The following is a 98172-nucleotide window of genomic DNA, read 5'->3' on the forward strand; positions in this document are numbered from 1 at the left end:
AACCAACTTCTCTAGTAGAGAGCAACCGGTCAACATTGTTAGTGCAAGTGGAACTGCAACTAACCACTTTTTAATTCGCATAGTTTGAGATCTTTCTTCGCTAAAATACTGCCTGATAATAAACAAGCTCCAGCAAGAAGTAAAAAGCTCCTTGCGCTTTGAGCTTGTTATGACTGGCAATTTTGAATTAAGTTGCAAAATTGCCAAGAATTTTCGGTAAATTATCAGAAAGTTGCCGAATATGTAACCTAAGCTGCGATTAATAACTCTTTTGCGTTGGCAAGCGTCGATTCGGTAATCTGGCTGCCACCAAGCAGTCGAGCAAGCTCTGAAACGCGTTGTTGCTCATCAAGCGTGTGCATTTGAGTCTCGGTTTTACCTGATTTAGTGTTCTTCGCTACAAAAAGTTGTTGGTGACCGCAACCGGCAACTTGAGGTAAGTGAGTCACGCACATAACTTGTGTCGATTCGCCCAGCTTACGTAGCATTTTTCCGACAACCGCAGCGGTTGGTCCACTGATACCCACATCGACTTCATCGAAAATCAGGCTTGGTGTATCCACTTTTTGCGCTGTGATCACCTGAATCGCTAATGAGATTCGTGATAACTCACCACCAGAGGCCACTTTCGCAATCGGCTGCATCGGTTGGCCTGGGTTGGTCGAAACAATGAAGGTCACGTTATCCATACCCAATGGAGAAGGGTGTGTGTTGGTGTTGTTCACTTCAATGGCAAACTGCGCTTTTTCCATGCTCAGTTCGTGCATGCTTTGCGTGATCAGCTTGTTGAGCTCTTTTGCGTAACGAGTTCGAGATTTATGAAGCTTCTCTGATTTAGCAACGAACGATTGGTATTGGTTTTCCACCTCGTTTGCCAGTTCTTCTAATTTTTCATCAGAGCAATCAAGCGCTTCAACTTGTTGTAGTAAGTCTTGATGGTGCTTATACAGCTCTTCAGGTAACACGTGGTGTTTACGAGACATCGACATCACCTTAGAGAAACGCTCCTCAACGTAAGCCATACGACCGGGATCAACATCAATGCTGTCTAGGTATGTTCTTAACTCGTTGTTGGTTTCTTCAATCTGAATAATGGCTTCGGAAAGCAAGTTTGGTAACTCGGCTAATCTTTCATCTAGCTCAGCTAGCTGAATTAAGGAGTTATTGGCCGATTGCAGAATACCAAGCGCATTAACTTCTTCGCCTTCATAAATAAGCTCGATAGCTTGCTGACAGGTTGTGGCCAGTTCTCCGCTATTGGAGAGGCGCTTATGCTCTTGTTCGAGGTCTTCATATTCTTCCTCCCCAATAGACAGCTCATTTAACTCTTTGATTTGGTATTCAAGAAGTTGTTTTTGAGCTTGATTTTGCTGGCTATTTTCACGTAACTCTTTCAAGTGGTTATCGGCTTGTCGCCAGGCTTGGTAAGCATTACGTGTCGATTTCAACAGGTTCAAGTGGCCTGCGTATTGATCAAGCATGGCCATTTGGTAATCGCTCTTCATCAACTGATGATGCGCATGTTGACCATGAATGTTGATCAACAGCTGCCCAAGCGATTTCAACTGTGAAAGAGGGACAGGACTGCCGTTAATGAATGCGCGAGAACGACCTTCTTTAGAGATGGTTCTACGTAATATGCATTCACCGCCATCAAGCAGCTCGTTGTCTTCTAACCAGCGGGTAGCATGCAGATTGTTCTCAAGTAAAAAAGCGGCACTGACTTCGGTTTTTTCTTCACCTTGTCGAACCATTCCTGCATCGGATCTTCCCCCAAGACATAAGCCTAAAGCATCGATAGCGATAGATTTACCCGCACCAGTTTCTCCGGTGATTGTTGTCATGCCTTTAGAGAGTTCTAGCTGTAAAGACTTAACAATAGCGAAATTATTAACACTTAGATGAGCCAGCATTTTTATTTACCTGTATAACTGAACAATACTGTATATAAGCTCAGTATATACTGTTTCTTTATACAGTAAAGTCGGTGGGTGAAATTTTTTTGTGACTGTTATCAGAATTGAGGTTGTTCGTAGATCACTGAAACCGCTATAGATTCCCAACTCAGTCGTTCCTCCTTCTTGGGAATGACGGTGTGAATCATTGAGACGAAGAGAGAGTTGGCGGGCTTTTTACTGGTAATGAAAAAGGCTGACGAATGTCGTCAGCCTTTCAAATTTTCGGTTACCACTAGAGCGTTTATTCTTTTAGAACAGCTTACTCGACCAGCCTAGTTTGTTACGTAGAACATGGTAGTAGTTGTAGTCTTTAGGGTGGATCAGCTTGAGTACATTCGGGCTTTGGTAAATATGGATCTCATCGCCAGGAGAAACCGGTAGCGAGATTTGGCCATCGCAGCTGACTTCCTGTGTACCGCGGTTATCAGGCGATACGATAAGCTTGATACGACGCTTTCCATCCACCACAAGTGGGCGGCTTGAAAGGGTGTGCGGGAACATTGGCACTAGTGAGATAGCATTTAGGCTTGATGACAGGATAGGGCCGCCGCCAGAAAGCGAATAAGCGGTAGAACCTGTCGGTGTTGAGACGATCAAGCCATCAGAGCGCTGTGAGAAGGCGAAGCTGTCATCGATATACACTTCGAACTCGATCATGTGCGCGACTTGGCCGGGGTGCAGTACAGCCTCATTAAGGGCTGCATTGTGGCTTTTTATCTGGCCGTGACGATGAATTTCAGTTTCAAGTAAGAAGCGTTCTTCTTCCATGAACTCTCCCTTAAGCACATCAGTCAGCGCGCTCTGGAAGTTTTCAGGGTTGAGATCGGTTAGGAAACCAAGATTACCTCGGTTAACACCTATCACTGAAATGTCGAAACGTGACAAAATTCTAGCCGCACCGAGCATATTTCCATCACCACCCACAACAATTGCGAGATCGGCACGTTTACCCAATTCAATCAGGCTAGAAAAATGTTCTTGTGGGATATCGTCCAAAATGCTGGAGAGCCTATCATCAACAAACACTTGATAACCCTCAGTACTTAACCACTGATAGAGCTCTCTATGAGTCTGAATTGCTTGCTGATCTCGAGGTTTACCAATAATGGCGATGACTTCAAATGGCTTTTTCATAACGTTTCCAAACGAATTAGGCTTGAATCAAAATTCTTCATCCCCATAATAAAGGCAAGTTGAACGTCTATGCGAGTGTTTTATATCAATTTGAGGCGCAAACACGCCTGTCACTGGCATTGAAAACGAATTCTGGAGATATCATGAGCAACGAAGAAAACAAAGTAACCGAAGAAGAACTAGATCAGATCATTGCTGAAGCTGAGAAAGTTGAAGAAGCTGAACTGAATGAAGACGCTGCTGATGAGCAGGAAGCAAAAATCGCTCAACTGGAAGCTGCACTGCTTTCTAGTGAATCTAAAGTGAAAGAGCAGCAAGATTCTGTTCTTCGCGCGAAAGCTGAAGTTGAAAACATGCGTCGCCGTAGCGAACAAGAAATTGATAAAGCGCGTAAATTCGCTTTGAACAAGTTTGCTGAAGGTCTGCTTCCTGTAATCGACAACCTAGAGCGTGCAATGCAAGCAGCAGACGCTGAAAACGAAGTGGTTAAGCCACTGTATGAAGGTGTTGAGCTAACGCACAAAACGTTCGTAGACACAGTTGCTAAGTTTGGTCTTAAAGAGATCAACGCTGAAGGTGAAGCGTTCAACCCTGAATTCCACCAAGCGATGTCTATTCAAGAAAGCCCAGATCACGAATCAAACACGGTTATGTTTGTGATGCAAAAAGGCTACGAACTAAACGGTCGTGTGGTTCGCCCAGCGATGGTTATGGTTGCTAAGTAATGACGTATTACGTTACCAAGTGGTTGACTGGCGCATTGACTGAATTAGTAGCAGCGACAAAATAAATCACTGGTTTACGTAAAATAAAAAGAGAGGCATAGGCCTCTCTTTTTTTGTGCCTATAACTTGAGAGTCCACGTAAATAAGCATCAAAACCGCATTAAGAATGTCGTTCTTTTTATTTCATTCAGATCAGCGATTTAGAGTTTTGTGTTATGAAACTTGTTGTGATTGAGTAAATGTTTTGATGTCACATTTGTGATGTTTTTGTAAATAAATACTTTTAATTGTTATCTTTATATGTAAAATCCACTGCCATATAGCGATTTTGGTCGCATATATAACTATAAAAGTACAAATTTCAAACACAACAAACTGGAGAAGAACGATGGATAAATCGCTCTCAAGTAAAATTTTTGTAGGCTTGTTCGCCGGTCTACTTATTGGTACTGCTATTCAGTACCTATTCAGCGGTATTGCTATTTTTGATACGTATCTACTTGGCGCTGCCGAAGGTGCTGGTGGTATGTTTGTATCACTTATCAAATTGCTTGTAGTTCCTCTTGTATACGTATCTATTGTTTGCGGTATTGTTGAGCTAAAAGATATTCGTTCATTTGGCCGTCTTGGTGGTAAAACCTTTGGTCTTTACATTATTAACACCATCATCGCGATTTCAGCAGCGCTAACGATTGGTCTTATTTTCCAACCAGGTGCAGGTGCGAACCTTGCGGGTACGGTTTCTGAGACAATTGCGCTTACAACAACTGAAACACCAGATATCTTCTCTCTTGTTGTTAACATCGTTCCTAGCAACCCTGTAGAAGCGTTCGCAAGCGGCGACATGCTACAAATTATCTTCATGGCAATTTTGACAGGTCTTGCTATTCAAGCGCTTGATTCTCGTGGTGGCCCAGCTATCAAGACATTCAAGATGGCTAACGAAATCATGATGAAGCTTATCGGCCTAGTAATGAGCTTGGCGCCATACGGTGTATTTGCTCTGATGATTCAACTGGGCGCAACACTGGATGCAGACACGCTAATGTCAGTTGCTGGCTATGTGGCGCTTGTGGTTGCAATGCTTGTGTTCTGGATTTTCTTCTTCTACCCAATGATGGTTGGTTCGTTCACTGGTATTTCTCCAAAGCAGTTCCTACGTGCAACTCGTGAGCAAGTTCTATTCTCACTATCTACAGCAAGTTCGAATGCAACAATCCCAGTAACAATGCGTACTCTTACTGACAAACTAAACGTATCTAAGTCAGTAGCAGGTTTCGGTGTACCACTAGGTGCAACCATGAACATGTCTGGTGTATCTATCTACATCGCACTAGCAACTATGTTCGTAGCAAACGCATTTGGTCAGCCAATCAACACTGCTGATATCTTCACTCTTGGTCTAACTATCCTGCTACTGTCTATCGGTGCTGGTGGTGTTCCTGGTGGCGGTGTTGTGATGGTCGGTGTTCTATTGCACCAACTAGGTTTACCACCAGAAGGTCTAGCGATTGTTGCTGCTGTTGACCGTATCTGTGACATGTTCTGTACTTCTTCTAACGTTGTTGGTGATACTGCGGTTAACACTATCGTAGCGAAATCTGAAAACGAAATCGGCGTTGAAGCTAACGAAGAAGCTGAGCTGCAAAAAGCAGAAGCTTAATTCTTAATTAAGACTCAATAACTGCGAAGCCCCGCTCAACCAGAGCGGGGCTTTTTTATTTCTGCTGTTGGGTACTTTGGGCTGTCTGCTGCTGAGTTAAAAGAGGGGGCTATGTTGGTGCGAAGTCTCATTTTTTCTTTTTACTCGCGCTGAATGGGTCATCAGTTTTCAATCTTTAATATAGATCACATATAATAATACAATATTATTTTATTGTTCTGACAACCTACATTATGACGACATAAAGGAAACCCAATAATGAAGCTGTCTTACCTTAGCCTACTGACTGCCAGCCTTTTAGCCGCTCCTGCTCTTGCTTCTAATCACGATATTGGTCAACAGTTCAATCTTGACCCTGCAAAAGCACCAGCACGAAACTTCGATTTATCTAAATGGAAAATTAACTTACCGGAGCTGACGACTGAAGGGTCTAGAAAAGGTAAAACGCTGGAGATTGGTAAAAAGGAACTGTCGAATGTAGACACGCCTTACGTTCACCCTAAATGGTTCTACACGGATGCCGAGTCTGGTGCGATGGTGTTTGTGGCTCCGAATACAGCTCCAACGACGCCAAACAGTAAAAACACGCGTAGTGAGCTAAGAGCGATGCTAGCGGATAGCTACTCTGCGCCGAGCAACAACTTCGCGATTTCAAGCCATAAGAACGCGGAAGAGTTTGGCTCTATCGGTGGCCAGATGACGGCAACACTTTCTGTTGATCAGGTGAGCACCAGCGGTAACTATAAGAAAACCGGTGCATTCTCTGTGGTTATTGGTCAAATCCATGGGTCGGATAATGAACCTCTGAAAATTGTTTACCGCAAGTTGCCAGAACATGAGCATGGTTCGTTAACGTGGAACTATGAGTTAAACCCGCCGACAGAGATGAAAAACGCGAAGGATGAAAACGGAAAGAAACTTCGTAAAGACATTCGCCATGATGTATTTGGTCAATACAACCTGAAAAAAGGCAGCTCGGACCCTGCTGATGGCATCAAGCTAGGTGAAGTGTTCTCATACGATGTGAATATCAAAGATAACATCATGCACTTAACCTTTACTAAGAATCCAAACTCAGCCGATCCTATTGTGAAGACGTATGATGTTGATTTGGCTAAGGGTAAGTATCAGGGGCATGATATCGACCTTGGTTATGGACAGGACTGGATGTACTTCAAGGCGGGCGCATACAATCAATGCAACACTAAGAAGTCGAGCTCAGCCTGTGAATGGCGTGGTATGGAAGCGGGTGATTACACTCAAGCGAGCTTCTACCAGTTAGTGCTCAACCAATAATATGGCTGAATCAGTCACCATTTGAACAATATTTAACTGATTAATATCTATTTGAAAAAGACCTTCCACATGAAGGTCTTTTTTTATGGCATCTGGAATAGGGTTGAGGTTTCAATGTGGCGACAAATGCGAGAGTTTCTCAACATTGGAGCCTTAATTGGCAAGGGATCGGTCACTTTTTACCTTTATGTAAAAAGATACGGGAAAAAATAGATTTTTTTTACTTATTCCCTTGAAAACCAGTTTGCAGCCCTTATCTATGGTGCATACGAAAGCAAATTACATTTGCACTTTAATTTTGTGTCTTAGGGTTGATTCCCTGATTACCACCCCCACATATGTGGGTATAGCAAAAAACTAAATAATATATATTCGGAGATGGCCTGATGGGTAAAATCATTGGTATTGATTTAGGTACTACTAACTCTTGTGTTGCTGTTCTTGACGGCGACAAACCACGCGTAATTGAAAATGCTGAAGGCGAACGCACAACAGCATCAGTAATCGCATACACAGAAGGCGAAACGCTAGTTGGTCAACCTGCAAAACGTCAAGCTGTTACTAACCCTCAAAACACACTGTTCGCTATCAAGCGTCTAATCGGTCGTCGTTTTGAAGATGAAGAAGTTCAACGCGATATCGAAATCATGCCTTTCAACATTGTTAAGGCTGACAACGGTGATGCATGGGTAGAAGCGCAAGGCCAAAAAATGGCTGCTCCTCAAGTATCTGCTGAAGTTCTTAAGAAAATGAAGAAAACAGCTGAAGACTTCCTAGGCGAAGAAGTAACTGGCGCAGTAGTAACTGTTCCTGCTTACTTCAACGATGCTCAACGTCAAGCAACGAAAGATGCTGGCCGTATCGCTGGTCTAGATGTTAAACGTATCATCAACGAACCAACTGCTGCTGCTCTAGCTTACGGCCTAGACAAGCAAGGTGGTGATCGCACTATCGCTGTATACGACCTTGGTGGTGGTACATTCGATATCTCTATCATCGAAATCGATGAAGTAGAAGGCGAGAAGACTTTCGAAGTTCTTTCAACTAACGGTGACACTCACCTTGGTGGTGAAGATTTCGATAACCGCATGATCAACTACCTAGTAGATGAGTTCAAGAAAGAGCAAGGTATCGACCTTAAAGCTGATCCACTAGCAATGCAGCGTGTTAAAGAAGCAGCAGAAAAAGCGAAAATCGAGCTTTCTTCTACTACTCAAACTGACGTAAACCTACCTTACGTTACTGCTGATGCGACTGGTCCTAAGCACATGAACATCAAAGTGACTCGTGCGAAGCTTGAGTCTCTAGTTGAAGACCTAGTTCAACGTTCTCTTGAGCCACTAAAAGTTGCTCTAGCGGATGCTGACCTATCGGTAGGCGAAATCACTGACGTTATCCTAGTTGGTGGTCAAACTCGTATGCCTATGGTTCAAGCTAAAGTAACTGAATTCTTCGGTAAAGAGCCACGTAAAGACGTGAACCCTGACGAAGCTGTTGCAATGGGTGCTGCTGTTCAAGGTGGTGTACTAGCAGGTGACGTTAAAGACGTTCTACTACTAGACGTTACTCCTCTATCTTTCGGTATCGAAACGATGGGCGGCGTGATGACTAAGCTTATCGAGAAAAACACAACTATCCCTACTAAAGCGGATCAAGTGTTCTCTACAGCTGAAGACAACCAAAACGCAGTAACTATCCACGTTCTTCAAGGTGAGCGTAAGCAAGCGACTTACAACAAGTCTCTTGGTCAGTTCAACCTAGAAGGTATCCAACCAGCACCACGTGGCATGCCACAAATCGAAGTAACATTCGACCTAGATGCTGATGGTATCCTGAACGTATCTGCTAAAGATAAAGCAACAGGTAAAGAGCAGAAGATCACTATCCAAGCATCAGGCGGCCTGTCTGAGGAAGAGATCGAAGCAATGGTACAAGAAGCAGAAGCTAACAAAGAAGCGGACAAAAAGTTCGAAGAGCTAGTAACTGCACGTAACCAAGCTGACCAAATGATTCACGGCACTAAGAAGCAAGTAGAAGAAGCTGGTGAAGCTCTACCTGCAGACGAGAAAGCTAAAATCGAAGCGGCTATCACTGCACTAGAAGAAGTTAAGTCTGGTAACGATAAAGAAGCTATCGACGCTAAAGTTCAAGAACTTATGCAAGCAGCTCAAAAGCTAATGGAAATTGCTCAACAGAAAGCTCAAGCTGAACAAGCTGGTGCTGACGCTGGTGAACAACCTAAGCAAGACGACGATGTTGTAGACGCTGAGTTTGAAGAAGTTAAAGAAGACAAAAAATAATTTCGTCGCAGAGTAGCCTGATTTCGTTATCGGAAGTGTCCACCTACTAACGTAGGCTCCGCGCTTCCACTTAGGACTCAAGCTATCTGCTTAGAAATTTGTCTCAAAGACTTATTATTGCGGGCGTCAGAGGTAACTCTCACGTCCGTAAATTTGTATTTAGACTTGTCGATCTAGATAATAGCTTTATTCGGCATTTCAGCCGGCAGAACTTTTATCTAGATTGATACACAGACTACTGAAGTGATCATTCGGTAGTAGCAATTATTTTGGTGACCTAGAACATGTCAAAACGTGATTTTTACGAAGTATTAGGCGTAAGCCGCGATGCATCAGAGCGCGATATTAAAAAAGCGTACAAACGCTTAGCGATGAAATTCCACCCGGACCGTAACCAGGGTGATGAGACCGCAGCAGATAAGTTTAAAGAAGTAAAAGTAGCGTACGAGATCCTAACTGATTCTCAAAAGAAAGCAGCTTACGACCAATACGGTCATGCAGCCTTTGAACAAGGTGGCATGGGCGGCGGCGGTGGTTTCGGCGGCGGTGGCCAAGGTGACTTCGGCGATATCTTCGGTGACGTATTTGGCGACATCTTCGGCGGCGGTCGTCGTGGTGGCGGTCAACAGCGTGCACAACGTGGTTCAGATCTACGTTACAACATGGAACTTTCTCTAGAAGAAGCGGTTCGTGGTGTTTCTAAAGAAATCGAAGTACCAACACTTGTAGAGTGTGATACTTGTGACGGCAGCGGCGCGAAAGCGGGTTCTTCTGCACAAACGTGTGGCACTTGTCATGGCCACGGCCAAGTACAAATGCGCCAAGGTTTCTTTGCGGTTCAACAGACTTGTCCTACTTGTAACGGTAAAGGCAAGATCATCAAAGACCCATGTAACTCATGTCATGGTCAAGGTCGCAAACAGAAGACGAAAACACTTAACGTTAAGATCCCTGCTGGTGTTGATACTGGCGATCGTATTCGTCTATCAGGCGAAGGCGAAGCGGGAGAGCAAGGCGCTCCAGCTGGCGATCTGTACGTACAAGTACACGTAAAAGAGCACAACATCTTCGAACGTGACGGCAATAACCTTTACTGCGAAGTACCAGTAAGCTTCTCTATGGCTGCTCTAGGCGGTGAAGTTGAAGTTCCAACACTGGATGGTCGTGTAAACCTTAAGGTACCAGAAGAGACACAAACGGGCCGTATGTTCCGTATGCGTGGCAAGGGCGTGAAAGGCGTTCGTGGTGGCGGTGTGGGTGATCTAATCGTTAAGCTAGTGGTTGAAACACCGGTTAAGCTAAGCTCTCGCCAGAAAGAACTACTGCGTGAATTCGAAGAAACATGTTGTGGTGAAGCGGCAAGCAAGCACAAGCCAAAGTCTGAAGGTTTCTTCAGCGGTGTTAAAAACTTCTTCGATGACCTAACTAAGTAATTAGATTGTTGATACTTTAAGTTGTTGATAAAATTAAAAAACCTGCTCATGTAGCAGGTTTTTTTTGTATCTCAAACCTGGTTCTTTCTCTTTCTCTTTCTCTTCACCTGAAACCCTCATCACACTACATCCAGCAGGCTTCTGGGTATTCGACATTAGCACTGTCGAGAGTGAGCACTTTATGGTTTTGTCCATCGAAGCAGTTGTCTTTATCTTGACCTACTCCCGACTGAGGTGTTGCTGTAATCGTATAGGCAGCAGAAGCCGAACTGGTGACACTGAAAACAAAACGACTCGCTTCGGTATCGCAGATCAAACAATCGCTTCCCGAAACAATACCACTCCAGTCATAACCGCTGTCATAGGCTGCTTCTAGTTCTAATTGAATTCGAGCTATGTCAGCGAGTGCGCTAGTTCGATGTCCAGTCACTACGTGGTTGGTATAGCTCGGATAGGCGATAGCCCCCAAAATCCCAATGATGGCAACCACAATCAATAACTCGATCAATGTCATCCCTTTTACGCGCGTGTTGTTGCTGTTGCATTTATTTTTTCGAATCATCACGAGGACTTCCTTTTCACTTATCTGGCTATTTTTCCTTAGTGTTAGCATGTGTGCAAGGTTGAGTACGGTTGCTCAAGTTATTACATAGGAATTTGGGAAATGACTCGCGGGTTTACGCTATTAGAGCTGCTGATTACTGTAGTGGTGCTTTCAGTGCTACTGGCTGCGGCTGCCCCTAGTTTTAGTTCTTTGTTGGCTTCTTCTAAACTACAGCGCTTAGCCCCTGAGGTTCATAGTTTTCTTATTACTGCCCGATCAGAAGCGGTCACTCGTAACCAAGAGCTTTATGTTTTGTTCTTGGTTTCAGGTGCCTTAGGTGGAACCGAAAGTTCTGATGGTGATTGGGATATGGTGTTGAGCAGTTCAACATTTTACGTTTCTGATAATGTACTTATGCATCTTGATGGTTCGGCATATAGAGGTATAAAAGTAGACTTTAATTTCTCCAATAGTACTTCAATTGCGATCGATAACGTCAGGGGACGTTTTCGAGACGGTAATGTTTCACTCGCCTCCACGAATGCGCTGTCGGATGTACTTTCAATCATCGCATCGAAAACGACAGGGCGGATCCGAATTTGCAGCAGTGACCCAAACAGCGATGGGCGCAATAGCATAGGTAATTATGGTTATGAGATCTGTGGCTAGGAGTGTTCAAGGTAGTACCTTGGTCGAAATGTTAGTGGCCTCTGTGATCGGTGTGATTGTTATCGGTACTATCGGCTCGGTATTTGTTACCAACCAACGTTTGAGTTCAGAAAAGAGCTTGGAGCTGCTCTTATCTCAGAACCTATTCGCTACTACTCAAATGATGAAAGAGGAGCTCTGGCGAGCCGGTTATGATGCAGACTCTGGACAATCAGTGAAGCTATCGGGCGCTGCCAATACGATTTATACCTTTCAATCCAGTGCCAGTGAATCTTACGTTGGTTTTGTTTATCGACAAAACAGCGCATCTTCGGCCTATCGAAACATTGTCTATCAATTTAAGGGTAATAAGCTGAACTATTGCCAAGAAGAATCTTCTTATTTATTAGATATCACTCAGATTACGTCATCTGGTTTGGGAGCAATGACATGTGAAAGTTTGTTTTTCGAAAAGCAAATAGAAGTAGAACTTTTTTTGGTTTCTGTAACTGAGTTATCTAACAGTCTGGCAATCTCGCAAAGAGTCGATATCGCTCTAGAAGCTTCTCTTGTGAATGCAGATGAAAGTCAGAGAGTAGTGACTTCAGTGGTACAAAGGAATTGGCAATGATGCGATTAAAGCAAAATGGAGCGGTAACACTACTTCTAGTCAGTATTCTATTGATTGGTGTGCTGATCGTTTCTCTTGGTAGCTTTAAAACCACTTTTTACCAAATAAAGCGTGCTCAAAACGAGGTTCAAGCTCGCAAAGAACATTGGACCGCCGAGGGGGGATTGGAGTGTGGTCTAAGCGTTATTATTGAAAACAGCAGTACCGCGATCCCAGGTGATCTCCTGGATTCCTGTAGCAACAAGCTTTCTTCATTAGATAAATCATCCGATAACGCTAATATCCTTGTCTCAACCGCCAACAGAACATCGATTAATAAAGAAATTCGATTTTCTAATGATTCGGGTTTGGGGGCCATACAAGCAATATCGGCTCTCGAAATTATTTCCGAGGACATCATGGATATCGACCCTGAGCTCAGTGAAACCAGTAACAACGGTGTATATGAGTGTGTGGCAGTTCGGTTTTTCGACTCTGTTATACACACCAAAGGTACAGGGGGGAGCTTAACCACCGTTTCTAATCCTGAGAATGCACCTGCAGATTTTAGCGCTTGTAAAGATGCGGTAACTGACTTGAGTGAGAGCGCAACGATTACCGCATCGGGTAGTGATCCTAGCGGTGCTTTTATGAGTGATTACGTTCATGACACCAATCTAAATGGTTTCGAAAACTACTTCGGGGTAAAGAAAACAACGGACAATATCAACGCCCTTAAAAGTAATGAATATGAGGTAATAAACCTATTAGAGACGGATTCTCACGGGAATACCGTGCATGTAGATTTCGATTCAAACACAAATAAATACGTGGGCAAGGAGTGCAGTACTCGAATCAATGATGCCTTTTCAGCTGGTAAAACTAAGGTGTGGGTCATTGGGGACTGTGTAGTTTGGCACCCAGCCATTAATATTGTGGATAGTGCAGGAACGATCACACCACGATCTTTAGTGGTCGAAAATGGGATTTTCGCAAATGGAAACGCCAGTGTACTTGATGGTGCTTTTTATCACTTGAATGACATGAGTGTCTTCAAGGACGCTTCAGGTGCTGAAAACAACACGGACTTTCTTGCTGATAGTTGGGATAAGTTACCAGCAACGATGGATTACTCTTTATTGGTTAAAGAAAATAGTACCTATATAGCTAACGCTTCCTTCTTCCCTAAAGGAGGCATATTTTTGGATTCAATCGGGGGGCTTTCTACGATTAAAGGCTCGATGAATCTAGATTATCGAGGAGAATACAACCCGCATGATGAACCTGTCGAAATACAGTGGAAAAAGGGCTCATGGAGTGATTTCTAACCAGCGTGGTTTTAGTTTACTTGAAGTACTTATCTCTTTTCTACTGGTGGGCGTGGCCGCGTTAGGCATGGTCAAGCTGCAGACCTACACTGAGCAGAAAGCCGACTATGCGATTCAGAGTATCGAAGCGCTGCATTTTGCTGAAAGGCAGATGGAGTATTATCGAACTCGGGCGTCTAATGCGAGTGGGGCGGTAGGTTTAATTCCTTTTTCAGAACTAAATCAGGCGAGTCATTGTCTCAACACAGCAAGTTCAGATCCTTTATCCGGTTTGTCGGGGTCTGCCTATGCCATGACTTGTGAAGTGACTAATGCAAACGGTGCTCTGTCTAGCGCATTAAAAAGCATTACTGTCACAATTGCATGGCAAGATCGTATGAACCACGCACAAAGTATTTACCTCGAAACTATGCTCTCCAAATACAGTGAATTTGATTGATCTATTAAGCAAACGTTTACTGCATGCCAAGGCCTACGCATCCCCTTTACTGATAGTTTTCACTCCTCGGACATTGTTTACGTGCCAGTTAAAACTCTGTATATGGAATGGTGTTTTTTGTGTTTTTATATTGTTGCTGTTGTACAGTATTTTTGCAAAATATGTCTCCATTTATGGAAAATGATGTGGAACCTTGTGCTTTTTAACAGCGACTTTAATAGAATATGTGCTGTACCAATAGGCCGTGGTCAAAACTTATATTAGGCCTAAACAAAACAACATCACATATGGAGTTACAATGAGTAACCAAGCCGTAAAAAAAGCACCATCGACTGAGAAGATCAGTGGTATGGACCGCTTTCTAAACTTCATTGAACGCGCCGGCAACAAAATTCCAGATCCAGCAATCCTGTTCTTCTGGGCTCTAGTTATTGTATGGGTAGCATCTGCACTTTTATCGAATCTTTCATTCGACTTAATCAACCCTCAAACGGGTGCTGCTCTTGAAGTAAACAACCTACTAACTGGTGAAGCGCTTGCTAGCTTCCTAGCGAATATGGTTACCACGTTCACAGGCTTCGCACCTCTAGGCATCGTACTTGTTGCTATGCTAGGTGTTGGCGTTGCAGACTCTTCAGGCTTCATTACGACTGGCCTTAAGAAGATGCTTAACTTCACGCCAGCTAAGCTACTAACGCCGATGCTAATCTTGGTTGCTATCGTGTCTCACACAGCAGCTGATGCAGGTTACGTTCTAGTAATCCCTCTTGGCGGTATCATCTTCCACGCTGCGGGTCGTCACCCTCTAGCGGGTATTGCAGCAGCGTTTGCTGGTGTATCAGGTGGTTTCTCAGCGAACTTTATCCCTTCAGGTATTGATCCGCTACTAGCTGGTTTCACTCAAACAGCGGCAAACGTTCTTGACCCTGCATATGTGATCAACCCTCTAGCGAACATCTTCTTTACTGGTTTGTCTTCAATTCTAATTGTGGCAATTGGTTGGTACGTTACAGAGAAAATTATCGAGCCTCGTCTTGCTAATACGCCTGTAGATGAAGATGCAGAACAAGCACCTGATCTAGGTACGTTCACAGCCATTGAATCTAAAGCATTCAAATTCGCTGGTTGGGCAATGGTTGCCGGTATTGGTCTGCTTATCGCGGCTCTAATGCCTGAAAACTCAGCACTTCGTTCACCTGAAGGCGAATTAACGGCGTTCTCAGCACCAGTAATGAAGTCTATCGTTCCTCTGATCTTCATCCTGTTTATTATTCCGGGTATCGTCTACGGCCGTGTAGCGGGTACATTCAAGAATAGTAATGATGTTATCAAAGCAATGTCTGAGACGATGGCAACGATGGGCGCATACATTGTAATGTCGTTCTTCTGTGCTCAGTTCCTATCTGCATTCGCTCAATCAAACATCGGTACTATGCTGGCACTTTACGGTGCTGAAGGCTTGAAAGCGATGGACCTTCCAGGTGAAGCAACGGTTGTTGGTATGATTCTACTAACGGCTGCAGTTAACCTTCTTGTTGGTTCTGCTTCAGCTAAGTGGGCACTGATTGGTCCTATCCTAGTTCCAATGCTAATGGTTGTGGGTATCTCTCCTGAGCTATCTCAAGCGGCTTACCGTGTAGGTGACTCAGTGTCTAACATCATCTCTCCACTAATGGTGTTCTTCCCACTGGTTGTTGTTTACTGTCAGCGCTACGTTAAGTCGACAGGTATCGGTACTCTAGCTTCTCTAATGATGCCATTCTCGATTGCGATGTTAATCGGTTGGTCTATCTTCTTGCTAGCTTACTGGGCTCTTGGTATCCCACTAGGTATCCAAGCACCTTACACTTACACAATGTAAGATTGAACTAAGCAAAACTAAGCTTTATTCATTGCTAAGCCCGCACCGAAATGTGCGGGCTTTTTTTCGCTATTTTTTCCGTTTTTTATATCCAAGGTTTTTATATCCAAAACTTTCTATATCCAAAGCTTTTTATATTCAAAATAAAGGCACTCAGCTTATACTCCGGATTACGGCTAATTGTTGGCCGGTAAATTTAGGAAATCCAAGCCACATGAAAATTCTGCTTTTAGTAGGGTTAATTGTTTTAAATGGTCTGTTTGCCATGTCTGAGATTGCATTGGTAGCAGCAAAAAATAGTCGGCTGAAACGCTTAGCCGAAAAACACCGCTCCGCTCAGGTTGCTCTTGATCTCAAAGAAAACCCAACCCGCTTCCTCTCTACAATCCAAATCGGTATCACGGTAATCGGCCTACTCAGCGGGATTGTGGGTGAGGCGACGCTATCGGCTCCACTAGCCGTTCAACTTGAACTGTGGGGACTAGACCCAACACAAGCGAACATCTTGTCTACTGCGGTTGTGGTGGTAGGTATTACTTATTTCGCTATCGTTGTCGGTGAGTTGGTACCAAAGCGTTTTGCTCAGTCTCAAGCTGAAAACATTGCTGTGTTAGTCGCGCTGCCAATCTTCTGGTTATCTAAAATCGCGACGCCGTTTGTGTTTGCGTTGTCGGCTTCAACGGAAGGTATTCTTAAGTTGATGGGCCGAGGCGGTGAAGAAGATAGCGTTACCGAAGATGATATCCATGCACTTGTGAAAGAGGGCTCAGAATCGGGTGTGATTGAACGCGGCGAACAAGAGATGATTCGTAATATCTTGCAGCTTGATGATCGTCTTGTGAGCTCATTGATGACTCCGCGTCGAGACATCGACTTTCTGGATGTCGACCAACCCGTTGAGCAGATATTAAAGAAACTGCGTTCATCAAAACACAGTGTGTTTCCATTGTGCCAAGATCACCTCAATAAAGTGGTGGGTACAGTGTCAGCCAAAGCCTTGCTGAATCAGGCGGGCAATCTAAGCATTCAGGTGATCATGGGGCTGTCTCGCTCGCCGATCTATGTTCCAGAATCGATGAAAGCTCTGCGTCTACTTGGCTACTTTAAAGAGTCGGTCACCGAGATGGCATTCATTGTCGACGAGTATGGCGATGTTCAAGGTCTTGTGACTCATTACGATATTCTTGAGGCGATTGCTGGCGAGCTATCGAATAATCCGAACGATCTTTGGACCGAGCAAGTGGAAGACGGTTTGTTGGTGGATGGATTGATTCCTATCAGTGAACTGAAAAACCGTTTAGAGCTATCGGATTTTGAGGGCGAAAGCGAGAGCTTCCAAACGCTGAATGGCCTTGTGACATGGTTAATAGGGCGCTTACCGGATGCAGGCGAAGTTGTTCAATACCAGCAGTGGCAGTTTGAAATTATCTCTGTTGAGAACAATCGCATTGTGAGTATCAAAGCGACGCCAATAGCCGATGACATAGAAGACGCTAATAGCTAACAGTTCGACCAACCAGCAAGCGGCAATGGTTCATTGTCTGTTGTTGTCTATTACCTCTTTATTGTTCATTATCTCTAAGATTAGGTATGCTTCACCGCATACCTATTTTCGTTTTTATCCTTTGTTTCTGGAGTTCCCTTTGTCAGACCATCAATTCACCCCTCAAGATGAAATCTTCATGCGACGCGCCATCGAGGTGGCTACGCAAGCAGAGAGCGAGGGAGAGGTTCCTGTTGGTGCAGTATTAGTAAAAGATGGGGAGATTATCTCTGAAGGATGGAACCGTTCGATTGGCAGCCACGATGCTACGGCACACGCAGAAATTGAAACCTTGCGTAAAGCCGGTCAAACCTTAGAAAACTATCGGCTACTCGATACCACTTTATACGTTACGCTAGAGCCTTGCCCAATGTGCGCAGGTGCCTTGCTACACAGCCGAGTAAAGCGCATTGTGTTTGGTGCTCCAGACTTAAAAGCAGGCGCTGCAGGTACAGTGTTGAATTTGTTTGAAAGCCAGGCCTCATACCACTATGCCGACGTTGAACATGGTTTGTTAGAGGAAGAGTGCCGTGAGCAATTACAAGCGTTTTTCAAGCGTCGTAGAAAAGAGATAAAAGAGAAGCGAAAGCAAGAACGTCTGTTGGAAGAGCAGCGTTTAGAAGCAGAGATGAAGGCTGGCAATAAGAAATAGCAGCGTACTTTCGGCACTCTCTATCGCAAGAGTGCCAAGCAAACTGACTGAGTAACTACATTTACTCAGCAATCATCTGCATGAAAGCGCGATTGCGCCAAATGATCTTCTTCTTATTATTTGAAAGCATACGCTTACGACGGTTTGCAGCAACGGTCTTATCAAGGCGTTTCGATTTCAGTTTCTTCATCATTTCAATGATTTCCTATTTGTCGTCTGACTTTTTAGTTTGGACTAACGATTTAATTATAGTGTTATTCGTTTGTTTGGCCTGTCGCACGCTTGGCTTAAATAGAAGAGCAGTTCTAGTCTAAAGCCAGCATTGCAGTGCAACAGAGCATAATCTTGATTGTGGTGTGCCGTTATAAGGTTCGATTGTTACTGCAATATGACACTCTAGATCTCATCATCATTTTCTTGCCTGCTTCCCTTATCCCTTAGTGACGAAAGAAGAGTCGAAAAAAGACAATAAAAAAGAGCAATGCTAGATGGCATTGCTCTTTTGGGTTTTACTGTGAAGGCTCAGAACTGCTTACTGTCGACTGAGCTGCGCTGATACTCGATTCAGCACCTGAGGTTTCTAAAGGTGGGATCACCACCAAACCTTCAAGGGTCGCTTCTTGTTCTTTATTGCGCTTATTTACATGGCCAATAATGCTTTGGTAATAACGGCGAATGTTTTCAACGTAATTTCTCGCTTCATCACCACGCGCATACCCATATCGAGTTTGGCTGTAGTACTTCTTCTGTCTTAACAGAGGTAATCTGTCTTTCACATCGCCCCAAGCATCAGGATCTCCTCCTTGTGCCTTCGTGAGGCGACGCGCGTCCATCATGTGCCCGTAACCGACATTGTATGAAGCAAGTGCAAACCAGATCTTTTCGTGTTGAGTGATTGAATCTGGTACTCGGTTCACGATACGACGCAGGTACTCAACACCGCCTTGTACCGACTGGTTCGGGTCGAGACGGTTGGTTACCCCAACACTCTTCGCGGTGGGCAGTGTCAACATCATCATGCCACGAACACCCGTTGGTGAGCGCGCAACAGGGTTCCAGTGTGATTCTTGGTAGGCCAAAGCGGCAATCAAGCGCCAATCAAATTCTTGAGAGTACCTTTGAAATAGCGGCGACCATTTTGGCAACTTGCTGTCCAGTGCGCGGATAAAGGCACGAGTATCAACGTAGTCAAAAGTGCCGATGTGGCCGATGTATTTCTCTTCTAGTGAAGCCAGTTCACCAGACTGTTTTAGGTTACCGAAGAACTCAATCAACAGAGCATAAAGGCTTTCATCTTCAGACTTCTGCAAATACCAAGAGATAGGTTGGTCTTCTGTCAGTTCAAAAGCCAAAGCTACGTCTGGGTATAAACGTTGTGCCAGTGACAGCTCAATTGAGTCCGCAACCGTAAATAAGCGCTCGCCAGTCGATACTTCTTTGAGCAGGTCGTTGATATCAGCATTGCCGACCGCATCATAGATAAAGTCATCGTGTGTTTTCTGCAGCTGCTTTAGTGTTGGCTCGAAGTGTGAGTCTTTCACCACAACCAAAGATGGCGTTAATGTGTCAGTAGACGCCGCCTCTTCTGATTCAGTTTGTGCTTTAACAAAGTCAACCTGACGCTCATTCTCGAAATTGATCAGTTGTTCAAGGTTTCTCGGTCGCCACTGGCCTTTTTTGTATACGACCTGTTGGCTTACGTAGTAATAAGCAGGTGCGGCGCGATAAGCTCGTGTCAGTTTGTTGTTTTGCGTTAAGCCGGTCGCGATAAGATCGATTTCGCCTTTCTGCAGTGCAGGGAACAAGCCAGACAAACGGTAAGCGGGTTTAACCTCAAGCTTTACACCAAGCTCCTGCGCAAATTCACGAGCTAATTCGTAATCCAAGCCAGCAGGACCATCAGGACCGATGTAATAAGAGAGTTGGTTATTTAGGGTGCCGACACGAAGAACGCCACGATCTCGTATCTGCTCAAGGACACTTTTAGGTTCAGATTCAATCTGGCATCCAGCCAACCCAAATAGGGCGATGGCGAGCAGAAGGAACTTAGACGAAAAGATGAGCGTAAATTTAGGCATCAAAATGAAATCTCGAAAAGTGGAAGCTCCTTTATACCAAACCCCGCAAGGCTGGCAAAGCAGGTTTAATTAAACAGTTGTAAAAGTGGTGATAAATGCAGCAAAAGTACCATTTACGCAGAAAGATAAAAAAAATCACGCAAACGGTTGCTTTTGGTGTTACGTCACAAAAAGAAATGCTTTATAATGCGCTCGCATTGAAGAGGTGGGATCGGCATAGGTTTTTAAACCTTCGGGAATAGCTTCGAAGAAAACAGTTAGGTTTTTCCTTTAACCCACTGAATTTATTCCAATACTACCTTAATCAACTGCATAAGAGACGTAAGCACATGAGAATTTTGCGTGGCTCCCCAGCTCTATCTGAGTTTCGTGTTAACAAGCTTTTAGAGCTTTGTCGTGAATTAAGCTTACCTGTAACAGGTATTTACGCTGAGTTTGCCCACTTTGCTGATCTAACGGCAGACCTAGATGAGTCTGAAGTTGAGAAGCTAGAAAAGCTACTGACTTACGGTCCAACGATTGAAGAGCATGAACCTGAAGGTTTACTGCTGCTTGCAACGCCACGCCCAGGCACTATCTCGCCTTGGTCTTCAAAATCAACAGATATCGCACACAACTGCGGACTGGCTAAAGTGTCACGTCTAGAGCGCGGTACTGCTTTCTACATTGAAACCTCTGCTGAACTTTCTGAACTTCAACTTGTTGAGCTGAAAGCAATCCTGCACGACCGTATGATGGAAGTGGTTTTCACTGACTTCGAATCAGCGGCGGCACTATTTACCGTTGCTGAACCTGCTCCTTATGCGGAAGTTGACCTACTAACTGGTGGACGTAAAGCGCTTGAAAAAGCAAACGTTACCCTAGGTCTTGCACTTGCAGAAGATGAGATTGATTACCTTCTTGAAAGCTTCACTGAGAAGCTAGGTCGTAACCCGACGGACATCGAGCTAATGATGTTTGCACAAGCGAACTCAGAGCACTGTCGTCATAAGATCTTTAACGCTGATTGGACTATCGATGGCGTTAAGCAAGAAAAATCATTGTTCAAGATGATTAAGAACACCTTTGAAACGACACCAGAACATGTTCTGTCTGCTTATAAAGATAACGCAGCGGTAATGACAGGTTCTGAAGTTGGTCGTTTCTTCCCAGATCCAGAAACTCGCCAGTACAGCTACCACCAAGAAAAAACACACATCTTGATGAAAGTTGAAACGCACAACCACCCAACGGCAATCTCACCGTGGCCAGGCGCATCGACAGGTTCAGGCGGTGAAATCCGTGATGAAGGCGCAACCGGTATTGGTGGTAAGCCAAAAGCGGGTCTTGTTGCTTTCTCTGTATCTAACCTTAAGATCCCGAACTTCGTTCAACCTTGGGAAACTGACTTTGGTAAGCCAAGCCGTATCGTTACTGCTCTGGATATCATGCTTGAAGGTCCTCTTGGTGGCGCGGCATTCAACAACGAATTTGGTCGTCCAAACCTACTTGGCTACTTCCGTACTTACGAAGAGAAAGTAAACTCTCACGCAGGTGAAGAAGTGCGTGGTTACCACAAACCAATCATGCTAGCTGGTGGTCTTGGCAACATCCGTGATGAGCACGTTCAGAAGAAAGAGATCCCGGTAGGTGCAAGCCTAATCGTTCTAGGTGGTCCTGCGATGAACATCGGCCTTGGCGGCGGTGCGGCATCTTCAATGGATTCTGGTTCTTCTTCTGAAGATCTTGATTTCGCTTCTGTACAACGTGAAAACCCAGAGATGGAGCGTCGTTGTCAGGAAGTTATCGACCGTTGTTGGCAGCTTGGTGATGCGAACCCAATCGCATTTATCCACGATGTGGGCGCGGGCGGTATCTCGAATGCTCTTCCTGAGCTAGTCGACGATGGCGAGCGTGGCGGTATCTTTAATCTACGTGACGTGCCAAACGATGAGCCGGGCATGAGCCCACTTGAGATCTGGTGTAACGAATCTCAAGAGCGTTATGTAATGGCGGTTGCTGATAAAGACATGGCAACGTTCGACGCGATTTGTAAGCGTGAACGTGCACCGTACGCAGTGGTTGGTAAAGCAACTGAAGAACGTGATCTGAAATTAGAAGATTCACACTTCGACAACACGCCAATCGACATGCCAATGGACATCCTATTAGGTAAAACACCTAAGATGCACCGTGACGCGAAAACGCTAAAAGCTAACAACCCTGCGATTGACCGTTCTGGCATCGAGATGAACGAAGCGGTTGACCGTGTTCTTCGCTTGCCAACAGTCGCTGAGAAAACATTCCTTATCACCATCGGTGACCGCTCGGTAACAGGCCTTGTAGCTCGTGACCAAATGGTTGGTCCATGGCAGGTTCCTGTTGCTAACTGCGCAGTAACAGCGGCAAGCTACGACTCTTACCACGGTGAGGCTATGTCTCTTGGTGAGCGTACGCCAGTGGCACTTCTAGACTTCGGCGCATCGGCTCGTCTAGCGGTTGGTGAAGCAATTACTAACATCGCAGCGACCAACATCGGCGATATCAAACACATTAAACTGTCGGCTAACTGGATGTCTCCAGCAGGTCACCCAGGTGAAGATGCAGGTCTTTACGAAGCGGTTAAAGCGGTTGGTGAAGAACTATGTCCAGCTCTGGGTCTAACTATCCCAGTGGGTAAAGACTCAATGTCGATGAAGACTAAGTGGGAAGAGAATGGCGAGCAGAAAGAAGTAACGTCTCCGCTATCTCTTGTTATCACTGCGTTTGCACGTGTTGAAGATGTTCGTAAGACGATTACTCCTCAGCTTCGCACTGACAAAGGTAATACAAGCCTAGTTCTTATCGACCTAGGTAACGGCAAAAACCGTATGGGTGCAACAGCACTTGCACAGGTTTACAAGCAGCTTGGTGACAAGCCAGCAGACGTAGACAACGCAGCGCAACTAAAAGGTTTCTACGAAGGCGTTCAAGCACTTGTAGCGAACGACCAAGTTGTCGCTTACCACGATAAAGGCGATGGTGGTCTATTCGTAACGCTAGCAGAAATGGCATTCGCAGGTCACTGTGGTGTTAATGCAAACATTGAAGCGTTAGGTGAAGACACGCTAGCAGCACTGTTCAACGAAGAGCTAGGTGCAGTAATCCAAGTCCGTAACGACGACCTAGACGCAGTACTTTCTACTCTTGCAGCTAACGGTCTAGAAGCATGTTCTCATGTGATTGGCAGCGTTGTTGGTGAAGGGGAAGCATCAGATGAACTAGTGATTAAGTCTGGCGAGTCTGTAGTGATTGAACGTAACCGTACTGAACTACGTACTATCTGGGCTGAGACAACGCACAAGATGCAAGGTCTGCGTGATAACCCAGTATGTGCTGACCAAGAACATGAAGCGAAGAAAGACAACTCGGACCCTGGTCTGAACGTGAAACTGAGCTTTGACGTAAACGAAGACATCGCAGCACCGTTCATCAACACAGGTGCTAAGCCTAAGATGGCGATTCTACGTGAGCAGGGTGTTAACTCTCACGTTGAAATGGCAGCAGCATTCGACCGTGCAGGCTTCGAAGCAACTGATATTCACATGAGCGACATCCTAACAGGTCAAGCGGTACTAGAAGAATACAACGGCCTTGTGGCATGTGGTGGCTTCTCTTACGGTGATGTACTAGGTGCTGGTGAAGGTTGGGCGAAGTCGGTTTTGTTTAATGACTCTACTCGTGACCAGTTTGAAAACTTCTTCAAGCGTGAAGATACCTTCTCTCTAGGTGTGTGTAACGGTTGTCAGATGCTGTCGAATCTACGTGAACTTATCCCAGGTGCGGAGTACTGGCCACGTTTCGTTCGCAACGAATCTGAGCGCTTTGAAGCACGTTTCAGCCTAGTAGAAGTTCAGAAGTCAGATTCTGTATTCTTCAACGGCATGGAAGGTTCTCGTATGCCAATCGCTGTTTCTCACGGTGAAGGCCGCGTAGAAGTACGTGATAACGACCACCTAAACGCGATTGAAAACTCAGGTACGGTTGCTCTACGTTACGTTGATAACAACGGTAACCAAACGCAGCAATACCCGAATAACCCGAATGGTTCGCCAAACGCTATCACAGGTTTAACAACGACTGACGGCCGCGTGACAATTATGATGCCTCACCCAGAGCGTGTATTCCGTACGGTTGCAAACTCTTGGTCTCCGGAAGGTTGGGGCGAGAATGGCGCTTGGATGCGTATGTTCCAAAACGCACGTAAGAACGTGGGTTAATTGAAAACGATTTAAACAGTGTTATCGGGACAATAACCACAAGCGCAGATCGAAAGGTCTGCGCTTTTTTTGGTGGTGAGTGTGGTGTAGGGATCACCGTATAGTGGATGTGTGTATAACAAACTTTTGGACAGAAATGAGTTTTGGAAAATCAAACATTAGCAAATGACTAATAACTTCAGGTATGACAAATAACTAAACCTGATAGAAAAACTGCCACCAAAGAGCAAAAGACAAGACCTGACCCTATTGTTTTTTGTACGCAAAAAAACAGCAGTCAGTGATAGGGTTTAATCGCCAAATAAATTCTACGCAAACTACCATTTTCATGCCGGGCTAAATGACATGGTTCAGCATGCACTCCCAAGGGCCTCAAAGGGAAGATTGAGCACCTTCTGCCCATTTGGTCAGCTTTAAATCGTCCAAAATAAGCAGCACGCAAGGCACAACAATTGACGCTAGTAACGTAGCCGAGACTAAGCCAAACGCAATACTGGCAATTAACGGGATCAGAAATTGCGCTTGCGTACTGGTTTCGGTTAACAGTGGAAGCAATCCTGCAAATGTGGTTAACGAGGTGATAAATATCGCTCTAAATCGGTCACGTACCGCCTCTCGACAAGCGTCTATCAAGCGCTCACCTTGGGCGATATTCTTCTTAATAAAATTGACCAACAGAATGTTATCGTTAACGACGATACCCGCTAAGGTAGCAAAGCCAACCAAGCTTGGAATAGTCAAATCGAACCCCATGCCCAAGTGCCCCCATACCACACCAATCCAGCCCATAGGGATTGCCAGCAGCACAGCAATCGGTTGAGTGTAGCTTTGTAACAGGAACACTAAAATAAGATAAATCCCCACCACGCCAAGAGCAAAGAAGGTCGCCAGCGAGGAGCCCGTATCTGAGCTTTCTTTATCCTGACCTTGCGAGGTGAAGGTGATGTCTGGGAATTTGTGTTGAGTTTGCGAGACAAATTCGCTATTGAACTGCAGCATGATTTCACGCGCATTGGCAACCCGCGTATCGATATTGCCTTGCACAACCACAGTGTTCATCCCATTAATGCGGTGAATTCGCGAGAAGGCTTGTTTTCTGTCAAACGTCGCAACACTTGATAATGGAACTAGGGTTCCATTGCCTGCCGTCACCATCAAGTTATTCAACTCATACAGGCTAGCTTGGTGCGTAAACTCATCCAGTCTCACACTAATATCCACCAGCTCGCCTTGTTGGAAAACCGTCAGATCAGTACTGCCTTTTACCGCGCTGCGCAGCGTTTGAGCAATGTTGGAAGCATTAACTCCCATCACGCCAGCTTCATCTTTAAGGTTAACGTGAAATTCGGTTCTGCCCTCACGCAGATCGGTGGAGAGGTTATAGACACCGTCAAATCCCTTCAACCATTTCACCAGCGAGCGGCTGACTTGATTGAGCTCTTGTAACGACTCACCCTGAACCCGAATATCAATGCCATTGCCAGCAATGCCCCGTTCTTTATCGGTAAACTTGAGTGAAACCACATCCGCCGTAGGGCCTACTTTTTGTTTCCAATCTTGGATCAGATCTTTAATGCTCTGCTGCCTAAATTGCGCTGGCAATAGATCGGCACTGACGGTTGCCATATGCGGCCCCGACTCATTAGCATCAGCATTTGAGTTGAACATGATCGTGGTGCTCGCGACCAAAGGTTTTGAGCTTGGGTATTTCTCTGCGTATTCTTGGTTGAGTTCATCAAGCGCGTTTGAAACCTTCTCCACCACCGCCTCTGTCTGGCTCAGTAAACTGCCTTGAGGGAGCAAGATACGCGCCTGCAGCACATCACTTTCCAAGGCAGGCATGGCTTTGAATTTCAGCCAACCTGACGAAATGGAAGCGGTTGAAATCATCACCACCATCACCAATATCCCTACTGAAAGATAAGGTGCATTCATCGCCTTGACACTCACTGGCACAAAGAATCTGTCTCTGATGTTTTCAAAACCGGCAATGAACTTGTCCCGTATAGGATTAGAGCGAGATTCAGTATGGCTATGTGCCAAATGAGACGGCAAGATCAAGAAAGCTTCTATCAGACTAACAAGCAAGGTCATCAATAACACGATGGGAATATAGCGTAGTACTTCGCCCATCTTGCCTGTGAGAAACATCAGCGGCCCTATCACCATGATGGTGGTAGCAAACGATGCAATCACACCTGGGAAGACTTGTTTGGTACCTTCAACTGCAGCGTCAAACGCGGGTAGCCCTTGTTGCCTCTTGGCAGCGATGTTTTCTGCAATGATCAACGAGTCGTCCATTAGCAGACCAATCGCGACAATCAGCCCGACCAGCGTCATCATATTCAGGGTATAACCGAGAAGTTGTATCGCAAAAATGGCGCCAAGGAATGAAACCGGCAGCCCCATGGTGACCCAAAAGCTAAAGCGAATATTAAAAAACGCCCACAACATCAAAAATGCCAGTGCTAATCCCTGTGCGCCATTGCTGGTGAGGATTCTCAGACGCTCAATAATATTGGTGCTGGAATCTTGGGTGATGGTTAAAGCGACGCCTTCAGGGGCTCTCGCCTGTTCTTTTTCAACGATGCTGACGATCGCATCTTTGACCGTTAAGGTATCTTGAAATTGCGTTTTGGACACCTGAAGCAAAGCGGCACGCTGACCATTGAACAGGATTTGATTTTCATCGCTAGTGAACTTCTGCTGAATAACGGCAACATCACCGAGGCGAACCTGAGTCCCCGTCTCACTGGATTTAATCACGATATTTTCGAAGTCTCTGACGTTGCTGCCTAAGTGGTCGAAGCGGACGCTGATCTCTTCCAAGTCATTACTAAATACGCCAGCAGGAGTGCTGATACTTTGCTGTTGTACTAGATTGGACAAGTCGGACACACTCAGGCCGTACTGCTGCAACTTCCACTGCGATACGCGAATTTCTATTTCTTGATCCGCAAAACCGCTCACGGTCACCTGAGCGATCAATGGGCTCTCTTTTAACTTGTGCTTAATTTGTTGGGCATAGAGATATAAGTCCCTATCTGACATATTGCCGGTAATCGCGACACTGGCCACCGTTGCCACTCGGTCCAGTTTCGACACCGTGATCTGCTCAACTCGATCCGGAAAATCACTGATGGCGTTAACCTGCTGTTGAATATCGCTGGTTAAAGTGTCAATGTCTTCATCATCGCCGATTTCCACATTGGCGATGACCAAACTCTCTCGGGCATCACAGCTTAACTCTTTAATTCCACTCAGCTTATCGAGAGAATCTTCCAACGGGTAACACACTTCTTCCATCATCTCAAAAGGTGACGCGCCCGGATAAACGATCCGAACCTCAATATTTTTGGTCGGCGTCAACGGAAAAGTGTCTTTCTGCAGTTTGGGCAAGGCAAAAGCCCCTAACAGCAGTACCGCCATCATCAGGACATTGGCGCCAGTGGTGTGCCGAGCAAAAAAAGCGATCATAATTTGCCCTCTTTCTGAATCGCGTTTAGGGCTTTAAATCCGCTCTGCGTATCCAACCAAAGGCCGATTTTCTCATCCGGTTGCGGTTGTAAAGCCATCCCCTCAACGGCGGGTGAAAGTTTACTTAGCACAACCACATCACCGAATTCCACGCCAGATTTGATCACCGCAACCTGCCCTTGGGCGAAATCTATCCTGACAGGTTTGCTTTTCAGTTTACCTTCAGAGACAGTGTAAACTTTACCATCATGGATGGCGTTTATCGGTAGCAAGACTTGTTGCTCCATCATTGGTGCTTTAATCGTGACTTTAACGAAAGTCCCACGAATAAGTGGTGGCTTCTCCCCGGGAATGGCTTGCTGATAGGGCTGATTTACTTGTGCAACCAGGCTTTGGCTTTGAGTCTGAGCATCGATTTCACCGCCGGAGCGGCTGATCTCGGCAGGCCAAGTAATTACTTTATCGCCTGCTTGGAGCTCGACTGTCGCGCTCAAGTTGCTATGAACATCTTCGTCAAGCGAGTCAAAGCGATTGGAATTTCTTAGCGGACGCATTTTACCAAGCGGAAACTGCGCGCGAACCTCAACGGCATCGATGTCATCCGCTTTGAGCAGCAATTCCCCCTTGTTGACATACTCGGCGAGTCCAACCAAGGTTTCGACAATGCGAATATCAAATGGGGCTTTAATTACGGTTTGTTCGAGATCTCGGTTTGCAAGTGCTAGTTCCGTTTGCAAAACCTTTTGCTGCGCTTGATTAATTGCCAGTTGGTTTTTCTGTGTCTGGAGCTGTTGCTGGCTGCTGAGCAAGTCTTTGGTCGCGCGGTCTTTCTCTGTTTTGGAGATATGCCCGGTTTCACTCAATTTGATTGAGCGGGCATATTCTGACTGTTGTACCTCAAACTCTTTCTCTGCAATCTTGAGCGAATCGATAATGGTCTGATTCGTTAGCATTAGCACTTCAAGCTCAGCTTGCAAACGGGCAATAGTAAGTTGATAAGCGGTGGGGTCAATTCTAAGGAGTTCGCTGTCTTTGCGGATAATAGCGCCCGTTTTGTATTGCTCAGAAACCCACACAACCGCGCCGTCAAGTTCAGACTGTGCCTGCCAGTCTTGAACAGACTCGGTATGTCCATATCCGATGGCAGAAGGTTGGATATTTCGCGGCTCGACTTTCAACACCCGAACCACCTTTTTAGCAGCCGTATTACTCGCATTAGGCGGTTCAGCCTTCATCCCTGGTGCGATCACCAATAACGCGATGCCCAACAAAACAGGAGGAACAAACAGAGCCCTTTGTAACCAGCTATACCTAGTCATAGCGATTCCCTTACTATATATTAGCTTTTCCTTAAGCAAAAGGTAGCACACCAACATAAGCGGATTTGCTTCCTTGATCTCAAAATAAGTCAGGCCTCACAAATGGAGGCCTGATTGAATTGAGCTACTGATTGTTTTTGCCTTTGCCCATGGTATTTTTGGGGTTCACCATGCCTTGATGAGCATTAAACTCTTGTTGAGAGATAGCGCGATCCGCGTTGCTATCTAACGAAGCAAAACTGTGGCTTTGATTGATATTTTTCAACGTACGTCCCTCTTCTGCTCGCTGGGCAATACGTTCTGAGCGTGCTTGATTGAACTCGGCTTCGGTTATCTTGCCATCACCATCGAGATCAAACTGTGAAAATACTGGGCGTGACATATTGTTATTCATGCCACCAGCCATTGCTCCGAAGGCAATAACGATACCGAGTAACGCGATTATCGTGCTTTTGATTTTCATGACGTTTTCCTTCTCTTTGTTTCACTACTTAAGAATATACTAATGTAAGTAAGATAACGTCATGTGATGTAAAGGTATGTAAAGATGGCTAAGTAGATATCGATTTATGTTCTTATCGGTTTGTAAGCGCAGCGCAACAGAAATTATGAAACTTCTGCCGCTAGTACTCTGGTAAGAGTACAGGCATAGCTATGTCCAAATGGTTTTCAAATTATCCCAAACTTTCAGCCACCGAAACCGAAACCGAAAAGCCAATGATATAAAATCCCTAGTTTCGAAAATATGGCGATTTTTAGACATTCAGAGTGTTTTCGAACTTTTGCCCAGCAGTTTGCCTTGCAAATATCCAACAGACAAGGGATTACTTTTAGTAGGGCAAATACATGTTAACATTCTGTTAACTCTGACTGGTAATGGGGCAATAATGATTCCCAGAACATACAAAAAAGCCGCTGGATTGAACCCCAGCGGCTTATTATTTTCTAGCATCTAGCATCTAGCATCTAGCATCTAGCATCTAGCATCTAGCGCTTAGATTAGTTGTTGCTGTGTAGTTCGCTGTTTAGCTCAACAGCAGACTTGTTCGCAAGACATTCAATTTGGCCAGTGATTGAGTTACGACGGAACAGAAGATCAGAAACGCCAGCTAGATCGCGAGCTTTAATGATCTCTACTTCGTTGCCTTCTTTATCTAACATGCGAACCTTAGTACCCGCAGTCACGTAAAGACCAGACTCAACCGTACAACGGTCGCCCATAGGGAAGCCAAGACCAGCGTTTGCGCCTAGTAGGCAGTTTTCGCCGATAGAGATAACCATCGTACCGCCACCAGACAGAGTACCCATGATAGAAGCGCCGCCGCCGATGTCTGAACCGTTACCTACAACAACACCCGCAGAGATACGACCTTCAACCATGCTCACGCCAGTTGTACCAGCATTGAAGTTGATGAAACCTTCGTGCATTACTGTTGTGCCTTCGCCTACGTGTGCGCCAAGACGAACACGAGAAGTGTCAGCAATACGAATACCTGTTGGTACTACGTAGTCCACCATTTTAGGGAACTTGTCTACGCAATCTACAGACAGAGCACGACCTGCAAGGCGAGCTTCGATTTGACGCTCAGCCAGCTCAGGTAGGTCGATAGGGCCTTCGTTTGTCCATGCGATGTTGTGCAGTAGACCGAAGATGCCGTCCAGTACCGTACCGTGTGGTTGTACTAGGCGGTTAGAGATAAGTTGTAGCTTTAGGAAGCCTTCAGCAACTGATGCTGGCTTCTCGTCAGTAGCAAGAACAACAAGAACAAGTGGCTGTTCAGACGCTGCCGCTTTTTCTGCGAAAGATGCGTTAGCTGCATCATCGTTTGCTGCGAATGCTTTCGCCAGTTCTGCGCTTTGTGCAGCAGAGATTTCGATAGCTTGGTTGCCTTCAGCGTAACCTGACACTTCAGCTACAGCTGCTACAAGAGCGTCGCTTGGGTTTAGAAGCGGGTTAGGGAAGAACGCTTCAATGATTTTATTGTCGCGATTTTTGGTTGCCGTACCGAAGGCTAGTGAAAAATAAGCCATGTTGAATCTCCATGTGTTGAGTCTTGATTTTGCTATTCCAAAACAACGGCTCGAATAACAAGCGCTGCCGTTAGCAAAGTTAATTTAATTGCGTTCATCATAAAGAGAGCGCCCTCGTTATGAAAGGGCGTATCGGGATAAAGTCTGTAAAATGATATTGCTTGTCTTTTGAGAGATAGTTTTCTGCAATGAGAAAACACTGCAGATCAACACAAATTGATTGGTGCGTTAATCAACATTCTCCTGTGAATCCCCTCTTTAGATAAACAGCGCCTTATGAGCTTGTTCAATACCTTCAATCAGCATCTGCATACCAATAACGGCGAGTATCAAACCCATCATTCGGGTAATTACATTCAATGCACTTGGTCCAACGGCTTTAACGAAGCGCTCGCCAAATACAAACAATACGTAGGTTAAGGCGCATAGTAGGCCAAAGGCGACGATGGTGATGATGGTTTCGTAGATGCCTTCGGTGCTGGCAAAGTTCATCGCGGTGGCAATGGTGCCCGGTCCGGCTAATATTGGCATTGCCAGTGGCGAGACGGCGATACTGAGCGCCGCATCTTGTTGAGCGTCTGAGTTGACCTTCTCTTTTGCTTTAGAGTGTGTTGAGTCACCTTGCAGCATATGAAAGCCAATCAAGAACACGAGGATCCCGCCGGTGATACGAAGCGCGTAAAGCGTGATACCAAAGAGGTCGAAGATGAGTTTACCCGAGACAGCAAAGGTGCTGACGATGATGAAGGCGATGAACACTGAGCGGAAAGCGATAGACTTGACCGTTTCCCTATCATTATCACCTGTTAATCAAAGAAAGATCGGTGTGTTGGCGATAGGGTTCATGATGGCAAAAAAGCCCATGAACACGGTAATGGTATGAATGATGAGCTCTTTCATATTATTCCTTTGAAAATATGTAGTTAAATACGACAGCAGAATGTATTTAATCTTAGATACAAATAATTATTAGAAATAGATAGTAGAGCAAGTGTGAATAAAAAACAGCCAGCATAAGGCTGGCTGTTTGGTTTTAGTGATAGGTGTAGAGTTTTAGTCGTCCGTTATTGCTTGATTCTCAACTAACAGACTCTACATAACAGGCAGATTGTGGGACTCACTTTGTCGTTATGCGTGTTGAGATTCACTCACTGCCACAGCCAATGCAACCGTCGCTCCGACCATTGGGTTGTTGCCCATGCCGATGAAGCCCATCATCGCCACGTGAGCAGGAACTGAAGAGCTACCTGCGAACTGAGCATCAGCGTGCATTCTGCCCATGGTATCGGTCATGCCGTAAGACGCTGGGCCTGCTGCTACGTTATCTGGGTGCAATGTTCGACCTGTACCGCCACCTGAAGCAACTGAGAAGTATGGCAAACCTTGGCGAGTGCGTTCTGCTTTGTAGATACCAGCAACAGGGTGTTGGAAGCGTGTTGGGTTGGTTGAGTTACCCGTGATACTCACATCCACTTCTTCTCTGTGCATGATCGCTACACCTTCACGTACATCATCAGCGCCGTAACACAAGATCTCGCCACGAGGGCCTTGTGAGAAGCGGCGACGTTCTGTTTCAACTAGCTCACCCGTTTGGTAATCAAATTGAGTGCGAACATAAGTAAAGCCATTGATGCGAGAGATTAGGTAAGCGGCATCTTTACCTAGACCGTTCAAGATAACTTTCAATGGTGTTTTGCGTGATTTGTTCACGTTCAGTGCAATCTTGATCGCACCTTCTGCAGCAGCAAAAGACTCATGGCCTGCAAGGAAAGCAAAGCAGTGGCTCTCTTCATTGAGAAGGCGAGCAGCCAGTGCGCCATGGCCGATACCGACTTGGCGTTGCTCCGCAACACTGCCGGGTTTTGTGAATGCTTGAAGGCCTTCACCAATGATATTCGCTGCTTGTTCTGCGTTGTTCGCTTTACGGAACAGAGCCAATGCTGCACCAAGAGTGTAAGCGTCAGCTGCGCTTTCAAATGCGATAGGTTGAGTGTCCATCACTAATGCTTTTGGATCGACATTGTGTGATAAACAGTATTGGTTTGCTTGCTCTAAAGAGTCGAAGTTCATTTTTGCCAATACGCGAGTTACTGATTCATTAAATTGAGTGTTCATCATATCTTTCCTCTTTTATTGGCAAAAATTATTGTTGGCGTGGGTTAATGGTGGTCACGGCTTCGTCGAAGCGACCATAAGTCCCTGTCGCAAGGTCAGCAGCTTCATTCGCTGGTACGCCTTGGTTAATCGCCTTCATCATTTTGCCGAGGTTGAGATATTCATAGCCAATCACTTCGCTGTGATCATCAAGTGCAAGCTTAGTTACGTAACCTTCTGCAAGTTCTAGGTAACGAACGCCTTTCGCTGAGGTTGAATAACTGGTGCCGACTTGGCTACGCTGTGTTTGACCTAAGTCTTCTAGTGCTGCGCCGATTTCTAGGCCACCTTCAGAGAAAGCAGACTGAGTTCGACCGTAAACAAACTGCAGGAAGATTTCGCGCATCGCTACGTTGATAGCGTCACATACTAAGTCAGTATTCAGCGCTTCTAGAATGGTTTTTCCGGTGAGGATTTCCGCAGCCATCGCGGCAGATTGAGTCATACCTGAACAACCAATCGTTTCGATTAATGCTTCTTCGATGATGCCGTTTTTTACGTTAAGAGTCAGTTTTGCAGCACCTTGTTGTGGTGCACAAGTGCCAACACCGTGGCTTAAGCCAGAAATAGCGATGACATCTTTTGGGCTAACCATTGCGCCTTCAACTGGAATTGGAGCTGAATTGTGAAGATCACCCCTTTGAATAGGGCACATTGATTGAATTTCTGAAGAGTAGTGCATAATGTTTTCTCACTTATAGAGCCATTTAAGGCCTAGGGCGTTGAGAAAACAGGACGTGTTGGAAGAGGTGCGGCTAATTCACTACAGATCTTGAGTATCGATAATCCAAAGGTGTCATGGAACTTGGTCTTAATAGACTAAGTCCATTTCAAAATGGAGGAATAGCGATACGTCCAACAGTATTACCTGTTTTCGATTCTGTAGGAGTCATTAGCACTGTTCGGAAAGAACGGGCGGTTGAAGCAAAAGCTTAGGTGGAACCCCATCACCTGATGGCTATAGATTAGATCTTCCTCACACTTTCATGCAAGCGAATGTTTAGAGCGATTTCGACTATAAACAAGCTTCATTATATTTCGATAAGTATAAAAAAACGCCAATAACGAACTCTGATTAGAGGCGTCATTGACGTTTTTTAGAAAGGTATCAGCTAGTTAAGCTGCATCTTCTTCTGCGTCTTCAACAGCTTCAACAGCTTCAAGCTTCTTAGCTTTTTTCGGAGCTGGCTTACGCTTAGCACCTAATGCGTAAAGAACTTCTTCTTTGTTCTTCGCTAGGTACATTGCAAGTTCTTCTTGCTTGCCTTCATCTTCAACTAAATCGCTTTTGCCTAACAGTTCAAAAAGCTCATCAGCCATATCCAGCATTTTGTCGTATGCGTCAGCTTCGGCTTTAGAGGTAAAAGTCATTTTCTCTTCTCCGTTGCGTTCCACCACGTACTTGACGATAACAGCCATGGTTAATCCTCTAAGTTTGATAAATTTTACTGGCTTTTTATACAGTTTCTGATGTTAAAAGTCCAGTTGGAGCCCTAACAATGCGGCCTCAATCTTGATGTGTAGCCCAGTCTTCACAATAACTCATGAAAGATTTCAGTAGTGGGCTCTGGTATTTGTCCTTGTGTACCAGCATCCAGAAACGTCGTTTCATGTCGAGTGGCACATCGAGCGCTTTCACTCGGCCTGAATCAATCGCTCGTTGCGCCGCCAATCGTGATAAACAAGCGAATCCAAGATTGGCTGAAACTGAATTGATGATCGCTTCAGTGGTGTTGAGTTCAAAGGATTCATACCAATGTTCGATGCGAGGCGCAACGGCACGAAGGAAAAACTCGCGGGTCCCTGAGCCTGATTCACGTAGAATCCAGTGACTATCTTCCAAATCGCTTAAAGTCACTTTTTCTTTTGAAACGAGAGGATGTTGATTACTAACAATAATACACATTTCATCGCTGCTAAACTGACTCGAAATGAGTTCAGGGTGTAATGTTTTTCCTTCAATTAGCGCGATATCAAGTTCATAATCCACCAACTTTTGGCAGATCAGTGCACTGTTTGAAATGAACAAGCTTTGATCCTGATGTTGAGTTCGTTCGCGAAAGCCTGACAAAATAAACGGTGCGACCTGATTACCAATCGTGTCACTCGCGCCGACCTTTAGATTGCCACTTAAAGGCTGATCATCACGGAACAAAACATCAATACCAGCAGCACGATGTAATATTTCATCCGCCAATGGAAGTAACTTATGTCCCTCTTGGTTGAGAATTAATCGGTTGTTGACCCGGTCAAATAGAGAGTGTCCGAGTTGTTTCTCCATTTCGCCTAGTGCCATGCTGACCGCCGCTTTAGACAGAAACAGAGCCTCAGAGGCAGCAGTCAATGTCGAGTGCTGAGTAATAGTGACGAACACTTTGAGCTGTTTTATTGAAATATTAGCCATCAGATTCCTAGTTTTACTCTGCTGGTGAAAATGGATTCTGTTCAGTATTGATGAACACTTGTTATATATAATTGGATATTGTTTAACGAAGCGCAAGCGTATTATGGCTTCAACAAGCTGATGAGTTCACAAGTTTAGTGAATTAGGTTTAAGAGAGGCTGACATGATTCAACGTATTAAATATAGATTAACAGGAGCTCCAACACCCATGGCAGGGTTAGCACTCGCAATTGCAAGCTTAGGCTGGTGTTGGGATGGTGTTCTAGTCGCACAAGGTATCTTACACACACCGGGTTTGGTGCAGTGGATCAGTGCTGGCATTGCGGCGGTATTACTTCTTGTTTTAGCTGTGAAATTTTTGATTCATGGTCACCTATTGCGTGAAGATCTTGCTCACCCTGTTGTCGGCAGTGTGGTACCAACATTTGCAATGGGGTGCATGGTGGTGTCAGCGTCTTTGGCGCCAATCTCTCAATTCTTACAAGAAGCTATGTGGTTGGCTTCTGTGGCTTTGCATGTTGTTTTTCTAACGAGCTTTTTGTACCACAGAGCTAAAAACTTTGAGATTCACCACATGGTGCCAAGCTGGTTTGTGCCACCGATCGGTATTATCGTCGCTGACGTCTCTTTCTCAGGTAATCCAGTTTTAGAGCCAGTAGCTAACGCGACTTTGGTATTCGGCTTATTGGTTTACGCAGTAATGCTACCAATCATGGTTTACCGTTTGATCTTCTCTCACGAAGTGCCAGATGCTGCAAAACCAACGATTGCGATTATGGCAGCACCGGCAAGCCTATCTTTGGCGGGTTACTTAACCGTTACTGCTAACCCTTCACCTGTGATCATTGGTTTACTATTTGGTATTGCAGTGTTGATGACGTTCATTATCTATATGGCGTTTTTCAAACTACTTCGTCTTCCATTTAGCCCTGGTTATGCAGCGTTTACCTTCCCAATCGTGATTGGTGCAACAGCCTTGTTCAAACTGGCTGCGTGGATGCAAGCACAAGGTATTGAAGCGCATTACATCAATCAAGTGTTTGGCCTAGCGTATCTAGAATTGATTGTGGCAACGTTTGTAGTGGGTTATGTGGCGGTTCGTTATTACATGAACTACAAACCTCACCGTGTTTTAAGTGCGGTAGCGGGCAGATTGTAAAGGGCAATAGTTCAAAAGATAAACGGACCTTAAGCTTTCGGTATTTCATAAGCTTATATTCCTCATCCAAACTCAGCACTTATGCTAATCTGGCAGTATATTGTGGCAAGATTAGCGTGAGTGCACTTTGTTTACTGTTTACCATTCCAATAAAGTTGATACTTTAAAAATTCTTCTCGTTCACTTAATCAAAAGTGACCCTTTAGCCAATCCTTTCGAAAAAGAGCAGATCTTGGTTCAGAGCCCAGGCATGTCTCAATGGCTTAAGATGGAACTCGCCAAAGAGTTTGGTGTAGCAGCAAATATCGATTTTCCTCTTCCAGCAACTTTCATTTGGGATATGTTCACCCAAGTGCTTCCTGACGTACCGAAACGCAGTGCTTTTAATAAAGAAGCGATGACGTGGAAGTTGATGAGTTTGCTACCCGCTAAGCTTGACCACCCTGATTTCTTACCGCTGCAACGCTATCTTGAAAACGACGAAGATGATTCGAAGCTGTATCAATTGGCAGAGAAAATTGCCGATATCTTCGATGGATACTTAGTGTATCGACCGGAGTGGATGGCGATGTGGGAAGCGGGAGAGCCCGTTGCTGAATTGGTCGATGATGAAGGGCAGCAAGAGCACCCTTGGCAGCCAATTTTGTGGAAGGCACTCTACGAGCAAACGCTCTCTCAAGGCCAATCGAAATATCACCGTGGTAACTTGTATCACGACTTCATTGAAGCGTTAGCTAATCAACAAGGCCAGTTACAACACCTGCCGAAACGTCTGTTTGTGTTTGGTATTTCGTCACTGCCTCCTCGTTATATGGACGCATTGAAAGCGCTTGGCGAGCAGATTGATGTCCACCTGATGTTTACCAACCCTTGCCAACATTACTGGGGCGATATTCGTGACCGTAAATACTTGGCGAGAGTGGAAGCGCAGCGTCGTAAGCAGTTTGCTTTGGTTGATGGTTTACCTCAGCTAGAAGGCGAAGTCTCACCATTAAAAGATGGCATTGAAGCCAATATTGAAGACGAACTGCATACCAGCCAAGCGGTCGGTAATAGCTTACTGGCGTCTATGGGTAAACTGGGCAGAGATAACCTGTTCTTGCTGTCTCAATCAGACAGCGAAGAGCATGAGTTCTTTATTGATGTCGAGAGAGACAGCCTGCTGCATCAACTGCAAGCCGATATTCTTGAGTTAGAAGAGCACCAAGACGATCACATCTTAGACTCCAGCAACCACAAACAAGTGGTTGAGCTGGGCGATCGTTCGTTGACGGTACACGCTTGTCACAGCCCAATGCGCGAGGTGGAGGTTCTCCATGACCAGTTGTTAGCGATGTTTGATGCTGATCCAAGCTTAAAACCACGCGATATCATTGTGATGGTGGCAGACATCAATGCTTACAGCCCTGCTATTCAGGCGGTATTTGGTAATGCTCCGGGTGAGCGTTATATCCCTTACTCGATCTCGGATCGAACGGCAGACCAAGAGAGCCCGATTCTGACCGCGTTCATGCAGTTGGTCGCGCTACCGAATACGCGTTGTTTAGCGTCTGAGTTGTTAGAGCTACTAGAAATCCCAGCGATGATGGCACGCTTTGGCATTGATGAATTTCAATTCGAGCAAGCTAAGCAGTGGGTTGAAGAAGCAGGCATCCGTTGGGGTGTCGATTCGTCTACCGCAACTGAGTTTGATTTGCCTGCCACCGAGCAAAATACCTGGCTATTTGGTATCCAGCGAATGTTATTGGGTTATGCGATGTCGGATTCTGCGGGTCTGTTTGAAACCGAACACTCTCCAATTGCAGCTTATAACGAAGTTCAGGGCATTAACGCTGAACTTGCAGGTAAGTTAGCGCACTTTATTGACCGTATTGCCCATTACCGTCAACGCCTTACTGAGACGCAATCCATCGATATGTGGCGTGAAACCTTGCTGCAAATGATTGACGATTTCTTTGCCGTTGAGCTAGAAGGCGAGGTGGTGCTTAAGTCGATTCGTGATGCACTTTCTCAACTGAATGAACAGCTTGATGATGCCTTGTACGAACAAGAGCTATCGCCAAGCATCATTTATCAGTACTTAAACAATAAACTGTCGGGCGCGCGTATCAGTCAGCGTTTCTTAGCGGGGCAAGTGAATTTCTGTACTCTGATGCCGATGCGTTCTATCCCGTTCAAAACCGTTTGTCTATTAGGCATGAATGACGGTGTTTACCCACGCTCAATGCCGCCGGAAGGTTTTGATTTGATGAACGGACGCACTCGTCCGGGAGATCGTTCTCGTCGAGATGATGACCGCTACCTATTCTTAGAGGCGATGTTGTCGGCGCAAGAGTGCTTGTACATCAGCTATGTCGGCCGCTCGATTCAAGATAATACCGAGCGAGTGCCGTCGGTATTGGTTTCAGAGTTGATCGAGTACTGCCAGCAGAACTACTGCTTAAGTGAAGACCAAGCGTTGCCAAGCGATGATTCTGGTATCAACCTGACTCAAGCGATCAGCTTTGAACACACCATGACACCATTCAGCCCTGCGGCGTTTACTCAAGGTGACGCAAACCATGTGCTGAGTTACGCCAAAGAATGGCTTCCTGCGGCTAACCGTTCCGGTGAACGTAGTGGTGAATTCAATCGTGCCTTGGATGACTATTTGTTGGGTGCAACGTACCCGTTGGAACTCGACTTGGTTGAGTTACAGCGTTTTTGGCGTTTGCCAGTGCAGTACTTCTTTAATCGCCGTCTAAAAGTGGTGTTTGAACCGCCACTTCCTGTGATGGAAGACGATGAGCCGTTCGTACTCAATGGACTAGAGAGCTTCCAGCTTAAAGATGCGCTGCTGCAAGTGTTGCTGGACCATCCTGAAGGTGCAGATGAAGCGGTGCGCCTGTTTGTCTCTGAGCAAAAAGCACAGGGTCGATTACCGGTCGGCGCCTTTGGTGATATCGAATTTGAAACCAACCGTGTTCAAGCGGAAGACTTAGCCAAAGAAATTCGATTTGTGAGCGGATCACCGCAGCAAGATCTCGAAGTGAATATCGAATTTGATGTGTTAGGCGAAGGCAAACCTGTTCGTTTGATGGGTTGGTTAACTAAAAACTATCAATCGGGTCTAGTTCGTTTCCGTAGCGGTAAAATACGCTCTCAAGATTATTTGGCAGCGTGGATTGATCATCTATGTTGTGCAGTGATGGGACATGGAAAAACGACCCATATTATTGGCTACGACAGAAAAGAAGGCGTGGTTCACCAAACGCTACAACCTATTGGCGATGCGCTTCAGGCGAAGAGTTTGCTGGCTGAGTTAGTACGACTGTTTTATCAAGGCATGACAGCACCACTGCCTTACTTCCCGAAAACCGCGTTAGCTGGTGTTGAAGCGGGCTTTAGCCGCGGTAAATGGGTTGATGACGAAGAAAAGTCCCTAAAGAAAATGGCTGATACCTTTAATGACAGCTTCGCCTTTACTGGCGAGGGTCGAGATACTTACATCTCACGTATTTGGTCTAAGTGGGATGATGCTCTGGCTGCTGAGTCGCGAATGTATTCAACGCTTGTGCTGCAGGCCGCAAGACTCGCCGCTGCCGATCTTGAAGATCAGGAATAATCGGCAGTGATCAGCAAGATCACCAACAATATGCTTATCAAAGAGATGCGTTTGAATAAAAGCATGGGAAATAAAGAGTTAGATGTAAACTTGGTGTGCAGGGCTTATAAAATGACGAGAGGAAGTCGTTTATGAGGAATCAAGGTACAGGAAATAAAGTGGCCGCCAGTAAATCATTATTAGTGTAGGGCGTTCGCTGTACGGCCACAGGTCAGAGGGACCATTATTCAGTGGTTCAAAGTAACGCATGAGTATAAAACTCGTAGGCGCTCCTGAACTCGTGGGCGCATAGTAGCGAGGCGATCTGAATTGATCCGTGAGAGAGATCGCACTAACTATTAACAAATTGGCGTAGGACGTAAATTGAATGACATTTTCTACGCTAGGTCACATTTGTAACAACACATTTATCAGAAGGCAGTAAGGCATGACGACTACAAGCAGTGCTCAGGTAATCGTTCCACAAACACTTGATACCATGACGTTTCCACTTCATGGCGCGCGTTTAATTGAAGCATCAGCGGGTACGGGTAAAACATTTACTATTGCTGGCTTGTATTTACGTTTACTGCTCGGGCACGGTACTGCTGCGCCGCAAGGCGATCTGACGGAAGCTACTCGACACCATGAGCCGCTGACCGTAGACCAAATTCTGGTTGTGACTTTTACTGAAGCGGCAACCGCAGAGCTACGCGATCGTATTCGTGCGCGAATCCATGATGCACGTATTGCGTTTGCTCGTGGTCAAAGTGACGACCCAGTGATTGCTCCTCTCTTACAAGCCATCGATGATCATGCTGGTGCGGCGAAAACTCTGCTCAATGCTGAAAGGCAAATGGATGAAGCGGCGGTATACACCATTCACGGTTTCTGTCAGAGAATGTTGACTCAGAATGCCTTCGAGTCTGGAAGCCGCTTTGATAATGAATTTGTGACCGATGAAAGCCATCTGAAAGCACAAGTGGTTGCCGACTATTGGCGTAAACAGTTTTATCCGTTACCCATTCAACTTGCAGGTGAGGTGCGAAATATTTGGGGTTCTCCCGCTTCGTTACTTGCCGATGTAAATCGCTATCTGACGGGCTCTCCGCTGAAATTGACGGTAGATGCGATGTCGGGAGACCTGCAAACTCTGCACAATCAAAACTTAGATAAAGTGAAGCAACTTAAGGCGTTGTGGTGTGAATCCGAAGCGGACTTTTTGGCTTTGATTTCTGGATCGGATGTGAATAAGCGCAGCTACACTAAGAAGTCTTTGCCGACTTGGTTAGAAGCCGTCACAGCATGGGCGCAAAGCGACACTCATGATTACCAGTTTCCAGATAAACTAGAGAAGTTCTCACAAGCAACGTTAATTGAAAAAACACCAAAAGGCACTGCACCTCAACACGCAGTTTTCGAAGCGATTGAAGACTTCTTAAATTCTCCAGCAGATCTAAAAGCTCCTTTGCTGGCACATGCGATTATTCATTGTCGAACTATGTTGGCTAAGGCTAAACAGCAGAAGCAGTGGTTATCGTTTGATGATTTGCTGACTCAGTTATCCGCGTCAATCAATGTAGATGAGCAATCACTGCTGGTGGAGAGAATTCGCACCTTATACCCAGTAGCGATGATTGATGAATTCCAAGATACCGATCCGTTGCAATACAGTATTTTTAGCCGAATCTATTTAGATAACCCGCAATGCGGTTTGTTTATGATCGGTGATCCGAAGCAGGCAATTTACGGCTTCCGTGGTGCGGATATCTTTACCTACATTAAGGCGAGAAACCAAGTTAGTGCTCACTACACGCTGGGGACTAACTGGCGTTCGAGTGCTGACATGGTCAGTGCGGTAAACCAAGTGTTTATGAATTCGGATAGCCCGTTTATCTACGATCAAGATATTCCATTCTTACCTGTCGCAGCCAGCCCATCGGCTGACAAACGCCAGTGGGTGATGAATGGTGAAACTCAGCACGCACTCACCTTTTGGCTGCAAGAGGCTGAAGACAAGCCGTTACCAAAGGGCGAATATCACAAAGCCATGGCTGAGGCGACGGCGAGTCAAATTCAAACTATTCTGACCGCTTCTCAAAATCAACAAGCCTATTTTGATAACGGCAAAAAACAACATGCTGTGAATGCGGGTGATATTGCAGTCTTGGTTCGAACTGGTAGTGAAGGTCGCCTGATTAAGAACGCGTTGTCTGAACAAGGCATTGCAAGCGTGTATTTGTCTAACCGAGATAGCGTTTTCACCAGCTTGGTCGCACAAGATATTCAGCGTTTACTACAGGCGGTGCTGACACCTGAAAATGACCGTGCATTACGCGCCAGTTTAGCGTCGGAGTTGTTTGCTCTGGATGCCGCCTCATTGGATGAACTCAACAACGATGAAGTGGTTTGGGAAAACGTCGTTAACGAATTTCGAGAATATCGTAAGTTGTGGCTGCAACGTGGTGTGTTACCAATGCTTCGCAGTGTGATCAGTAAACGACATCTCGCGGAACGTTTACTGGAAGAAGAAAATGGTGAGCGCTCACTCACTGATTTAATGCACATTGGCGAATTGCTACAGCAAGCAAGGCAGGAACTCGACAGTGATTATGGCTTGCTGCGCTGGTTAGCAGAAGCGATTTCCGATGCTCAAAATGGTTTAGGTGGCAGTGAAGACGACATTCAACGCCTTGAATCAGAAAGAAACTTAGTTCAAATTGTTACTATTCATAAGTCGAAAGGCTTGGAATATGACCTCGTATTTTTGCCGTTCGTGGCGAGCTACCGAGAAGCGAGTGAAGGTAAATTCTACGACCATGACTCAGATACCACGGTACTTGATATTACGGGCAGTGATAGTGCTTTAGCACAAGCGGATAAAGAGCGATTGGCAGAAGATCTACGTTTGATTTACGTGGCGCTTACTCGTGCGGTTTATGGCTGTTTTATTGGTATGGCTCCTTTACGTAAAGGGCGCTCAACCAAAGAGCCGACCGGTGTTCACTTAAGTGCTATGGGCTACTTGATTCAAAACGGACAAGAGCAAGGCATTGCTGAGTTGCATCAAGCTTTGTCAGCGATTGAGGGTAAGAATTCAAGCGTATTACTGTCTGAAACTCCGACAGCTCACGAGCAAGTGTTTGTACAAACAGAGCAAGTGAGTGACGAGTTACAGGCCAACGAACTCAAGGCTTCAATTGACCGAGCTTGGCGAATCACCAGTTATTCGGGCTTAGTCAAACAGGGCAGTCACGGCGCGAGCCATGATGCGACCATTGAGGTGTCTGGTTTCGATATCGACTCAGCGGATGAACAAGACGAGTCGGAATTGATTGAACCGGAACGTTCTATATTTTCGTTCCCTCGCGGTGCTCGCCCAGGTACCTTCTTACATACCTTGTTTGAGGATGTTGAATTTACCGAGCCAGCAACCAGCGAATATAACACGCAAGTAATCACTCACTTATTAGAATCAGAGCAATACGAAATAGAGTGGTTACCTGTACTTCAACAACTTGTCGATACGGTGCTGAACACCGCGTTAGATGGTAAGGACTTAAAGCTAAGCAAGAAAGACTCAACGCAACGATTGGTCGAGATGGAGTTCTTGTTGCCGATAGAAGTGTTGGCCGCATCTGAGCTGAATCAAACCATTCAGTATCATGATCCCTTGTCGGCCAAGGCGGGCGACCTAGGTTTCCAAACCGTGCAAGGCATGCTGAAAGGCTTCATCGATTTAGTGTTTGAGCATCAAGGTAAATACTATGTACTCGACTGGAAATCGAACCATCTAGGTGATGATGTTGCCGTCTATCATGGTGAGGCATTGAAATCGGCGATGGCCGACCATCGCTATGATCTGCAATATCAAATCTATGCGTTGGCATTGCATCGCTTTTTACGCAGCCGCGTTGCTGACTACAGTTATGAGCAACATTTCGGTGGGGTTTATTACTTGTTCTTAAGAGGAATGGACGGACAATCTCAACAAGGTATTTTCTCGGCTAAACCAACCTTGGCTTTGCTCGATGAAATGGATCAATTGATTGACGGTAAAGTGATAGACAGACGTTTAGCACAATTGAATGACGATGAAACTGGACAGATGGGGCTTTTATAATGACAACGACCACTAATACCAGCATAGAGACAGCGAACTCAGTTAAGCCAGTTTCACTTATCCCTGAGCAACTCATGGATGTATTAAAGTTCCTCGCTGATAAGGGCTCAATTCGTCAGTTGGATTATCAATTTGCCCGTTTTATTGCTCAGCAAGCCGCGGCTCACTCTCAAGAAGTCGGTTTTCTCGCAGGGGTGGTGAGCCATGAATTAGGCAAGGGGCATATCTGTACTCAGCTTATACAGCAGTATACGGTAGGCCCTGAACAAACGGCGGATCTTGCTCAGTTACTTGGGTTGTACGGTGAAACGGCACTGCAACTGAATCAAAAGTTATTAGGTATTGATTGGGTGGCGGTACTTCAATCGTCAAACCTAGTTGGCACAACTAATGATTGCGTTAAGCCGCTGATGTTTGATGGACAGCGAGTTTATTTACAGCGCTATTGGAACTACGAAGTTGTGTTGGCTGAAACGTTAAACCGTTTAAGTAAGCCAGTAGAGTTCAATATTGAACAGAAGAAGGCGCTGACTGAAACGCTGAATCAGTTATTCGCACGCAGTTATCACTTTTTGTTTAACGCATTAGCCAAGGCTGGTTCGAGTCAACAAACCTCTCAGGTGTTACGCCAACAGTTGGTGTGTGACCATCTCGATATCGTTGATGAACAGGCTCTAGATTGGGGCGCGATCGACCAAGTGATTGTTCAAGCCAAGCAAGTAATGGATCTAGAGGTGTTGGATAGCCTAGTGCCGTTATCCGTCTGTTTGAACTGGCAAAAGGTCGCAGCAGCAGTGGCGTTAAGTCGTCGTTTTGCTGTGATTTCTGGTGGGCCGGGTACTGGTAAAACGACCACGGTAACCAAATTACTGTCGGCTATGGTCGAGCAATCGTTAAGCCAAGGTAAAACACCGACGATCAAGCTAGTGGCACCGACAGGTAAGGCGGCGGCACGTTTAACAGAGTCGATTGGCAAAGCGATTGAGCAGCTGCCTTTAGCGCCTGAAGTAAAAGCCAACATACCAACGGAATCGAGTACTTTACACAGATTACTCGGCGCGATCCCTAATCGAGCGGAATTTAGACACAACCGACGTAATCCACTTCACCTTGATATCTTGGTGGTGGATGAAGCTTCGATGGTCGACTTATCCATGATGTATAAGCTGGTGGATGCACTCCCTGAACACGCAAGGCTTATCTTGTTGGGGGATAAAGACCAACTCGCTTCAGTTGAAGCGGGCGCGGTGTTAGGTGATATCTGCTCGTTTAATTCAACAGGCTACAGCACAGCGCAAGGTAATTTGATTGCGGAGATGACAGGCTTTGACGCGATAGCTAATACAGGGCAGGTCAAAGCTGGATCGGTTAACCCTCCTGCGATTGCAGATAGCTTGTGTATGCTGCAGAAGAGTTATCGTTTCGATGCTCGTTCAGGTATCGGGCAGTTGGCAAAAGCAATCAATAACGGCTCTGCTAATCAGGTCGATCAAGTGTTTGCTAAAGGATTTGGAGACATTGAAAATCACCCGCTGTCGAGTGATAGCTATAACTTGATGCTGCGTACCTTAGTTAATGAGTATGGTGAGTATCTCAATAGAATGAATGTTCCTTTAAACGAGCTAGAGACTCAAGAAGCGCGAGCTAAATCGGTTCTCGATTTGTTCAGCAAATGTCGATTGCTGTGCTCCGTTCGTGAAGGCGATTTTGGTGTTAAAGGTTTGAATAACAGGATCGAAAGGGCGCTAGCAGCAAGACGTTTGGTGAATCCGCACAATGACGAATTGTGGTATCACGGGCGACCAGTAATGGTAACGCGTAATGACCATGGTTTAGGTTTATATAATGGTGATATTGGTATCTGCATGCTTGAGGCCGATTCCAGTAGTGCTTCTTATGATATTTCCCATTCAATAGCTGCGAGTTCTGCGCCTAGATTGAAGGTGTATTTTGAATTGCCGGATGGCAGCGTGAAAGCGGTGCTTCCAAGCCGAGTTCCCGATCATGAAACGGCTTATGCGATGACGATTCACAAATCTCAGGGTAGCGAATTTGATTTGACCTTAATGATCCTGCCGCCAGATTTTAGCCCCATTCTAACGCGAGAGCTTATCTATACCGGTATTACGCGTGCAAAGAAACGATTGATGATGTTCAGTGATACCAATGTACTAAAACGTGGTATTAAAGTGAAAACAGAGCGAGTTAGCGGTTTAGGAAGTCGTTTAACCGGCTAATGAGTTGTTCACTTTAACTGTTAGTGGGTTCTAGTGAGGGGTAACGCAGCTAAATGGCTAAAAGGTAGTACATAAAGCAACCATCCCTGGTCGCTTTGAGCGTTATTAAGAATCTGTTCCTAAAAACGCTCGAGTAAATGATATATGGTTTATCTTGTATTTGGCTTGGCAGTTCAAGATAAACTCTTTTAGATTCTCGCTCACAGGGAAAACGCAGTGTACGTCTAAACCTTCTAAGAATTGGTTATCAGCCATATCCCAAAAACTTTGCAGCGAATTACAAACAATGGTTCTCATATCAATGTTGCTCTTTTTGCTGTTTATATTAACGCTCAACATATTGATGTCGTGCTAAACGTTAACGGGGATAGCAATCCGTGCAGTGACCTCCTCAATGTTACAGGTTCAAACATTGGGGGTATTCCAATAAAAACGTTTGTTTATATCCATAAAACGTGCAAATTCTATACAATTATTGGTGTGAGTTAAAGTGCATACTTGATAAAACTCATATAGTAAACGATTACATTTGCAATTATTTTTGGAACAAAGTGAGATTTCGATCTAAATTTTTAATTATACGTTCAATGCTAAGATTTTTGAATTTCGTTGATAGTTATAAAGCCCCTGCTTTTCCATCGGTAATTCATCAACCCCAATCTCGTAAAACCCTTGTTCGCGGAACCAATGAAGGCTGTGCGTGGTAAGAACAAATATCTGGTCGATATCTCGAGACTTGGATTGGTGACGCATGTAATCCAGTAGCAATTGACCACGGTTCCCATCTCGATAATCAGAGTGGATAGCGACGCACGCCATCTCTGCCATGTGATCTTCTGGATACGCATAAAGCGCAGCGCACCCAATAATAAGCCCGTCTTTTTCAATAATGGTAAAGCGATGGATCTCCTGTTCTAACTGCTCTCTTGAGCGACGAACTAAGATACCCTGTTCTTCCAGGGGCCGAATGAGATCAAATATGCCACCAATATCATCAATCTGAGCTTGTCTTACTTGCTCAGCACTTGCCATCACGACTTGGGTACCAATACCGTCAAAAGAGAACAGCTCTTGGATTAACGCGCCATCGACCTTGTAACTGATTAAGTGGCAACGTGGAACACCGGCTCGACAAGCGGAGATAGCACCTTTTAGGAAGCGTAGTGTTCCCGTGCTCATATCTTCGGTCGGATTCTGAGACTCCGTTAAGCGTTCTAGGATTTGTTTAGCGTCTTTAGGGAACAGTTCGGCGAGTACATTACCGCTTTCGTCGGTTACCCCTTGTTCGGAGCAAAATCCAATCAGCTTGTCTGCCTTTAAGCGAATCGCGACTTGTGTTGCGACTTCTTCAGAAAGCAGGTTAAAACTTTCTCCTGTCACGGAGCTAGCAATTGGACCTAACAGGACAATAGAGCCTTGATCAAGTGTGCGATTAATCCCTTCGATATCGATTCGACGAATACGTCCGCTGTGGCAATAATCCGTACCGTCATCTACGCCTAGCGGCTGAGCCGTAATGAAGTTACCACTCATCACATTCAGTTGAGTGCCTGCCATTGGGGTGTTATTAAGGCTCATCGAAAGACGAGCTGTAATAGCCAGCTGTAATTGACCTGCGGCTTGCATCGCTACCCCTAAAGAATATTCGTCAGTGACTCTAATGTTCTTATGGTAAGGCGTATGGCAATCTTGCTTTGCTAGCAGCTGATTTATCTGTGGTCTTGCCCCGTGAACGAGAACAATCTTGACTCCTAGGCTGTGGAGTAGGGCTATATCACTAATAATGTTGCCGAAATTTTTGTCAGCAACAGCTTCGCCTCCTAGCATAATGACCATGGTTTTGCCACGGTGAGCATTTACGTAAGGTGTTGATTGTCTGAAGCCTTTTACTAGCGCTGTACTTCTTAATTTCACAGAACAAGTCCATTTTGTTTATTTATTCGCTAATTTAGCATTTAAATTCAAATTTAAACAACATGTTTTTGGAATAAAGCGCAAACTATTCTCATCGAGACTTCATTATACAAACGGTCTCAGTGTAGAATATATACAGCATCTTTATGAGTAGTAACCGAATGCAGCAAGCGCCAGCAAGAAAGAACAAGATCGATGAGATAACGGAAAACCTTTACAGCGAAGCAGAACAACGCAATCAGTCTAAATTGAAGCGTAAGATCATCGAACGTTGCTTGATGGTATTGGCCCTAGTGGGTTCATTTGCTGTGGTTTCTTTATTCAGCGATGTGCTTTCACGAGTACAAGATGCAGCAACGCCTGACCACTTGTTGTATGGCACTTGGGTAGAGCAGGACGTTGCACATTATGTAACGGACGAATTTGTGCTCAATGCCAATGGTGTGTCAGTACGAGGATCTGTTGTGTCGACTAGTTTTGATTTCGATGGGAACTACTTCGAATATAAGACGGGAGATAGAGCCTATCGTTTTCGTATCACTAACTCTGACAACACAGAGATGGTGCTCGATTCAGACGCTCACTATAATCCTGTCTTCCGTCTTAAGGGACATATGGTTAATTCAGTTCGATAGGTTATCTTACTGTAAACTCTTACAATCTAAGATTGTGTTATCTGACCGTTTTTGTCATCCTCGATGCATAGAATTTTTAGGATGACTCTTGTGATTAAAAAATGGCTTCCCCTTGTTGCTGCCTCTTTACTATTTGGCTGTGCTCAACCCACCGATCGTGCTCAACAACACTTTGATGATGAATTTCCTCGTACCTTAAATAAGGTCGATCAGGTTGAATCCAACAAACCAAGAGACTACACCGCATTTGCAGAACAAGCTGAGATGGTGGTTTCTAAATCTCCTTCAATGGCTAAGATCTATGAACCGTTGTATCAGCAACTCAATGAGTGGGCGATGCTGAGTGGCGATCCTAGCGAATTAGCTAATTTCGGTGTTCAAACCGCTCAACTAGGTGGTGGTGATAAACAAGGCAATGTTTTGTTCACGGGCTACTTTTCTCCTGTGATGGAGCTGCGCCACGAAGCGAATGAAGAATACCGTTACCCTGTTTACGGGCTTCCTGAGTGTGGCAAAGAGTGTCCAACACGCGAAGAGATTTACAACGGCGCATTAGAAGGTCAAGGCCTTGAGTTAGGTTATTCAGCAAACCGCATCGACCCATTTATGATGGAAGTGCAGGGCAGTGGATTTGTGCACTTCGGTGATGATGACACGCTGCAGTATTTCGCCTACGCGGGTAAGAATAATAAAGCTTATGTGAGCATTGGCCGTGTTCTGATTGAACGAGGCTTAGTTCCACGCGAAAAAATGTCGCTAAAAGCAATCAAAGAGTGGGTATTGGCAAACGATCCTGAAGTAGTGAAAGAGCTGCTTGAGCAAAACCCTTCTTTCGTTTTCTTTGAAGCGAGAGACGACCTATCGGTAATGGGCAGCGCGGGCATTCCTCTATTACCGATGGCGGCGGTAGCGGGCGATCGCTCTATCTTACCTATGGGAACACCGATTCTTGCTGAGGTTCCACTACTGAATGCTGATGGTACTTGGAGCGGCGCTCATCAACTAAGACTGCTATTGGTTTTGGATACGGGCGGCGCGGTTAAGCAAAACCATTTGGACCTTTACCACGGCATGGGCCCTCGAGCGGGTACAGAAGCGGGCCATTACAAGCATTTTGGTCGTGTGTGGAAGCTCGGTTTAGATGGCAGCGCAACTGAAGCGCCTTGGGCTTTGCCTCCTGAAAAGGTTGAGTAAGCTACAATAAAATAGGGCATTGAAAGCGAATCGCTAATCCCCTAGACTTTTTATTCAAGAGTGCGTATAAAACGCACTCTTTTCTTTTTCTCAGAAATAAATTGGCGGCAACAATGCGTGAATTGACCACTCCAGCTTCAGAAAACTATGACCAACGATTTGGTGGCACCCGTCGCCTATATGGCAATAGTGAAGTCGACATACTTAGAGCAGCACACGTGTGTGTGATCGGTATTGGTGGTGTCGGTTCATGGGCGGTTGAAGCGCTTGCTCGTACTGGTTTAGGTGAGCTGACTTTGATCGATATGGATGATGTGTGTGTGACCAACATCAACCGTCAGATCCACGCAATGTCGGGTACCGTTGGTAAAAGTAAAATTGAAGTGATGGCAGAGCGCGTTAAGCTGATTAACCCTGAGTGTAAAGTTAACCTGATTGACGACTTCATCGGCCCAGACAATCAGGCTGAATACCTGTCGAAAGAGTTCGACTTTGTATTAGATGCGATTGATAGTATGAAAGCTAAGGCTTCACTGTTGGCATATTGTCGTAGTAACAAAATTAAGGTGATCACCACCGGTGGCGCGGGTGGGCAAGTCGACCCGACTCAAATCAAAGTGGCCGATCTGACTAAGACGATTCAAGATCCGCTAGCGAAGAAGCTAAAAGACACCCTTCGTCGTCATCATAATTTCCCTAAGAACCCTGCGCGTAAGTTTGGTATCGATTGTGTGTTCTCGACTGAACAGCTGAAATACCCTCAAGCTGACGGCAGTGTATGTGCTGCGAAAGCAACAGCGGAAGGTCCAAAACGCATGGACTGTGCGACGGGTTTTGGCGCTGCGACAGTGGTCACTGCGACTTTTGGTTTTGTGGCTGTTTCACGTATTGTTGAAAAGCTGATTCAAAAGCACTCTAAGTAGTTCTTTATTATTTGCTTGAGAACACTAAACCATTGTCACCTGTACATTTAGTCATAATCTATTGGATATTAAAATGATGTCATTCCCAAGCTCTCCATTCGGCACTGAAATTACCAGTGATGATATTGTCGCGAAGATGCAGACATTCAGCGGCTGGGAAGATCGTTATCGCCAAGTGATTCAATGGGGTAAGAAATTACCTAGCATGCCTGATGAGCTGAAGAGTGAGCAGGTTGTAGTTTCTGGTTGTGAAAGCCAAGTCTGGCTAGTTTCTCAGAACATCGACGGTGTTTGGTATTTTTGTGCTGATTCTGATGCTCGTATCGTGCGCGGTCTGATTGCATTAGTGATGGCTGCGTATGATGGAAAAACATCAGAGCAGGTTCAAGCGTTCGATATTGATGGTTACTTTGAACAAATCGGCCTAATTACCCACCTTAGCCCATCTCGCGGTAATGGATTAAAAGCGATTGTTGCTCAAATCCAAGAGCTAAGTGCTTAATATCTCCTTGATACACAGAAGCAAAAAGGGTTGACGTTAAACGCCAACCCTAAGTAATTTCGCTACTCCCTAAAGCATATCAACGGCTTTTTCTATCGCCGCTACGAGCTTTTCAACATCATCCATGTTGTTGTAAATACCAAATGAAATTCGAACCGTTCCTTTCACATTAAGTGCATCCATTAATGGGTGAGCACAATGATGTCCTGCACGTACTGCGATACCTTGCTGATCCAGTAGGGTCGCTATATCTTGATGGTGAACACCATCCATCACAAAAGTAATCACACTTGCGTTAGGTTGATACCCTAAAATCTGAATGTCATCCAGTTTACTGAGCGCAAGATAAGTCTCGTGTTGTAGTTGGTGGATATGATTTTCGACATCTTGTTGTACAAAACCACTTAACCATTCTATTGCGGTGCTTAGTGCTATGGCCCCTGCCACATTTGGCGTGCCCGCTTCGAATTTGCCAGGCAGTTCTGAAAAAGTAGTGCCAGAGAAAGAGACGCGCTCGACCATTTTGCCACCACCATGCCAAGGTGGCATCGCTTCTAACAATTCAAGCTTGCCGTAAAGCACACCGATGCCCGCAGGGGCATAGAGCTTGTGTCCAGAGAATACGTAGAAATCAGCGCCTAAAGCAGCAACATCAACCGATTCATGAACGATACCTTGTGCGCCATCGACTACCACAATTGCATTCATCTTGTGTGCTTTCTCGATGACGGCTTCAATCGGCTGACGAGAACCCGTTACGTTGGTTATCTGAGCTAATGCAACAATCTTGGTTTGTTCATTTAAAAGTGCATCAAACGCAGTGAGGTCAAATTCACAATCCGGTGTCATCGGTACTTTAACGACTTTAGCACCGGTTTGCTCTGCGACAATTTGCCAAGGCACGATGTTGGCGTGATGCTCCATTTCGCTGACTAAGATCTCATCGCCGGGCTTAAGGGTGCTTCTGGCGTAGGTTTGAGCGATAAGATTAAGCGCTTCGGTTGCACCGCGAGTCCAGATGATCTCTTTTGAAGAGCTTGCACCGATAAACTGAGCGACCTTATCTCTGGCAGCTTCAAACTGACTGGTCGCGTTCGCTGTTAAGCTATGGCTACCACGGTGAACATTGGCATTTTGTTTGGAGTAATATTGGCTAATGGCATCAATAACTACCTGAGGTTTTTGTGTCGTTGCCGCGCTGTCTAAGTAAATCAATGGTTGTTGATTGATGGTTTGTGATAGCGCAGGAAACTGCTCTCGGATGTGATTGATATCAAGCATCTATTCTTACCTAAAATCTTGGAAATTGGTGCCAGCGTTATGCTTAGCGGTATTGTTATTTTATCGCGACTTGTTGACCGTTGCTGACTAATCTTGATGATTCCAGCTATTTTCTTGCTCTTTGACCTGATTGAACAGCTTTTGGTTAACAGGAACTTCTATCTGATGTTTAAGCGCTGTTTTTATTAGGTGTCCAGTGATGAAGTCGATCTCTGTCTTGCGTTGGTAAAACATATCCTGCTTCATGGATGAGTTGTTCTGCGCCGTGGCTTGGATGACCTGCTTGACACTTGCTTCTAATCCGTCGAATGAACAAGCGATCTCTTCGGCTTGCATAACTTGTGTTAGCTCTTCAACGATAGAACTTAAAATACTCTCAAACCTTTGGTCTGCAAGTTCACCATTCTTGATTTGTTCCAACCCTGTCAGTGGATTGATAGCACAATTGATGGCGAGTTTAGCCCAAAGCGCGGTTTCTATTTGTGGGTTCCAACTCACAGCGGGGAGAGCATCATCCAATACATCAACCAAAAACGTGCACTGTTGACCCGTTTGGTTAAAAGCACCCAACTGGGTTTGTCCTATTCCTGTATGAGATACACTATTACGATCAGGTTTGAATGCTGCTTGGGTCGTGGTAGCCAATACTATCGGGTGAGCATTAATTTGAGTGGCAATGTTGTCGACCGCGCCCATTCCGTTATGCATGAACATGAGAATGGTGTCAGAGTCGAGATATTGAAGTAACGGAGTGGTGGCTTCTTCTACTTGCCAAGCCTTGACTGTGAAGATAACCAAATCACTCGCGGCTAATCGTTCGATATTGTTGTTACTGATAGGGAGAGAGGGTTGTCCATCAAGTGATAGCTCAATGGAGTGGTCGGAAGAACGACTCCACAAAGAGACATTATGACCCGCTTTAAGCAGTTTTATCGTCCATAAAGAGCCGATAGCTCCAGGTCCAACAATAGTGATGTTCACAGCAATACCGAGATAAGAAAGTGATGCTGCAAGGATAGCGAGGCATTAAATGAAAGCAATAAAAAATGGCACCCGAGGGTGCCATTTTATCTAATGAAGTTTTAACTTGATTAGAAGTTGTACTGTAGACGGTAGATGATTAGATCTTGGTAGTCTTTACGTGCAAGCTTGTTCACTGTGTAACGGTAAAGAACACCAGTTGACCAGTTTTGGTGGAAGTTCCATAGTGCATTGATACTACCATTTAGACCGTAGTCGCCACCTTGAACTTCTGAGTACTCATCGTTACGAGCAAATTCATATTCGCCCCAAGTTGAGAACGTAAAGTTTTGACCTGCAATGTCAGTATTGTAGTAACCAACCCAACCAGCCATACCACCGTTAGAACCGCTGATATCACCAGAGTTAATTTGGTGTGCACCGATGAATGGTGTGAATGCCCAACCGTCACCGCTTAGACCAGTATAGCCAAGACCAAGAACACGGTTTTGCTCATGGAAACCAGCATCAGTATCTGTGTTGTAAACTTGTGCGTAAAGGCTAACTTTAGTATCCATTAGGTTGTAGTGGATAGTACCTTTAGTTGAAGCTCCGCGATCATCACCTGAACGATCAACACCTTCGTAGTCGTAGAAGCCGTAGATTTGACCCCAGTCAAATGCAGCACCGCCTTCGATACCAATAACAGCTTGGTTACGATCTGAGATGTCACCACCGAAGTTATCGTCATCGTTACCAAAGCCTTGGTCCCAAACTTGGTAATCAGCATACATGCTACCAAAGCCATATAAGTATTCTGCCTGAGCAGGGATTGCTGTTGCAGCTGCAACTACGCCAAGAGCTAAAAGTGATTTACGCATAATGGAACTCTCTATGTTAAAAATGAATAACCCGCTAATCCGTGCGTGTTTATGATGTCCGAATGCCGAGCATAATAGCGATTTTGTTCTCAAATAAAAGTGAGACAGAGTGAAAACTACAATTATTAATTTGAAGTTGATCGCACTAATGATCTAAATGATGGAACTTTAAGGTGGTAATGCATCTTGATGCACCTTGGATTCTATTGATTTTGTGAAATCTGATTATTTTGTAGATAAATTGGTGAATTGATGCTCTAAGCAAACGATTATACTAAATAGAGTGATATGCATATCAAAATCAACAGTATTCGTTTCTAAGCGTTTTCTCTTAAAAAATGACAATTCAACCCGTCTTACAATCCAGTCTTTGATCTATCTTTGACCGAAAACGGTGGGTATTGCTGGCAGCACTCCGGCGCTAAGTGATGTGAAATTCAAAGATTATGCAAATGGCATTTATGTTGCGGCGGGGTCTTACTTTGTGACGATTACTGTAGCGGGTCAGCCTTTGGTTGTGGCGATTGATGATTCGATGGGAACAGGTTTTAATCTTATCGTGAGCGACACAACAGACTAGATCTGAAGACCGAACGTAAAAGAGGGAAGCTCAATGCTACCCTCTTATCATTTTTTTTGACTCTATTCTTGATTGTTTTTGGCTTTTTCTAATAAATCCGTGAAAAAGTGGCGTAACGAATAGAGCATGATCAAACTCGGTATCACCATGAGTGCAGTCAGTATAAAGAAGGTTGACCAGTCATTGAGGTAATCAACCAACTCACCACTAAATGAAGCCAGTGTTGTTCGACCGAAGTTACCCAAGGATGCGAGTAATGCATATTGGGTTGCAGAGAAGGCCTGCCCGGTTAATAGTGTTAAGAAAGAGACAAACGCTACGGTTGAAAACGCAGTTGTAAAGTTATCGACAATGATGGTTGCCAAGAACAAGGTTTCACTCGGGCCAGTGTGAGCGATCCACGCAAACATTAGATTACTGGCCGCCATTGCCACACCGCCGATCATCAGTCCGCGTACAATACCGAATTTCACATTGAAGACACTGCCTACCAAAGTGAAGAATATCGTCGCGCCCCAGCCAATTAACTTGGAGTAATGACCGATCTGTTCATTACTGAAACCTATCTCTTTATAGAAGGTGATCGACATGCGACCTAGGAAGGCTTCACCTATCTTAAATAGGAACACAAACAGCAATAGAGTAATGGCAACTTGAACTCCGTTTCTTTTGAAGAAATCATAAAATGGTTCTAACACGGTAACACTGAACCAAGCCACGACTTTCGAACCGACAACCTTATTGTGGCGTTGCTGAGCCTGTTCTTGCAGGACTTCGCGTTGTGTATTTGGCTCTCCGACAAAAAGAGTAAACAGCATTAGTACGACAACGACGCCTGCCATTCCGTAATACACGCCATTCCAACCGATTGAGTCTGCGTTAATAAAGGCAAGGTAGCCTGGTAGAGAATACCCCGTCCACCAACCAATTACGGCCATTGCAGAAGCTTGCGGCAGTTTTGATGCTTCGGATTTTGGGAAGGTATCAATACGAAATGCATCAATCGCGATGTCTTGCGTGGCTGAGGCAATGGCAATAGCGAGCGCCAACATTGAGGTAAACGCCAAATTCTCTGCGGGATTGACGCCTGCGATGAATAAGGTGCCGATTAAAACAATGGTTTGGCAGAAAAAGATCCAACTGCGGCGCTGGCCGAGTATTGCGTGAAGCACCGGCAGTTTTACTCGGTCTACCAATGGTGCCCATAAAAAGTTAATCGCATACACGGCAAACACACTACCAAAGTAGCCAATGGCAGCACGCGTTAAACCTGCATCTTTTAGCCAGCCAGACATGTTGGATCCAATAAGAACCCATGGGAAGCCACTCGAACAGCCGAGCATAAACACCCAAAGTAGACGTTTATCTAGGTAGCTGCGAAAAGTCTGCATCCAAGAAAGAGAGGGAGTGCCTGATGACATAGGGCGTCCTTGTATAGAAAAACGCCCTTAAGAAATAAGGGCGTTACATTGGATTACTTAAGAAGGGTCACTTTAGTGATGACGATTGGGTCAACTGGTATGTCTGACATGCGGCCCATTCGCTTGGTTGGAATCGTTGCCATCTTTTGAACAACATCAAAACCTTCAGTTACTTTGCCGAATACAGCGTAGCCTGGGTTGCTACCTTTTGCGTTCAAGAAGTCATTATCAGAGAAGTTAATGAAGAACTGACGAGTTGCAGAATCTGGCGCATTAGTACGAGCCATCGCGATTGTTGCTGTATCATTCTTCAAGCCATTGCTGCCTTCATTCTTGATAGGAGCGTAAGTTGCTTGTTGATTCATCTCTTGATCGAAGCCGCCACCTTGAGCCATAAAGCCAGGAATAACACGGTGGAAGATAGTGCCTTCGTAGCTGCCGTCAGCAACGTATTTTAGGAAGTTCTCCGCACTAACCGGTGCTTGTTCTTGGTTAAGCTCAATTGTGAAGTCGCCTAATGTTGTTTCTACGTTCACTTTAGGACCAGCCCAAACGCTCACGCTCACCAACATTAATGCGATAGAAGATAAAATACGAACCATTAGAAACGTTCCTTCATGTAAGTTTGTAGCTCTTGGTCGTTAGCGATTTCCGTAAGAACCAAGTTAATCACGTCATTAAGAACCATAGAGATGTCGTCATTTGACGCACTCAAGGCACCAGTGCGCGTTGCAGTACCGTTGAATGTTTTCACTAGTTTGCCTTCAGGCGTTTCAGCCGTAACTTCAAGCGTTACTTTACCGTCCATTTTGTTTTCCATAATGGTGTGTTCTACGGTAACAAGCGCTTCTTGAATCTCCAAAACAATTGAGTTTTCACTGTTTACGCTTGCACGAAAACCTTGAGACTCTAACTGCTGTGCAACAGCATTTTCTAGAGAAATACGCATGTTTTGCTTAGCGTGAATTGGCTGAATGTTTGAACGGCCACTATCAACCAATGCAACATATTGAGCGGCACGAACATCTTTACTGGTTAGTGTGTATGTTTTGCCTTGTACAAGGTTGCTTGAGCTTAGTGAAGCTTCTGGCATTACATTGATCTGTTCTTGCTGAGGGGCTGAACATGCTGTCAAAGCCATAATAGAAGCAGCCAAAATCAGTTTTTTCATTCCTTTATCCTTTCTAAATTCACACCAGAAGCTCGGTATCTTAAATTCTTGTGAAGTCGTTTCTGCTTATTTATTAAAATTCGCAGGCTCTCTTGTTGCTTGTAATATCTCAAATTTTTGGTTTAGTTCAAGCGTTTCAACGTTAGCTTCACCAAATAGTCTCGCTAGTTTGACATCGTATCCGAGGTGTCGGTTGCCAATAACAATTAATTTGCCTCCATTGCTTAGAACATGCTTTGCATCACAGAACATTTGCCACGCAATGTGATCCGTAATCGCTTGTTGCTGATGGAATGGAGGATTACACATCACTAGGTAGGTGCTGTTTTTCTTGAAGCCATCTAAACAGTTATTGGCGATGAACTGGAAGTTGCCTTCTTCACCAAGGTTATCCTTGACGTTTTGGCGCGCCGACTCCACCGCCATAAAGCTTTCATCCACACAGGTGATACGAGCTTGTGGGTTCAATTGCCCTGCTTTTACACTCAATACACCGTTGCCACAGCCTAGATCGATGATATGACGTAGCTCAGGATCTTGTGGGATGTGCTCTAGCATATAGCGAGCGCCTTGATCGAGTGCTTCCCCTGAGTAAACATTTGGTAAATTTTTCAGACGGATATCTTCACCGTCCACATCCCATTCAACAAAAGGCTCTACCGTTTGAATTGGCTGGCAGTTTGGAGATGAGAAGACTAAGCGGTGTTTTTTCTTCGCTAGTGATGTTTTGGTTTCGCCTAGGTATTTTTCGAACAGGTTAAGCGTAGAGGTGTGAATCTCTTTTACCTTGTTGACGCCGATCACTTGGCAGCCTTCAGGCAATGCTTGGCGTAGCTGACTCAATTGCCAGATTAGGTGACGATTTGTTTTTGGCAGCTGCATGATCACAAGATCGATACCGTGTGGGATATCATCCATCGTGTTCAAGAAGTTCACTCGGTTACTTTGATTGCGCTGCAAGTTTTTCAGGGCACCACGGTGAGAGATAAATGAGTCGCTCATCATAGTGACATCATGATCTTTCGAGAACCAAGCGGATAGGGCACCGAAGCTGTCGTTCATGATCAGGATGTGTTTGCCAGGTTCGAGGTTCATCTCTTCAACATGACTGATCAGGTATTCGTCGCCCGCATCCCAAGCTTGAAGGGTTTCATTTGAACGTTTCGGGAAACGATGTAAGGTCAAAGTTCTGTCGTGAAGGGTAAGTTCGGTTTTCATTGCTTGAGATACTTATGTAAGAAATAACAAAGATATTGTCTCAAATGCAGGCTGAACAAGATAGAAAAAACTCAACCAAACCTATGCCATTCGCTATCAAATACTCAGACACTCGACCTGTTAGGGTTTATACTCAGCCCACGGATAATGCCAATACGTTATTAAGGAATCACAATGATCCAAGAAGTTATCGAAACAAAATTGCACAATGAGTTTTCACCAAGTCATTTAAACGTGGTCAATGAGAGCTATATGCACAATGTTCCGGCTGGTTCTGAGAGTCATTTCAAAGTGATTGTTGTCAGCGATGTGTTTGAAGGTTTGCGTCTTATTGCTCGTCATCGAGCGGTAAATAAGGCACTTTCAGAAGAGTTAGCCAATAATATCCACGCACTGTCTATTCACACTTATACAAAAGATGAATGGATGAAGCAGCTAGATAGCGTGCCAGACAGTCCAATGTGTATGGGTGGCGGAAAGTAAGAAGGCCTATATACAGAGAAAAGCGCCATGGCGCTTTTTTTGTCGTCAAACGTATGTATTTTTCGTTCTTATATCACCCAAACTGATGTCAAATTGAACGAGCTCAAATACCTACAATGAGTAGTGTTTTTATTAACAGTGTTTCAACATAACTAGTAAAATATTAGTTTGTGACAGAGTATTAATCTCTTGTTTAAAACACGATTCAAAAGCCATTTTATCTGTGCGGCTCGTCAAATTTATACATATTTGAGAGGCCATATGCTTCAAATCTCACCAAATAAAGGCTGTATTCAAGTTATTGGTCATGGCATCGAGTTGTCAAAAAATGCTAGAATATCGCACCTGATAAATCTCACATGATTCGTGTGGTGATTTTATTATGAAAATGTTGCGATTTTGGTATCTCAAATTTACCAAAACCGGACACTGTAATGTCGTGTCTAAGGGCGAGTTTAAAACGTCCTGAATTTACGCAATTAAAAGAATCTTTTTCCCGATAAAGTAGTGCAAGTGCGTATGATTACAATAAATAAGGGTTTGGATCTTCCTATCGCAGGAACTCCATCCCAGGTGATTAATGATGGTAAGTCCATCACTAAAGTCGCCTTGCTTGGCGAAGAGTACGTTGGTATGCGTCCTACGATGCATGCTCGCGTTGGTGATGAAGTGAAGAAAGGCCAAGTTCTTTTTGCAGATAAAAAGAACCCAGGTGTTGTATTTACTTCTCCAGCAAGCGGTAAAGTTATTGAAGTGAACCGTGGTGCTAAGCGTGTTCTTCAATCAGTAGTGATTGAAGTAGCAGGCAATGAGCAAATCACGTTCAATAGCTATGAAGCTAACCAACTAGTAGGCCTTGACCGTGAAACGGTTAAAGCTCAGTTAGTTGAGTCTGGCGCATGGACCGCTTTGCGAACTCGTCCGTTCAGCAAGGTTCCAGCAGTTGATTCTGAAACTCAGGCTATTTTCGTTACTGCTATGGATACTAATCCGCTAGCAGCTGAGCCAGAATTAATCATTAACGAGCAGTCTGATGCTTTCGTTGCTGGTTTAGATCTTCTTTCAACTCTGACTAACGGTAAAGTGTACGTTTGTAAAAAAGGTACTAGCTTACCTCGTTCAGCTCAGTCTAACGTTGAAGAACATGTTTTTGATGGCCCACACCCTGCAGGTCTTGCAGGCACGCATATGCATTACCTATATCCGGTAAATGCACAAAATGTAGCGTGGAGCATTAACTACCAAGATGTTATCGCATTCGGTAAGCTTTTCCTTACTGGTGAGATTTACTCTGAGCGTGTTGTTTCTCTGGCTGGTCCAGTGGTGAACAACCCACGTCTAGTTCGTACTCAAATTGGTGCTAGCCTTGAAGAGTTGACAGACAGCGAGTTAATGCCAGGCGAAGTTCGTGTGATTTCTGGTTCTGTACTTACGGGTACTGAAGCAACAGGTCCACATGCTTTCCTTGGTCGTTACCATCAGCAAGTTTCTGTTCTACGTGAAGGTCGTGATAAAGAGCTATTCGGCTGGGCTATGCCTGGTAAGAACAAGTTCTCTGTTACTCGTTCATTCCTTGGTCACCTGTTTAAAGGTCAGTTGTTCAACATGACAACGACAACAAACGGTAGTGACCGCTCAATGGTTCCAATTGGTAACTACGAGCGCGTAATGCCTCTAGATATGGAACCTACATTGCTGCTTCGTGATCTATGTGCAGGCGACATTGATAGTGCTCAAGCACTAGGTGCGTTAGAGCTAGACGAAGAAGATGTAGCATTGTGTACCTTTGTATGTCCAGGTAAGTACGAGTACGGTCAACTACTTCGTGAATGCCTAGATACGATTGAGAAGGAAGGGTAATTTTCATGGGCCTTAAAAAGTTTCTTGAAGACATCGAGCATCATTTTGAGCCAGGTGGTAAACACGAGAAGTGGTTTGCGCTTTACGAAGCAGCAGCGACAGTGTTCTACACGCCAGGTCTTATTACAAAGAAAAGCTCGCACGTTCGTGATAGCGTTGATTTAAAACGTATCATGATCATGGTTTGGTTCGCGGTATTCCCAGCAATGTTCTGGGGTATGTACAACGCGGGTGGCCAAGCTATCGCAGCACTTAACCATATGTATGCAGGTGCTGAACTAGCATCTGTTATCAGTGGTAACTGGCACTACTGGCTAACCGAAATGCTTGGAGCCTCCTTAGGAGCCGATGCAGGTGTTGGCAGCAAGATGCTACTTGGTGCGACTTACTTCCTACCTATCTACGCAACGGTATTCATCGTTGGTGGTTTCTGGGAAGTTCTGTTCTGTATGGTGCGTAAGCACGAAGTAAACGAAGGTTTCTTTGTTACTTCTATCTTATTCGCGCTTATCGTTCCGCCAACACTTCCTCTATGGCAAGCAGCACTAGGTATTACCTTCGGTGTTGTAGTCGCTAAAGAGATCTTCGGTGGTACGGGTCGTAACTTCCTGAACCCTGCACTTGCTGGCCGTGCGTTCCTATTCTTTGCATACCCTGCACAGATTTCAGGTGACGTAGTTTGGACTGCTGCAGATGGTTTCTCTGGTGCAACTGCTCTTAGCCAATGGGCTCAAGGCGGCGGTAGCGCACTAATGAACGTAACATCTGGTGAAGCAATCACTTGGATGGACGCATTCATTGGTAACATCCCAGGTTCTATCGGTGAAGTATCGACTCTAGCACTTATGATCGGTGCTGCGATGATCGTTTACATGCGTATCGCTTCATGGCGAATCATTGCTGGTGTAATGATCGGTATGATTGCTGTGTCTACGCTGTTTAACGTGATCGGTTCTGATACTAACGCAATGTTCAGCATGCCTTGGCACTGGCACCTAGTTCTAGGTGGCTTCGCATTCGGTATGTTCTTCATGGCGACTGACCCAGTATCAGCTTCATTTACCAACAAAGGTAAGTGGTGGTACGGCATCCTAATCGGCGCAATGTGTGTAATGATTCGTGTAGTTAACCCTGCATACCCAGAAGGCATGATGCTTGCGATTCTATTCGCAAACCTATTTGCTCCTCTGTTTGACCACGTTGTAATCGAGAAGAACATTAAGCGGAGACTAGCGCGCTATGGCAAGTAATAACGATAGCATTAAAAAGACGCTGTTTGTTGTTATCGCATTGAGCCTAGTGTGCTCAATCATCGTTTCAACAGCTGCAGTTGTTCTTAAACCTAAGCAACAAGCTAACGCGGTTCTAGATCAGCAAACTAAGATCCTTGAAGTTGCGGGCATTGAACTTGCGGGTAATATCCCTGAACTGTACGCAGAGAACATTGAACCTCGTCTAGTTGATTTCGCTACTGGCGATTTCGTTGACGGCGATGCTGCTGCATACGACCAACGTAAAGCGGCAAAAGATCCAGCTCAGTCAATCAAGCTTTCAGCTGAAGATGACATCGCTAAGATCCTTCGTCGTGCTAACACGGGTACTGTATACCTTGTGAAAGATGGCGCTGAAACTTCTAAAGTTATCATCCCTGTTCACGGTAACGGTCTATGGTCAATGATGTACGCATTCGTTGCGGTAGAAACTGATGGCAACACAGTTTCTGGTATCACTTACTACGAGCAAGGTGAAACTCCTGGACTTGGTGGTGAAGTTGAGAACCCATCTTGGCGCGCTCAATTCGTTGGTAAGAAATTATTCGACGAAAACCACAAACCTGCTATTCAGGTTGTTAAAGGTGGCGCTCCTCAAGGTTCTGAGCACGGTGTAGATGGCCTTTCTGGTGCAACACTGACTAGCGTTGGTGTTCAACATACATTTGACTTCTGGTTAGGTGATATGGGCTTTGGTCCGTTCCTAGCAAAAGTTCGTGACGGAGGTCTGAACTAATGTCTAGTGCAAAAGAAATTAAAAAGAGCATCTTAGCGCCGGTGTTGGACAACAACCCAATCGCGCTACAGGTTCTTGGTGTGTGTTCTGCTCTTGCGGTAACCACTAAGCTAGAAACAGCATTTGTTATGACTATCGCGGTAATGTTCGTTACTGCTCTGTCTAACTTCTTCGTTTCTTTGATCCGTAACCACATTCCTAACAGTGTGCGTATCATCGTTCAGATGGCAATTATCGCATCACTAGTAATCGTGGTAGACCAAGTGCTTAAAGCATACCTATACGATATCTCTAAGCAGCTATCTGTATTCGTAGGCCTAATCATTACTAACTGTATTGTAATGGGTCGTGCTGAAGCATTCGCAATGAAGTCTGCGCCAATCCCATCTCTAATCGATGGTCTTGGTAACGGTCTTGGTTACGGTTTCGTTCTTATCACTGTTGGTTTCTTCCGTGAGCTTCTAGGCTCTGGCAAACTATTTGGTATGGAAGTACTACCTCTAGTGAGCAACGGTGGTTGGTATCAGCCAAACGGCTTGATGCTTCTAGCACCTTCTGCATTCTTCCTAATTGGTTTCTTGATTTGGGCAATTCGTGTGTTCAAACCAGAACAAGTAGAAGCGAAGGGGTAAGGTAGTCATGGAACATTATATTAGTCTGCTAGTTAAATCGATTTTCATCGAAAACATGGCGCTTTCTTTCTTCCTAGGTATGTGTACATTCCTAGCGGTATCTAAGAAAGTTAAAACTTCTTTTGGTCTTGGTGTTGCGGTAGTTGTAGTACTTACAATCGCTGTTCCTGTAAACAACCTTGTTTACACACACATCCTGAAAGAAAACGCGCTTGTTGAAGGTGTCGATTTAAGTTTCCTTAACTTCATCGCATTCATCGGTGTTATCGCGGCACTTGTACAAATCCTAGAGATGGTTCTAGACCGTTTCTTCCCACCTTTGTACAACGCACTAGGTATATTCCTTCCACTGATCACAGTTAACTGTGCAATTTTTGGTGGTGTATCTTTCATGGTAACTCGTGACTACAACTTTGCTGAATCTGTTGTTTACGGCTTCGGTTCTGGTGTGGGTTGGATGTTAGCTATCGTTGCTCTTGCGGGTATCCGTGAGAAGATGAAGTACTCTGACGTACCTCCAGGTCTTCGTGGCCTTGGTATCACGTTCATTACTGTTGGTCTGATGGCGTTAGGCTTTATGTCTTTCTCTGGTGTTCAACTGTAGGGTAAGCACCCAGTAATAAGGAATAACAAATGTTTAGTATTATTCTTGGCGTAGCGATGTTTACCATTATTGTACTGGCTCTAGTACTAGTGATTCTTTTCGCTAAGTCTAAGTTAGTACCATCAGGTGACATCACTATTTCAGTAAACGGCGACCCTGAAAAGGCGATCGTTACTCAACCTGGTAGCAAGCTACTTGGTGCCCTGGCTGGCGCTGGTATCTTCGTATCTTCTGCTTGTGGTGGCGGTGGCTCTTGTGGTCAGTGTCGTGTAAAAGTTAAGTCTGGTGGTGGCGACATCCTTCCAACTGAACTTGATCACATCACAAAAGGTGAAGCTCGCGAAGGCGAACGTCTTGCATGTCAAGTTGCTATGAAAACTGACATGGAGATTGAACTAGACGAAGATATCTTTGGTGTTAAAAAGTGGGAATGTACTGTTATCTCGAATAACAACGAAGCTACTTTCATCAAAGAACTTGCTCTAGCGATCCCTGAAGGTGAAGAAGTTCCGTTCCGCGCGGGTGGTTACATTCAGATTGAAGCTGAACCACATCACGTGAAATACGCAGATTACGATATTCCTGAGGAATACCGTGGTGACTGGGATAAGTTCAACTTGTTCCGTTATGAGTCTATCGTTAAAGAGCATTCGATCCGTGCTTACTCTATGGCTTCATACCCAGAAGAGAAAGGCATCATCAAGCTTAACGTGCGTATCGCAACTCCGCCGCCAAACAACCCTGACGTAGCTCCTGGTGTGATGTCTTCATACATCTGGTCTCTTAAAGAAGGCGACAAATGTACTATTTCTGGTCCATTTGGTGAGTTCTTTGCTAAAGACACAGACAATGAAATGGTATTCATCGGTGGTGGTGCAGGTATGGCGCCTATGCGTTCTCATATCTTCGACCAACTTAAGCGTCTTAAGTCTACTCGTAAGATGTCTTACTGGTATGGCGCACGTTCTAAGCGTGAGATGTTCTACATTGAAGATTTCGATGGCCTAGCGGCTGCAAACGAAAACTTCGTGTGGCACTGTGCACTGTCTGATCCTCAACCAGAGGACAACTGGGACGGTTACACTGGTTTCATCCACAATGTACTGTACGAAAACTACCTGAAGGATCACGAAGCTCCTGAAGATTGTGAGTACTACATGTGTGGTCCACCGATGATGAACGCTGCTGTTATCGGCATGCTGAAAGATCTTGGTGTAGAAGATGAAAACATCCTACTAGATGACTTCGGTGGTTAATCCACTTAAGTGATTGATATTATGGCTGACTCCTACGAGTCAGCCATTTGTTTTTCTAAGACAGCTTTTGACAACATACTGGCTTATATAAGAAAGAGTAAGGCATTCAAAATACCTATTTTTTACTCTTATTTTTCCTTATATAAATCCTCAACATTAGACAGGAGTAAGCAAGTGAGAATTTGGCTTGTTGCATTAACTTCTTTGATTTTTCTTGCGGGCTGTGAGCAGTCAAGAGAGCAAGTGCATTTGAGTGGCCCAACGATGGGCACGAGTTACAATATTAAATACATCAATGGTGATGAATTTCCTGAGTCTAATGAAGTTCATACAGAGATCGATCGTCTACTTGAAGAAGTAAACGACCAGATGTCGACTTACCGTGAAGATTCCGAATTAAGCCGTTTCAACCAGCATAAAGGTGCGGATGCGTTCGAAGTATCTGAGCAAACAGCGACGGTTGTGAAAGAAGCGATTCGTTTGAACGGTCTTACTGAAGGAGCTCTGGATGTAACGGTTGGTCCGTTAGTTAACTTATGGGGTTTTGGTCCTGAAGCTCGTCCTGAAGTTGTGCCATCAGATGAAGAGCTGGCGGCTCGCAAGGCTAAGATTGGTATCCATCATCTTAGTGTTGAAGGCAACATGTTGAAGAAAGACCTACCTAACCTGTATGTCGATCTATCCACGATTGCAAAAGGTTGGGGTGTTGACGTCGTCGCTGACTACCTTGATTCTATCGGTATTCACAACTACATGGTTGAAGTCGGTGGCGAAATTCGTCTGAAAGGTTTAAACCGTGAGAACGTGGGCTGGCGTATCGCGATTGAGAAACCAAGCGTTGATGAGCGTAATATCCAAGAGATCATCGAGCCGGGTGATATGGCTATCGCAACCTCTGGTGATTACCGTAACTATTTTGAACGTGATGGTGTTCGTTACTCACACATCATCAACCCTGAAACAGGAAAGCCTCTTCACCATAAAGTGGTTTCTGTGACTGTTTTAAACCCGTCTTCAATGACTGCAGACGGCTTATCTACGGGCCTTATGGTCTTAGGTGAGGAAAAAGGAATGGAAGTCGCAAACCAACATAACATCCCAGTGTTCATGGTGGTAAAAACAGCAGATGGCTTTAAAGAAATTGCTTCTGAAGCATTTAAGCCATACTTAGGTAAATAAGGTAAGCGAGATAATTATGAATACATTTCTGATTACATTTGGTGTTTTTCTTGCAGTAATCGCAGCGATGTCAATTGGCTACATTATCCAAAAGAAAGTTGTGAAAGGTAGCTGTGGCGGTTTGGGTGCTGTTGGTATTGATAAAGTATGTAACTGCCCTGAACCTTGTGACGCGCGTAAGAAGCGTGAAGCACGTGAAGCTTACCGTGAAGAGAAGCTGGCTGAGCGTCAACAAAAAGAAGCGGCTTGGAGTAAAGACCGTATCGCTTAATTGGTGACAGTCATAGGGGATAGAGTTATCTATGCCCTCAAATTGAAAAGCTCAAGATTATCGTCTTGAGCTTTTTTAGTTTTGAGGTCTAGCAATTAATCTTGGTATACCAAAAATGGAAACAGAGGCGAATGACTATTGTTCGATTTGCATGCTGTTACGCGCAAACACTAGTTGGTTTCTACCTTGCTCTTTTGCCGTATAAAGAAGCTCATCAGCGGCTTTGATCTGCTCATCTAGCTTCGCGTCTAAATCGGTTACGCCGATACTGATACTGACCTTGATTCTTTGAGAGTCATGCTCAACAACATGGCTTTCAATGGCTTCTCTCATGGACTCTAAGTTGTCAACAAAGCTCTCAAACGAACCACACGACTGAATACAAAATTCTTCGCCACCGAAGCGTACAGCAACATCATCTTTAAAATGGTCTTTGATGATCTTGCCGACTTCCACGAGGACTGCATCACCACCATCGTGACCGTAGGTGTCGTTCACTTTCTTGAAGAAGTCGATATCCATCATGGCTATACTGCGCTGCTCACAACCTTTACATGTTTGATTGAACAGGTAACGACGGTTCCATAAGCCAGTAAGAGCATCCTCGTTGGCATGTCGAAATAGCTCGTTGGCCGCTTCTTTCATATCAAGCAGTTGATGGATACGGCAAAAAAATTCTTCTTGGTTAAAAGGCTTGTAAAGGAAGTCGTTAGCCCCCGCTTTAAGGAATCGAGCTGTCATGGTGCGATCATCGCTGCCTGATAACCCTAGAATAGCCAACTGGTTTCTGTCGTGATCGCGTCGTATCTCACGGATCATCGCTATACCGTCTTTCTTCGGCATATCATGGTCTGTAACAACGAACGTAATATCGGGATCGTTATGAAGGAGCTTTAATGCTTGTTCGCCATCTTCGGCTTGGATAGTTTGGATATATTGGTGTTCTAGAAGTTGAGCTATGTAACGGCGAACGACCGCTGAATCATCGACAACCAATGCTTTGTGATGGCGATTATTCGAAATTCTTTGAACCAGGGGAAGTAGGTAGCTTACTGATGACATACTGTCTTTAAGTATGTAATCGATAACGCCTTTGGCTAGGACTTGCTCTCGCAGTTGATTGTCGAACATCCCGGTCAGGACAATGATTTTCTGTTGATAGCCTAAGACGAGATCAATGATCTCGCCGTCTTGGCCGTCAGGTAAACAGTAGTCGAGGACTGCACACAAGAAATCCGTTTCTTGCTCTAAGATCGCTTTGGCTTCTTCTACAGATTCCGCCAACGCAACTTCATAGCCATCGTTCTTAAATTGTTGGTAAAGATAGTTTCTGAATGCGCGACTATCCTCTACCACTAGTATTTTTTCACTCAAAAGCTATCCCTACTTATAGACTAAATACTCCTAACAATACTATCAGAATAGTGGGCGGCGAATGAAGTGAAACCTGTTGAGCTGGACTCTATATCATTTTAAATTTGAGAATAATTGATTATACTGTTCATAGATACAGTTGTAAGGTTGAGTTATTTCTAGATGCGTAGTGCGGACCAAGAGAAAGTGAGAAAAATAATCCATGTTGATATGGATTGTTTTTACGCAGCTGTAGAAATGCGAGATAACCCGTCTTATCGCAATCGACCGCTCGCAGTGGGTGGTCATGAAAAACAGCGCGGTGTTTTGAGTACGTGTAATTACGAAGCGCGAAAGTTTGGTGTTCGTTCTGCAATGCCGACAGCTAAAGCTCTACAACTGTGCCCTGGTTTGCTAGTTGTTCCAGGAAGGATGCCGGTCTATGTAGAGACCTCTAAAAAGATTCGTGAGATATTTTCTCGATATACATCCATCATTGAACCTCTGTCTTTGGATGAAGCCTTTCTTGATGTTACGGATTCGAAGCAGTGTCTTGGTTCAGCAACATTGATTGCGGAGTCGATTCGTCGTGATATTTGGAATGAACTCAACCTGACGGCTTCTGCTGGCATTGCCCCAATAAAGTTCTTGGCGAAAGTGGCTTCAGATCTGAACAAGCCCAATGGTCAGTTTGTTATTCCGCCTCAAGACGTACAAGCTGTTATTGACGAATTACCACTCGAAAAGATTCCCGGTGTTGGTAAGGTGAGTATTGAGAAGCTGCATCAATCGGGTTTCTTTACTTGTAAGGACATTAAAGAATCTGACTATCGAGACTTACTACTGAGGTTTGGCCGCCAAGGTGCATCACTTTGGAAGCGTAGCCACGGCATTGATGATCGAGAAGTTATCATCGAGCGCGAGCGAAAATCGGTAGGTGTAGAGCGCACCTTTACCCAAAACATTTCAAGCTACGCAGAATGTTGGCAGGTAATCGAAGATAAGCTATTTCCTGAACTCGAGACTCGCTTAGAAAAGGCTAGTCCAAGCAAAGCGATCATCAAGCAGGGCATTAAGCTCAAGTTCGCCGATTTTCAACAAACCACGATTGAGCACATCCACGCCTCTCTCGATCGTGAACACTTCAAAGAGCTGCTTAGTGAAATACTGAAAAGGCAGCAAGGACGAGAGATACGCCTGCTTGGCCTAAGTGTGATGCTACAACCTAAAGATCAGATGCGTCAGCTGAGCTTCTTTTAAAGATAATGAGTGAGATGAATACCGACTAAGCCTCAAAGCCTAGTCGGTTTTTTTATAGGTAAGAGTTACCTAGGAAGCTGCTTCACTCGCGCTAAGGTATCACTGAATGGTTGCTGCTCTAGCTTGCCGTAACCGACCATTTTACTGGCTTTGAGTTTGGTTGAAAGCGGGGTGGCGATTCCACATAAGAAGCGAGTAATTGCCTCGTCGGTAATCAGTTGTTGGCTAGCCGAAATAAACTCATGTATCCATGTCATCACCGTCTCATCATCGATAGGTTCAACATCAACGGTTGGTAAGATTGCCACTTCTCCTCGACATACAGAGCAGTGACCGCAGTTTGTTGGTGCTTTATCATCGGCAAAATAACTCGCAAGGCGTGAGCTTAGGCAAGTATCCGCCTCAAAGAAATTCAGCATTTGGTTAAGGCGGTTTATCTCGCTGTTTTCTTTTGCTTTAAACAACTCAGTTAGACGCTCTGACAGTTGCATCATATCTTCAGAAGTATTGTGGATCGCGTAGACATCGGTGATCTGCTTGCTTTCTAGTTCAATCCAACCTTGTTCATTGAAGTAGTCGATAGCCGCAATCACACGCTGACGATCGGCTTGGAAGTGTGTCCAAAGCGCATCGAAGTCGACTTGGCACCACACTCTTGCTTGAGGAGAGCATTGGAAAATCGCTTCGACAAATTGACGACGTTCACTTTGAAATTGCTCTGTGATCTGCTGTTTCGGACGAATGAACTTAAATTTGTAGTCTGCGAAGTAGCTGTACTTGGGCTCAATCACACCTTCAATTTCGAGATACACCAGTAGTGTTTTTAGCGGTAACTGACGAATGTTGGATTCACGTGATAGTTGATTAAGCATGATCTCCCATTGATTCGAGCCAGAAGCGCCAATGTTTTGATTTTCGTAGATCTCTTTTAATACCGCTTGGATCGATATGTTGTCTGGCGTATCACCAAAAACGAAGTTCTCGAGTGTGCTTAAACCGTGTTTGTTAGCCAGTAAAATACATTCAGACGCTTGCCCATCTCGACCAGCTCTGCCGATCTCTTGTGAGTAGTTTTCGATCGATTTTGGTAAGTCAAAGTGAATCACTCGGCGAATGTTGGACTTATCCACGCCCATACCAAACGCGATAGTTGCGACGATACAGCTCACGTCATCATTCATGAATTGGTGTTGAATAGCATCTCTATTTTCAGGCTTAAGACCCGCATGGTAAGCCACTGCATTAACGCCAGCATTGCGAAGCTGCTGAGCCACCATCTCTGCCGTTTGTTGAAGGGTGACATAAACAATAGTCGGAGCGAGAGAAGCTTGGTTAACCACATTGCACAAGGTTTCTAGCTTACTGGTTTGTTCACAAGGTTGAATCGACAGATCGAGATTTTGACGATAGAAACCCGTAACCACAACGCGCTCCTCATCAATTTCAAACTTTGACTTCATATCTTGGATAACCGCTGTAGTCGCAGTGGCTGTCAGTAGTAGAACCTGAGGAATATTGAGCTGTTTTTGGTATTGAGGAAGCTTCAGGTAGTCGGGTCTGAAGTTGTGTCCCCATTCTGAAATACAGTGCGCTTCATCGACCACAAGCAGTGAGATCGACACTTGGGAGATAAACTGACGAAAGCGTTCGTTCTTCAAGCGCTCGACGGAGATCATGAGGATCTTGGTGTCACCGTTACGCACTGACTGCATAACCTGTTGTGTGGTTTGTCGGTCTTGGCTTGATTCGATTGCCGCTGCGCTAATGCCTTTACTGTGCAGGAAAGCGAGTTGGTCTTTCATCAAGGCTAACAGTGGCGATATCACCAAGGTTAAGTGCGGTAACTCTAATGCTGGTAATTGATAGCACAGCGATTTACCTGAGCCTGTCGGGAATATCGCGGCAGTCGAGTGACCAGATAGAACGTTATCAATGACTTGCTTTTGCCCATTGCGCAGTGAGTCGAATCCGAATACTTGTTTTAGCTTCTGCTCAATCATTTATGTTCTACCTGAGTTATTAAGTGTCGTATTGATGCTAAAGCGGGCGCCCATTCATGATAGCGTCGCTTGATGAATCAAATGTCTTGCACCTGATTGTACCTAATTCTATTCTGTAGCTCCTATAGAAAAGCACCCCAATAGTATGAATAAGTCTGAGCTTCGCCAAATAATCATAGAGCAACTTGAATCCCGATTACGTATCGCACAATCTGCTACTCAACGCGCTATTGATGCTGCGACAGATGAAGAGACAGTGCCTGAACATAAGTACGATACATTGGCATTAGAAGCTTCGTATCTCGCCCATGGTCAAGCGGTGAGGGTACAAGAGTGTGAAGACGATATTCAGTGTTATCGTAACTTAGTGTTGCGTGATAGTGAGAAGGTTACGGTGAGCAGTTACGTTGTGGTCATTGACGAGCATGATCAATATAAACACTTTTTTATGGGGCCGAGAGTCGGCGGACTTTCTGTCACGTGGAATGAGAATGAGATTGCCATCGTGACGGCAAATGCACCTTTTGGCCAGGCTCTAATGGGTAAAGAAGTTGGTGATGAGATTGAGTTTAAGGTCGCAGATAAACAGTTTTGCTACGAAGTTATCTCTATCGACTAACTAACTGACTAATAGATATAAAACGTTTCTCTGACAAAGGAGCATATACCAAGGGTATAGTAATCTGTCAGATTGATGAGAGGATGTTATGAAAAACAATGTATTAATTGCATCACTAACAGCGGCGATCTCTGTTGTGAGCCTGCCAACATTTGCGGCTCAATGTCGAGTTGATTTGAAGAATGAACTACGAATTGATGACCAAAAAGTCGAAATCCATCAAGTGAATGGTGATACGGCCGTTTTTGATGATAACAACGACCTCTATATTCATGGTGAGAAGGTTGAGCTTGATGCCGACCAACAAGCGGCGATTGAGAAATATCGCGAAAACATGAGTGAGTACTTACCTCGAGCGAAACAAATGGCCAACGATAGCTTAGCGTTAGCCAATGACGTGATTGATGATATCGCGGCTAGCCTGGATTCACCTGAGTCATTTGATAATGTAAAAGAATCAATGAAAACCTACTTTGCAGAACTGGAAGCGCGTTATTACAAAGATGGCGAATTAGTGTTGCCTGCAGAAAGCTTTGATTCGATGGCCAATGGCTGGTCTGAAGATTTCGAGAAGGCGAAAGAAATCTTTAACCAAGAATTTATCTCTAGCGCTTTTAATGCGATGTCAGAAAAAATGAAACAAGACGGTGGCCTAAACCTGACTGAACTGGCTGACAGTATGGCTGAATTAAAGCTGAAAGTTGAAGAGCGAATGAAAGAACACTCTCAACAAGTACAGGAGGAAGCGAATGAGTTCTGTGATTCACTTGATGAGATGGCAGAACAAGAGCAAGAACTGCATGAAATCATTCCGAACTTAAAAGATTACCAAGTCTTCACAATTTAATTCGAGTCTAGTGATGAATAGTAAGAGCACCGGTCGGTGCTCTTTTTGTTTGTATAAATGGAACCACACGGCGAGTATTTATCTCAATTCAATCCATTTCCTTCTTAAGCCTACTGCTTCGCTTTGTTGCTTATAATTGAACGATAAGACTGGTTTTTTGTTAATTTTGTTGTTCTAAATAGCGCATTGATTGTAAAAATCAGAGAATTGTTCATTTATTGGTTGTGCCTATCATTGCTTTTTATTACTGTACTTCTCAACTAGTTCACTGATTTTTAATGCGGGCGATATGGACCAACAATCTTCCTCTTCAAGAGAGCACTTTAGCTCTCGTTTAGGTTTTATTTTAGCAGCGGCTGGTGCAGCGGTTGGCTTGGGTAATATTTGGGGTTTCCCGACTCAAGTTGCTAGCAACGGTGGTGGCGCTTTCCTTTTAGTCTATTTGATCATGATCTTCGTGGTTGCTTTCCCTATGTTGGTGGTTGAGATGGCTATAGGCCGTCACGGCCAAGCAAACCCAGTTGATAGCATGCGATCTTTGACGACAAACCCTTTGGGTAAGAAAGTCGGTGAGTTTGTCGGTTGGGTTGGACTGAGTGTACCAAGCGCAGTGTTGGCGTTTTACAGTATTGTTGGTGGCTGGTTGATCTGTTTCCTAATTGGTGCGGTCGCGGATCTTATCGGCCTAGAAGCGATTGCTGATTGGTTTAAGGGCTTCAGTGTTGAGCGCAACGTATTTGGTACCGTCGCGTTCTATGTACTGACTATCTTGATTGTGCAGGGCGGTGTTAAGCAAGGCATCGAGAAATGGTCGACTCGTTTGATGCCTGCGCTGTTTGTTTTATTTGGCTTATTGTTTGTTTACATCATGACGCAATCTGGCGCGATGGAAGGCCTAAAACATTACCTTATTCCAGACTTTGAGAAAGTGTGGGATAGAAAACTGATTCTGGCGGCAATGGGACAGGGGTTCTTCTCACTCACTATTGGCGGTTGCTCGATGTTGGTTTATGGCTCTTACTTAAGCAAGAAAGAGAACCTACCAAAAATGGCGATGAACGTAACTCTGGTGGATACTGCTGTCGCTTTTATTGCTGGATTAGTGGTGATGCCAGCAATGTTTGTTGCGATGCAAAAAGGCGTTCAAATCTACGCTGAAGACGGCTCACTATTAAGCTCTGACACTCTAGTATTCACGGTTTTGCCGTTGATGTTTGATAGTTTAGGTGTGCTTGGACAGATCTTTGCGATTGTGTTCTTTTTACTACTAACGATTGCTGCACTGACTTCTTCGATTTCGATGCTTGAAGGCCCGGTTGCGCTAGTGAGTGAGCGTTTCAATACTAGACGAACGCCAACAAGCTGGGTGATTGGTGGTGCTATCGCGCTGTTTAGTGTGGTGATTGTTTACAACTTTGCTGCGATGTTTGGCATGGTAGCGATGATTGCAACTCAGTATCTTCAACCAGTCGCTGCACTGATGTTCTGTGTGTTTGGTGGTTGGGTATGGAGCCGAGCTTCAAAAGTGAAAGAGCTTGAACAAGGCAGTCCTGATTTTCAACTTGGTTGGTTTGGTAAGGTTTGGCCAATGTATGTGAAGTTTGTGTGCCCAATTTTGGTAGCAACGGTTATCTGGGCATCTTTCGGTTAATGCAGAACCCTATCTGGGCTTTTTGAAATTACCTCCTCTGAACTTGAAATATTAAGCACAAAGCCACTCATAAAGAGTGGCTTTGTTGTTTTTATATAAAGCTTAGTGGCACGAAATATAAAGCTATAGCGGCACGAACAAGATAGAAAAAAGGCGCTGAACATAATATTCAGCGCCTTTGCATTGTTCGTTAAGCAATCGTGATTACTTAATTTCCATACCTTGAGCTTGCAAGTCCGCATGGTAAGAAGAACGTACAAACGGGCCACACGCTGCGTGAGTAAAGCCTAGCTCTAGAGCAATCTCTTTCAGCTCATCGAACTCAGAAGGCGGCACGTAGCGTTCTACTGGTAAGTGGTGACGGCTTGGTGCTAGGTATTGACCTAGTGTCAGCATAGTCACACCATGTTCGCGAAGGTCTTTCAGTACTTGAACGATCTCTTCTTTTGTCTCGCCAAGACCCATCATCACACCTGATTTTGTTGGGATATCAGGGTGCTGCTCTTTGAATTTCTTCAGTAGATCAAGAGACCACTTGTAGTTCGCACCTGGACGCGCTTTACGGTATAGACGTGGCGCTGTCTCTAGGTTGTGGTTGAAAACATCTGGCGGGTTGTCTTTCATTAGATCAAGCGCAACATCCATACGACCACGGAAGTCTGGAACCAGTGTTTCGATACGAATATTTGGGTTTAGTTCGCGAATCTCACGGTTACAGTCAGCAAAGTGCTGAGCACCGCCGTCACGCAAGTCATCACGGTCAACTGAAGTGATTACTACGTACTTCAGTTTCATGTCTTTAATCGTCTTAGCCAGTTTCTTCGGCTCTTCTGCTTCAGGAGCAACAGGACGACCATGGGCAACATCACAGAACGGGCAGCGACGAGTACAGATAGCGCCAAGAATCATAAACGTTGCCGTACCGTGGTTGAAACACTCGGCTAGGTTAGGGCAAGACGCTTCTTCACAAACTGAGTGCAGGTTGTTTTTGCGCATTGCTGATTTGATTTCTTGAATACGATGGCTGTCTGATGGAAGTTTAATCTTCATCCATTCAGGCTTACGTAGAACTTCTTTCTGTTCAGCAGGCATATTCTTTACGGGAATTAATGCCATTTTGTCAGCGTCACGATATTTAACGCCTTTTTCCATTTGGATTGGTTTGCTCATGATTTTATGCTTCTGCTGTAATGTTACTGGTGGCTTGAATGTCTACTTGGTCATAGCCGAGTAGATCTACGAGCTCTTGTATTAACTGTTGCTCAACGTCTTCTAGTTCACTTGGTCCGCCAAGTTGGCTGACCTGCGCCATTTCCATACCTTGGTAACCACATGGGTTAATGCGTAGGAATGGAGACAGGTCCATATCGACGTTGAGTGCTAACCCGTGGAACGAGCAGCCACGTCGAATACGTAATCCAAGTGAACAGATTTTCTTGCCATCGACATAAACACCAGGAGCGTCAGGTCGGGCAGCTGAATCTATATTGTAAGCTTTCAGAGTATTGATTACGAGGTTCTCGATATGAGTAACCAAATCACGTACTCCGAATTTCTTGCGGCGGATGTTAATCAGAAAGTAAGCAACTAATTGGCCTGGGCCGTGGTAAGTCACTTGGCCACCGCGATCGCTTTGTATCACAGGGATATCACCGGCATTTAATACATGCTCAGCTTTGCCTGCTTGTCCTTGAGTGAAGACAGGGTTGTGTTCAACCAACCAAATTTGGTCTACGTCTTCTTCCGTGCGTTCGTCTGTGAACTTATGCATGGCTTTCCATACAGGTTCGTAATCCTGACGGCCTAATTTTTTTACGATTAGCTTATTTTGCAAAGCTGCACTCCCTCAAGGATTAATAAAGTGAACGCATTATAAACGCGAAACATGATTCTAACTACAGACGGACTGCAAGGTTTTTCAACTTTCTTTGTATTTATTGAAAATTAAGTTGAATGAATTTGAACTCGTTAGGGGGCTTTAAACAAAAACAGCGGCAATAAGCCGCTGTTTTTCATGTGTAATCGGAGATTACAGAACCATACGAACGATTTCGATCTCGCCCAGTTCTTTATAAAGAGTTTCTACTTGCTCGATTGAAGTCGCAGTAATATTGATAGAAACAGAGTGGTAGTTACCTTTCGCACTTGGTTTTAGTGTTGGGCTGTAGTCACCAGGAGCATGGCGCTGGATCACTTCTAGCACTAGCTCAGTTAGTTCTGGCTTAGCGTGGCCCATTACTTTGTAAGTAAATGAACAAGGGAACTCTAAGAGATCTTTTAGTTTTGCATCAGAATTGATGTTCATGATTAGCTCCAAAAGGCTAGACTCTCGCAAATTGGCGAAATGTCGATAAAAAGCGTGTTCGGTCAACAGACACGAGTAATAAGGCGGAATATTACGTGTAAATATCACTGAACTCAAGATCAACAAAAGCCGCACATGGCGGCTTTTGGTTCACTAATGAGTAAATCATGAACTTACTCATTAGGTTAGCTATACAACAAGCTTAGGTTTTACTTAGAACAAACCTTTGGCTGGTTTAGAATAACCCCTTGAACAGAAGAACTAGGTAGTCCCATAGGCGGCTGAATAGGCTGCCTTGGTCTACATCTTCAAGTGCTAGTAGTGGGTATTCAGCAACGTCTTCACCGTCGACTTGGTAGAATAGTTTACCAACTACATCGCCTTTGCTGATTGGCGCTTCTAGCTCTTTCTCAAGTACGAAGCTTGCTTTTAGGTTCTTAGCTTGGCCACGAGGTAGAGTTACGAAAGTATCTTCATCGACACCTAGCGCAACTGTGTCTTTGCTACCCATCCAGATCTTCTCTTCTACGAAGGTTTCACCCGCTGTATGTGGCGCCACTGTTTCGAAGAAACGGAAGCCGTAGCTAAGCAGTTTTTTGCTTTCTGTTTTACGAGCATTAGCGTTCTTGGTGCCCATAACTACAGCAACTAGGCGCATTTTGCCTTCGGTCGCTGAGCTTACTAGGCTGTAACCTGCATTGCTTGTGTGGCCCGTTTTGATGCCATCAACGTTCATGCTCTTATCCCATAACAGACCGTTACGGTTGTATTGGGTGATGCCGTTGTAAGTGAATTTTTTCTGCGAGTAGATACGGTACTCATCAGGAACGTCACGAATCAGCGCCTGACCAAGTAGCGCCATATCGTAAGGCGTTGAGTAGAGGTTCGGGTTGTCTAGACCGTGCACGTTAGCGAAGTGCGTGTCTTTCATACCGATAGAGCTTGCCCATGCGTTCATTAGGTCAACGAATGCATCTTCAGAGCCGGCGATGTGTTCAGCCATGGCAACACAAGCATCGTTACCTGACTGAACAATGATACCGCGGTTTAATTCTTCAACTTTAACCGTAGTGCCCACTTCAACGAACATCTTAGATGAATCTGGGAAGTTTTTAGCCCAAGCATTTTCACTGATTACAACATCGTCGTTTAGGTTGATGTTGCCACGGTCGAGCTCTTGGCCGATCACGTAGCTCGTCATCATCTTGGTTAAACTTGCTGGAGAAAGCTGAGTATTCATCTCTTTCTCTGCTAGTACTTTGCCTGAATGGTAATCCATCAGAACAAAACCTTTAGCGGCGATTTGAGGAGCATCAGGAACAACAATAGGAGCGGCGAATGACGATGTAGCTATCGTTGCAGAAAGAGCAACAGAAGTAGCAAAAATCGATTTAACAAGTTTATTAGATTTAATCATTTTGAATGCAATTATTTGGTGAACTATTCATATATTAACAGAATCACTCTGTCACACCAGAGCGCTGATTACCAGAAGTAACTGTTAGATTAATTAGCGAGTTAGGGTGTGTTTTTTTATATAAGCTGACGGGTAACCCATTAGCTTAACTTGTTCTAATTTCTCTTGAGTCAGAGCATAGTCATGAAATGGCCCAATCATCAGACGGTAGTTGTCATCATTTGGCTGCAAGAACGTTGCTACTTCTAGCTTTTCGGCTAGATCTTTCGCTAACTTCTCTGTTCTATCTTCATGTGGAGATGTTGCGACTTGAATAATAAATTGCGGTAAAGCAGCCTTTTTATTTGCGTCGGTTGGCATAGCCACAGTAATGACTTCAATCTCAACATTTGCCGTGCCGGTTCTCAGTACATCGAGCTTATAAGCTGCCGCATAACTAAGGTCAATGATTCGGCCTTCATGGAATGGGCCACGGTCATTGATACGAACAATAGTGGTTTTGTTATTGTCGGTATTCGTCACTTTTACATAGCTTGGAATTGGCAATGTTTTGTGAGCTGCTGACATCGAATACATGTCGTAGATCTCGCCGTTAGACGTTAAGTGACCATGAAATTTCTTACCGTACCAAGAGGCCTTGCCTTTCTCAGTAAACCCTTCGGTCTTTTTTACGATCTTGTAGTCTTCGCCACGCAGAGTGTAATCCGTATTACCACCTAAACTATAAGGTTCATACTGAGGGTGAGCATCTTCTAAATGCTCTACCGAAATCGGTGCGTCTGGTGCAATATCTGAATCAATATCGTAGCGGCCTGTTGGCTGCTTTGAAGAACAACCATTGATTAAAATCGCTAGCCCCAAGATAGAGACTATTTTTTTGATTGGCAGCTCTTCAACCAAGGATGCTTTTTTTTGAAACGTTGTAATAGACATCGATTAGGTCGCCTTTGAGAATGCTTTTCTGTGTGTATGTATCGACATTAAAATACCAAAACCAGCCATAAGGGTAACCATTGAAGTACCGCCATAACTGACTAGAGGAAGAGGAACACCAACTACAGGTAGAATGCCACTTACCATGCCAATGTTTACAAAAATATAAACGAAGAAGCTCAGTACAATACTTCCGCCCATCATTCGACCGAATGCGGTTTGAGCTTGGCTCGCAAGCACTAAGCCACGTCCAATAATGAACAAGTAGATAGCAAGCAAGAACAATATACCAATCATGCCCCACTCTTCGGCAATGACCGCAAAAATGAAGTCGGTATGACGCTCTGGAATAAACTCTAGTTGAGATTGAGTGCCTTGCAGCCAACCTTTTCCTGAAATACCACCAGAGCCTATCGCAATCTTACTTTGAATGATGTGGTAACCCGCACCTAATGGATCTGATTCAGGATCAAAGAGGGTTCTTACACGTACCTTTTGATATTCACGCATCAAGAAGAACCATAAGATTGGAATAAATGCCCCTAACGCGATTGCGGCGCTAGCAATGATTTTCCAACTGATTCCTGCCAGGAATATCACGAAGATACCTGATGCGGCGATAAGGATAGATGTACCTAGGTCAGGCTGCTTTGCGATTAGAATCGTCGGTACAAACACCATCACTAGCGAGATCGCTAATGTTTGGAATGTTGGTGGAAGTGAGCGCTTACCGATAAATCGTGCCAGCATCAAAGGCACCGCGAGCTTTAATAGCTCTGACGGTTGGAATCGAACAAAGCCGAAGTTTAACCAACGCTGGGCGCCTTTAGAGGCTTCACCAAAGAACAACACGCCCAATAGCAAGATGACACCACCTACAAATAGCAGTGGTGCCAAGGTTTCATAAGTACGAGGTGAGATTTGCGCTAGGAAGATCATCACACCTAAAGACAGAGCCATGCGCATCGCCTGGCGGTCCATCATCGCAAGGCTTTGTCCGCTTGCGCTGTACATGATCAGCAGGGCAAAGCCCATTAAAACCAGAATGCCAAGCAAAAGCGGCAGGTCGATATGCAGCCTTTCGAATAGGGCTCTATTTCGTCCAGTTGAAGGATCAAGTTTCATTATTTAATTGGCTCACTTTGATAATCTTCTGCAAGGATAATATGGTCTAAAATCCTTCTTACTACTGGGCCGCCGTTAGAAGAACCGCCACCTGCGTTCTCTAGAACGATAGTCACGACGGCTTCAGGATCTTCAAAAGGCGCGTAACCCGTAAAGAGGGCGTGATCGCGTAAGTGCTCTGCGATTTCATCCGCGTTGTACTCTTCATCTTCTTTTAAGCCGAATACCTGTGCGGTACCCGATTTACCAGCGGTTTGGTAAGACATCTTCTGGAATGAACGTCTTGCCGTACCTTTCTTACCGTGGTTAGCCAGCCTCATACCTTCCTGAGCGATATCCCAATACTTCTTCTTAACCCCGGTTAGCGGTGGGTAAGTTTCAATGTCCGACATGATTTGTTCATCGAATGGACGACCGTTATCAATGGTTGAACGAAGTAGGTGAGGTGCGGTTACTTCACCTTCATTGACCAAAACTGATGTGGCTTTTGCAATCTGCATGGGTGTTGCAGTCCAGTAGCCTTGGCCAATACCAACTGGGATGGTGTCACCTTGGTACCAAGGCACACGGTGTCTTGCCATCTTCCAATCACGAGTTGGCATATTGGCTTTGCTTTCTTCGTAGATATCGATGCCAGTATAATCACCAAAGCCGAACATCATCATCCATTTGGATATGCGATCAATGCCGAGATCATAAGCAATTTGGTAAAAGAAGGTATCCACCGACTCTTCAATCGCTTTTTCTATATCCACGACACCGTGTCCCCAACGCAACCAGTCACGGAATGGTCTCGTTTTTGAGTTTGGTATCTTCCAATAGCCTGGGTCATTGCGCGTAGTGTTTGGTGTAATAACACCTTCTTGCAGAGCAGCAACAGCAATGAAGGGTTTGATCGTCGATGCTGGTGGGTAAATCCCTAGCGTGGCACGGTTAACCAAAGGGCGGTCTTTGTCTTGAAGCAGGGCGTTATAACCTTTAGACGAAATACCATGTACGAATGCATTTGGGTCGTAGCTTGGGCTAGATACCATGGCTAACACGCCATTGTCTTTCGGGTCGAGAACGATAGCTGAGCCACGGCGGCCATCCAGTAACTTATGTACGTATAGTTGTAGCTTGATATCCAAGTTGAGCACGATATCTTTACCCGGAACCGACGGTACAAATTTTAGAGTACGGATCACTCGTCCACGGCTGTTAACTTCGACTTCTTGATAGCCAGCGGTACCGTGAAGCATGTCTTCGTAGTAGCGCTCAATACCAAGTTTACCGATGTCGCGAGTGGCTTGGTAATTGGCGTCTTTCTCTTCGCGAACCAGGCGCTGCATATCACGGTCATTGATGCGCGATACGTAGCCAATCACGTGAGTTAACACATCACCATAAGGGTAGAAACGTTTTAGCGTACCTGTAACTTCAACGCCTGGGAACTTATGTTGATTTACAGAGAAGATCGCAACTTGTTCTTCGGTAAGCTGATTCAGAATAGGTACTGACTTGAAGCGTCGTGAATTGCGACGATCACGATCAAATAGTTCAATGCGCTCTGGCGGGATCTCGATTAATTCTTGTAGACGGACGAGCGTGTCATCCATATCTTTGATTTTTTCTGGTGTGATTTCTAGGTTGAAAACCGGGCGATTTTCGGCAAGAAGCACACCATTACGATCATAAATCAAACCACGGTTGGGGGCGATTGGAACGACCTTGATACGGTTATCGTTAGAGCGGGTTTTATAGTCTTGATATTGATTGACCTGAATGTTGTACAGATTAACAACCAACATCGATATCATGACTATGATCCCCGCAAACGCAACAAAAGCACGATTAGTAAATAGTCGTGCTTCTGCTTTGTAATCACGGATTTGGCTACGTTTACGTAACATTAACGCTTATTCTCGATGATAAGGGTGGTTAGCAGTGATGCTCCAAGCTCGATACAAGCTTTCAGCCATGATAACGCGTACTAATGGGTGAGGGAGAGTAAGCGCAGACAGAGACCAACTTTGGTCTGCAGCCGCTTTACATGCAGGTGCTAATCCTTCAGGCCCGCCGATAAGGATAGAAACGTCGCGTCCATCCAACTTCCAACTTTCCAATTGCTCAGCAAGTTGAGGTGTGTCCCACTTTTTACCTGGGATATCAAGCGTGACAATGCGGTTGCCTTTTGGAACCGCTGCCAACATCGCTTCGCCTTCTTTTTGAAGAATGCGTGCAATATCCGCATTTTTACCGCGCTTTCCCGCAGTAATTTCAATGAGCTCTAATGGCATATCATGAGGGAAGCGGCGTTTATATTCTTTAAAGCCTTCTTCAACCCACTTTGGCATTTTTGTGCCAACTGCGATTAACTGGATCTTCAAAGCTTAGCCCCAAAGTTTTTCTAGTTGGTACAGTTCACGGTGTTCTTCTTGCATAACGTGAAGCATGCTTGTGCCCATATCTAGAACAACCCATTCACCTTCTTGCTGGCCGTCCATGCCTAGTGGCTGCATACCTGCTTTACGTATTTCATCAGCAACATGCTGTGCAATAGAAGCAACATGGCGCTTAGAGGTACCTGTACAAACAATCATGTAATCAGTAACGCTTGATTTGCCTTCTACATCGATAGTCACAATCGATTCTGCTTTCATGTCGTCGGCTTTGTCTGCAAGAAAATCTTTTAGTTCTTCACGTAACACGGGGTGTTCCTTTAATCTGAATTTAGCTTTTTAGGGGCTGTCGACCCTAGAATATACCACGCTTTTATGCGTGAAATGGTATTGAAGCTGAAGGGATACAAAACTCTACGCTTAACTGATGAATTAGTGGCCAAGGCGACTGCTCATATTGAGTTTTTGTCATCAATTCAGCTTGAGTGAGCAACGCGAACAAAGAGTGTAATTGAGAAATCGAAACTCTTGTTAGCGCGGCGTTATAAAGAGGCTTTTTAGATTGCCAGATACGGTGTTTCTCGAAAACCTGGCCAATCGGCATCTGTTTCATTTGTTGCTGCATCTTTAACAGCAGAGCAAGCTCACGTTGTATGCTACGTAATAAAATGACGGGTTCGACACCTTCAGCTTCTAGCTGACGCAGGATTCGTTGTGCTCGGTTACCTTTGCCTGCCAATAACGCATCACTCCAATGGAATGGAGTAAAATGGTTGTGTCGACTCAGCGATTCTTCTAAGCGTACTAATGTGAGCTTGCCATCTGGGTATTGGAGAGCCAGTTTTTCTAGGCTTTGGGTCAGCGCAAACAGATTACCCTCATGCCATTGCGCCAGCATTTGAATCGCTTCAGGGTCTGGCGTTAAACCGATTTGACGGCAACGCGCTTGGACAAACTGAGGTAACCGACTGACATCTGGCGTTAGGCAACTGACCCAGTGACCCTGATTCGAAAGAGCCTTAAACCACTTAGCGCTTTCTTGAGCTTTGGTGAGCTTAGTGCCCACCAAGATTAACAAGATATCACTGTGGATATGCTCGGAGATTGCGAGTAGCTCTTTCGCTATTGCGGCATTGACGCCTGACTCTGGCAGCTCAAGCTCGATGACCTGACGGCTAGAGAATAGGCTCAGTGCTTGAGTGCAGTCGTAGACTTGATTCCAGTCGAGACTGCTATCAATCGCAAAGCGGTGACGTTCCTCGAAACCTTGTTGTTTAGCCGCTTTTTGAATCGCTTCTCTGCTTTCTTGTAATAGCAGTGGCTCATTACCAAAGATCAGGTAAACGTTGCTCAGTTGTTTAGCAAGCTGTTCTGGTAAGCGGTCAGCAAAAATACGCATCAAATAAACCTATTATTGAGCAGATTCGCTGAGCTCTGGTTGTTGTTCTGTGCTTGGTTCGATTTCAACGTCGTCAATCTCAACATTCTTGATGTTGTATTGCTTTTCGAGTTCTTTCACTTGAACGTGCTCTAGTGCATCTAGGTCCATGCTATCAGCTGCAATGTTCGCTTTTAGACGAGCCATCTGACGAAGGATTTGGCTTGTTGCCAACTTACGCATCTCATCTTCGATCATGTCTCGTTCAACCGACTTCGCAAGTGCAGTTAGCGGGTTATCTAGGTAACTACGGGTTACGCTGGTTGAGAACGTCTTTGAGCCTAGATCCGGGACAGTTACGCGGTATGAAGCGCGGAATGTCAGTTCTTTCTCTGCTGCACGAGTGTTTTGGTATAGAGACAGAGTTCGCTCACCTACGCTCTCACTAATAATATGCAGGTTAGGTGTATTCTCAGCCGGTGGCACAATTTCTACATCATTCATACGCAGTTGACCTTTCATCATACGTGTAAACGTACTGTATTGGTCGTAACTGGTTACGGAGATCTTGTTGAGTTCTTCTGGTACGGAGTAATCACCACGTAGGTGGAAACCACACGCACTTAATAGGCTGACGGTTAAAACAACAACAGTAACTTTCAATGAAGATAGTGAAATCAGGCGCATTATTTGATGGCTCTCATGAAGGTAGAATACTTATTTAAAGGCTTTAGTTCGTTTGAGTGGTTAGGCTCAAGTCTAAAGCGCTTAAATAAGTAGACAGGGCAATTAGCTACCCTGTCTACAGACTGCTTTTGATGAATTAAGTTCGTTAATTCTTTAGCAATTGCATTGTGCTAACGAAATTAGTTAGCAACGATGTTTAGAAGCTTACCTGGTACGAAGATGACTTTACGGATCGTTAAGCCATCTAGGAACTTCTTAGCGTTCTCATCGTTCAGACCAAGCTCACGAACCTGCTCTTCTGTTGCATCAGCTGCCACAGTTAGCTTCGCACGCAGCTTACCGTTGATCATAACAACGATAGTCTTCTCGTCTTCAACTAGCGCTTTCTCATCGAAAGTTGGCCATGTTGCTGAGTCTACGTTTGATTCACCAAGTGCAATCCACATTTCGTAAGAGATGTGTGGAGTCATTGGGTAAAGCATGCGTACTACCGCTTTTAGCGCTTCATCAAGGATTGCACGATCTTGTACAGATTCTTGAGGCGCTTTCGCCAGCTTGTTCATCAGTTCCATGATTGCAGCGATTGCCGTGTTGAACGTTTGGCGGCGGCCAATATCGTCCGTTACTTTCGCGATAGTCTTGTGGATATCACGACGAAGTGCTTTTTGGTCGCCAGATAGAGCAGAAGCATCCACAGATTCAGCGGCACCTTTAGAAGAGTGAGCGTGAACCAATTTCCAAACACGTTTAAGGAAGCGGTTAGCACCTTCAACGCCAGACTCTTGCCATTCAAGCGTCATGTCTGCAGGTGATGCAAACATCATGAATAGACGTACTGTATCAGCACCGTACTTGTCTACCATCTCTTGTGGGTCGATACCGTTGTTTTTCGACTTAGACATTTTGATCATGCCTGAGTGTTCAACTTCACGGCCTTGATCATCGACTGCTTTTTCGATGCGACCTTTACCGTCACGTTCAACCGTTACGTCAGTCGGAGCAATCCACTCTTTAGTGCCTTTTTCGTTTTCGTGATAGAACGCGTCAGCCAGAACCATGCCTTGACATAGTAGTTGCTTGAACGGTTCATCAGACGTCACGTAACCAGCATCGCGTAGAAGCTTATGGAAGAAACGAGAGTAAAGCAGGTGCATACAAGCGTGCTCGATACCACCAACGTATTGGTCAACTGGTAGCCAGTAGTTTGCTTTCTCTGGATCTAGAATGTCATCAGCTTGTGGAGAACAATAACGTGCGTAGTACCAAGAAGACTCCATAAACGTATCGAACGTGTCAGTCTCACGTAGAGCGGGTTCGCCGTTGAATGTTGTTTCAGCCCAAGACTTGTCAGCCTTGATTGGGCTCGTTACGCCATCCATTACTACATCTTCAGGAAGAATGACTGGCAGTTGGTCTGCTGGTACTGGGTGAACTTCACCGTCTTCAGTGGTTACCATTGGGATTGGAGCGCCCCAGTAACGTTGACGAGATACACCCCAGTCACGTAGACGGAAGTTTACTGTCTTCTTACCTTTGCCTTCAGCTTCAAGCTTCGCAGCAATTGCATCGAATGCTTCTTGGAACGCAAGACCATCGAATTCACCAGAATCAAACAGTACACCTTTCTCTGTGTAAGCCGCTTCAGATACGTCTAGTTCAGAACCGTCTTCAGGTTTAATTACTGGGATGATATCGATGCCGTACTTAGTTGCGAATTCGTAGTCACGTTGATCGTGAGCAGGAACTGCCATTACCGCACCTGTGCCGTAATCCATAAGAACGAAGTTAGCTACGTAAACAGGAACAACACGGCCGTTAAGAGGGTGGATAGCCGTTAGGCCAGTATCCATACCTTTCTTTTCCATCGTTGCCAGTTCAGCTTCAGCAACTTTGGTGTTGCGACATTCGTCAACGAATGCAGCAAGCTCAGGGTTGTTCTTCGATGCTTTCTCTGCAAGAGGGTGACCTGCAGCGATACCAACGTAAGAAACACCCATTAGTGTATCTGGACGAGTTGTGTAAACTTCTAATGGAGCTTCTTCACCGTTAACAGTGAAAGATAGCTCAACACCTTCAGAGCGACCGATCCAGTTGCGTTGCATGGTCTTAACCATTTCAGGCCAACCATCAAGGTTATCTAGATCATCTAGTAGCTCTTGAGCGTACTCAGTGATTTTGATAAACCACTGTGGAATCTTCTTTTGTTCTACTGGAGTATCACAACGCCAGCAGCAACCATCTTCTACTTGCTCGTTTGCCAGTACCGTTTGGTCGTTTGGACACCAGTTCACAGAAGACGTCTTCTTGTACACTAGGCCTTTTTCGTAAAGCTTAGTGAAGAACTCTTGCTCCCAACGGTAGTACTCAGGTGTACACGTTGCGAATTCACGGTTCCAGTCGTAACCAAAGCCTAAAAGCTTCAGCTGGTTTTTCATGTACTCAATGTTTTCGTAAGTCCAAGGTGCAGGCGCTGTGTTGTTTTTAACCGCTGCGTTTTCTGCTGGTAGGCCGAATGCATCCCAACCAATTGGCTGCATTACGTTTTTACCTTGTAGGCGTTGGAAACGAGATACCACATCACCGATGGTGTAGTTACGCACGTGACCCATGTGCAGTCGGCCACTTGGGTAAGGGAACATAGAAAGACAGTAGAATTTTTCTTTGTTTGGGTCTTCACTTACAACGAAAGTCTCGCTGTTATCCCAGTGTTGTTGAACCTTTTGTTCAATCTCTTGCGGGTTATATTGTTCTTGCATCGATGGTATCCGGTTATCTTGGAATTTGTGAGTTCGGTTAGAACAGAATCTTACAGATCGTCATAGAATACCTAAAGGAGCCTAGTACAACAATAGTTATACCCTTCATACTTGCAGTTGCTGCCTAGTAGATGGCGTAATTTTCACTGAATTTCGCTGGGCAACTATACTTAAGAGTATGAATTGCATTTGTTTGTGAGCGGGAGTGCATTGCGACACATCCGTTTGCACGCGTAAAAGTTGGTTATCTTAAGGAGGTTGTTATGCCGAAGAAAAAAGCGCTCTATGAAGAAGTCGTCGAAGAGGTGATTGAAACGCTGAAGCATAGCCCTGAAGAGCTCAACAACAAAATCGAAACGTCGGGCAAGTTTGCGAAAGCAGCTAATGATATGACTAAAGATGAGCTTTCATTGATCTCTGCCTACGTGAAGTCGGACTTAAAAGAGTTTTCCGAAAGCTATGAAGAGAGTAAAAGCGGTCCATTCTATTTGATGATTGCGGACTCTATTTGGCAAGGGCTGTTGGATATTACTGATCGTACTAAGGTGGAATGGGTTGAACTGTTCCAAGACTTAGAACACCAAGGCTTGTATCAAGCGGGTGAAGTCATTGGCTTGGGAACCTTAGTATGTGACGAGTGTGGTCACCAAACCGAATATAACCACCCAACCAATATCATTCCATGCATTAAATGTGGTTCTAAAGGGTTTAGTCGTAAAGCCCTTAAACCGTAAGCTTCTGAACCATAGCGTATCAACGCAAAACCACAGCAATGAAAAAGGGTTGACCCGATCAGTCAACCCTCAAATCACTTTTCGTCGAATCTAGCTTTTTGGCTTTCTAATTACCCAACCAATCACCAAGCTGAGCATCGCCCAGATATACAGTGGCCAAGTACCTACTGTGTGATAAGGCGTTTGACCATCCGTTGAAATGAGTTCAGCTTTTAACACTGCCGTTTCAAACTGAGGCACTTGCTTGATTATATTGCCTTTGTAATCAGTAACTGCCGTCACACCGTTGTTGGTCGAGCGAATAACCGGCTTACCAAGCTCCAGAGCACGCATCTGTGCAATTTCCATATGTTGCAGAGGGCCAATCGAACGACCAAACCACGCATCGTTAGAGAGCGTTAAAATAAAGTCAGTCTCGTCGGTTACGTTCTGTCTAACTTGATCATTAAAGATGATCTCATAACACAGTGCCGGCGCTAAGTGACGACCATTTGCCACTATGTTTGGTTGAACAAAGTCGCCACGGCTAAATGATGACATTGGCAAGTTAAAGAAAGGTGCTAATGGACGCAAGATATCTTCAAACGGCACAAACTCACCAAATGGTAACAGGTGGTGTTTATGGTAGCGTTCGTCTGGATCGTAGCTGTACTCACCGTATGGATTCACACCGAGAGAAAGAACACTGTTGTAGTATTTCTTATCTTCAGACTGATTCAGCACACCGGTAATGATCGAACTGTTGTTCATCTTCGCTGCGCTATCCAAGTTACGTAGGAAAGATGGGATCTCAACTTCGAATGCTGGAATAGCCGCTTCAGGCCAGATGATGATATCCGCTCCCCAGTTTTCTCTGCTTAGGTCGGTGTACTTCATCATGGTTGGCCAGCGATGACTCGGTAGCCATTTACTGTCTTGATCGACGTTGCCTTGTATCAAGACGACTGACGTGGTTTTTTCAGGGTTCGGCGTGACCCAGTCGATGTTGCGAATACCAAAGCCTGCACTAAATACGACGGCGGGAATGAGAGCGATGCTCCAAGCCCGGTTAACAATCGCATAAGTGAATGCAGAGGCTGAAACAATGATCGCTAAAGTTACTAGCTCTACGCCGCCAATCGGTGCAAATGAACCCAATGGCGAATCGATTTGGCTGTAGCCTAACCAAAGCCAAGGGAAGCCCGTCATTACCCAGCCACGCAGCCAATCACAGACTAGCCAGAATGCAGGAGCTGCAAGGAAAAAGCGGCTTAGGTTATTGGCAGGGAAGAATTTATTCAAACCCCAGGTAAATAGCCCTGAATAAACGGCTAGGTAGCCAACAAGCAATGCCATCAAAAATAGGTTGGCTGCCAGTGGCATGCCGCCAAAACCATCAATGCTGACGTATACCCAGCTGATACCTGTGGTGAATTGACCTAAACCCCATGCGTAGCCAATCCAAAGCGCACTTTTAGGAGAGCGGTTGTGGATCAGTAACAGCAACAAAGCTGGGCTGAGAATAGCAAGAGGCCATATAGAGTATGGAGCGAATGAAAGGGTGGTTATAGCGCCAACAAAAACGGCCGCAAGCGGCCGTAATAGGCGATGAATAAAGGTGTTAGTCATCTAATTTCTGTCATCTCTTTAGAGAGAAGTTGTTATTCTTCGATAGTCGGAAGAGGCTGTTCGTCAGGAATGGTTACCTGTAGCTGAATCACACGACGGTTATCTGCTGATGTTATTTTGAAATGGTAGTTTTCGATTTCTACAATTTCGCCACGAACCGGCAGGTGGCCGAGTGCTGTCATAACCATGCCGCCTACCGTATCCACTTCGTCGTCACTAAAGGCAGTGTTAAACGTATCGTTGAACTCTTCAATAGTGGTTAAAGCTTTTACAGAGAAGGTATGCTTACTCAGCTTACGAATATCTAGCTCTTCTTCATCGTCGAACTCGTCTTCAATTTCACCAACGATTTCTTCGAGGATATCTTCAATGGTTACCAGGCCAGAAACTCCACCAAACTCATCGACAACGATAGACATGTGGTAACGCTCTTCTTGGAACTCTTTAAGCAGGCGATCAACTCGCTTACTTTCAGGAACAACCACGACAGGGCGAATCACTTGTTCGATATCAAATGGAGCACTTTCTGAACCCAAATACTTAAGTAGGTCCTTCGCTAATAGAATGCCTTCAACATGGTCTTTATCTTCACTGATCACTGGGTAGCGAGAGTGTTGAGCATCAGTAATGAGCGCAATCAATGTATCTAGATCATCTGTGCGTTCAACTGTAACCATTTGAGAGCGAGGCAGCATGATATCGCGTACTCGCATCTCTGAAATTTCCATAACACCCTCGAGCATGTCGCGTGTGTCGTGGTCAATTAGGTCATTAATTTCTGAGTCGCGGATTACATCTACGAGCTCTTGGCGATCTTTTACTTCACCTTGAAATAGTTGGCCTAGGCGTTCAAAGAAGGACTTTCTACTCGGACCTTCAGATTTTTTACTTCCCTCAGAAGTGGGGGGGTTACCTTCGTTCATGATTTCTCAAAAAATAACGCTATCAGAAGTGTGATAGCACACGTTACAACTCAGATTCCTGTGAAAATCACAGGTTCGATGAGTTATTGTTTCTCTGCAACCTACTTTACTAGAATCAATTTACTTTTCTAGAATGTAAGGGTCTTCAAACCCCATAGATTGCATGATTTCTGTCTCGAGTGACTCCATCTCTTCAGCTTCATCATCTTCGATATGATCATAACCTAGCAGATGCAGACTGCCATGTACAACCATATGAGCCCAGTGTGCTAGCAGAGGCTTACTTTGCTCTTCTGCTTCTTTTTCGACAACTTGGCGGCAGATAATGAGGTCGCCCAGTAGATCTAACTCGATCCCTGGAGGAGCCTCGAATGGAAAAGACAACACGTTAGTTGGCTTATCTTTGCCACGATATTCATGATTGAGCTGGTGGCTTTCTTGTGTATCAACGATACGAACCGTCAACTCAGCGTTCTCTTGAAACTGAGGAATTGTCTTGTCCAACCAAAGCTGAATATCTTGCTCAGTTGGAAGACCTTGCTCATTTTCGACCGCTAATTGCAGGTCTAGTTCAATAGACATCTATTTATCACCTTGTTCTGCAATTACAGAGCTATTTTGTGTTGCTAATTGTGTCGTAACTACCTGCTGAGCCTCAAGAAGTTTGGCTTCACGCTCTTCACGTTTACGCTTTTCAAACTCTTTGCGCTCTTTCTGGTCTTTTGCTTCCCACTTCTCGTATGCGTTGACGATACGAGCAACTACAGGGTGACGAACGACGTCTTCAGACATGAAGAAGTTAAAGCTAATGTCGTCGACTTCATTGAGCACTTCAGTCGCATGGCGTAAGCCTGATTTTGCACCACGAGGTAAATCGATTTGCGTAATATCACCTGTGATCACAGCGCGTGAGTTAAAACCGATACGGGTTAAGAACATCTTCATCTGTTCTACCGTGGTGTTTTGGCTCTCATCAAGAATGATAAACGCATCATTCAATGTACGACCACGCATGTAAGCCAGTGGCGCAACTTCAATTACGTTACGTTCAATCAGCTTCTCAACTCGCTCAAAGCCAAGCATCTCAAACAGCGCATCGTAAAGTGGACGTAAATATGGGTCTACTTTTTGGCTTAAATCACCCGGTAGGAAACCAAGCTTCTCACCGGCTTCAACAGCAGGACGAGTCAGTAGGATTCGGCGAACCTCTTGGCGTTCAAGTGCATCAACTGCTGCAGCAACGGCTAAGTAGGTTTTACCTGTACCTGCTGGCCCAATACCAAAGGTGATGTCATGAGTCACCATGTTCATTAGGTACTGTGCTTGGTTTGGCGTTCGAGGTTTGATGACGCCTTTTTTAGTCTTAATGGTCACTTCTTTGCCGTAGTCAATTTCAGACTCGACGTGTTGCTCCAAAATGCCTGACTCGGTGATCGCCAGATGTATTTGCTCTGGTTCGATATCGATTATGTTGCCTTTAACTGGAGCCGTTTCAACATAGAGGTGTTTGATGATGTCTAAAGCTGCGGCTGTAGTGTGAGGCTTACCAACAATGGTGAAAAAGTTGCTACGGTAATTAATCTCAACGCCCAGACGACGCTCAAGATGCTTGATGTTGTCGTCAAATGGTCCGCATAAACTTGCCAAGCGCTTGTTGTCTGCTGGTTCTAGATTTATCTCTAAGGTAACGATTTTATTGCTCAAATTAGCCTCTCATTTTGTGCCACTCACTCTTAAATAAAACAAAGAGCAAAAAGCCCGATTTAGACCGGGCTTCTGATGGTGATATCCCTATTTCTAAGATGGTCACTTAGTTAGGTAATTTCAAGCTTTGTGTTTGCGCTTTGTGCTCAAACAGTTGTATTGCCTATGGCGTAAATGTCGCTACACCTAGCTCGTCTTCGCGTTTTGTGTTCGCCATCATTTGAGTCGGCGAGATCACGCTGCGAAGATCCATGTCTTTCTCAGTACGTACTATTTCACCACGGAGTGAGTTAGCAAATACTTCTGTGATTTTCACGTCTACGAACTGGCCGATAAGGTCAGCAGAACCTTCGAAGTTCACTACGCGGCTGTTTTCAGTACGGCCGCGAAGTTCCATTAGGTTCTTTCTTGATGGGCCTTCAACAAGGATACGTTGCTCTGTGCCTAACATTAGACGAGAGAAACGCATAGCTTGTGTGTTTACCGTTTGCTGCAGTTCGTACAGACGATCTTTCTTCTCTTGTGCTGGTACATCACATGGGTAATCTGCCGCTGGCGTACCTGGACGTGGAGAGAAAACAAAGCTGAAGCTCATATCGAAATCAACGTCTTTAATTAGCTTCATTGTATCTTGGAAGTCTTGCTTAGACTCACCAGGGAAACCAACAATAAAGTCAGAGCTGATTTGAATGTCAGGGCGAGCTTTACGCAGTTTACGGATAATAGATTTGTACTCGATAGCCGTATGTGGGCGCTTCATCATCGTAAGAATACGGTCACTACCACTTTGTACTGGTAGGTGAAGGAAGCTCACTAGCTCTGGTGTGTCTTTGTAAACTTCAATGATGTCGTCACCAAACTCAAGCGGGTGGCTTGTTGTGAAACGAATACGGTCGATACCGTCGATAGAAGCAACAAGACGAAGCAGTTCTGCGAATGAACAGATATCGCCTTCGTGTGTTGGACCGCGGTATGCGTTTACGTTTTGACCTAGCAGGTTAACTTCACGTACGCCTTGCTCTGCAAGTTGAGCAACTTCGAAAAGTACATCATCCATTGGACGGCTAACTTCTTCGCCACGTGTGTATGGTACAACGCAGTAAGTACAGTATTTAGAACAACCTTCCATGATAGAAACGAACGCCGTCGCGCCTTCAGCTTTTGGCTCTGGCAGGTTATCGAACTTTTCGATCTCTGGGAAAGAGATATCCATTACTGGCTTTTCGTTAGACAGTGATGATTTAATCATCTCTGGCAAACGGTGTAATGTTTGTGGGCCAAAGATAACGTCTACGTAAGGTGCACGTTGACGAATGTGATCACCTTCTTGAGTCGCTACACAGCCACCCACACCGATCACCACACCTTCTTTTTTATCTTTAAGCGTTTTCCAACGACCAAGCTGGTGGAATACTTTTTCTTGCGCTTTTTCGCGGATAGAACAAGTATTCAATAGTAGTACGTCTGCTTCCTCAGGTACTTCAGTTAGCTCATAGCCATTTGCAGCGTTAAGCAGGTCGGCCATTTTTGATGAATCATATTCATTCATCTGACAGCCCCAAGTTTTAATTAGCAGTTTCTTACTCATTATATGTTCGCTCGATCGTTAGTTTAATTTAAGGGAGCAAATCGCCCATTATTCATCCGCTAGCCCCGTTTGTCATAATTCGGTATTCAATTTTATGACAGGCTCTAGCGGCAAGCGGCGTATTGTACTGGTTTCAAAACCGACTGACTAGTAGTCTGAACAAATCTCTTATGTAGTGGTTTTTATTATCGTTAACGCCATATGCCATAAGGGATAACCCTTTTTTCGAATAAGGTTTTTGGTTACAAGTTAGTTATGAAAAAGTACAATCAAAAACAGTCAAAGAATCAAACTGATAAGTACGAAATATGAACAGTTACGATATTGTAGTAGTCGGTGGCGGCATGGTTGGCGCAGCAACAGCAATCGGTTTTGCAAAGCAAGGTCTGAGTGTTGCGGTGATCGATGGTTTTGCCCCACAAGCTTTTGATGAATCGCAAGCGATGGACATTCGTGTGTCAGCGATTTCTCAAGCATCGGTCGATTTGCTTGAAGATCTTGGTGCATGGCAAAGTATTGCAGCAATGCGAGTGTGTTCTTATAAACGTTTAGAGACGTGGGAGCACCCAGAGTGTCGTACTCGATTTGATGCTGCCTCACTAGACCTTCCTCGTTTGGGCTATATCGTTGAGAACAGACTCATTCAATTAGGCTTATGGTCTCAATTTGATGCCTACGACAATCTCGAACTGTTATGCCCAGAAAAGCTCGATGTGATTGAGTTTGGTGAAATCAATATCGTAAAGCTTCAATCAGGGGCTGAGTTGTCTGCGAAGTGGGTGGTTGGTGCTGATGGTGCGAATTCAGCCGTTCGCCAACAAGCTGGAATTGGCATCACGGCTTGGGATTATCGACAACACTGTATGCTTATCAATGTAGAAACAGAACAACCTCAGCAAGATATTACTTGGCAGCAATTTCTACCAAGTGGCCCTCGTTCATTTTTGCCTTTGTGTTCTCTAACCTCTGACGGTCAAGAAGTCGGGCTGGGCTCGTTAGTTTGGTATGATTCTCCACTGCGTATTAAGCAACTGTCAGCAATGGCCCCTGAAAAACTACGTAACGAAGTACTTACTCACTTTCCTAAAGAGTTAGGTGATATCAAAGTCTTGAATTCGGGTTCTTTTCCTCTGACACGACGTCATGCTCAATCATACTCGAAGAATAACTGTATTTTGGTCGGAGACTCTGCGCATACCATCAACCCTTTGGCTGGGCAGGGTGTTAACTTAGGCTTCAAAGATGTATCAGTACTGCTGGATGTCACCAAAGAAAAGGGTGAATTGAACCAGTCTGTAGCAAGACGCTATGAAGTGATAAGAAGAGGCGACAATCTAATGATGCAAAGTGGCATGGATTTCTTCTACAAGACATTCAGCAACGACATTGGCCCACTGAAATTTGTACGTAATGCTGCTCTAAAACTAGCTGAAAATTCAGGCCCGATTAAAGCTCAAGTATTGAAATACGCTTTGGGTCTCTAATTGAGCGTTTAAGACTGCTTATGAAAAGAAGGAGAGCGAATGCTCTCCTTTTTTGTATCAGATGACTACTATCGCTGTTGCGTCACACAAACCGGTGCATCGATCTCTAAAGAGTACCCTGTATAAACCAAAGACCCATCTTCATTATCTCGCTTGAATGAGGTGATGTTGTTGGAGTGCTGGTTGGCGGCGATAAGCCATTTCCCATCGTTCGTTATATGGAAGTCTCTTGGGAATTTGCCTTCAGTGTCGTAGCTATCAATGAAAGTCAGCCTTTGAGTCTCAGAGTCGATTTTGAAGCTACTGATTCTTGATTGGTGTCGACATGACACATAAAGGAATTGCTCATCAGGCGATAGCTTAATCGCAGCTGCGGCTTCTCCCTTCTCCATATTAGGCAATGCATCAATCTCTTCCACTACATTCCAAATGCCTAAAACCTTTTCCAAAGTCAGCAACGTTTCAGAGAGTTCACAGACCACATAGGCTCTGTCTTCAGCTTTGTTAAAGATTAAATGGCGAGGTCCATTGCCGGCGGGCACCTTAATAGACTGCATTGGCTCATCAAGGAACTCTTCTTGCTCTTCATCAAAGCAATAGAAGTTGATGCGATCGGTGCCGAGATCGACAGTCACAAACTGTGGTGAGTTTTGTAAGAACAGGCATTGATGGGCGTGTGGGCTAGTTTGTCTCTCTTTGTTTGGCCCGGAACCAACCATCTGGATTGTTTTGAGTCGTTTATCGATGCTGCCGTTGATACTTAAGCTAAAAATATCGAATGTGCCTGATGAGTATTGCGACGTGATAGCAAACTTATTGTGTGGATCTATCGCGACGTGACAAGGGTGATCTCCCGAGATGAGGCTTGTATTGTGTGTTAGCTGTGAATCAACATTAGGTATATGAATGAGCTGGGGCTGTTTTTGCTGGTCCACTTCCGATGCAGTATAGATCCCAGTCTTTGTTACAGTAATAAAAGAGGGGTTAGTACATTTGATGATCAGCTCTAGAGGTAATAGTTTTCCTGTTTCTAGATCTAACTGAGTTTGATAAACACCTTGGCTTTTACTTGGTGTATCTGTGTAGCAACCGATCGTTAAGGGGAGGGGTTTCATAGGCTAGTCATACTCAATTAGAAAATGGAGCTGACATTGTCTTATAAAATCGTATTAAAAGTGAGGTTATAGAAGAGAATACTTGGTGACTTGGCTAGCAGATTTGCATATTCCAGATAAAACAAAACCCAGCTAAAAAGCTGGGTTCTATTTAATAATGGTGCGGTCGGAGAGACTTGAACTCTCACACCTCTCGGCGCCAGAACCTAAATCTGGTGCGTCTACCAATTCCGCCACGACCGCAGCAAATCTTTATAGTCATACTGAATATTGGTGATTCAATAAAACGTTGTATAAGTGGTGGCTACTGCGGGATTTGAACCTGCGACCCCATCATTATGAGTGATGTGCTCTAACCAACTGAGCTAAGTAGCCAATAATAAATCTAATCGATT

Annotated in this window: 78 protein-coding genes, 2 tRNA genes, 3 pseudogenes and 1 riboswitch (1 of these 84 cut by a window edge); of the genes and pseudogenes, 37 read left to right on the forward strand and 46 right to left on the reverse strand. The window is 44.9% G+C overall.

Translation table 11 applies throughout. The annotated features are described in order from the left end of the window. The 3 genes from bamE to nadK form a co-directional block, all read right to left on the reverse strand. Positions 1-81 carry the start of an outer membrane protein assembly factor BamE gene (bamE, locus tag AB4323_RS15335; protein WP_004735159.1) on the reverse strand. It extends 279 nt beyond the left edge of the window, so 81 of the gene's 360 nt are visible here — the first part of the coding sequence; it begins with the start codon at positions 79-81; the stop codon falls past the left edge of the window. Between the two features lie 167 nt (positions 82-248). Further along, on the reverse strand, positions 249-1913 hold the full coding sequence (recN, locus tag AB4323_RS15340; protein WP_017098044.1) for a DNA repair protein RecN: 1665 nt from the start codon (positions 1911-1913) through the stop codon (positions 249-251). Positions 1914-2207: 294 nt separating this feature from the next. Next, positions 2208-3092 carry an NAD(+) kinase gene (nadK, locus tag AB4323_RS15345; RefSeq protein ID WP_004735161.1) on the reverse strand — a complete coding sequence of 295 codons (885 nt, stop codon included), beginning with the start codon at positions 3090-3092 and terminating at the stop codon, positions 2208-2210. Positions 3093-3235: 143 nt separating this feature from the next. On the opposite strand from nadK, the gene grpE reads away from it, so the two are divergent. From grpE to dnaJ, 5 genes are all read left to right on the forward strand, one after another. Next, positions 3236-3817, forward strand: a complete 582-nt coding sequence (grpE, locus tag AB4323_RS15350) for a nucleotide exchange factor GrpE (protein ID WP_372152825.1) — start codon at positions 3236-3238, stop codon at positions 3815-3817. A gap of 388 nt (positions 3818-4205) precedes the next feature. After that, on the forward strand, positions 4206-5480 hold the full coding sequence (locus AB4323_RS15355; RefSeq protein WP_019823920.1) for a dicarboxylate/amino acid:cation symporter: 1275 nt from the start codon (positions 4206-4208) through the stop codon (positions 5478-5480). A 258-nt stretch (positions 5481-5738) separates the two neighbouring features. Continuing rightward, positions 5739-6776 carry a polysaccharide lyase family 7 protein gene (locus tag AB4323_RS15360; RefSeq protein WP_372152827.1) on the forward strand — a complete coding sequence of 346 codons (1038 nt, stop codon included), beginning with the start codon at positions 5739-5741 and terminating at the stop codon, positions 6774-6776. Positions 6777-7162: 386 nt separating this feature from the next. Continuing rightward, positions 7163-9076, forward strand: a complete 1914-nt coding sequence (dnaK, locus tag AB4323_RS15365; RefSeq protein ID WP_017067645.1) for a molecular chaperone DnaK — start codon at positions 7163-7165, stop codon at positions 9074-9076. Positions 9077-9360: 284 nt separating this feature from the next. Further along, on the forward strand, positions 9361-10509 hold the full coding sequence (gene dnaJ / locus AB4323_RS15370; RefSeq protein WP_048608049.1) for a molecular chaperone DnaJ: 1149 nt from the start codon (positions 9361-9363) through the stop codon (positions 10507-10509). Positions 10510-10633: 124 nt separating this feature from the next. Here the strand turns inward: dnaJ and AB4323_RS15375 are convergent, their stop codons facing one another. Next, positions 10634-11071, reverse strand: a complete 438-nt coding sequence (locus AB4323_RS15375) for a type IV pilin protein (RefSeq protein WP_017059870.1) — start codon at positions 11069-11071, stop codon at positions 10634-10636. 102 nt (positions 11072-11173) lie between these two features. On the opposite strand from AB4323_RS15375, the gene AB4323_RS15380 reads away from it, so the two are divergent. The 7 genes and pseudogenes from AB4323_RS15380 (at position 11174) to tadA (ending at position 18134) form a co-directional block, all read left to right on the forward strand. Continuing rightward, the gene (locus AB4323_RS15380) at positions 11174-11722 is read left to right on the forward strand and encodes a Tfp pilus assembly protein FimT/FimU (protein WP_372152829.1); all 549 of its coding nucleotides are present in this window, start codon (positions 11174-11176) and stop codon (positions 11720-11722) included. Positions 11723-11750: 28 nt separating this feature from the next. Then, positions 11751-12332: a PilW family protein gene (locus AB4323_RS15385; RefSeq protein WP_372152853.1), complete on the forward strand. Its 582-nt coding sequence runs from the start codon at positions 11751-11753 to the stop codon at positions 12330-12332. Further along, the gene (locus AB4323_RS15390; RefSeq protein ID WP_017059873.1) at positions 12329-13639 is read left to right on the forward strand and encodes a hypothetical protein; all 1311 of its coding nucleotides are present in this window, start codon (positions 12329-12331) and stop codon (positions 13637-13639) included. Before AB4323_RS15385 ends, AB4323_RS15390 begins: the two co-directional genes overlap by 4 nt. Continuing rightward, entirely contained in the window at positions 13629-14078 is a 450-nt protein-coding gene (locus AB4323_RS15395; protein ID WP_017059874.1) for a prepilin-type N-terminal cleavage/methylation domain-containing protein, read from the forward strand. Before AB4323_RS15390 ends, AB4323_RS15395 begins: the two co-directional genes overlap by 11 nt. A gap of 298 nt (positions 14079-14376) precedes the next feature. Then, entirely contained in the window at positions 14377-15939 is a 1563-nt protein-coding gene (locus AB4323_RS15400) for an AbgT family transporter (protein ID WP_017059875.1), read from the forward strand. A 214-nt stretch (positions 15940-16153) separates the two neighbouring features. Next, positions 16154-17443: a hemolysin family protein gene (locus AB4323_RS15405; protein ID WP_372058898.1), complete on the forward strand. Its 1290-nt coding sequence runs from the start codon at positions 16154-16156 to the stop codon at positions 17441-17443. Positions 17444-17529: 86 nt separating this feature from the next. Continuing rightward, a pseudogene (gene tadA, locus AB4323_RS15410) lies at positions 17530-18134 on the forward strand (tRNA adenosine(34) deaminase TadA). Between the two features lie 61 nt (positions 18135-18195). On the opposite strand, the gene AB4323_RS15415 reads toward tadA, so the two are convergent. After that, positions 18196-18327: a hypothetical protein gene (locus AB4323_RS15415; protein WP_017059878.1), complete on the reverse strand. Its 132-nt coding sequence runs from the start codon at positions 18325-18327 to the stop codon at positions 18196-18198. A 316-nt stretch (positions 18328-18643) separates the two neighbouring features. Then, complete coding sequence (gene mltF / locus AB4323_RS15420; RefSeq protein WP_065584391.1) at positions 18644-20212, reverse strand: membrane-bound lytic murein transglycosylase MltF; 1569 nt, start codon at positions 20210-20212, stop codon at positions 18644-18646. A 329-nt stretch (positions 20213-20541) separates the two neighbouring features. On the opposite strand from mltF, the gene purL reads away from it, so the two are divergent. After that, entirely contained in the window at positions 20542-24450 is a 3909-nt protein-coding gene (purL, locus tag AB4323_RS15425) for a phosphoribosylformylglycinamidine synthase (RefSeq protein ID WP_017068539.1), read from the forward strand. Between the two features lie 372 nt (positions 24451-24822). Here purL and AB4323_RS15430 read toward each other — a convergent pair whose 3' ends face one another. From AB4323_RS15430 to AB4323_RS15470, 9 genes and pseudogenes are all read right to left on the reverse strand, one after another. Further along, a complete protein-coding gene (locus tag AB4323_RS15430; protein WP_372152831.1) occupies positions 24823-27927 on the reverse strand; it encodes an efflux RND transporter permease subunit in 3105 nt (1034 codons plus the stop codon). Further along, the gene (locus AB4323_RS15435; RefSeq protein ID WP_372152832.1) at positions 27924-29246 is read right to left on the reverse strand and encodes an efflux RND transporter periplasmic adaptor subunit; all 1323 of its coding nucleotides are present in this window, start codon (positions 29244-29246) and stop codon (positions 27924-27926) included. Before AB4323_RS15435 ends, AB4323_RS15430 begins: the two co-directional genes overlap by 4 nt. 124 nt (positions 29247-29370) lie before the next feature. Next, a complete protein-coding gene (locus AB4323_RS15440; protein WP_102428270.1) occupies positions 29371-29709 on the reverse strand; it encodes an EF-hand domain-containing protein in 339 nt (112 codons plus the stop codon). 536 nt (positions 29710-30245) lie between these two features. Then, positions 30246-31277, reverse strand: coding sequence for a 2,3,4,5-tetrahydropyridine-2,6-dicarboxylate N-succinyltransferase (gene dapD / locus AB4323_RS15445; protein ID WP_017059885.1), 1032 nt, complete (start codon positions 31275-31277; stop codon positions 30246-30248). Positions 31278-31535: 258 nt separating this feature from the next. Then, positions 31536-32177 (reverse strand): annotated as a pseudogene (locus AB4323_RS15450) (MarC family protein). A 228-nt stretch (positions 32178-32405) separates the two neighbouring features. Then, positions 32406-33395: a GGGtGRT protein gene (locus tag AB4323_RS15455; RefSeq protein WP_017064201.1), complete on the reverse strand. Its 990-nt coding sequence runs from the start codon at positions 33393-33395 to the stop codon at positions 32406-32408. 25 nt (positions 33396-33420) lie between these two features. After that, positions 33421-34113: an iron-sulfur cluster assembly scaffold protein gene (locus AB4323_RS15460; protein ID WP_017068533.1), complete on the reverse strand. Its 693-nt coding sequence runs from the start codon at positions 34111-34113 to the stop codon at positions 33421-33423. 194 nt (positions 34114-34307) lie between these two features. After that, a riboswitch (Fluoride riboswitch) is annotated at positions 34308-34392 on the reverse strand. Between the two features lie 155 nt (positions 34393-34547). Further along, positions 34548-34850, reverse strand: a complete 303-nt coding sequence (locus AB4323_RS15465) for a YebG family protein (protein ID WP_372152833.1) — start codon at positions 34848-34850, stop codon at positions 34548-34550. Positions 34851-34938: 88 nt separating this feature from the next. Further along, entirely contained in the window at positions 34939-35835 is an 897-nt protein-coding gene (locus AB4323_RS15470) for a LysR family transcriptional regulator (RefSeq protein ID WP_048608012.1), read from the reverse strand. A gap of 208 nt (positions 35836-36043) precedes the next feature. Here AB4323_RS15470 and AB4323_RS15475 point away from each other — a divergent pair, with 208 nt between their 5' ends. The 4 genes from AB4323_RS15475 to recD all read left to right on the forward strand — a co-directional run bounded on the left by AB4323_RS15475 (position 36044) and on the right by recD (position 46937). Then, complete coding sequence (locus tag AB4323_RS15475; RefSeq protein ID WP_372152855.1) at positions 36044-36994, forward strand: TDT family transporter; 951 nt, start codon at positions 36044-36046, stop codon at positions 36992-36994. Between the two features lie 127 nt (positions 36995-37121). Beyond that, complete coding sequence (recC, locus tag AB4323_RS15480; protein WP_372152835.1) at positions 37122-40598, forward strand: exodeoxyribonuclease V subunit gamma; 3477 nt, start codon at positions 37122-37124, stop codon at positions 40596-40598. 427 nt (positions 40599-41025) lie between these two features. Further along, the gene (gene recB, locus AB4323_RS15485; protein ID WP_372152837.1) at positions 41026-44700 is read left to right on the forward strand and encodes an exodeoxyribonuclease V subunit beta; all 3675 of its coding nucleotides are present in this window, start codon (positions 41026-41028) and stop codon (positions 44698-44700) included. After that, positions 44697-46937, forward strand: a complete 2241-nt coding sequence (gene recD / locus AB4323_RS15490; RefSeq protein WP_029189382.1) for an exodeoxyribonuclease V subunit alpha — start codon at positions 44697-44699, stop codon at positions 46935-46937. Before recB ends, recD begins: the two co-directional genes overlap by 4 nt. A 105-nt stretch (positions 46938-47042) precedes the next feature. Here the strand turns inward: recD and AB4323_RS15495 are convergent, their stop codons facing one another. Both AB4323_RS15495 and argA read right to left on the reverse strand, forming a co-directional pair. Beyond that, complete coding sequence (locus AB4323_RS15495; RefSeq protein ID WP_008223046.1) at positions 47043-47234, reverse strand: hypothetical protein; 192 nt, start codon at positions 47232-47234, stop codon at positions 47043-47045. 279 nt (positions 47235-47513) lie between these two features. Continuing rightward, entirely contained in the window at positions 47514-48851 is a 1338-nt protein-coding gene (gene argA, locus AB4323_RS15500; protein ID WP_010438993.1) for an amino-acid N-acetyltransferase, read from the reverse strand. Positions 48852-49012: 161 nt separating this feature from the next. On the opposite strand from argA, the gene AB4323_RS15505 reads away from it, so the two are divergent. The 4 genes from AB4323_RS15505 (at position 49013) to csdE (ending at position 52105) form a co-directional block, all read left to right on the forward strand. Then, entirely contained in the window at positions 49013-49486 is a 474-nt protein-coding gene (locus tag AB4323_RS15505; RefSeq protein ID WP_010438996.1) for a DUF2850 domain-containing protein, read from the forward strand. Between the two features lie 81 nt (positions 49487-49567). Then, positions 49568-50680 carry a murein transglycosylase A gene (mltA, locus tag AB4323_RS15510; RefSeq protein ID WP_372152839.1) on the forward strand — a complete coding sequence of 371 codons (1113 nt, stop codon included), beginning with the start codon at positions 49568-49570 and terminating at the stop codon, positions 50678-50680. 113 nt (positions 50681-50793) lie between these two features. Continuing rightward, complete coding sequence (gene tcdA, locus AB4323_RS15515) at positions 50794-51603, forward strand: tRNA cyclic N6-threonylcarbamoyladenosine(37) synthase TcdA (RefSeq protein ID WP_017079921.1); 810 nt, start codon at positions 50794-50796, stop codon at positions 51601-51603. Positions 51604-51676: 73 nt separating this feature from the next. Then, positions 51677-52105, forward strand: a complete 429-nt coding sequence (gene csdE, locus AB4323_RS15520; protein ID WP_017087709.1) for a cysteine desulfurase sulfur acceptor subunit CsdE — start codon at positions 51677-51679, stop codon at positions 52103-52105. A 69-nt stretch (positions 52106-52174) separates the two neighbouring features. Here the strand turns inward: csdE and csdA are convergent, their stop codons facing one another. The 3 genes from csdA to AB4323_RS15535 all read right to left on the reverse strand — a co-directional run bounded on the left by csdA (position 52175) and on the right by AB4323_RS15535 (position 55227). Beyond that, positions 52175-53386: a cysteine desulfurase CsdA gene (gene csdA, locus AB4323_RS15525; RefSeq protein ID WP_372098228.1), complete on the reverse strand. Its 1212-nt coding sequence runs from the start codon at positions 53384-53386 to the stop codon at positions 52175-52177. An 87-nt stretch (positions 53387-53473) separates the two neighbouring features. Further along, the gene (gene panE, locus AB4323_RS15530; protein WP_372152841.1) at positions 53474-54367 is read right to left on the reverse strand and encodes a 2-dehydropantoate 2-reductase; all 894 of its coding nucleotides are present in this window, start codon (positions 54365-54367) and stop codon (positions 53474-53476) included. A gap of 110 nt (positions 54368-54477) precedes the next feature. Continuing rightward, positions 54478-55227 (reverse strand): outer membrane protein OmpK, encoded by a 750-nt coding sequence (locus AB4323_RS15535; RefSeq protein ID WP_102428259.1) that lies wholly within the window; start codon positions 55225-55227, stop codon positions 54478-54480. Positions 55228-55587: 360 nt separating this feature from the next. Between AB4323_RS15535 and AB4323_RS15540 the strand changes: the two are divergent. Then, a pseudogene (locus tag AB4323_RS15540) lies at positions 55588-55807 on the forward strand (2-dehydropantoate 2-reductase); the annotation flags it as partial. Between the two features lie 62 nt (positions 55808-55869). On the opposite strand, the gene AB4323_RS15545 reads toward AB4323_RS15540, so the two are convergent. From AB4323_RS15545 to AB4323_RS15560, 4 genes are all read right to left on the reverse strand, one after another. Further along, on the reverse strand, positions 55870-57228 hold the full coding sequence (locus AB4323_RS15545; protein ID WP_372152843.1) for an AmpG family muropeptide MFS transporter: 1359 nt from the start codon (positions 57226-57228) through the stop codon (positions 55870-55872). 53 nt (positions 57229-57281) lie between these two features. Further along, positions 57282-57830 carry a peptidylprolyl isomerase gene (locus tag AB4323_RS15550; protein ID WP_017067737.1) on the reverse strand — a complete coding sequence of 183 codons (549 nt, stop codon included), beginning with the start codon at positions 57828-57830 and terminating at the stop codon, positions 57282-57284. After that, entirely contained in the window at positions 57830-58399 is a 570-nt protein-coding gene (locus tag AB4323_RS15555) for a YajG family lipoprotein (RefSeq protein WP_017059907.1), read from the reverse strand. Before AB4323_RS15555 ends, AB4323_RS15550 begins: the two co-directional genes overlap by 1 nt. Before the next feature lie 66 nt (positions 58400-58465). Then, positions 58466-59617: a methyltransferase gene (locus tag AB4323_RS15560; RefSeq protein WP_017068516.1), complete on the reverse strand. Its 1152-nt coding sequence runs from the start codon at positions 59615-59617 to the stop codon at positions 58466-58468. 174 nt (positions 59618-59791) lie between these two features. Between AB4323_RS15560 and bolA the strand changes: the two genes are divergently transcribed. The 9 genes from bolA to nqrM all read left to right on the forward strand — a co-directional run bounded on the left by bolA (position 59792) and on the right by nqrM (position 67909). Further along, on the forward strand, positions 59792-60100 hold the full coding sequence (bolA, locus tag AB4323_RS15565) for a transcriptional regulator BolA (protein WP_017059909.1): 309 nt from the start codon (positions 59792-59794) through the stop codon (positions 60098-60100). A 519-nt stretch (positions 60101-60619) separates the two neighbouring features. Beyond that, complete coding sequence (locus AB4323_RS15570) at positions 60620-61960, forward strand: Na(+)-translocating NADH-quinone reductase subunit A (protein WP_032547482.1); 1341 nt, start codon at positions 60620-60622, stop codon at positions 61958-61960. A 5-nt stretch (positions 61961-61965) separates the two neighbouring features. Continuing rightward, complete coding sequence (locus AB4323_RS15575; protein ID WP_017067139.1) at positions 61966-63210, forward strand: NADH:ubiquinone reductase (Na(+)-transporting) subunit B; 1245 nt, start codon at positions 61966-61968, stop codon at positions 63208-63210. Beyond that, positions 63200-63967, forward strand: coding sequence for a Na(+)-translocating NADH-quinone reductase subunit C (locus AB4323_RS15580; protein WP_017059911.1), 768 nt, complete (start codon positions 63200-63202; stop codon positions 63965-63967). Before AB4323_RS15575 ends, AB4323_RS15580 begins: the two co-directional genes overlap by 11 nt. After that, on the forward strand, positions 63967-64599 hold the full coding sequence (locus AB4323_RS15585; RefSeq protein WP_008223083.1) for an NADH:ubiquinone reductase (Na(+)-transporting) subunit D: 633 nt from the start codon (positions 63967-63969) through the stop codon (positions 64597-64599). The genes AB4323_RS15580 and AB4323_RS15585 overlap by 1 nt, the downstream gene beginning before the upstream one ends. Positions 64600-64606: 7 nt before the next feature. Next, a complete protein-coding gene (gene nqrE, locus AB4323_RS15590; protein ID WP_009848375.1) occupies positions 64607-65203 on the forward strand; it encodes an NADH:ubiquinone reductase (Na(+)-transporting) subunit E in 597 nt (198 codons plus the stop codon). A 29-nt stretch (positions 65204-65232) separates the two neighbouring features. Continuing rightward, entirely contained in the window at positions 65233-66459 is a 1227-nt protein-coding gene (gene nqrF / locus AB4323_RS15595) for an NADH:ubiquinone reductase (Na(+)-transporting) subunit F (RefSeq protein ID WP_017059912.1), read from the forward strand. Positions 66460-66633: 174 nt separating this feature from the next. Then, the gene (locus AB4323_RS15600) at positions 66634-67638 is read left to right on the forward strand and encodes an FAD:protein FMN transferase (RefSeq protein ID WP_017059913.1); all 1005 of its coding nucleotides are present in this window, start codon (positions 66634-66636) and stop codon (positions 67636-67638) included. Positions 67639-67654: 16 nt separating this feature from the next. Next, entirely contained in the window at positions 67655-67909 is a 255-nt protein-coding gene (gene nqrM / locus AB4323_RS15605) for a (Na+)-NQR maturation NqrM (protein WP_009848378.1), read from the forward strand. 135 nt (positions 67910-68044) lie between these two features. On the opposite strand, the gene AB4323_RS15610 is transcribed toward nqrM, so the two are convergent. Next, entirely contained in the window at positions 68045-69283 is a 1239-nt protein-coding gene (locus tag AB4323_RS15610) for a response regulator (RefSeq protein WP_102333772.1), read from the reverse strand. A gap of 162 nt (positions 69284-69445) precedes the next feature. Between AB4323_RS15610 and dinB the strand changes: the two genes are divergently transcribed. After that, positions 69446-70522 (forward strand): DNA polymerase IV, encoded by a 1077-nt coding sequence (dinB, locus tag AB4323_RS15615; protein ID WP_372110111.1) that lies wholly within the window; start codon positions 69446-69448, stop codon positions 70520-70522. A gap of 65 nt (positions 70523-70587) precedes the next feature. Here the strand turns inward: dinB and AB4323_RS15620 are convergent, their stop codons facing one another. Next, a complete protein-coding gene (locus tag AB4323_RS15620; protein WP_017059916.1) occupies positions 70588-72522 on the reverse strand; it encodes an ATP-dependent DNA helicase RecQ in 1935 nt (644 codons plus the stop codon). Between the two features lie 145 nt (positions 72523-72667). Between AB4323_RS15620 and AB4323_RS15625 the strand changes: the two genes are divergently transcribed. The 3 genes from AB4323_RS15625 to AB4323_RS15635 all read left to right on the forward strand — a co-directional run bounded on the left by AB4323_RS15625 (position 72668) and on the right by AB4323_RS15635 (position 75639). After that, entirely contained in the window at positions 72668-73141 is a 474-nt protein-coding gene (locus AB4323_RS15625) for a GreA/GreB family elongation factor (protein ID WP_017059917.1), read from the forward strand. Between the two features lie 88 nt (positions 73142-73229). Beyond that, positions 73230-73988 (forward strand): YggN family protein, encoded by a 759-nt coding sequence (locus tag AB4323_RS15630; protein ID WP_372152845.1) that lies wholly within the window; start codon positions 73230-73232, stop codon positions 73986-73988. Between the two features lie 289 nt (positions 73989-74277). After that, positions 74278-75639 (forward strand): sodium-dependent transporter, encoded by a 1362-nt coding sequence (locus AB4323_RS15635; RefSeq protein WP_017059919.1) that lies wholly within the window; start codon positions 74278-74280, stop codon positions 75637-75639. A gap of 204 nt (positions 75640-75843) precedes the next feature. Here the strand turns inward: AB4323_RS15635 and lipA are convergent, their stop codons facing one another. From lipA to leuS, 12 genes are all read right to left on the reverse strand, one after another. Then, positions 75844-76809: a lipoyl synthase gene (lipA, locus tag AB4323_RS15640; protein WP_017059920.1), complete on the reverse strand. Its 966-nt coding sequence runs from the start codon at positions 76807-76809 to the stop codon at positions 75844-75846. Between the two features lie 4 nt (positions 76810-76813). After that, positions 76814-77473 (reverse strand): lipoyl(octanoyl) transferase LipB, encoded by a 660-nt coding sequence (gene lipB, locus AB4323_RS15645; RefSeq protein ID WP_108020727.1) that lies wholly within the window; start codon positions 77471-77473, stop codon positions 76814-76816. Between the two features lie 195 nt (positions 77474-77668). Then, on the reverse strand, positions 77669-77947 hold the full coding sequence (gene ybeD, locus AB4323_RS15650) for a DUF493 family protein YbeD (RefSeq protein WP_026084358.1): 279 nt from the start codon (positions 77945-77947) through the stop codon (positions 77669-77671). A 232-nt stretch (positions 77948-78179) separates the two neighbouring features. Further along, positions 78180-79361, reverse strand: a complete 1182-nt coding sequence (locus tag AB4323_RS15655; protein ID WP_372103828.1) for a serine hydrolase — start codon at positions 79359-79361, stop codon at positions 78180-78182. Between the two features lie 93 nt (positions 79362-79454). Further along, on the reverse strand, positions 79455-80294 hold the full coding sequence (locus AB4323_RS15660; protein ID WP_048615264.1) for a septal ring lytic transglycosylase RlpA family protein: 840 nt from the start codon (positions 80292-80294) through the stop codon (positions 79455-79457). A 3-nt stretch (positions 80295-80297) separates the two neighbouring features. Continuing rightward, positions 80298-81419, reverse strand: a complete 1122-nt coding sequence (rodA, locus tag AB4323_RS15665; protein WP_017062334.1) for a rod shape-determining protein RodA — start codon at positions 81417-81419, stop codon at positions 80298-80300. Next, positions 81419-83311, reverse strand: coding sequence for a penicillin-binding protein 2 (gene mrdA / locus AB4323_RS15670; protein ID WP_017062333.1), 1893 nt, complete (start codon positions 83309-83311; stop codon positions 81419-81421). The genes rodA and mrdA overlap by 1 nt, the downstream gene beginning before the upstream one ends. A gap of 6 nt (positions 83312-83317) precedes the next feature. Next, entirely contained in the window at positions 83318-83788 is a 471-nt protein-coding gene (rlmH, locus tag AB4323_RS15675) for a 23S rRNA (pseudouridine(1915)-N(3))-methyltransferase RlmH (RefSeq protein WP_004735246.1), read from the reverse strand. A gap of 3 nt (positions 83789-83791) precedes the next feature. Next, the gene (rsfS, locus tag AB4323_RS15680; protein ID WP_017067142.1) at positions 83792-84109 is read right to left on the reverse strand and encodes a ribosome silencing factor; all 318 of its coding nucleotides are present in this window, start codon (positions 84107-84109) and stop codon (positions 83792-83794) included. Positions 84110-84173: 64 nt separating this feature from the next. Then, complete coding sequence (holA, locus tag AB4323_RS15685) at positions 84174-85199, reverse strand: DNA polymerase III subunit delta (protein ID WP_017067143.1); 1026 nt, start codon at positions 85197-85199, stop codon at positions 84174-84176. Between the two features lie 12 nt (positions 85200-85211). Then, a complete protein-coding gene (gene lptE, locus AB4323_RS15690; protein ID WP_017067144.1) occupies positions 85212-85865 on the reverse strand; it encodes an LPS assembly lipoprotein LptE in 654 nt (217 codons plus the stop codon). Positions 85866-86044: 179 nt separating this feature from the next. Next, positions 86045-88621, reverse strand: a complete 2577-nt coding sequence (gene leuS, locus AB4323_RS15695; protein ID WP_372152848.1) for a leucine--tRNA ligase — start codon at positions 88619-88621, stop codon at positions 86045-86047. 263 nt (positions 88622-88884) lie between these two features. Between leuS and AB4323_RS15700 the strand changes: the two genes are divergently transcribed. Next, positions 88885-89355 carry a zinc ribbon-containing protein gene (locus tag AB4323_RS15700; protein ID WP_017062329.1) on the forward strand — a complete coding sequence of 157 codons (471 nt, stop codon included), beginning with the start codon at positions 88885-88887 and terminating at the stop codon, positions 89353-89355. Between the two features lie 90 nt (positions 89356-89445). On the opposite strand, the gene lnt is transcribed toward AB4323_RS15700, so the two are convergent. The 5 genes from lnt to miaB form a co-directional block, all read right to left on the reverse strand. Beyond that, entirely contained in the window at positions 89446-90963 is a 1518-nt protein-coding gene (gene lnt / locus AB4323_RS15705; RefSeq protein ID WP_017064170.1) for an apolipoprotein N-acyltransferase, read from the reverse strand. A 32-nt stretch (positions 90964-90995) separates the two neighbouring features. Beyond that, a complete protein-coding gene (gene corC / locus AB4323_RS15710; protein ID WP_012603382.1) occupies positions 90996-91886 on the reverse strand; it encodes a CNNM family magnesium/cobalt transport protein CorC in 891 nt (296 codons plus the stop codon). Between the two features lie 120 nt (positions 91887-92006). Continuing rightward, complete coding sequence (gene ybeY / locus AB4323_RS15715) at positions 92007-92468, reverse strand: rRNA maturation RNase YbeY (protein WP_012603383.1); 462 nt, start codon at positions 92466-92468, stop codon at positions 92007-92009. Then, complete coding sequence (locus tag AB4323_RS15720) at positions 92469-93590, reverse strand: PhoH family protein (RefSeq protein WP_017064169.1); 1122 nt, start codon at positions 93588-93590, stop codon at positions 92469-92471. A 163-nt stretch (positions 93591-93753) separates the two neighbouring features. Further along, complete coding sequence (miaB, locus tag AB4323_RS15725; protein ID WP_017064168.1) at positions 93754-95178, reverse strand: tRNA (N6-isopentenyl adenosine(37)-C2)-methylthiotransferase MiaB; 1425 nt, start codon at positions 95176-95178, stop codon at positions 93754-93756. A 308-nt stretch (positions 95179-95486) separates the two neighbouring features. On the opposite strand from miaB, the gene AB4323_RS15730 reads away from it, so the two are divergent. Continuing rightward, positions 95487-96662, forward strand: a complete 1176-nt coding sequence (locus tag AB4323_RS15730) for a 2-octaprenyl-3-methyl-6-methoxy-1,4-benzoquinol hydroxylase (RefSeq protein ID WP_372152850.1) — start codon at positions 95487-95489, stop codon at positions 96660-96662. Positions 96663-96730: 68 nt separating this feature from the next. Here the strand turns inward: AB4323_RS15730 and AB4323_RS15735 are convergent, their stop codons facing one another. From AB4323_RS15735 to AB4323_RS15745, 3 genes are all read right to left on the reverse strand, one after another. Further along, a complete protein-coding gene (locus AB4323_RS15735) occupies positions 96731-97777 on the reverse strand; it encodes a lactonase family protein (protein WP_017071286.1) in 1047 nt (348 codons plus the stop codon). Between the two features lie 158 nt (positions 97778-97935). Further along, positions 97936-98020 (reverse strand) — tRNA-Leu (locus AB4323_RS15740). A 55-nt stretch (positions 98021-98075) separates the two neighbouring features. Beyond that, a tRNA-Met gene (locus AB4323_RS15745) sits at positions 98076-98152 on the reverse strand. Positions 98153-98172 lie beyond the last annotated feature (20 nt).

Origin of the sequence: Vibrio sp. 10N.261.52.C11 (assembly GCF_041471405.1) — a bacterium.
Lineage (GTDB): Bacteria > Pseudomonadota > Gammaproteobacteria > Enterobacterales > Vibrionaceae > Vibrio > Vibrio crassostreae_C.

Bases quoted from the DNA above. Each gene is read 5' to 3' on its own strand.
- recN (WP_017098044.1), bottom strand. From the start codon at position 1,913: ATGCTGGCTCATCTAAGTGTTAATAATTTCGCTATTGTTAAGTCTTTA.
- nadK (WP_004735161.1), bottom strand. From the start codon at position 3,092: ATGAAAAAGCCATTTGAAGTCATCGCCATTATTGGTAAACCTCGAGAT.
- grpE (WP_372152825.1), top strand. From the start codon at position 3,236: ATGAGCAACGAAGAAAACAAAGTAACCGAAGAAGAACTAGATCAGATC.
- AB4323_RS15355 (WP_019823920.1), top strand. From the start codon at position 4,206: ATGGATAAATCGCTCTCAAGTAAAATTTTTGTAGGCTTGTTCGCCGGT.
- AB4323_RS15360 (WP_372152827.1), top strand. From the start codon at position 5,739: ATGAAGCTGTCTTACCTTAGCCTACTGACTGCCAGCCTTTTAGCCGCT.
- dnaK (WP_017067645.1), top strand. From the start codon at position 7,163: ATGGGTAAAATCATTGGTATTGATTTAGGTACTACTAACTCTTGTGTT.
- dnaJ (WP_048608049.1), top strand. From the start codon at position 9,361: ATGTCAAAACGTGATTTTTACGAAGTATTAGGCGTAAGCCGCGATGCA.
- AB4323_RS15375 (WP_017059870.1), bottom strand. From the start codon at position 11,071: ATGATTCGAAAAAATAAATGCAACAGCAACAACACGCGCGTAAAAGGG.
- AB4323_RS15380 (WP_372152829.1), top strand. From the start codon at position 11,174: ATGACTCGCGGGTTTACGCTATTAGAGCTGCTGATTACTGTAGTGGTG.
- AB4323_RS15385 (WP_372152853.1), top strand. From the start codon at position 11,751: ATGTTAGTGGCCTCTGTGATCGGTGTGATTGTTATCGGTACTATCGGC.
- AB4323_RS15390 (WP_017059873.1), top strand. From the start codon at position 12,329: ATGATGCGATTAAAGCAAAATGGAGCGGTAACACTACTTCTAGTCAGT.
- AB4323_RS15400 (WP_017059875.1), top strand. From the start codon at position 14,377: ATGAGTAACCAAGCCGTAAAAAAAGCACCATCGACTGAGAAGATCAGT.
- AB4323_RS15405 (WP_372058898.1), top strand. From the start codon at position 16,154: ATGAAAATTCTGCTTTTAGTAGGGTTAATTGTTTTAAATGGTCTGTTT.
- AB4323_RS15415 (WP_017059878.1), bottom strand. From the start codon at position 18,327: ATGATGAAGAAACTGAAATCGAAACGCCTTGATAAGACCGTTGCTGCA.
- mltF (WP_065584391.1), bottom strand. From the start codon at position 20,212: ATGCCTAAATTTACGCTCATCTTTTCGTCTAAGTTCCTTCTGCTCGCC.
- purL (WP_017068539.1), top strand. From the start codon at position 20,542: ATGAGAATTTTGCGTGGCTCCCCAGCTCTATCTGAGTTTCGTGTTAAC.
- AB4323_RS15430 (WP_372152831.1), bottom strand. From the start codon at position 27,927: ATGATCGCTTTTTTTGCTCGGCACACCACTGGCGCCAATGTCCTGATG.
- AB4323_RS15435 (WP_372152832.1), bottom strand. From the start codon at position 29,246: ATGACTAGGTATAGCTGGTTACAAAGGGCTCTGTTTGTTCCTCCTGTT.
- AB4323_RS15440 (WP_102428270.1), bottom strand. From the start codon at position 29,709: ATGAAAATCAAAAGCACGATAATCGCGTTACTCGGTATCGTTATTGCC.
- dapD (WP_017059885.1), bottom strand. From the start codon at position 31,277: ATGGCTTATTTTTCACTAGCCTTCGGTACGGCAACCAAAAATCGCGAC.
- AB4323_RS15455 (WP_017064201.1), bottom strand. From the start codon at position 33,395: ATGATGAACACTCAATTTAATGAATCAGTAACTCGCGTATTGGCAAAA.
- AB4323_RS15460 (WP_017068533.1), bottom strand. From the start codon at position 34,113: ATGCACTACTCTTCAGAAATTCAATCAATGTGCCCTATTCAAAGGGGT.
- AB4323_RS15465 (WP_372152833.1), bottom strand. From the start codon at position 34,850: ATGGCTGTTATCGTCAAGTACGTGGTGGAACGCAACGGAGAAGAGAAA.
- AB4323_RS15470 (WP_048608012.1), bottom strand. From the start codon at position 35,835: ATGGCTAATATTTCAATAAAACAGCTCAAAGTGTTCGTCACTATTACT.
- AB4323_RS15475 (WP_372152855.1), top strand. From the start codon at position 36,044: ATGGCAGGGTTAGCACTCGCAATTGCAAGCTTAGGCTGGTGTTGGGAT.
- recB (WP_372152837.1), top strand. From the start codon at position 41,026: ATGACGACTACAAGCAGTGCTCAGGTAATCGTTCCACAAACACTTGAT.
- AB4323_RS15495 (WP_008223046.1), bottom strand. From the start codon at position 47,234: ATGAGAACCATTGTTTGTAATTCGCTGCAAAGTTTTTGGGATATGGCT.
- AB4323_RS15505 (WP_010438996.1), top strand. From the start codon at position 49,013: ATGCAGCAAGCGCCAGCAAGAAAGAACAAGATCGATGAGATAACGGAA.
- mltA (WP_372152839.1), top strand. From the start codon at position 49,568: ATGACTCTTGTGATTAAAAAATGGCTTCCCCTTGTTGCTGCCTCTTTA.
- tcdA (WP_017079921.1), top strand. From the start codon at position 50,794: ATGCGTGAATTGACCACTCCAGCTTCAGAAAACTATGACCAACGATTT.
- csdE (WP_017087709.1), top strand. From the start codon at position 51,677: ATGATGTCATTCCCAAGCTCTCCATTCGGCACTGAAATTACCAGTGAT.
- csdA (WP_372098228.1), bottom strand. From the start codon at position 53,386: ATGCTTGATATCAATCACATCCGAGAGCAGTTTCCTGCGCTATCACAA.
- AB4323_RS15535 (WP_102428259.1), bottom strand. From the start codon at position 55,227: ATGCGTAAATCACTTTTAGCTCTTGGCGTAGTTGCAGCTGCAACAGCA.
- AB4323_RS15545 (WP_372152843.1), bottom strand. From the start codon at position 57,228: ATGTCATCAGGCACTCCCTCTCTTTCTTGGATGCAGACTTTTCGCAGC.
- AB4323_RS15550 (WP_017067737.1), bottom strand. From the start codon at position 57,830: ATGGTTCGTATTTTATCTTCTATCGCATTAATGTTGGTGAGCGTGAGC.
- AB4323_RS15555 (WP_017059907.1), bottom strand. From the start codon at position 58,399: ATGAAAAAACTGATTTTGGCTGCTTCTATTATGGCTTTGACAGCATGT.
- AB4323_RS15560 (WP_017068516.1), bottom strand. From the start codon at position 59,617: ATGAAAACCGAACTTACCCTTCACGACAGAACTTTGACCTTACATCGT.
- bolA (WP_017059909.1), top strand. From the start codon at position 59,792: ATGATCCAAGAAGTTATCGAAACAAAATTGCACAATGAGTTTTCACCA.
- AB4323_RS15570 (WP_032547482.1), top strand. From the start codon at position 60,620: ATGATTACAATAAATAAGGGTTTGGATCTTCCTATCGCAGGAACTCCA.
- AB4323_RS15575 (WP_017067139.1), top strand. From the start codon at position 61,966: ATGGGCCTTAAAAAGTTTCTTGAAGACATCGAGCATCATTTTGAGCCA.
- AB4323_RS15580 (WP_017059911.1), top strand. From the start codon at position 63,200: ATGGCAAGTAATAACGATAGCATTAAAAAGACGCTGTTTGTTGTTATC.
- AB4323_RS15585 (WP_008223083.1), top strand. From the start codon at position 63,967: ATGTCTAGTGCAAAAGAAATTAAAAAGAGCATCTTAGCGCCGGTGTTG.
- nqrE (WP_009848375.1), top strand. From the start codon at position 64,607: ATGGAACATTATATTAGTCTGCTAGTTAAATCGATTTTCATCGAAAAC.
- nqrF (WP_017059912.1), top strand. From the start codon at position 65,233: ATGTTTAGTATTATTCTTGGCGTAGCGATGTTTACCATTATTGTACTG.
- nqrM (WP_009848378.1), top strand. From the start codon at position 67,655: ATGAATACATTTCTGATTACATTTGGTGTTTTTCTTGCAGTAATCGCA.
- dinB (WP_372110111.1), top strand. From the start codon at position 69,446: ATGCGTAGTGCGGACCAAGAGAAAGTGAGAAAAATAATCCATGTTGAT.
- AB4323_RS15620 (WP_017059916.1), bottom strand. From the start codon at position 72,522: ATGATTGAGCAGAAGCTAAAACAAGTATTCGGATTCGACTCACTGCGC.
- AB4323_RS15625 (WP_017059917.1), top strand. From the start codon at position 72,668: ATGAATAAGTCTGAGCTTCGCCAAATAATCATAGAGCAACTTGAATCC.
- AB4323_RS15630 (WP_372152845.1), top strand. From the start codon at position 73,230: ATGAAAAACAATGTATTAATTGCATCACTAACAGCGGCGATCTCTGTT.
- AB4323_RS15635 (WP_017059919.1), top strand. From the start codon at position 74,278: ATGGACCAACAATCTTCCTCTTCAAGAGAGCACTTTAGCTCTCGTTTA.
- lipA (WP_017059920.1), bottom strand. From the start codon at position 76,809: ATGAGCAAACCAATCCAAATGGAAAAAGGCGTTAAATATCGTGACGCT.
- AB4323_RS15655 (WP_372103828.1), bottom strand. From the start codon at position 79,361: ATGATTAAATCTAATAAACTTGTTAAATCGATTTTTGCTACTTCTGTT.
- AB4323_RS15660 (WP_048615264.1), bottom strand. From the start codon at position 80,294: ATGTCTATTACAACGTTTCAAAAAAAAGCATCCTTGGTTGAAGAGCTG.
- rodA (WP_017062334.1), bottom strand. From the start codon at position 81,419: ATGAAACTTGATCCTTCAACTGGACGAAATAGAGCCCTATTCGAAAGG.
- mrdA (WP_017062333.1), bottom strand. From the start codon at position 83,311: ATGTTACGTAAACGTAGCCAAATCCGTGATTACAAAGCAGAAGCACGA.
- holA (WP_017067143.1), bottom strand. From the start codon at position 85,199: ATGCGTATTTTTGCTGACCGCTTACCAGAACAGCTTGCTAAACAACTG.
- lptE (WP_017067144.1), bottom strand. From the start codon at position 85,865: ATGCGCCTGATTTCACTATCTTCATTGAAAGTTACTGTTGTTGTTTTA.
- leuS (WP_372152848.1), bottom strand. From the start codon at position 88,621: ATGCAAGAACAATATAACCCGCAAGAGATTGAACAAAAGGTTCAACAA.
- AB4323_RS15700 (WP_017062329.1), top strand. From the start codon at position 88,885: ATGCCGAAGAAAAAAGCGCTCTATGAAGAAGTCGTCGAAGAGGTGATT.
- lnt (WP_017064170.1), bottom strand. From the start codon at position 90,963: ATGACTAACACCTTTATTCATCGCCTATTACGGCCGCTTGCGGCCGTT.
- corC (WP_012603382.1), bottom strand. From the start codon at position 91,886: ATGAACGAAGGTAACCCCCCCACTTCTGAGGGAAGTAAAAAATCTGAA.
- ybeY (WP_012603383.1), bottom strand. From the start codon at position 92,468: ATGTCTATTGAACTAGACCTGCAATTAGCGGTCGAAAATGAGCAAGGT.
- miaB (WP_017064168.1), bottom strand. From the start codon at position 95,178: ATGAGTAAGAAACTGCTAATTAAAACTTGGGGCTGTCAGATGAATGAA.
- AB4323_RS15730 (WP_372152850.1), top strand. From the start codon at position 95,487: ATGAACAGTTACGATATTGTAGTAGTCGGTGGCGGCATGGTTGGCGCA.
- AB4323_RS15735 (WP_017071286.1), bottom strand. From the start codon at position 97,777: ATGAAACCCCTCCCCTTAACGATCGGTTGCTACACAGATACACCAAGT.